The sequence below is a fragment of the uncultured Brachybacterium sp. genome, from assembly GCF_947500705.1.
Classification (GTDB): Bacteria; Actinomycetota; Actinomycetes; order Actinomycetales; family Dermabacteraceae; genus Brachybacterium.
Genome location: NZ_CANMSY010000003.1, coordinates 56,791 through 172,133, shown reverse-complemented (window position 1 = coordinate 172,133; position 115,343 = coordinate 56,791). Strand labels below are relative to the sequence as shown.

General features: G+C 69.9%; 89 protein-coding genes and 3 pseudogenes (2 of these 92 only partly in view). 37 read left to right on the top strand and 55 right to left on the bottom strand.

Going from position 1 to position 115,343, the window contains the following annotated elements; translation table 11 throughout:
• The 9 genes from Q0937_RS06880 to Q0937_RS06840 all read right to left on the bottom strand — a co-directional run.
• Positions 1-887 carry the 5' portion of a mannitol dehydrogenase family protein gene (locus tag Q0937_RS06880; RefSeq protein WP_299301390.1) on the bottom strand. Its footprint begins 640 nt before the window's first position, so 887 of the gene's 1,527 nt are visible here — the first part of the coding sequence; its start codon is at positions 885-887; the stop codon falls past the left edge of the window.
• 301 nt (positions 888-1,188) lie between these two features.
• Positions 1,189-2,157 carry a C-terminal binding protein gene (locus Q0937_RS06875; protein ID WP_299301387.1) on the bottom strand — a complete coding sequence of 323 codons (969 nt, stop codon included), beginning with the start codon at positions 2,155-2,157 and terminating at the stop codon, positions 1,189-1,191.
• Positions 2,154-2,972, bottom strand: coding sequence for a 5-dehydro-4-deoxy-D-glucuronate isomerase (gene kduI, locus Q0937_RS06870; RefSeq protein WP_299301384.1), 819 nt, complete (start codon positions 2,970-2,972; stop codon positions 2,154-2,156). The genes Q0937_RS06875 and kduI overlap by 4 nt, the downstream gene beginning before the upstream one ends.
• A gap of 73 nt (positions 2,973-3,045) precedes the next feature.
• Entirely contained in the window at positions 3,046-4,350 is a 1,305-nt protein-coding gene (locus Q0937_RS06865) for a TRAP transporter large permease (protein WP_299301381.1), read from the bottom strand.
• Between the two features lie 8 nt (positions 4,351-4,358).
• On the bottom strand, positions 4,359-4,880 hold the full coding sequence (locus Q0937_RS06860; RefSeq protein WP_299301378.1) for a TRAP transporter small permease: 522 nt from the start codon (positions 4,878-4,880) through the stop codon (positions 4,359-4,361).
• Positions 4,881-4,908: 28 nt separating this feature from the next.
• Complete coding sequence (locus Q0937_RS06855; protein ID WP_299301375.1) at positions 4,909-5,931, bottom strand: TRAP transporter substrate-binding protein; 1,023 nt, start codon at positions 5,929-5,931, stop codon at positions 4,909-4,911.
• Positions 5,932-6,029: 98 nt separating this feature from the next.
• Complete coding sequence (locus tag Q0937_RS06850; protein WP_299301372.1) at positions 6,030-6,920, bottom strand: IclR family transcriptional regulator; 891 nt, start codon at positions 6,918-6,920, stop codon at positions 6,030-6,032.
• Complete coding sequence (locus Q0937_RS06845) at positions 6,907-7,971, bottom strand: D-2-hydroxyacid dehydrogenase (RefSeq protein ID WP_299301369.1); 1,065 nt, start codon at positions 7,969-7,971, stop codon at positions 6,907-6,909. The genes Q0937_RS06850 and Q0937_RS06845 overlap by 14 nt, the downstream gene beginning before the upstream one ends.
• Before the next feature lie 641 nt (positions 7,972-8,612).
• Positions 8,613-9,401 (bottom strand): SDR family NAD(P)-dependent oxidoreductase, encoded by a 789-nt coding sequence (locus Q0937_RS06840; RefSeq protein WP_299301366.1) that lies wholly within the window; start codon positions 9,399-9,401, stop codon positions 8,613-8,615.
• 251 nt (positions 9,402-9,652) lie between these two features.
• Between Q0937_RS06840 and Q0937_RS06835 the strand changes: the two genes are divergently transcribed.
• Complete coding sequence (locus Q0937_RS06835; RefSeq protein ID WP_299301363.1) at positions 9,653-10,531, top strand: NAD(P)-dependent oxidoreductase; 879 nt, start codon at positions 9,653-9,655, stop codon at positions 10,529-10,531.
• A gap of 127 nt (positions 10,532-10,658) precedes the next feature.
• On the top strand, positions 10,659-12,017 hold the full coding sequence (mgtE, locus tag Q0937_RS06830) for a magnesium transporter (protein ID WP_299301360.1): 1,359 nt from the start codon (positions 10,659-10,661) through the stop codon (positions 12,015-12,017).
• A 267-nt stretch (positions 12,018-12,284) separates the two neighbouring features.
• Here mgtE and Q0937_RS06825 read toward each other — a convergent pair.
• Positions 12,285-13,596 (bottom strand): annotated as a pseudogene (locus Q0937_RS06825) (ISL3 family transposase).
• 120 nt (positions 13,597-13,716) lie between these two features.
• Positions 13,717-16,500 carry a DUF4365 domain-containing protein gene (locus Q0937_RS06820; protein WP_299301357.1) on the bottom strand — a complete coding sequence of 928 codons (2,784 nt, stop codon included), beginning with the start codon at positions 16,498-16,500 and terminating at the stop codon, positions 13,717-13,719.
• A gap of 460 nt (positions 16,501-16,960) precedes the next feature.
• Between Q0937_RS06820 and Q0937_RS06815 the strand changes: the two genes are divergently transcribed.
• Positions 16,961-17,746, top strand: a complete 786-nt coding sequence (locus tag Q0937_RS06815) for an HNH endonuclease signature motif containing protein (RefSeq protein ID WP_299301354.1) — start codon at positions 16,961-16,963, stop codon at positions 17,744-17,746.
• A 155-nt stretch (positions 17,747-17,901) separates the two neighbouring features.
• Here Q0937_RS06815 and Q0937_RS06810 read toward each other — a convergent pair whose 3' ends face one another.
• The 4 genes from Q0937_RS06810 to Q0937_RS06795 all read right to left on the bottom strand — a co-directional run bounded on the left by Q0937_RS06810 (position 17,902) and on the right by Q0937_RS06795 (position 22,574).
• Positions 17,902-18,732, bottom strand: coding sequence for a carbohydrate ABC transporter permease (locus Q0937_RS06810; RefSeq protein ID WP_299301351.1), 831 nt, complete (start codon positions 18,730-18,732; stop codon positions 17,902-17,904).
• 1 nt (position 18,733) lies between these two features.
• Complete coding sequence (locus Q0937_RS06805) at positions 18,734-19,738, bottom strand: carbohydrate ABC transporter permease (RefSeq protein ID WP_299301348.1); 1,005 nt, start codon at positions 19,736-19,738, stop codon at positions 18,734-18,736.
• Positions 19,735-21,051, bottom strand: a complete 1,317-nt coding sequence (locus Q0937_RS06800; protein WP_299301346.1) for an extracellular solute-binding protein — start codon at positions 21,049-21,051, stop codon at positions 19,735-19,737. Before Q0937_RS06800 ends, Q0937_RS06805 begins: the two co-directional genes overlap by 4 nt.
• A 437-nt stretch (positions 21,052-21,488) precedes the next feature.
• The gene (locus Q0937_RS06795) at positions 21,489-22,574 is read right to left on the bottom strand and encodes a Gfo/Idh/MocA family protein (protein WP_299301344.1); all 1,086 of its coding nucleotides are present in this window, start codon (positions 22,572-22,574) and stop codon (positions 21,489-21,491) included.
• Positions 22,575-22,790: 216 nt separating this feature from the next.
• Between Q0937_RS06795 and Q0937_RS06790 the strand changes: the two genes are divergently transcribed.
• Both Q0937_RS06790 and Q0937_RS06785 read left to right on the top strand, forming a co-directional pair.
• Positions 22,791-23,477 carry a maleylpyruvate isomerase N-terminal domain-containing protein gene (locus Q0937_RS06790; protein ID WP_299301340.1) on the top strand — a complete coding sequence of 229 codons (687 nt, stop codon included), beginning with the start codon at positions 22,791-22,793 and terminating at the stop codon, positions 23,475-23,477.
• Positions 23,478-23,640: 163 nt separating this feature from the next.
• Positions 23,641-25,212, top strand: coding sequence for an aspartate:alanine exchanger family transporter (locus Q0937_RS06785; RefSeq protein WP_299301337.1), 1,572 nt, complete (start codon positions 23,641-23,643; stop codon positions 25,210-25,212).
• A 74-nt stretch (positions 25,213-25,286) separates the two neighbouring features.
• Here Q0937_RS06785 and Q0937_RS06780 read toward each other — a convergent pair whose 3' ends face one another.
• The 4 genes from Q0937_RS06780 to Q0937_RS06765 all read right to left on the bottom strand — a co-directional run bounded on the left by Q0937_RS06780 (position 25,287) and on the right by Q0937_RS06765 (position 29,592).
• Positions 25,287-26,453 (bottom strand): Gfo/Idh/MocA family protein, encoded by a 1,167-nt coding sequence (locus Q0937_RS06780; RefSeq protein ID WP_299301334.1) that lies wholly within the window; start codon positions 26,451-26,453, stop codon positions 25,287-25,289.
• A gap of 63 nt (positions 26,454-26,516) precedes the next feature.
• A complete protein-coding gene (locus Q0937_RS06775; RefSeq protein ID WP_299301332.1) occupies positions 26,517-27,599 on the bottom strand; it encodes a Gfo/Idh/MocA family protein in 1,083 nt (360 codons plus the stop codon).
• On the bottom strand, positions 27,596-28,342 hold the full coding sequence (locus Q0937_RS06770; protein ID WP_299301329.1) for a ThuA domain-containing protein: 747 nt from the start codon (positions 28,340-28,342) through the stop codon (positions 27,596-27,598). Before Q0937_RS06770 ends, Q0937_RS06775 begins: the two co-directional genes overlap by 4 nt.
• Positions 28,339-29,592: a Gfo/Idh/MocA family protein gene (locus tag Q0937_RS06765; protein ID WP_299301326.1), complete on the bottom strand. Its 1,254-nt coding sequence runs from the start codon at positions 29,590-29,592 to the stop codon at positions 28,339-28,341. Before Q0937_RS06765 ends, Q0937_RS06770 begins: the two co-directional genes overlap by 4 nt.
• A 359-nt stretch (positions 29,593-29,951) precedes the next feature.
• Between Q0937_RS06765 and Q0937_RS06760 the strand changes: the two genes are divergently transcribed.
• Together Q0937_RS06760 and Q0937_RS06755 are read left to right on the top strand one after the other, a co-directional pair.
• Complete coding sequence (locus Q0937_RS06760) at positions 29,952-32,366, top strand: glycoside hydrolase family 3 N-terminal domain-containing protein (RefSeq protein WP_299301323.1); 2,415 nt, start codon at positions 29,952-29,954, stop codon at positions 32,364-32,366.
• A gap of 23 nt (positions 32,367-32,389) precedes the next feature.
• Entirely contained in the window at positions 32,390-33,604 is a 1,215-nt protein-coding gene (locus Q0937_RS06755) for an endo-1,4-beta-xylanase (protein WP_299301320.1), read from the top strand.
• Here Q0937_RS06755 and Q0937_RS06750 read toward each other — a convergent pair.
• Complete coding sequence (locus Q0937_RS06750; protein ID WP_299301317.1) at positions 33,540-34,277, bottom strand: DUF624 domain-containing protein; 738 nt, start codon at positions 34,275-34,277, stop codon at positions 33,540-33,542. The two genes, Q0937_RS06755 and Q0937_RS06750, sit on opposite strands and share 65 nt — an antisense overlap.
• A gap of 513 nt (positions 34,278-34,790) precedes the next feature.
• Here Q0937_RS06750 and Q0937_RS06745 point away from each other — a divergent pair.
• The 4 genes from Q0937_RS06745 (at position 34,791) to Q0937_RS06730 (ending at position 39,729) form a co-directional block, all read left to right on the top strand.
• On the top strand, positions 34,791-36,464 hold the full coding sequence (locus Q0937_RS06745; protein ID WP_299301315.1) for an extracellular solute-binding protein: 1,674 nt from the start codon (positions 34,791-34,793) through the stop codon (positions 36,462-36,464).
• A gap of 34 nt (positions 36,465-36,498) precedes the next feature.
• On the top strand, positions 36,499-37,473 hold the full coding sequence (locus tag Q0937_RS06740) for a sugar ABC transporter permease (protein ID WP_299301312.1): 975 nt from the start codon (positions 36,499-36,501) through the stop codon (positions 37,471-37,473).
• An 8-nt stretch (positions 37,474-37,481) separates the two neighbouring features.
• Positions 37,482-38,417 carry a carbohydrate ABC transporter permease gene (locus Q0937_RS06735; protein WP_299302467.1) on the top strand — a complete coding sequence of 312 codons (936 nt, stop codon included), beginning with the start codon at positions 37,482-37,484 and terminating at the stop codon, positions 38,415-38,417.
• 127 nt (positions 38,418-38,544) lie between these two features.
• Complete coding sequence (locus Q0937_RS06730; RefSeq protein WP_299301309.1) at positions 38,545-39,729, top strand: endo-1,4-beta-xylanase; 1,185 nt, start codon at positions 38,545-38,547, stop codon at positions 39,727-39,729.
• Between the two features lie 62 nt (positions 39,730-39,791).
• Here Q0937_RS06730 and Q0937_RS06725 read toward each other — a convergent pair whose 3' ends face one another.
• Positions 39,792-40,775: an acetylxylan esterase gene (locus Q0937_RS06725; protein WP_299301306.1), complete on the bottom strand. Its 984-nt coding sequence runs from the start codon at positions 40,773-40,775 to the stop codon at positions 39,792-39,794.
• Positions 40,776-40,985: 210 nt separating this feature from the next.
• On the opposite strand from Q0937_RS06725, the gene Q0937_RS06720 reads away from it, so the two are divergent.
• Positions 40,986-42,047 (top strand): LacI family DNA-binding transcriptional regulator, encoded by a 1,062-nt coding sequence (locus Q0937_RS06720; protein WP_299301303.1) that lies wholly within the window; start codon positions 40,986-40,988, stop codon positions 42,045-42,047.
• 114 nt (positions 42,048-42,161) lie between these two features.
• On the opposite strand, the gene Q0937_RS06715 is transcribed toward Q0937_RS06720, so the two are convergent.
• Both Q0937_RS06715 and Q0937_RS06710 read right to left on the bottom strand, forming a co-directional pair.
• Positions 42,162-43,829, bottom strand: a complete 1,668-nt coding sequence (locus tag Q0937_RS06715) for an extracellular solute-binding protein (protein ID WP_299301300.1) — start codon at positions 43,827-43,829, stop codon at positions 42,162-42,164.
• Between the two features lie 515 nt (positions 43,830-44,344).
• On the bottom strand, positions 44,345-45,529 hold the full coding sequence (locus Q0937_RS06710) for an ROK family transcriptional regulator (RefSeq protein WP_299301297.1): 1,185 nt from the start codon (positions 45,527-45,529) through the stop codon (positions 44,345-44,347).
• A gap of 166 nt (positions 45,530-45,695) precedes the next feature.
• Here Q0937_RS06710 and xylA point away from each other — a divergent pair, with 166 nt between their 5' ends.
• Together xylA and xylB are read left to right on the top strand one after the other, a co-directional pair.
• A complete protein-coding gene (gene xylA / locus Q0937_RS06705) occupies positions 45,696-46,889 on the top strand; it encodes a xylose isomerase (protein WP_299301294.1) in 1,194 nt (397 codons plus the stop codon).
• A gap of 238 nt (positions 46,890-47,127) precedes the next feature.
• Positions 47,128-48,519 carry a xylulokinase gene (gene xylB / locus Q0937_RS06700; protein ID WP_299301291.1) on the top strand — a complete coding sequence of 464 codons (1,392 nt, stop codon included), beginning with the start codon at positions 47,128-47,130 and terminating at the stop codon, positions 48,517-48,519.
• A 100-nt stretch (positions 48,520-48,619) separates the two neighbouring features.
• Here the strand turns inward: xylB and Q0937_RS06695 are convergent, their stop codons facing one another.
• From Q0937_RS06695 to Q0937_RS06685, 3 genes are all read right to left on the bottom strand, one after another.
• Positions 48,620-48,904, bottom strand: a complete 285-nt coding sequence (locus Q0937_RS06695) for a hypothetical protein (RefSeq protein ID WP_299301288.1) — start codon at positions 48,902-48,904, stop codon at positions 48,620-48,622.
• A 257-nt stretch (positions 48,905-49,161) separates the two neighbouring features.
• Complete coding sequence (locus tag Q0937_RS06690) at positions 49,162-50,109, bottom strand: RimK family alpha-L-glutamate ligase (protein ID WP_299301286.1); 948 nt, start codon at positions 50,107-50,109, stop codon at positions 49,162-49,164.
• A 266-nt stretch (positions 50,110-50,375) separates the two neighbouring features.
• Positions 50,376-51,401: a Gfo/Idh/MocA family protein gene (locus tag Q0937_RS06685; protein ID WP_299301283.1), complete on the bottom strand. Its 1,026-nt coding sequence runs from the start codon at positions 51,399-51,401 to the stop codon at positions 50,376-50,378.
• A 488-nt stretch (positions 51,402-51,889) separates the two neighbouring features.
• Between Q0937_RS06685 and Q0937_RS06680 the strand changes: the two genes are divergently transcribed.
• The 6 genes from Q0937_RS06680 (at position 51,890) to Q0937_RS06655 (ending at position 58,696) form a co-directional block, all read left to right on the top strand.
• Positions 51,890-53,620: a sodium:solute symporter family protein gene (locus Q0937_RS06680; protein WP_299301280.1), complete on the top strand. Its 1,731-nt coding sequence runs from the start codon at positions 51,890-51,892 to the stop codon at positions 53,618-53,620.
• Positions 53,621-53,709: 89 nt separating this feature from the next.
• A complete protein-coding gene (locus Q0937_RS06675; RefSeq protein WP_299301277.1) occupies positions 53,710-53,838 on the top strand; it encodes a putative transporter small subunit in 129 nt (42 codons plus the stop codon).
• A gap of 224 nt (positions 53,839-54,062) precedes the next feature.
• Positions 54,063-55,049: a class II fructose-bisphosphatase gene (glpX, locus tag Q0937_RS06670; protein WP_299301274.1), complete on the top strand. Its 987-nt coding sequence runs from the start codon at positions 54,063-54,065 to the stop codon at positions 55,047-55,049.
• A 182-nt stretch (positions 55,050-55,231) separates the two neighbouring features.
• Positions 55,232-55,921, top strand: coding sequence for an NUDIX domain-containing protein (locus tag Q0937_RS06665; RefSeq protein ID WP_299301272.1), 690 nt, complete (start codon positions 55,232-55,234; stop codon positions 55,919-55,921).
• Positions 55,922-56,043: 122 nt separating this feature from the next.
• A complete protein-coding gene (locus Q0937_RS06660; RefSeq protein WP_299301269.1) occupies positions 56,044-57,285 on the top strand; it encodes an amidohydrolase in 1,242 nt (413 codons plus the stop codon).
• A gap of 451 nt (positions 57,286-57,736) precedes the next feature.
• Positions 57,737-58,696, top strand: a complete 960-nt coding sequence (locus tag Q0937_RS06655; RefSeq protein ID WP_299301267.1) for a VOC family protein — start codon at positions 57,737-57,739, stop codon at positions 58,694-58,696.
• Between the two features lie 318 nt (positions 58,697-59,014).
• Here Q0937_RS06655 and Q0937_RS06650 read toward each other — a convergent pair whose 3' ends face one another.
• The gene (locus Q0937_RS06650; RefSeq protein WP_299301264.1) at positions 59,015-59,731 is read right to left on the bottom strand and encodes a DsbA family protein; all 717 of its coding nucleotides are present in this window, start codon (positions 59,729-59,731) and stop codon (positions 59,015-59,017) included.
• Between the two features lie 353 nt (positions 59,732-60,084).
• On the opposite strand from Q0937_RS06650, the gene Q0937_RS06645 reads away from it, so the two are divergent.
• The 8 genes from Q0937_RS06645 (at position 60,085) to Q0937_RS06610 (ending at position 74,867) form a co-directional block, all read left to right on the top strand.
• Entirely contained in the window at positions 60,085-62,922 is a 2,838-nt protein-coding gene (locus tag Q0937_RS06645; RefSeq protein WP_299301261.1) for an ABC transporter transmembrane domain-containing protein, read from the top strand.
• 243 nt (positions 62,923-63,165) lie between these two features.
• A complete protein-coding gene (locus tag Q0937_RS06640; RefSeq protein WP_299301258.1) occupies positions 63,166-64,566 on the top strand; it encodes a UDP-glucose/GDP-mannose dehydrogenase family protein in 1,401 nt (466 codons plus the stop codon).
• 221 nt (positions 64,567-64,787) lie between these two features.
• The gene (locus tag Q0937_RS06635) at positions 64,788-66,092 is read left to right on the top strand and encodes a glycosyltransferase family protein (RefSeq protein ID WP_299301256.1); all 1,305 of its coding nucleotides are present in this window, start codon (positions 64,788-64,790) and stop codon (positions 66,090-66,092) included.
• On the top strand, positions 66,082-67,425 hold the full coding sequence (locus Q0937_RS06630; RefSeq protein WP_299301253.1) for a glycosyltransferase family 4 protein: 1,344 nt from the start codon (positions 66,082-66,084) through the stop codon (positions 67,423-67,425). Before Q0937_RS06635 ends, Q0937_RS06630 begins: the two co-directional genes overlap by 11 nt.
• Positions 67,422-68,663, top strand: coding sequence for a glycosyltransferase family 4 protein (locus Q0937_RS06625; RefSeq protein WP_299301250.1), 1,242 nt, complete (start codon positions 67,422-67,424; stop codon positions 68,661-68,663). Before Q0937_RS06630 ends, Q0937_RS06625 begins: the two co-directional genes overlap by 4 nt.
• Positions 68,663-70,702, top strand: coding sequence for an ABC transporter ATP-binding protein (locus Q0937_RS06620; protein WP_299301247.1), 2,040 nt, complete (start codon positions 68,663-68,665; stop codon positions 70,700-70,702). The genes Q0937_RS06625 and Q0937_RS06620 overlap by 1 nt, the downstream gene beginning before the upstream one ends.
• Positions 70,699-73,464: a phosphotransferase gene (locus Q0937_RS06615; protein WP_299301244.1), complete on the top strand. Its 2,766-nt coding sequence runs from the start codon at positions 70,699-70,701 to the stop codon at positions 73,462-73,464. The genes Q0937_RS06620 and Q0937_RS06615 overlap by 4 nt, the downstream gene beginning before the upstream one ends.
• Positions 73,461-74,867, top strand: coding sequence for a UDP-glucose/GDP-mannose dehydrogenase family protein (locus tag Q0937_RS06610; RefSeq protein ID WP_299301241.1), 1,407 nt, complete (start codon positions 73,461-73,463; stop codon positions 74,865-74,867). The genes Q0937_RS06615 and Q0937_RS06610 overlap by 4 nt, the downstream gene beginning before the upstream one ends.
• Positions 74,868-74,889: 22 nt before the next feature.
• Here the strand turns inward: Q0937_RS06610 and Q0937_RS06605 are convergent, their stop codons facing one another.
• From Q0937_RS06605 to Q0937_RS06590, 4 genes are all read right to left on the bottom strand, one after another.
• A complete protein-coding gene (locus Q0937_RS06605; protein ID WP_299301238.1) occupies positions 74,890-78,030 on the bottom strand; it encodes a YhgE/Pip domain-containing protein in 3,141 nt (1,046 codons plus the stop codon).
• A 171-nt stretch (positions 78,031-78,201) separates the two neighbouring features.
• Positions 78,202-79,122, bottom strand: a complete 921-nt coding sequence (gene gluQRS / locus Q0937_RS06600; RefSeq protein ID WP_299301235.1) for a tRNA glutamyl-Q(34) synthetase GluQRS — start codon at positions 79,120-79,122, stop codon at positions 78,202-78,204.
• A gap of 10 nt (positions 79,123-79,132) precedes the next feature.
• A complete protein-coding gene (locus tag Q0937_RS06595) occupies positions 79,133-79,744 on the bottom strand; it encodes a GNAT family N-acetyltransferase (RefSeq protein WP_299301232.1) in 612 nt (203 codons plus the stop codon).
• A gap of 31 nt (positions 79,745-79,775) precedes the next feature.
• Positions 79,776-80,570 carry a hypothetical protein gene (locus tag Q0937_RS06590; RefSeq protein ID WP_299301229.1) on the bottom strand — a complete coding sequence of 265 codons (795 nt, stop codon included), beginning with the start codon at positions 80,568-80,570 and terminating at the stop codon, positions 79,776-79,778.
• 232 nt (positions 80,571-80,802) lie between these two features.
• Between Q0937_RS06590 and Q0937_RS06585 the strand changes: the two genes are divergently transcribed.
• Positions 80,803-81,339 (top strand): peptidylprolyl isomerase, encoded by a 537-nt coding sequence (locus Q0937_RS06585; protein WP_299301226.1) that lies wholly within the window; start codon positions 80,803-80,805, stop codon positions 81,337-81,339.
• Between the two features lie 174 nt (positions 81,340-81,513).
• On the opposite strand, the gene Q0937_RS06580 is transcribed toward Q0937_RS06585, so the two are convergent.
• The gene (locus Q0937_RS06580; protein ID WP_299301222.1) at positions 81,514-82,362 is read right to left on the bottom strand and encodes a VIT family protein; all 849 of its coding nucleotides are present in this window, start codon (positions 82,360-82,362) and stop codon (positions 81,514-81,516) included.
• A gap of 248 nt (positions 82,363-82,610) precedes the next feature.
• A complete protein-coding gene (locus Q0937_RS06575; protein ID WP_299301220.1) occupies positions 82,611-84,800 on the bottom strand; it encodes an MMPL family transporter in 2,190 nt (729 codons plus the stop codon).
• Positions 84,801-84,948: 148 nt separating this feature from the next.
• Here Q0937_RS06575 and Q0937_RS06570 point away from each other — a divergent pair, with 148 nt between their 5' ends.
• Together Q0937_RS06570 and Q0937_RS06565 are read left to right on the top strand one after the other, a co-directional pair.
• A complete protein-coding gene (locus tag Q0937_RS06570; protein ID WP_299301217.1) occupies positions 84,949-86,103 on the top strand; it encodes a DNA glycosylase AlkZ-like family protein in 1,155 nt (384 codons plus the stop codon).
• 54 nt (positions 86,104-86,157) lie between these two features.
• A complete protein-coding gene (locus Q0937_RS06565; protein WP_299301214.1) occupies positions 86,158-87,075 on the top strand; it encodes a rhomboid family intramembrane serine protease in 918 nt (305 codons plus the stop codon).
• A 710-nt stretch (positions 87,076-87,785) separates the two neighbouring features.
• Here the strand turns inward: Q0937_RS06565 and Q0937_RS06560 are convergent.
• A complete protein-coding gene (locus tag Q0937_RS06560; RefSeq protein ID WP_299301211.1) occupies positions 87,786-88,415 on the bottom strand; it encodes a pyroglutamyl-peptidase I in 630 nt (209 codons plus the stop codon).
• 69 nt (positions 88,416-88,484) lie between these two features.
• Here Q0937_RS06560 and Q0937_RS06555 point away from each other — a divergent pair, with 69 nt between their 5' ends.
• Positions 88,485-89,141 carry a GNAT family N-acetyltransferase gene (locus Q0937_RS06555; protein ID WP_299301208.1) on the top strand — a complete coding sequence of 219 codons (657 nt, stop codon included), beginning with the start codon at positions 88,485-88,487 and terminating at the stop codon, positions 89,139-89,141.
• A gap of 7 nt (positions 89,142-89,148) precedes the next feature.
• On the opposite strand, the gene Q0937_RS06550 is transcribed toward Q0937_RS06555, so the two are convergent.
• The 4 genes from Q0937_RS06550 to Q0937_RS06535 all read right to left on the bottom strand — a co-directional run bounded on the left by Q0937_RS06550 (position 89,149) and on the right by Q0937_RS06535 (position 94,953).
• Complete coding sequence (locus Q0937_RS06550) at positions 89,149-90,987, bottom strand: ABC transporter ATP-binding protein (protein WP_299301206.1); 1,839 nt, start codon at positions 90,985-90,987, stop codon at positions 89,149-89,151.
• Positions 90,984-92,810, bottom strand: a complete 1,827-nt coding sequence (locus Q0937_RS06545) for an ABC transporter ATP-binding protein (protein ID WP_299301203.1) — start codon at positions 92,808-92,810, stop codon at positions 90,984-90,986. The genes Q0937_RS06550 and Q0937_RS06545 overlap by 4 nt, the downstream gene beginning before the upstream one ends.
• Before the next feature lie 140 nt (positions 92,811-92,950).
• Positions 92,951-93,307 (bottom strand): hypothetical protein, encoded by a 357-nt coding sequence (locus Q0937_RS06540; protein WP_299301200.1) that lies wholly within the window; start codon positions 93,305-93,307, stop codon positions 92,951-92,953.
• A 164-nt stretch (positions 93,308-93,471) separates the two neighbouring features.
• On the bottom strand, positions 93,472-94,953 hold the full coding sequence (locus Q0937_RS06535) for an alpha-amylase family glycosyl hydrolase (protein WP_299301197.1): 1,482 nt from the start codon (positions 94,951-94,953) through the stop codon (positions 93,472-93,474).
• Between the two features lie 73 nt (positions 94,954-95,026).
• Here Q0937_RS06535 and Q0937_RS06530 point away from each other — a divergent pair, with 73 nt between their 5' ends.
• Positions 95,027-95,815 carry an alpha/beta hydrolase family protein gene (locus Q0937_RS06530; protein ID WP_299301194.1) on the top strand — a complete coding sequence of 263 codons (789 nt, stop codon included), beginning with the start codon at positions 95,027-95,029 and terminating at the stop codon, positions 95,813-95,815.
• A 10-nt stretch (positions 95,816-95,825) separates the two neighbouring features.
• Here the strand turns inward: Q0937_RS06530 and Q0937_RS06525 are convergent, their stop codons facing one another.
• The 3 genes from Q0937_RS06525 to Q0937_RS06515 form a co-directional block, all read right to left on the bottom strand.
• Positions 95,826-96,206, bottom strand: coding sequence for a hypothetical protein (locus tag Q0937_RS06525; RefSeq protein WP_299301191.1), 381 nt, complete (start codon positions 96,204-96,206; stop codon positions 95,826-95,828).
• A complete protein-coding gene (locus Q0937_RS06520; protein WP_299301188.1) occupies positions 96,203-97,279 on the bottom strand; it encodes a serine hydrolase in 1,077 nt (358 codons plus the stop codon). The genes Q0937_RS06525 and Q0937_RS06520 overlap by 4 nt, the downstream gene beginning before the upstream one ends.
• A 137-nt stretch (positions 97,280-97,416) precedes the next feature.
• Positions 97,417-98,010, bottom strand: coding sequence for a helix-turn-helix transcriptional regulator (locus Q0937_RS06515; protein WP_299301185.1), 594 nt, complete (start codon positions 98,008-98,010; stop codon positions 97,417-97,419).
• Between the two features lie 193 nt (positions 98,011-98,203).
• On the opposite strand from Q0937_RS06515, the gene Q0937_RS06510 reads away from it, so the two are divergent.
• The gene (locus tag Q0937_RS06510; RefSeq protein WP_299301182.1) at positions 98,204-98,488 is read left to right on the top strand and encodes a YciI family protein; all 285 of its coding nucleotides are present in this window, start codon (positions 98,204-98,206) and stop codon (positions 98,486-98,488) included.
• Positions 98,489-98,516: 28 nt separating this feature from the next.
• On the opposite strand, the gene Q0937_RS06505 is transcribed toward Q0937_RS06510, so the two are convergent.
• The 9 genes and pseudogenes from Q0937_RS06505 to Q0937_RS06465 form a co-directional block, all read right to left on the bottom strand.
• Positions 98,517-98,954 carry a hypothetical protein gene (locus tag Q0937_RS06505; protein ID WP_299301179.1) on the bottom strand — a complete coding sequence of 146 codons (438 nt, stop codon included), beginning with the start codon at positions 98,952-98,954 and terminating at the stop codon, positions 98,517-98,519.
• A 47-nt stretch (positions 98,955-99,001) separates the two neighbouring features.
• Entirely contained in the window at positions 99,002-99,916 is a 915-nt protein-coding gene (locus tag Q0937_RS06500) for a LysR family transcriptional regulator (protein WP_299301176.1), read from the bottom strand.
• 265 nt (positions 99,917-100,181) lie between these two features.
• Positions 100,182-101,462, bottom strand: a complete 1,281-nt coding sequence (locus tag Q0937_RS06495) for a hypothetical protein (protein ID WP_299301173.1) — start codon at positions 101,460-101,462, stop codon at positions 100,182-100,184.
• Between the two features lie 319 nt (positions 101,463-101,781).
• Positions 101,782-103,161, bottom strand: a complete 1,380-nt coding sequence (locus Q0937_RS06490; RefSeq protein WP_299301170.1) for an LLM class flavin-dependent oxidoreductase — start codon at positions 103,159-103,161, stop codon at positions 101,782-101,784.
• The gene (locus tag Q0937_RS06485; protein WP_299301167.1) at positions 103,158-104,132 is read right to left on the bottom strand and encodes an LLM class flavin-dependent oxidoreductase; all 975 of its coding nucleotides are present in this window, start codon (positions 104,130-104,132) and stop codon (positions 103,158-103,160) included. Before Q0937_RS06485 ends, Q0937_RS06490 begins: the two co-directional genes overlap by 4 nt.
• On the bottom strand, positions 104,129-105,139 hold the full coding sequence (locus tag Q0937_RS06480; RefSeq protein ID WP_299301164.1) for a transporter substrate-binding domain-containing protein: 1,011 nt from the start codon (positions 105,137-105,139) through the stop codon (positions 104,129-104,131). Before Q0937_RS06480 ends, Q0937_RS06485 begins: the two co-directional genes overlap by 4 nt.
• Entirely contained in the window at positions 105,136-106,134 is a 999-nt protein-coding gene (locus tag Q0937_RS06475; protein ID WP_299301162.1) for a transporter substrate-binding domain-containing protein, read from the bottom strand. Before Q0937_RS06475 ends, Q0937_RS06480 begins: the two co-directional genes overlap by 4 nt.
• A 176-nt stretch (positions 106,135-106,310) precedes the next feature.
• Positions 106,311-107,129 (bottom strand): annotated as a pseudogene (locus Q0937_RS06470) (amino acid ABC transporter ATP-binding protein); the annotation flags it as partial.
• Positions 107,126-108,070, bottom strand: coding sequence for an amino acid ABC transporter permease (locus Q0937_RS06465; protein WP_299302464.1), 945 nt, complete (start codon positions 108,068-108,070; stop codon positions 107,126-107,128). The pseudogene Q0937_RS06470 and the gene Q0937_RS06465, both read right to left, overlap by 4 nt.
• Before the next feature lie 240 nt (positions 108,071-108,310).
• On the opposite strand from Q0937_RS06465, the gene Q0937_RS06460 reads away from it, so the two are divergent.
• Complete coding sequence (locus tag Q0937_RS06460; RefSeq protein WP_299301159.1) at positions 108,311-110,965, top strand: FAD/NAD(P)-binding protein; 2,655 nt, start codon at positions 108,311-108,313, stop codon at positions 110,963-110,965.
• On the opposite strand, the gene Q0937_RS06455 is transcribed toward Q0937_RS06460, so the two are convergent.
• A complete protein-coding gene (locus Q0937_RS06455; RefSeq protein ID WP_299301156.1) occupies positions 110,966-112,660 on the bottom strand; it encodes a SulP family inorganic anion transporter in 1,695 nt (564 codons plus the stop codon).
• On the bottom strand, positions 112,657-113,025 hold the full coding sequence (locus tag Q0937_RS06450; RefSeq protein WP_299301153.1) for a metalloregulator ArsR/SmtB family transcription factor: 369 nt from the start codon (positions 113,023-113,025) through the stop codon (positions 112,657-112,659). Before Q0937_RS06450 ends, Q0937_RS06455 begins: the two co-directional genes overlap by 4 nt.
• Before the next feature lie 72 nt (positions 113,026-113,097).
• On the opposite strand from Q0937_RS06450, the gene Q0937_RS06445 reads away from it, so the two are divergent.
• Positions 113,098-113,244 carry a hypothetical protein gene (locus tag Q0937_RS06445; protein WP_299301150.1) on the top strand — a complete coding sequence of 49 codons (147 nt, stop codon included), beginning with the start codon at positions 113,098-113,100 and terminating at the stop codon, positions 113,242-113,244.
• On the opposite strand, the gene Q0937_RS06440 is transcribed toward Q0937_RS06445, so the two are convergent.
• Complete coding sequence (locus Q0937_RS06440; RefSeq protein ID WP_299301147.1) at positions 113,231-113,713, bottom strand: GNAT family N-acetyltransferase; 483 nt, start codon at positions 113,711-113,713, stop codon at positions 113,231-113,233. The genes Q0937_RS06445 and Q0937_RS06440 overlap by 14 nt on opposite strands.
• 143 nt (positions 113,714-113,856) lie before the next feature.
• On the opposite strand from Q0937_RS06440, the gene Q0937_RS06435 reads away from it, so the two are divergent.
• Positions 113,857-114,381 carry a hypothetical protein gene (locus tag Q0937_RS06435; RefSeq protein WP_299302509.1) on the top strand — a complete coding sequence of 175 codons (525 nt, stop codon included), beginning with the start codon at positions 113,857-113,859 and terminating at the stop codon, positions 114,379-114,381.
• Between the two features lie 150 nt (positions 114,382-114,531).
• Here Q0937_RS06435 and Q0937_RS06430 read toward each other — a convergent pair.
• Positions 114,532-114,633, bottom strand: a pseudogene (locus tag Q0937_RS06430) (ATP-binding protein); the annotation flags it as partial.
• Between the two features lie 144 nt (positions 114,634-114,777).
• Positions 114,778-115,343: the 3' portion of a c-type cytochrome biogenesis protein CcsB gene (gene ccsB / locus Q0937_RS06425; RefSeq protein ID WP_299301145.1), read on the bottom strand. It continues 226 nt past the right edge of the window; the window shows 566 of its 792 coding nt (coding positions 227-792); its start codon lies beyond the right edge, outside the window; the stop codon is at positions 114,778-114,780.

Genomic DNA, 115,343 nt, shown 5'->3' with positions numbered 1-115,343 from the left:
TTCTCGACGTCACCGTCGGCGGTGGACATGATCGCGCCGCCGCGCTCCCACGCCGGGCGGCCGGCGGGGAAGTCGTCCTCGATCACCCACATGGAGAACTTCTCGGCGCGCACCGGGGCCCCGTCACGCACGCCCAGCAGCTCGGCGACGTGGTCGCTCGTGCCCGGGGTGGTGGCGGGGACGATCCGGTCCACCATGGCGTTGGGGAAGGAGACGCTGCCGCGCACATAGGCGAGCACGTCGTCCTCGGCGCCGGAGGCCTCGAGGAACTCGGTGACCATGCGCCGCGCGGTCTGCCCGGCGGAGACGACGTTGTCGCAGGGCAGCACGGTGAACGGCTCGCCGCCGGCGGCGGCGCGCGCAGCAAGACCGCCGGCGAGCAGGCCGATCACGCTGCGAGGCGAGGCCGGGCTCTCGAGGTCCGCACGGATCGCGGGGGAGTCGACGTCCAGGTGTCCGGTGCGGGGGGAGACGGAATAGCCGCCCTCGGAGACGGTGAGGGTGAGGAGGCGCCGCGCCGAGGTCGCGATCTCCCGCACCACGGCCGACGGATCCTCGGCCATCACGCCGAAGCCCCGGTGCACGTCCACGACATCCGCCCGGGTGCCGGTGTCCGCGAGCTCGAGCACGCTGTACAGGCCCTCCTGGCGGGACATCGCATCGACCACCGAGCGGGAGCGGTTCGCGAAGCCGATGATCCCCCAGTCGCCCTCCTCGGCGGCGAGGGCACGCGCGGTGTGCACCGCCGCGTGCGCGCGATGGAAGGCGCCGAGGCCCAGGTGGATGATGCCCGCGCGCGCGGGATCCTGCGGGGCTGACGCGCCGAGCAGCGGGAGCCCGCTCAGACGCGAACGGTCGAGTGCGGGGACGGAGCCGGGTGTCGGCATGCGAGCCTCCTGGTCGATGGCTGGTGACGCGGTCGCGAGGCGAGAGCGTCCGTTGGTGGAACGGGTCACGTCAGACCGGAACCTGCACCATTTCATATTGCAAAACGTTGGTTTTGTAGTTCGTAACAGTTTAGCAGTGTGGGGTATGTGGCGTACGTGTCTCTCCGGTGCGGTCAGAATCGCTCGATCGGACCCTCGAACGCCACGATCCCCGCAGCTTCCTGATTCTCGGAGTGCCGCGGGGATCGCCCGCCTGAGCTCGCCAGCAAGGAGGGCGGTCCGAGGACGTCAGCGCGGTGAGTCAGTTCGGCAGGACCTCAGGATTGAGGATGTTCCGAGGGCGCACGCCCATGACCGTGTCGATCACGTTCTCCACGGTGCGTCGCTTCAGCTCGAAGTACGATTCCTCCGTGTACCAGGCGATATGCGGCGTCAGCACGACCGTGTCGAAAGTTGTCAACGGATGGTCTGCCGGGATGGGCTCCTGCTCGTGGACGTCGAGACCCGCACCGTAGATCTTCCGCTCCGAGAGAGCGTCCACCAGCGCAGCAGTGTCGATGACCCCGCCGCGACTCGTGTTGATCAGGATCGCCTCCGTCTTCATCTGCGCCAGCTGCTCGGTGCTGATCAGATGGTGTGTCTCGGGAGTGAGTGGCGTATGCACCGAGACGACATCGGAGCTGCTCAGCAGCTCCTCGAGGCTGACGATGCGGACGCCATCGACAGTGCTGCCGAGCTCGCGTCGCCCATCGGTGGCCACCACCTCGTACCCGAGCCCTCGAGCCTTGCGTGCAGTCGCCGCGCCGATCAGGCCCAGGCCGATGATCCCGAAGGTGCGCCCGCCGATCAGGCGGAGCGGCTTGACCGGGACGAAGTCCGCCGAGCCTGCGCGGATCCCGCGATCGAGCCGGGCGATGCCGCGACCGACGGCGAGGGCGAGACCGATCGCGTGGTCGGAGACCGCCTCGGTCCCGTAATCGGGGACATTGGAGACGGCCACGCCTCGCGCTGTCGCGGCCTCGACGTCGACCGTGTCGACGCCCACTCCGTAGCGCCCGATGGACTTCAGTCGGGGGAGCGCCTCGAGGACCTCGGCGTCGATGGTCGCGTACTGGACGACGATGCCGTCGGCATCAGCCGCCGCGGCGATCACCTCGGCCTTCGTCGTCGCCTGGGCCAGGACGAGCTCGACGCCGCGCTGCTGCGCCACGTCCTGCTCGGTGGCGATCGAGTCGTGGTCACACTCGGTGATGACGATCTTGGGGATCAACGCATCTCCTTCACGGGGAATGTATCCATGTCGTCGAACGACTGGTTCTCGCCGGCCATGGCCCAGACGAAGCTGTATGCGGAGGTGCCGACTCCTGAGTGCACAGACCAGGAGGGGGAGATGATCGCCTCCTCATTCGCGACCACCATGTGCCGGGTCTCCTGGGGCTGACCGAGCAGATGGAGGACGCGGGCCTCCTCGGGCACATCGAAGTAGAGGTAGCACTCGGTGCGGCGGTCATGGGTGTGAGCAGGCATCGTGTTCCACATGCTGCCCTCATGAAGGGTGGTGACACCCATGACGACCTGGCAGCTGCGCACCCCGTTCTCATGGATGTACTGGTTCAGCGTGCGCCGGTTCGAGGTCTTCTGGTCGCCGAGCTCACGGATGGTCCCCTGGCCCGGCTCGACCAGGGTGGTGGGGTAGGCGGTGTGCGCGGGAGCCGAGAACAGGTAGAAGCGGGCGCCCGCTCCGGCGAAGTCGACATCGGTCGCGCCGCGGCCGATGTACAGGCACGCTCCCTTGGCCATGCGGTGCTCGGTGCCGTCGACCGTCACCGTGCCGGCCTGGCCGACGTTCACGACCCCTGCCTCGCGGTGGTCGAAGAAACGCTCGGAGCGGATCTCGGGATAGGTCGGCATGCTGATCGGCTCATCCAGGGGGACGATGCCGACGAGCACGGTGCGGTCCTCGTGGGTGTAGAGGGCGTTCGCCTCGCCCGGGACGAACAGCCCCGGCACCAGGTAACGGCGGCGAATTTCCGCGGTGTCCATTCCGGGCACCTGATCGGGATGGGTGGAGTGTCTGAGTTCCACAGTGGAGACCTCTCGTAGGGGGCAGTCGAAGACGATGGGAGGACGGACACCTCGGTGTTCGCCCTCCCACCAGTCACATCAGGCCGAGCAGGCTCGGCAGCCAGGTGGACAGTGCCGGGACGTACAGCACCAGGAGCAGCAGCAGCGCGAGCGCGATGAAGAAGGGGATCAGAGGACGCAGCACCGACTCCATCGAGACCTTGCCGATCCTCGCACCGACGAACAGCACCGTGCCGACAGGAGGGGTGATCACCCCGACGCATACCGCGAAGGTCATGAACAGCCCGAAGTGGATCGGGTGCATTCCCATCTCGATGGCGATCGGCAGGAAGATCGGGGTGAAGATCAGGATCGCGGGGGTCGCGTCCATGAACGTGCCGATGATCAGGAGCGCGATCGCGATGAGGAAGAGCACCACGATCTGGTTCTCGGAGACCCCGAGGATCAGGTCCGAGATGATGACCGGCACCCGCGCGAAGCTCATCATCCAGGCCATCGCGGTCGAGACGCCGATCAGGAAGACGACGATCGACGTGGTGCGCGTGGCCTCGAGAAAGATCGCGGGCAGCTGCTTGAGCGTCACCGAACGATAGACGAAGGCCAGTGCCAGCGAATACAGGACCGCGATGACCGCAGCCTCTGTCGGGGTGAAGATGCCGGCGAGGATGCCACCGATGACGATGACGATCATCAGAAGAGCGGGAATCGCCTTGAGGAGGGTCATCACAGCAACCCCGAAGGAGACCTTCTCGGTGACCTTGAGCTCGGGCCGCTTCCGTGCATAGAGATGAACCACGACCATGCACGCAAGGGCCCAGAGCATGCCCGGGAGGTAGCCGCCGACGAACAGCGCCGCGACCGAGGTGCTGCTGACCAGTGAATAGACGATCAGCACGTTGCTGGGCGGGATCAGCATCCCGGCAGGGGCCGAGGCGATGTTGACTGCCGCCGCGAAGCGAGGGTCGTAGCCCTCGCGCTTCTGCTGCGGTGCCATCGTCGATCCGACCGCGGCGGCGGCCGCGACGGCCGATCCGCTGACGGCACCGAACATCGCATTGGCCGCGACGTTGGCCTGGGCCAATGATCCGGGCATGCGGCCGACCAGCACTCGGGCGGCATCGATCAGTCGGGTCGCGATCCCGCCGTTGTTCATGATCACGCCCGCGAGGACGAAGAACGGTATCGCCAGCAGCGGGAACGAGTTGATCCCGGTGAACATGCGCTGTGAGGTGGTGAGGGCGACCTGCTCGGGGGTGAAGATGGCCAGCATGGCCAGCGCCGTGGCGCCGCCGACGGCGATCGCGATCGGTGTGCCGATGACGAGCAGCACCACGGTCGCGATGAGCAGGATGAGGGCGCCGAGTGTTGAGGGATCCATGGTTCTCCTTACACCGCCTCGACGGTGTCGATGTCGTCGGGCTCGAACGACTCCTCGTCACCGCGGGCGACACGCACCAGGTGATAGATCGAGTAGATGATGACGAGGACGCCCGAGATCGGCATGACCAGGAACCAGGGGCCGATCGTCGTCGGGAGCCCGCTGAGGTTCTGCTGCCAGGCGTTCTCGGCCGCCCGCAGCCCTCCGAAGACGAGGATGTAGGCGGCGAAGGCGATGACGAGTCCCTGGACGAGCAGCCCGACGATCCGCTGCGGCATCTCGGGGAGGCGGCGCACGGCCACATCGATGGCGATGTGGCCGCGCTCGCCGAACACCAGGGTGGCACCGAGCAGACCGACCCAGACGAACAAGTACCGTGCCAGGCTCTCGGACCACTGACTCGGCTCGAGGAGCACCTGGCGGGCGAACACCTGCCAGGTCACGACGACCACCAGGGCCATGAAGAGTGCCACGCAGACGATCCCCAGGATCCGGTCGATCATCAGCTTCGTTGCTGTGAAGGCCTTCATTCGATCTCTTCCTCTCGGCGCGGACCGCTCACACCGCGTCGCGGGTGGCCTGGTAGAGGGCCTGGGCGGTCTCGCTGTCCGGCACGGACTCCTCGGAGAACGGGCCGAGGATCGCCCGGAAGGCCTCAGCGTCGACGTCGTCGTTGAACTTCCCGCCGCCGGCCGTGGCGGCCTCGATCGCCTCAGCGACCTTCTCGCCCCACAGCGCGCCCTCCTCTTCCACTGCGGTGGCGAGCTCCTCCTCGAAGATCGACCGGTGCTCGTCGCTCATATCCGCCAGGACGGCGGGATTCGCGATGAGGTAGTCCGGCACCATGAGGTGACGGGTGTACGAGTAGAAGGGACCGACCTCGACATGCTTGAGATCGTTGAACACCAGCTCGTTGTTCTCGGCGCCGTCGAGGACGCCGCTCTGCATCGCCGTGTAGACCTCGCCCTGGGCCATCGGCGTGGCCGAGCCGCCCATGAGGTTCAACATCTCGATATGGGTGTCCGATTCCTGAACCCGGATCTTCAGACCTGCCATGTCGTCAGGGGTGACCACAGGAGCCTTGGAGTTGTAGACGTTCCGGACCCCGCCGTGCAGGCCGGCGAGGACCGAGATGTTCTGGTCCTCGAGCGAGGCGTAGAGCTCACCGATGATCGCAGGATCATTGGTCACCGTCCGCTGGTGCTCCTGGCTGTCGAAGACGAACGGGAGGTTGAAGACGATGTAGTCCTCGGAGAAGTTCTCCATCTGTGCGCCGCCGACCATGGCCAGCTCGAGCGAACCGTCCTGCAGCAGCTGGATGGCCTCCTGCTGCGCGCCGAGGGTCTCGTTGGGATACACCTCGATGGTGAGCGCGCCGTCGGTGCGCTCTGAGAGTCGTTCACCCATCGCGGTGAACGCGATGAACTGAGGGTGGTTCTCGGTCTGGTTGAAGGCGAGGCGCATCGTGGTTGCACCGCCGCCGCCACCTTCGCCTCCACCTGACTCGGAGCCGCCGCAGGCAGCCAGTCCAGCCGTAGCGAGACCTGCACCGGTGAGAGCGAGGAAATTCCTGCGTCGCATGTTGTTCTCCTTTGAACGTTGACAATCTTCTTCATGGGCTGCACCCGGGGGACCGGTATGCACGTGGAGGACCGGCGTCTGCCGGACGTGAAGTGGGGTCAGTCGGTGAGATACATGGGGTTGGCCAGGTTGTCCCGAATGTGGAAGAGCTCCTCGATGACGCCGTCCCGTGAGGCGGGGGTCATCTGGGCCTTGAGGAAAGAGGTGCCGAGGGCGAAGGCTCTCCCCGACGAGGTGCGCGGCGGGATCAGCACCGCAACTCCGTAGACCGACGGATTGGTCTCTCGATCATCGATCGCGTATCCGCGCTCACGCACCGCTTCGAGCTTCTCGAGGAGCTCGGGCAGCGTCCCGACGGAATGGTCGGTCCAGCGCGGGAGCGACTCCGGCTCCCGGAACCGATCTCGGATCACCTCCTCGCTGAGCTCTGCGAGCAGGACGCAGCCGACTGCGGTGATGGAGGCCGGGAAACGATCCCCGATGGTGGCGGAGAGCCGCAGCGGAGCACGTCCCTCGTGACGCGCGAGATACAGCGCCATGTCCCCGTCGAGCATCGCGATCTGCGCGAGCTCGTTGCGCACATAGCGCGAGCTGCTGCATTCCCGGTAGAACTCCCGGACGATGTCGAATCCGCGCAGGTAGGCGGCTCCGAGCTCGACCGTCTTGCGTCCCAGGGAGAAGTCCCCGTCACGACGGCTGAGCAGGCCCGCCTGCTCGAGGGTGACGCAGATGTTCAGCGTGGACGACTTCGCCAGTCCCAGCTGCCGGGCGATCTCCGTCGTGCTCATCGGATGGCCCTCGGCGGCGAGCAGGTCGAGGACCGCCGCGGCGCGGGCGACCGCCGGGGAAGGGCTCTTCGTCACTTCCGGGCGCGCAGGCGCCTCATCCCGTGGCTCGGGGCCCAGAGGCTCCGGCGGGTGGATGGGGCGGAGGTCTGCCTCGAGCGCGGCGGCGTCCACCGCGTCGGCGTGGCGCTCAGTAGAAGTCAACGGTGTCCATCACATTCTTCGGCCGGCGGCCGTCGAGCAGCGCCGTCGCGTTCTCGGCGAAGAGCTCCGCGATCAGGCGGTCCTCCGCATCGTCCAGCGCGGCGGTATGCGGAGAGACGAGGACGTTGTCCATGGCCCACAGCGGACTGTCGGCGGGGAGCGGCTCGGTGGCGAACACATCGAGTGCTGCGAAGCCGATCCGGCCGTCTTCCAGCGCGGCCACCAGCTCCTGCTCGTCGATGACGGTGCCACGGCCGACGTTGACGACGATCGTGCCGGGTCGCACCGCAGCCAATGCCGCCTTCCCGATCATGCGGAGCGTCTTCTCCGTGCCGGGGGCGGTGTTGACCACCGCGTCGGCCCGCGCCATCGCGTCGGCGATCCGCTCCGGGGGGTAGACCTCGGAGACTCCGGGGACCTCCTTCTGGCTGCGGTTGACCGCGATCACCTCTGTGCCGAGCGCTGCGAAGCGTTCCGCCACCGCCTGCCCGATCGACCCCAAACCGACCACGACCACCGTCATCGCGTTCAGATGGCGCATCACCCAGCGGCCGCTCCAGACGCGGTCGCGCTGCTGTGCCTGCAGACGGGGCAGATCCTTCGCGCCGGCCAGCACGCCGAGCAGTGCGAACTCCGCGAGCGTGTGCGCGTGCGGACCCGCTGATGTGGTCACGACGAGCCGCTCGAGCACCTCCGGATCGAGGCCGGCGGCCTTGACCTGCCCGCCGCCGCCGGCAGCCATGGTGTGCACCCAGCGCAGTCCGGGGTTGGCGGCCACGGTGCGGGCGAGTGCGGCAGGGTCGGAGTCAGGGATGCCGTAGAGGGCGTCCGCCCCATCGACCAATTCGTCGAAGCGTGCCTGATCGGTTGCCGACCGCGTGAAGGAGGGGTCGCCCTCGTGATCGCCGGGCCACCGCATCGGCGGCAGCAGGCTCTGATCTCGCACCACGTCCAGTCGCGGCTCGAGCGCGACGAGCAGCTCGCAGAGCTCTTCGCTCAGCGGGGTGACGACTGCGACGCGCATTCGCTCGGGATCTCGCAGCTCTGTCATCAGGCCACTCCTCATGTCATCGGCGGGCGGTGCGTGAGGGCCTCTCGGCCCCACGATCCTCGTTCCGCCTTGCCTACAGTGCCAAGGGTCAACATTTCGAACCCGGTTCACGATGCTGTCTCGCAGCGTCTGCGTTATTAGTACGTCACCCCTGAGGCTTCCGCAAGTCCCCCTGCCCTCTTGGCGTGCGGATGTCACCTGATCGTGACCTCGCTCCTGAGGAAATCAGGGTGCTTGCAGGCAGGGAGGACCTATGCGCGGGTCGTGGGCTGCATCAGATCCCCGTGCCGTCGATGGCGGATCGGTCACGGGTCGCACCGTCTGCGGGGTTGTGGAATGCTGATCACGATTCAGCGCAATGCCCATGATGGCGCGTGCTCACCTCATGGCCGGGTCCTCGCGGGCGGCAGTGCGTCCTCGCGGGCATCCGCGCCTGCGCACGGGATGCTGGCGCGGCGTCGACGCGGTGTCTGAATCGCCAGCCGCTCACCGATGGCCCGGAGCGCTGCCCCAGCTCCGCGGCCCGACGAGGAAGGAACGTCGCCAGATATCCCGCCGACCACCATCGCTCATTGCTGACGCAATGAGGTCGGTGGATTTTGTTGTGCAGGAAATTCTGAAGTATTTCCGGCGGGTGCTGATCAGTGAATGTGTGACCCGCCGTTGATATCCAGGGTCACGCCCGTGAGATATCCGCCGTCGCGCCCGAGCAGGAATGCAATTCCGCCGGCGACGTCGTCCACCGTGCCTACTCGGCCAACGGGCAGTTCATGCAGGAGGAACTCTTTGCGCTCGTCGGTGAGGCGCCCACCCATGATGTCCGTGTCGATGGAGCCTGGAGCGACCGAGTTGGCGGTGATCCCGTACTCGCCGAGCTCCCGCGCCCAGGTCTTCGCCATCCCCAGCAGTGCGGCCTTGGAGCCGGAATACGCAGCCCGCCCGTACACGCCACCGCCCCGCTCCGCGGATGCTGAGGAGACGTTGACGATGCGACCCAGGCTATGGCGGCGGAAGATCTTCACAGCTTCACGGGTGACGAAGAACGTGCCATGGACGTTGACGTCGAACACGCGCTTCCACTCCTCCGTGCTGACCTCGGTGAAAGGGACGGGGGAGGAGACTCCGGCGTTGTTGACCACACCCACCAGCTGCGGGAGCTCTGCGTCGATGCGGGCGACGGCCTCGATGACTGCTTGCTCGTCCGAGATGTCCACGCCGAGGCCGAGCGCGGGGGTTCCGTGGTCCGCGGCGATCTGCTCGGCGACCTGCTGCGAGGCGCTCGCGTCAAGGTCGAGCACTGCCACGGCCCACCCTTCTCTGGCCAGACGGAGTGCCGTCGAGCGCCCGATGCCACGTTCGGAGGCGGCGCCGGTGACGATGGCGGTGGGGATTTCCGGGAAGTCGGTCGCTGGGTAGGGCGTGAGGGTCATGGTGGAGTTCCTTTGTGAAAATGGTGCAATGGGGCCGGTTCGTGGCGTGTCTAGAATAGACGGTGCACTGCCGCTCTGATATCGACGCTGTTGCACCAGTCGCCGCAGTCCCCTGGGAGTCGAGGGTTTCGCTCCGAAATATTCCGATGACGCTGGGAGGCCTGATCGTGTCACCGCAGCCTGTATTTCGTCCTGATTCCGCCAGTACTCCGAATGTGCCCAGCACTCCAGATGCGTCCGGCGCTGCTGAGGTGTCCAAGAGCCCGGTCCTCTCGGTGTCCGTTCTGGGCCTGGGGCCGATGGGGATGCCGATGGCGCGCAACCTGCTCGCAGCTGGAATGCCCACCACGGTGTGGAACCGCACCCGTGCGACGGCCGAGACGCTGGCCGCCGACGGCGCCGTCGTCGCCGACTCGGTCGCCGACGCAGCGGCGGACATCGTGCTCTCCGTGCTCCCTGACGTCGCTCCGCTCCGGGCCCTGCTCGACGACGGTGCACGTGCCGCGATGGGCGCGAAGGGCACGCTGCTGGTGGTCATGTCGACGACAGGTCCGGAGGAGGTCCGTGCTCTTGGCCGGGACCTCGCCCCACACGGCATCCGGGTCCTGGATGCACCGATGTCCGGCGGGGTGGCCGGCGCCGCCGATGGCTCGTTGAGCCTCATGATCGGTGGGGACGCTGACGACGTGGCCCGCGCCCGTCCAGTGTTCGAGGTGCTCGGTGGCACCATCATCCACCTCGGAGACCTCGGCACCGGATCCATTGCCAAGCTCAGCAACCAGATCGTGGTGGCGGGCACGCTCGCCTCCATCGCGGAAGCTTTCGGCCTCGCACGAGCCAGCGGCATCGACCTGGACCAGCTTGCCGAGGTGCTGGGCGGCGGGCTCGCGGCCAGCGCAGTCCTCTCCCAGAAGCGGGACAAGCTGCTGTCCCGCGACTACTCCCTGGGAGGCAGCACCGACAATCAGGTCAAGGACCTGCTGTATGCGACCACGGCGCTGGGCCAGGCGGAGGTCTCGAGCCGACTCACCCCGGTGCTGCTCGAGGCCTTCCAGGACGTGGTCGCGCGAGGGTACGGGCAGCAGGACCATACGGCGATCCAGGAGTTATTCGAGCGCCCACGGGACTGAGCTCCGGGGTACGACTGCTCCCGAGCGCAGCGGTCAGAACGTGTGACCATGCACTGCGGAGCCACCCCCTGGGAGATCTGGGAGGGTCCCCGTCGTGCATGGTGGCCACGTCAGCCACAATGGCCTCGTGACCTCAGCCAGCGCAACCATCGACACCGTCCTGGCCCTCCTGCGCGGTGAGGCGCAGGATGAGGCCCAGCTCGAACAGCTCTCGCTGGAGGCGCAGACGCTGCCGATCGGTGAGCTCGTCTACCTCGTCGAGGCCCGCCCCGCGACCGAGGCCGCGCTGCTGTTCCGGGTGCTCGGCAAGCCCAGCGCCCTCGCGGTGTTCGAGGCGCTGCCGGCGCATCATCAGGCCGAGCTGATCTCCGCGCTGCGCACCCAGCAGGTCGCCGACATCATCGGGGAGCTCGATCCTGATGACCGTGCCTCCCTGTTCGACGAGCTGCCGGCCTCGGTCGCCGAGCGCCTGATGCACGGCCTCGATGCCGACGAGCGGGCGATGACGACCGCGGTCCTCGGCTATCCGCGCCATGCGATCGGCCGCTATATGTCGCCCGAGGTGCTCACCCTCGCCCCCGGGCTCACCGTGAGCGCGGCGCTCGAGCATGTGCGCGGGCACGCTGAGGAGGCGGAGACGATCTACCTGCTGCCCGTGGTCGACGACACCCGCACGCTGCTGGGCGTGGTGGGGCTGCGACGGCTGCTGGTGGCCGACGGCGCGGCGCTCGTCGGCGACCTCGCCCATGCGCCGGTCAGCGCCACCGCGACCGACGACCGCGAGGACGCCGCACGCCGCTTCTTCGCTGCGAAGCTGCTGGCCATGCCGATCGTCGATGGGGAGGGGCGGCTGGTCGGGATCGTGACGGTCGACGACGCCGTGGGCATCATCGAGCGCGAGAACGCCGAGGACTCCGCCCGCACCAGCGGCTCCGAGCCGCTGCCACGCGCTTACCTCTCCACCCCGATCCTGCGGGTGGTGCGCAGCCGCATCGTCTGGCTGCTGGTGCTCGCGATCTCCGCGATCCTCACCGTCCAGGTGCTCGAGGTCTTCGAGGACCGGCTGGACCAGGTGGTGATCCTGGCGCTGTTCATCCCGCTGCTGACCGGCACCGGCGGCAACACCGGCAACCAGGCCGCGACCACGGTGACCCGCGCGCTCGCCGTGGGGGAGGTGCGCGTACGCGACCTGCCCCGGGTGGTGTGGCGCGAGCTGCGGGTGGGGGTCGTGCTCGGCATGGTCCTCGGCGCGCTCGGCTTCCTGGTGGCAGGCCTCGTCTATGGCTGGGCGATCGGGGCCGTGATCGGGACGACGCTGCTGTCGATCTGCGCCATGGCCGCAATCGTGGGCGGCATGATGCCGCTGATCGCGAAGCGGGTGGGGGCGGATCCGGCGGTGTTCTCCAATCCCTTCATCTCCACCTTCTGCGACGCCACGGGCCTGATCATCTACTTCACGATCGCGACGGCCGTGCTGGGGCTCTGAGGCGGGCAGGCTTGCCGCGGATATTTGACGCGGCGCCACGAGGGGCGCACACCGGCTGCCCCCCAATGGTCGAAGCGCTTCGATATATGCTAGATGGCACGCGAGGCACCTTCCTGGCGGGCGACCGTGGCCGTCGCCGCGGTCAGGGGGGTACTCCTGGGCGTGCTCACGCACGAGCCGCACGCACCTCGCGCGCAGGTGGGGATCGATCTTCTTCGGCACGCTGTCCATCCTCTCGGACTCAAGCAGCAACGGCATTAAACCGGCTCATCGCATTTGAGGGTGTAGCCGGGGTCTGAAGCCGCCTGATTCGAGGAGGCTGCGGGCGATGTAGTTGGTGAGGTTGCGGAAGCCGAGGGCGGAGCCGCGGAGGTGCTCGAGCCGGCCGCTTATCGCTTCGGTGGGGCCGTTGCTGGTGCCGGGGCGGTCGAAGAACGCCAGGACGCCCACGGAGCGCTTGGTCAGTTGTCCGGCCGAGCTTGCCCAGTTCCTCGAGGGTGTCGGGGACCTTCTTGCTCAGCGCCGCGATCACCTTCTCCATCTTGGCCTTGGCCTTTGCGCGGTCGGATTCTCGATACGCAGCGACCATGGCCTGGTAGATCTCCCAGGTCGCTTCGACCGCGGCGTGCTTCTCGTGGGCGAAGAAGACGCTGAGGCGCTCTTTTTGGCGATCGGTCAGCAGGCTCATCCCGGTGTGGAGGGTGCGGCGCGCCTTGTAGAGGGGGTCGTTCTTGTGGCCTCTGCGCTGGTGGAGCTGCTGCTGGACGCGTCGTCGGCAGTCGTCCAGAGCGCCGCTGGCGAGGCGGACGACGTGGAAGGGGTCCATGACCGCGACTGCGCCGGGCAGAGCCTCGCCGGCGGCGGTCTTGAACCCGGAGAATCCGTCCATCGCCACCACCTCGATGCGGTCCTTCCATTGCTTGGGGCGGGCCTCGAGCCAGGCCTTGAACGCTGCCTTGGAGCGGCCCTCGATCATGTCCAGCAGCCGCGCGGGCCCGGTCTTGTCTCGTGCCGGGCTGAGGTCGATGATCACGGTGACGTACTTGTCGCCGCGCCTGGTGTGGCGCCACACGTGCTCATCGACCCCGATCACGCGGACTGCGTCGAAGCGGGTGGGGTCATCGATGAGCAGGCGCTTGCCCTCGGCGAGGACGGCGTCGTTGGCGGTGTGCCAGGCGACTCCCAGCCCGGCGGCGACCCTTGCGATCGAGAGGTGGTCGATGACCAGGGCCTCCAGCGCCCACCGCATCCCACCGCGAGAAAGCTTCGCCCGCTTGGGCGCTGCAGTGGTGGTGTTCTCTCGCCAGCGGTAGCCGCAGTGCCCGCACTCGTAGCGGCGGATCCGCACCAGCAGGGTCGTGGGTCGGTGACCGAACGGCTCGTGGGCGAGGGACCGGGCGATCGTGCCCCGCGAGGTCGCCTTTGCCCCGCAGGCGCGGCACCACGGATCCTCCTCGGCGAGCCGGCACTCGAGCACCGCCCGCTCGGCGGAGAGTCGCTGACCGACAGCGACAAGGCCGAGCTCGTCCAGGCGCGCGAAGGTCGTCAGATCGGGGCTGTCGAAGGTAGCGTTGGGCACGTCGAGGTCTTCCTGATGGCGAGCGTGAGAACTTCCATCATCGGGAGACCTCGACGTCTATCCCGGCACCGACGCGCCCCTCCCGCGCTCAGCATCTACACCCTCATCTGCGAAGAGCCATTAAACCTGGGTCGATTCAAACCGCGCGCGGACGGTAGCGGACTTGTGGTTGCGAAGTAGCTTTTCCAGGTCGGCGAGGTCCTTTGTGGGGTGTTCAGCGAGTCCCTGGGCAAGGCCGTCGAAGAGGGCGCAGCCGTCCTCCTGCATCAGGGCGCTGCGGATTACAGCGTATGTGCGATCGCAATCGTTGGGGTACTGGTGTGCGTGTTCAATGAGGCTGAACCCAGCCTGTGCGCGGACGGAGGGGTTCTCGTCAACGATCATTGTCGCGAGGAATGGGAGCTTGCGGTCGGAGTTCCATGCAGCGAGGGTGCGGACAAAAGCGAGCGGGCTGTCTCGTCTTTCGTTGAGAAGTAGGGCTTCGACCTTGGGGTCCGGGATGGTGCCGGCTGCGATGCGCAGGTGGGTCACCGCGGCTGAGTATTCGTTGGTGCCACCGAATGGGTCTCCGAAAGAGCGCCCGCAAAGATTGGGGGCGAGCTTCCGGAGTTTCCGTTGGACGTGCTGTGGAAGATCGGGGAACCGCGCTGCGAGTCGGCGGACTGCACGCTGTTGCTGTGTCTCTTCGATGACGCAGGCTTCAAGTGCGTCGGTTACTTCCTTCCAGAGTTTGCGATCGTTGGTGTTAAGGGCTGCAAGGACGAGGTCGTCGAGTTGGTCGTTGGCGTATCCGGTCATGGCCATGGACCCGTCCTTGCCGCGGGCGTTCTCGACCATGGTGCGGACGGTCTTTGCTGCGCTCTTGCCGAACGCGATGAAGTCGTCGTGGTCTGTTGAGCCGACCACTAGGAGGGCGCGGACGGCGCTCGAGCTGCCATCTGCTGCTTCCTTGCGGAGTTCTGCGATGGCGTCGCCGTTGACCGGTCCAAGAGCCTCTAACATGCCGACCCTGTAGTGGTCGGTTCTCTTGGTGGCGGCCCTGCAGAGATTGTTGATGCGGGTGATGTTTAGTTTGGAGACGGCGAGCGCGTGCACGATACGAAGGTACGAGTTGGCCAGCGAGTCGTCGCAGGTTGCGAAGTCTGCAGCGATGAGGTCGGCGACTTTCTTGTGCGACTTTGTCGAGGCCGCCGTTAGAACTCGCGCGAAAGTCGCGTCAGCCTCATGCCATCGATAACTCCAGGCACTACCGTGGACGCGGACGGGGCCCTGGTTCTTGAGCAGGTCAAGGATGCGTTGCACGACATGGTCTGCGGCCTCCGTGCTGAGCAGATCGCCACCTTTTGCAAGGACGGCCATGGTTGCGCCTTCGTTGCGCTTAGTCCATTCGTGGTACGCGATAGCGTTCACTAGGGAGTGCAGTGTGTCCACCGGGCCGTCGAGCCACATCTTGCGGGCGGCGTCCTTGGCAGCCTTCTTCTCTCCGATGAAGATGAGCGCGCCGAGTGCTGCGGCGAGGTGGGTTGGGTCGGACGTCGAGGTGAATGTGAGTTTCGCGTTTATCGCGGTGAGGTGCCGCCAGGAGTTCCAGGAGCCGCTGAAGGCGGCGGTCCACGCGATCGTGGCCAGGTCGTCGCGGGCGGTGTTGTTGATGAAATGCATCGTGTTGTTTGCTGTCCAGCCCTCGAAGCGGTATTTGAGGTCCTTCTCGAGTGACCAGCTGACGTCCTGTGCCCGCCACCAGTTTCCGGCGTGGTCCTGAGCGGTGACGGTGGCCTCAAGGTCGCCGTCACCGAACCTGGCGTTGGCATACAGGATGGATGCAGCGGCGCCCCGGATGGCGCTGACCGACAGGTCGCCGTCGAGGGTTCTAGTTGCAACCAGAGCCTTCTTGGCGGCGTCGACCGCTTCTTTGGGTTTATCCAGTTCAAAAAGGAACGCAGCCTTGTGGGTCAGAAGCCATCCGCGGTCGGCAGGCTTTGTCGCACTTGACGGCACCAGCGTGTCGACGGCGTCCTGAGCCTGTTCGCCTTTATAAGCGATGCACGCCTGAACGACAAGGCTCGCGTCACGTTCGAAACGGTGTCGGGCATTTGTTGCAAGCTGCTCGAATTGATCGCTACGGCCGGTGGAAAGCAGCTCCTGGAGCGCGTGTACGAAGCGCCAGCTCCATTCCTTGTTGTTTTCCCAGTCCTCAACCTTCGGGCACTGGCCTTCACCGGCGCGATGGGCAAGTTCGGTGTACCGGTTCCTCAGCACCATCGCCACGGCTTCCTCGAAGCTGACCTCTTCGGTTGCGCGGTTCGGATGCGGTGCGATGAGGCGAGGGAGGACCATGGCAGTGCGGAGTCGCTCCGAAGGGCCAAGTTCGTTGAGCTTGCCGCTCCAGGCAGCACCTTCGAGAGCGTATTTTCGCTTCGAGACCGCGACCTCGGTCAGCGCTTCAGTATTGGTCTCGTCTACGGTCTGGGCGAACGGGACGAAGATCTTCCGGCCCTTGCCGGTCGAGACGATTGCGTCACCGTTCACCTCGGCCCAGTACGCGATCTGATTGTCGACGTCGACCAGGACAAGCAGGTATGGCAGGCCGAAGGAAAGCCAGTGGTCAAAATGGTACGTGTCGGATTCTGCGAACCACCAACCCGGCTTTCCCTTGTGCCTGTTGGTCGGCTTCAGGTACTCAGTGGGGCTCGCCTTGACCTGCATGAAAACGGGGGCGCCGAGGTCCCAGGTGTCCTCCTTGCCGTCCGGGGCCGCTTCATCGCGTGCGAACGTTACGAGGTCGGTCCCGATGTCCTCGCTGAGCTTGACCGGGGGCGCCCATCCGATGTCGGCGAAGATGACCTGGGCTTTAAGCTCGCCACGCGAGCCAGTCATCTTGGTGGAGTGCACGGGCGTTGTCATGGCTCCAGTACATCAGGTTTGATCTCCGGGGTTCAGAACATCCTGCGCCGGCCTGTTCAGGCCCAAAATAGGTCGTACCACACGCCGCATGTGGCCTCTCCTCGGGCCGCCCCTCCACAGGGCCCGGTCCCCCACTTTCCCGGCGGGCTGGTGGCGGAGATGGTAAGAGATTGATGGGCTGACGGACCCGAGAAACCCTGCAGGTGGGAGACCGTCATGACCCTCGTTCCGCTGTCCCCTGGCGGTGCCGAGCCCGCACCGCTGAACCGTGCCGCCGCCGAGTCCCTGGGTGAGCGCATCCAGCAGCAGGCGGCGGCGATCGCGACCGCGACCTGCGAGCTGCTCCTGATAGTTGGTGAGTTCGAGGTGAGGGGTGCGGTGGGCTGGTTCGTCAGCCTGAAGTCGACGGTGCACTGGTTGTCCTGGTCCTGCTCGATGGCGCCAGGCACCGCGCGGGAGCATGTGCGGGTGGCTCGAGCGCTGCCGTCGATTCCGCTGGCGGACGCGCTCCCAAAGCCTTGCCCGCACCTTCCTCGATGCCGAGCCCGATGATCGCTCCGGAGAGGACAGGCACCTGGTGATCGTCCAGGTCAGCGCCGAGGCTCTCGCCCAGAACGTTCCCGCGGGAATGCCCCCACGGTGCGGCGTGCTCGGAGCGGGGCAGCTCGAAGTCGCCACTGCGGAGCGTCTGGCCTGCACCGGCAAGGTCGCCGTGGTGATCACCGATGCGGGAGGGGAGGTCCTGTACCTGGGCAGGTCACAGCGCCTGGCCTCCCGCGCACAGCGTCGTGCCCTGCGGCTGCGGGACACCACGTGCACCCTCCCGGGCTGTCACCAGGTCAAGCATCTCGATGCTCACCATCTCCTCCCGTGGTCCCAGGGCGGGCCGACGGACATCGAAGGACTCGCTCTCCTCTGCCGCCGCCACCACGTCATGGTTCACGAGGGCGGGATGCGGATGGTGCTCCATGCCGCACGCCCCTCACCTCACCACCGGCGGTTCCAGGTGCTCGACAGCACCGGGAGCCCGGTCCAGGCTCGGTGGCCGGCCATGCTCGAGCAGATCCGCATCCGGGAGGACTACGGCAGTGCGGGCGTCTCCACGGCTGGACACAGGAGCGTGGCCGCAGCGATCCCTCCTGTCCCGGACCCAGGACGGATCGCCGCGACCACGGCTGGCGATGGCTTCAGCCTCGCGGCCTGCGTCGATGCGCTCTGTCAGAACATCATCGAACTCGCCGCCTGAACTGGCCGCTTGAGGCTAGCCGCCAGAGATTGGCACGCAGCAGAGCGGCCCGCCGGGACTCCAGCCGCACGATCCCGGTCGATTCCGAGCCAGATCGTGAAGTTTCTGGCTCGGAATCGACCGGGATCGAGAGCGGGTCGACGTAACGCGCGGGACTACTTGCTGAAGCCGGCGGTCAGGCCGCTGATCAGCTGGCGACGACCCGCGATGTACAGCACCAGGATGGGCAGCGCGGAGAGCATCACCGCGGCCAGCACGGCCGGGATGTTTACCGTGAACTCGCCCTGGTAGGCCCACAGCGACAGCGGCAGCACACGCTTGTCGGAGCTCTGGGTGAGCACCAGCGGGAACAGGAATCCGTTCCACACCTGCAGCGCGTCGTAGATGCCCACGGTGACCACGGCAGGCTTCGCCAGCGGCAGCACCAGCGAGCGGAACATCTGCCAGTCGTTGGCGCCGTCGATGGTCATCGACTCGTACAGCTCCCCCGGCACATCGCGCAGGAAGTTGGTCAGGATCAGGATGGTGATCGGGATGGCGAAGGCGATCGAGGGCAGGATCAGCGCCCACAGGGTGTCGTACAGCCCCAGCTGCACGATCAGGTAGTAGATCGGGATGATCGTGGCCTGCAGCGGGATCGCGATGCCCATCAGGAACAGCTTCTGGCTGAACTTCGCCAGTCGGGTGCGTGAGCGCACGATGACGTAGCTGGCCAGCAGCGAGGCGGTCACCACGGCGACCACCGTGATCACGGTGACGAACACCGAGTTCGCGAAGTAGCGCAGGAAGTCGTTCTCGAGCACATAGCGGAACGGCTCGAGGGTGAACTCGGAGGGCAGTGACAGCGGGTTCGAGGAGAAGTAATCCTCGCGCGGCCGCACGCTGGTGACGACGATGTAGTAGATCGGCACCAGGATCACCAGCAACCAGGCGAAGCCCAGCAGGCCGCCGACGACGTTGGGGGAGCGGTGTGTTCTCGTGCTCATCTCAGGCGCCCTCCATCTGGCTCTCCATGCGATCCGCGCCGGAGACGCGGTTCAGGATCAGCGACAGGGTCAGTCCCACAGCCACCAGGATCACGGCGATCACGCTGGCCGGACCCATCTGGTAGGAGCGGAATCCGGTCAGATACATGTCCAGCGGCAGGATGCGGGTGGCATTGCCGGGCCCGCCGCCGGTCAGGATGAACACCAGGTCGAAGTAGGTCAGCGAACCGACCAGCATCAGGGTGGAGCTGGTGACGATCGTGTACTTCAGCTGCGGCAGGGTGACGTTGAAGAACTGCCGCACCCTCCCCGCGCCGTCGAGCGTGGCCGCCTCGTACATCGAGGTCGGGATCTGCCGCACGCCCGCCTGGTACAGCAGCGAGTGGAAGGGCACGAAGGACCACGAGATCACCATGATCAGGGTGTAGAAGGCGAAGTTCGGCGAGCCCAGCCAGTCCTGGCTGAGGAAGTCCAGGCCGAAGGCGCGGGAGATGCCGAAGTTCGGGTCCAGCAGCGCCTTGAACGCGATGCCGGTGGCCGCCGCCGAGAACAGCAGCGGCAGGAAGTACAGCACCGAGAACACCTCGCGGTAGCGCTGGTGCCCGGCCATGAAGACGCCCAGCAGCAGGCTCAGCGGGAACTGCACCGCGTAGCTCAGCACCGTCATCAGCAGCGTCAGCCACATGGCGTTCAGCGTCACGGGGTCCTGGAACACCTGGAACCAGGCGGTCAGGCCGGCGAACTGCGGTGTGCCCAGCCCGTCCCAGGCGAAGAACGAGAGCACCACCACTCCTGCCAGGGGCAGCAGCGCGAACACGCCGAAGAAGCTCAGTGCGGGGACCAGCAGCCAGTTGCTGGGCCCGGTCTGCAGGTGTCGACGATCGCTGGAGCGGCCGAGGCTCCCGCCCGGGTGGGCCGACGAGGGCGGGGTGCCCTCGTCGGCCGAGGTGGCGGCAGCGGCAGGGGCGGCACCGGTGAGGGGTGCGTGCGACTGCCCGGCGGTCATGCCGACAGGGTCGCGTTCATGCTGGTCACGAACTCTTCGGGCTGGATCTCACCCAGGAAGATGCGGGAGAGGTTGTTCAGCAGTTCCTGCGCGGGGGCCGGGGCCAGGGCCTGGTCCCAGGACAGCTGGAAGTGCGGAGCGTTCAGCACCATGTCGTAGGCGAAGGACAGGAAGGCCTCGTCATCCAGCCCGCCGAAGGACTCCTCGAGCCCGGCGACCGCCGGGATCGCACCCATCGCCAGGAAGTTCTCGACCATGTCCTGGTTGAGGTTGAACTCGTTGAGGTACCTGATCGCGAGCTCCTGGATCTCCGGCTCGGCAGCGGCCGAGACCGACCAGTAGTTGGCCGGGTTGCCGACCACGTTGGCGGGATCGCCCGCGCCGCCGTCCTTCGCCGGGAAGTTCAGGAACCCGAGGTTCCCCTCGGCCACGAAGTCCGGTGCGTCCTGCTTGAAGGTGCCGTAGACCCAGCTGCCCTGCAGCAGCATCGCGGCCTGACCGGTGTGGACCAGGGCGGCGTCGGCCCCGGCGTCGGCGGCGACCGAACCGAAGGCGTTGCCGAACGCGCCGGCATCCTTCAGCTCGATGATCGCCTCGAGCGCCGAGGTGATCGCCGGATCGGACCAGGCGTCGGCCTCACCGGCGATGATCTTCTGGAAGACTCCTTCGCCGCCGATGCGGTCGGTGAGGTACTGGATGTACATCAGCTCCGGCCAGATGCTCTGACCTGCCAGGGAGAGCGGGGTGATGCCGGCCGCGGAGAAGGTCTCGACCGCAGTCATGAGCTCCGCCCAGGTGGTGGGCGGGGTGACGGCGTGCTCCTCGAACAGGGCGGTGTTGTAGTAGAGGATCACCGGCTGGGTGTCGTTGTTGGGGACGCCGTACTGGGCGCCGTCCACCTGGCCCACCATCCCGATCGACTCGATCGTGCGGGAGAGCACGTCGTCGACCTTGCCGGAGAGGTCCACGACCGCGTCGTTGGCGACGTAGTCGGCCAGGGTGCCGCCGGCCCAGTTGAAGACCAGGGTGGGGGAGTTGCCGGAGCCGATCGCGGTGCGGATCTTCTCCTTGTAGGAGTCGTTGGCGAAGAACTCCACGGCGAAGGGGTTGTCGGGATTGGCCTCGTCCCAGGCGTCGAAGGACGCCTGGTAGGTGTCCTGCTTGGCGCCGGTCAGGGCCCAGACGGAGAGGCTCGACGGGGAGCCGCCGCCACCACTGGGCTGGGTGCCGCCTCCGCAGGCGCTGAGGACGGCGAGGGACGGGATCGCCAGGCCGAGGCCCGCGAGAGTTGCGCGGCGGGTGGGTTGCATCATTGCTGCCTCCAGGGTCACGGACCGACACTTAACTGAAAGATTTCGGAAACTAATGTCGGTGACGTTAAGTTAATTCCTCTTACCGCCAGAGGTCAAGCGGAAGGGTGCGCATCCGTGTCTCAACCCATCGTGACGTGCGCACAACGCATCGGGGTGACGGCGGAGAGGCGCGCCGCAGGGCCCTGGGAAGGGAAGAAAACTTTCGCGGGAAGCAGTGTGGGCGGTGCAGTCCGGGGAGGCGAAAGCGAGAGGCCGACGGGCTGCGGAATCATCGGCGCGCCCTGCACGCAGAACGATCCCGGTCGATTCCGAGCCAGATCGGTGGGGCTTCTGGCTCGGAATCGACCGGGATCGTGAGAAGGGCGCCGCGAGAAGGGTGCCGCGAGCCGGGTGTCGGTGCGGGGCGCCGCCGGTCGCTGGGCGCTGGCCGGGTGGGGTCAGGCGCGGCCGGTGAGCTCCCGGGCCTGCTCCTGTGCGGCGATCGCGAGCTCCACGGCCTTGAAGGCGTGCTCCTGGGTCATGGCGTTCTCGGTGCGGTTCAGCACGTCGAGGATCAGCTCCCCGAAGAAGGGGTAGCCCACCTCGCCGGTGGCGTTCATGCGGTGCTCGCCCTCGCCGTCGACCAGGATCACCTGACCGCCGCCGTTGTCGGTGGTGACGTCGACGTACTTGCGCAGCTCGATATAGCCCTCGGTGCCGAGGATGAACGTGCGACCGTCACCCCAGGTGCGCAGGCCGGCAGGGGTGAACCAGTCCACGCGGACGAAGCCGGTGGCGCCGCTGGAGAGCGCGATGTGCGCGTCGCCGTAGTCGTCGAGCTCGGGGTGCTCGGGATTGCCGAAGTTGCCGATCGAGCTGGAGAGGATCTCGGCGTCGTCGGAGCCGGTGAAGGCGAGCATCTGCTCGAAGTTGTGACTGCCGATGTCGGTGAGGATGCCGCCGTAGCGGGCGCGCTCGAAGAACCAGTCGGGACGGGTGGAGGGATCGCCCATGCGGTGCGGACCCATCCCCTGCACCTGGAGGACCTTCCCGATCGCGCCGCGGTCGATCAGCTGACCGGCCAGCACGGCGGCCTCGACGTGGATCCGCTCGGAGTAGTACACGGCGTACTTCTTGCCGGTCCGCTCGACAGCGGCCTTCGCGTCCGCCAGCTGCTCGCGGGTGATCAGCGGAGTCTTGTCGGTGAAGTAGTCCTTGCCGGCCTCCATCACCCGGATGCCCAGCGGGGCACGATCTACGGGGATGGCGGCGGCGGCGACCAGGTGGACCTCCTCGTCGGCCAGCACCTGCTCCTCGCTCGAGGCGATCGCGACCTGCGGGAACTGCTCCTTGAACGCGGCGGCGCGCTCAGGCTGGGTGTCATAGACCCACTTCAGGGTGCCGCCGGCGTCCAGCAGGCCCTGGGTCATCCCGCCGATGTGGCCGTGGTCGAGGTGCATCGCGGCGAAGACGAACTCGCCGGGTTCCACGACAGGCTTCGGCATCGAGTCCGGCGCGTAGTTGGCTCCTTCAGAGACAGCCATGGGGTGGTCCTTTCGGTGGAGGGGGCGGCGTGAGGGCATCGGATGCCTCCGGGCTCGGGGCGGGCCGACGACGGACCGCGCCGTCGCGGGGCGGTGATGCCGAGGGCGCCGCGGGATGGCTACCAGGTCAGTGTCATGCATCACCCCTGCGGGCGGTGTCGTATGCCGGATGTTGCCAGGTTCCGGCGGCGGGATCCTGCTGCTAGCGTGCCTGAGGTGGATCTGTTCACTCTCAGCTGGTCAGCGCTCCGTCACGGCGTGGCGCAGCTCCCCGACGCCGCTCTTGATGCCCCGTCCGGCTGCCGCGGCTGGCGCGTCCGGGACCTCGTGCACCACCTGATCCTGCAGGCGCAGGACGTGTTGGTCACCCTCGCCACGCCTGCGGAGACCGCCCCCACCGACGACGCTCTCAGCTGGTGGACCCCGACCCCGATGCCGATCCCGCCGGACGGCCACTGCCCGTATGACGCCCTGATCGTGCGGATGGCCGACGCCTACGGGAGCGCCGCCCAGGTGCGTGACAGCTTCGAGCACGTCGCAGCGGCCGCCGGCCGCGCCGCGCTGCTCGCTCACCCCGACCTGCCGGCCAGCGCTCGAGGCAGGACGCTGACCGTGAGGGACTACCTCGGTGCCCTCGTGCTCGAGGCGACCCTGCACCACCTCGATCTGGTCGCCGACCAGCGCTCAGCGGAGGGATCTGCTGTCGAGGGCCCGCCCGCGGAGAGCCTGGCCGCCGCCCGCGAGATGGTCGAGCGGCGGCTGCGTCTGCGGCTGCCAGAGGCCTGGACCGACGCCGACGCGCTGCGGATCGCGACCGGTCGCCGCCCGGCGACGTCGGCCGAGCGCGCGGAGCTTGACGCCCTCGGCCCGCGCGGGCAGATGCTGCCGCTGTCGTTCGGCTGAGCGCCCACGCCCTTCGTCACGGTCAGCCGCGGCCGTGACCTCGCACAACTCCGCTGCGTGAGCGCCCTGGGCCGGGTCTATCGTGGGAGACCACTCCATAGGCGGTGCCCGCGCACAGGCGTCCGGATCCGGTGCTCCGCCGTGGGCACGGGAAAGGTGCACCGTGATCGACGTCCTCGAGGGGAGCCCGCTCCTCACGCTGTTCCTGGTCGTCGCCACGGGCGCGCTGCTGGGCGCGATCCCCTTCGGCCGGATCCGCCTCGGCGCCGCCGGTGCGCTGTTCACCGGCCTCGCTCTCTCCGCGATCGCCCCGCACCTCGGTTCGGGCATGGAGATCGTCCAGGCCCTGGGACTGGCCCTGTTCGTCTACACCGTCGGGATCTCCGCCGGTGCCGCCTTCTTCGGCTCCCTGAACCGGCAGCTGCCGCTGCTCGCCGCCGCCACCGTCAGCACCGTGCTCGCCGCGGCCGCGACCCTCGTGCTCGGCCAGGTGCTGGGTCTGACCCGCGATCTGTCGCTCGGCCTGTTCACCGGTGCGCTGACCGCCGCCCCCGCTCTTGACGCCGCCTCCCGCCTGACCGGCACCTCCGGGCCCTCGGTGGGCTACTCCTTCGGCTATCCGATCGGCGTGATCGTCGGGATCGTGCTGGTCTCGAGCATCGTCACCCGCGCCTGGCCGGGACGGAAGGACACTCCGGCCCTGGCCGGCACCGGTCTGGCCTCGACCACGGTGCGCGTGCAGCGCTCGGTGAACCTGCGGGACGTCCCCCAGTGGCACGCGCAGCAGGTGCGCTTCTCCTACCTGCGCCGCGACGGCAGGGTGCGGGTGATCGTGCCCGGTGAGGACCTGCTGGCCGGGGACGAGGTGGTCGCCGTCGGCCTGCCCGAGCAGGTGGAGGCCGTCACCGCCGAGCTCGGCGAGACCAGCGACCGCCACATCGCGCATGACCGCTCGCTGGTGGAGTTCACCCGGCTCACCGTCTCCAACCCCGACCTCGCCTCCCGCTCGATCGCCGAGCTGAACCTGTCGGTGCGCTTCGGCGCGGTGGTCACCCGGGTGCGGCGCGGCGATCTCGAGCTGCTGGCCCGCGACGACCTGGTCCTCGAACCGGCCGACCGGCTCGCCGTGGTGGTGGACCGCAGTCGGCTGGACGCCGTCCACGCCTTCCTCGGCGACTCGGACCGCAAGGCGGGGGAGCTCGACGCGCTCTCCTTGGGGCTCGGCCTGATGCTCGGCGTCGCGCTGGGCCTGGTCAGCCTCCCGATGCCTGGCGGGAGCAGCTTCTCGCTGGGACCGGCTGCAGGCCCGCTGCTGGTGGGCATGATCCTCGGCGCCCTGCGCCGCACCGGCCCGGTGGTGTGGGCGCTGCCGGGCAGCGCGAACCGCACGCTGCGCCAGCTGGGGCTGCTGCTCTTCCTCGCCGGGCTCGGGCTCACCGCTGGGCCGGAGGTCGCGACCATGCTCGCCTCGCCGACCGCGTGGCGGGCGGCGGTGCTGTCCGCAGTGGTCGCGGCGCTGAGCTGCCTCGCCCTGGTGATCGCCGGGCGCTGGGTGCTGGACCTCTCTGCTCCGCGCGCTGCGGGCGCGGTGGCGGGCTTCCTCGGGCAGCCGGCGGTGCTCGAGGCCGCGAACGCCCGACGGGCCGACGAACGCATCGAGGCCGCCTATGCCACGCTCTTCGCGTTCTCGATCGTGGTGAAGATCCTGCTGGTCCCGGTCATCTGGAACCTGTGACGCGGCAGCACCCGTGACCCGTCGGCCCGACCCCGTCGGCCCCATGACCCGCGTGCGCAGGGCCAGGGAGTCCTCTACGCGTGGGTGGCGCCGATGATCGACTCGCCCTCCTGCGAACGGACCGAGGCGGTCTTCTCGAAGAAGTGCGGGGCCCGCTGGACGAGCGTGCCCGCGCGGTACCAGGGGTCCCCGGGCCGGATCGGCAGATCGATCGTGCGGCGCTCGATCGCAGCGGCGTAGATCGCGGTCACCAGCTCGATCGCGTCCTTCCCGGCCTGCCCGTCGATCAACGGGGCCCGCTCCTCCCGGATCGCTGCGAGCACATCCCCGATCTGCCCGGCGTGGCCGGTATGCACGAGCGGGACGTGCGAGGCGGCGAGGGACTCGAGCTCCTGGATCAGCGACTCGTTCCCGCCGGTCTCAGGGAAGCCATTGGGCCGGGCCGTCTCGGCGGCGACCGCCCAGGGCTGGGAGATCCGGGCGTGCTCTCCCTGGATCACGACCTCCTGCTGCTCGCCGTGATGGACCACCGAGCTCGTCAGCTCCGCGAGCCCTCGCTCGTACTGCAGGATCGCCGCGGAGAGGTCCTCGACCTCGGCGTTGTCGTGCCCCGCGTTGGTCATCATCGCCGCGACCGCCTGGGGCCGGCCCAGCAGCCACAGCGTGAGGTCGAGGTGGTGGATGGCGTGGTTCAGGGTGGGCCCGCCGCCCTCGGACTCCCAGGTCCCGCGCCACCACAGGTCGTAGTACGAGCGGCCGCGCCACCACGCCGAGGCGATGCGGGCATGGGCGATACGACCGATCTTCCCGGTCTCGAGCACGGCCTTCAGCTGAGCCAGGTCGTCACGGAACCGGTTTTGGGCGACCACCGAGAGGAGCCTGCCGGAGCGTCGCTGCGCCTCGAGCATCCGGTCGCACTCCTCGAGCGAGGGCGCCATCGGCTTCTCCACGATCACATGCACCCCCGCCTCGAGCGCCTGGACGGTCAGCTCGCAGTGGGTGCCCGGGGGAGTGGCGATCGAGACCAGGTCCAGGTCCTCCGCAGCGAGCATCGCGCCCGCCTCGGCGTAGACCCGCGTCCCGGCCGGACCCTCCAGACCATGAGCGGCGCGCGCCGCCTCGGCCTTCGCGGGATCGATGTCCGCAAGGCCGACGATCCGCACCTCATCCGGAAACTCGAGATAGGCGGCGAGGTGGGCGCGGGAGATGTTCCCGGTGCCGATGATGCCGATGGAGAGCATGGAGGAGAGTGCCTTTCGGGCGAGGCGACGGGTCTACGGGTCTACGGGTCTACGGGGGACGGGTCAGGACCCGGAGGGTGCGAGCGCGGTCAGCGCCACCGCCTCCGGGCGCTCGCAGGTGCTCGCAATCTCGACCCGGGTCCCCGAGTGCGCGGACTCGAGCACCGCGTTCATGGTCTCCAGGACGTGCTGGCCGAGCCGGCCGCTGGCCCGCAGCTGCTCATCGCGCATCGCCATGTCCTGCAGCCCGATCCCGCGCGAGGCCTCCTCGTAGCCGGCCGAGACCGGCAGGACCTCCCAGTCCTTGCCGTCCAGGCGTCGGATCGAGACCTCTCCGGCGAAGTGGTTCGGGTCGGGGACCGCGAGGGTGCCCTGGCTGCCGTGGATCTCGATCGGGTGGATCGAGGTCGCGACCGCGTCGAAGCTCATCACCAGCGTGGACAGCGCCCCGGACTCGTGGACGAGCACTGCGGTGACGTGGGTGTCGGTGCTGACCGGGATGGTCTCCCCGGCGCGCGGGCCGGAGCCGATGGTGCGGGTCTCGCGGGCGCGGCTGGCCGCGCCGATCACCGAGGCGACCGGGCCCAGCAGGGTGACCAGTGCATGGATGTAGTACGGGCCCATGTCCAGCAGCGGACCGCCGCCGGGCGTGTAGTAGAAGTCGGGCTGCGGGTGCCAGCGCTCATGGCCGGGGCAGACCATGGTGGCTGTGGCGGCGATGGGAAGCCCGATCAGGCCTTCGTCGATCGCGGCCCGGGCGGTCTGGGTACCGGTGCCCAGCACGGTGTCCGGTGCGGAGCCCACAAGCACCCCGGCCTCTGCGGCGGCGGCGAGCACCGCCTGCCCCTCCTCGGTGGTGACCGCGAAGGGCTTCTCGGAGTAGATGTGCTTGCCGGCGGCGATCGCCGACAGATCGATCTCGGCATGCGCCGCGGGGATGGTCAGGTTCAGCACCGTGTCCACCTCGGGGTCGCTGAGCAGCTCCTCGACGCTCAGCGCCCGCACGCCCTCATGCTGTGCGGCGACCGCCTCGGCGCGGGCCGCGTTGAGATCGGCGACCGCCACCAGCTCCACGTCCGGGAGGTGGCCGAAGGTCGCCAGGTACTGGGCAGCGATCACGCCGCAGCCGATCATTCCCACCTTCATCGGGTCGCCTCCGCCTTCACGTGGTCGCCGTAGGGCTGCTCTGAGCCGCGGGCGGCCCAGAGCATGCCGCGCTCGATCACGGTGCGGACGTTGGGATCCTCGAGCACCTCGACGCGGTGGCCGGGGGTGGAGACGAAGATCCGGCCCTCGCCCCACTGGCGGGTCCACAGCGCGGGCGAGGTGATCTCGCGGTGCCAGGGGTCCCACTCGCGCACCTTCTGGGTGGTGGTGGCGAGAACGTCGCAGTAGTCATCGGCGAGCACCCAGTACTGCTCGGTGACCAGGTCGAAGTCGGTGATGCCCTCGGTGATCGGATGCGAGGCCGCGGCGGGCAGCATGTTCACCGTGTACGGCACGTAGTTGTCGGCCTGCTCGCCCTTGCGCTCGTCAGGGTGCTTGCCCGGGTGGCAGCCGAACTGGCCACCGATCAGGGTGAGGTAGTCGGATTCGTTGCGGTAGGAGTCGGCGATGCCGCCGTGCCAGCCGGCCATGCCGGTGCCCGCTTCGATCGCGGAGCGCAGCCCTTCGAACTGGGGCCGCTCGATGGTGTTCATGGTGTTGCACTGGACGATCAGGTCGACCGTGGCCATGTACTCCGCGTCGGCGTAGATCGCGGGGGAGTCCTCGATCCGGACCGTGAAGCCGTTCTCCTTCAGGAAAGGGAGGAAGAGGTCGGTGGCTTCGACGGGCTGGTGCCCGTCCCAGCCGCCGCGGACGACGAGGCAGGTGCGAGAGGTGGTCATCGGGTGGTCTCTTCCGTGGTGGTGCCCGGCGTGTTGGTGTCCGGCGTGGTGGTGGTCGTGGGGTCGGTGGTGGTCCAGCTGCTGCCGCTGTTCGAGCTGGTCTCGACGGCGGCGAGGACCTGCTGGACCTGCAGCGCCTCCTCGAAGGAGGGGGAGGGGTCGGTGCCCTCACCGATCGCGGTGACGAGGTCGGCGATCTGGTGGGTGAAGGTGTGCTCATAGCCCAGGCCATGCCCGGTGGGCCACCAGGCCGCGGCGTAGGGGTGCTCGGGCTCGGTCGTGAGGATGCGGGTGAAGCCCTGACGTCCGGCCGGGGCCGTCGCGTCGTAGACCTCGAGCTCGTTCATCCGCTCGAAGTCGAAGGCGATTGAGCCGTCGGCGCCGTTGATCTCCACACGCATCGCGTTCTTGCGGCCCTGCGCCATCCGGGTGGCTTCGAAGGAGCCGAGCACACCGGTCTCGAAGCGGGCGGTGAACAGGGCGACATCGTCGACCGTGACGTTCTGGCGCTCGGCGGAGGCGTCACCCTTGCCGCCGAGACCCTGCGCGGTGCCGGCTGCGGGACGGGTGGCGACCACGGTCTCCAGGGTGCCGGAGACCGAGGCGATCTGCTGCCCGGTGAGCCACTGGGTGAGATCGATGATGTGCGCGCCGATGTCGCCGAGCGCTCCGGAGCCGGCCTTCTCCTTGTCCAGCCGCCAGGTCATCGGGGACTCCGCATCGGCGAGCCAGTCCTGGAGGTACTGGGCACGGATCTGGCGGATCTCGCCGACAGCACCCTCGCTGATCAGCTGGCGGGCGTAGGCCAGCGCCGGGGTGCGACGGTAGGAGAAGCCGCAGAGCGATCTGGCGCCCTTCGCACGCGCCTCGACCGCGGCGGCAGTCATCTCCGCGGACTGCTCGACCGAGTTCGCCAGCGGCTTCTCGCACAGCACGTGCTTGCCCGCCGCGAGCGCGGCCATCGCGATCTCGTAGTGGGTATCGCCCGGGGTGCAGATGTCGATGATATCGATCTCGGGATCGTCGATCACGTCCTGCCAGCGGGTGGTGGTCTGCGCGAAGCCGTAGCGCTCGGCGGCGGCGACCAGGGAGCTCTCCGTGCGCCCGGCCAGCGTGCGCAGCTGCGGGGTGAGCGGGAGATCGAAGAAGCGGTGGGCATTGCGCCAGGCATGGGAGTGGGCGGCGCCCATGAAGCCGTAGCCGATCATGCCGACGTTCAGGGTGCCGGTGCGGTCTTGCGTCGTGGTCATCGGTGAAGCACTACTCCTGAGTGAAAGTTTCGGACGAGATGAGCGGGGCCTGCGGGATATTCGAACCGACGGGGTCCATACTCCGTGCCGGTGCCGAGAAGTGTCGCGACCAGCGTAGTAAGGCTATGACAGCGCATTCCGAAGCGCCAGGGCCACCTCGGAGTGCTCTGCGCCCACCCTATCGGAGAGAGGCTGTTGACCCCATGTTCCCCCCTGTCGTACGCTCGCGCCACCGAAAGCAACCGAAAAGGTTGCTAAACCTAGACTGAAAATGCCTCCGGGGCGTAGGTGCAGCGAACAGGTCGACGTCGTCGTCGCCTCGCCCACCGCAACCGTCACGGGCCGTGCGAAGGAGCGTCATGACCATTCCGCTGTGGAATGACCGGAGCCTCAGCACCGAGCAGCGCGTCGACGCGCTGCTCGCGGAGCTGAGCCTCGAGGAGAAAGCGGCCCAGCTCGGCAGCTACTGGAAGCGGCCGACGCTCGGGGACGCCGAGGGATTCGCCCCGATGCAGTCCACCTTCGAGGAGGGCCGGGACCCCTTCGAGGCCGCGGTCGAGGGCGGGCTCGGCCATCTCACCCGTCCCTACGGGAGCGCCCCGCTGGAGGGCGAGGACGGGGTGGAGAACCTGCGGACGATGCAGCAGGCCGTGGTCAACGGGTCCCCGCACGGCATACCGGCCCTGGTCCACGAAGAGTGCCTGACCGGGATCATGGCCCACGGGGCCACCACCTATCCCGCCGCGATCGCGTGGGGCGCGAGCTTCGATCCGGCCCTGATCGGGGAGATGGGCGAGCGGATCGGCACCGACATGCGCTCGATCGGCGCCCACATGGGACTCGCACCGGTGCTGGACATCGTGCGCGACTACCGCTGGGGCCGCATCGAGGAGACGATGGGCGAGGACCCCTATCTCACCGGCGTGCTCGCCACCGAATACGTGCGCGGCCTGCAGTCCTCGGGCACGATCGCCACCCTCAAGCACTTCGCCGGCCACGCCGCCTCCCGCGCGGGCCGCAACCACGCCCCGGTCTCCATCGGGATGCGCGAGCTGCACGACATCGACCTGGTCCCCTTCGAGATGGCCGTGCGCCACGGCGAGGTCGGCGCCGTCATGAACTCCTACGCGGACATCGACGGCACCCCGCCCGCCGCCAGCCACTGGCTGCTCACCGAGCTGCTCCGCGACACCTGGGGCTTCGAGGGCACCGTGGTCGCCGACTACTGGGCAGTGAGCTTCCTGCAGTCCATGCACCGCGTGGTCGAGGACGACCGAGGAGCGGCGCTGGCCGCCCTGCGCGCTGGGCTCGACGTCGAGCTGCCCGAGACCACCACCTACCCTCACCTCGTCGCCGCCGTGCGCGAGGGAGAGCTCGAGCAGGAGGTGCTGGACACCGCGGTGCGCCGGATCCTGCGCCAGAAGGTCGAGCTGGGCCTGCTCGATGCGGACTTCGACGCCGCCACCACCGGCGAGACGATCGATCTCGACTCCGCGGAGGGCCGCGCCCTCGCCCGGCGGATGGCCGAGGAGTCGATCATCCTGCTGGACAACCCTCACGACCTGCTCCCGCTGACGCCGACCCCTGAGCCGCAGGACCCTGCTGGCCCCGCCAGCCCCGCGTCGATCGCCCTGATCGGACCCGCCGCCGTGCAGCCCCGCAGCTTCCTGGGCTGCTACAGCTTCACCAACCACGTCCTGTCCCGGCTGGAGGACAACGGCACCTCCGTGCAGGTGCCCACCCTCACCGAGGCGCTCGGCGCGGAGTTCCCGGGCGCGTCGCTCACCACCACCGCCGGCACGGACTTCCTGGACCCCGACACCTCCGGGATCGCTGCCGCGGTCGCGGCGGCGCAGGCCGCCGAGCTCACGGTCCTCGCCGTCGGCGACCTCGCCGGACTGTTCGGCGCAGGCACCTCTGGCGAGGGCTGCGACGTCGAGAGCCTGCAGCTGCCCGGAGCCCAGCACGAGCTGGTCGAGGCGGTGCTCGCCACCGGCACGCCCGTGGTGCTGGTGCTGGTCACCGGCCGCCCGTACTCACTCGGCGCCTATAAGGGCCGTGCTTATGCGATCGTGCAGGCCTTCATGCCGGGTGAGGAGGGTGCGAGCGCGATCGCCGGCGTGCTCTCCGGCCGGGTGAACCCCTCCGGTCGCCTGCCCATCGGCATCCCGAACGGAGTGGGCGGTCAGCCCGGCACCTATCTCTCGCCCGTGCTCGCCTGGGAGAGCGATGGCATCTCCAACCTCGACCCCAAGCCCCTCTTCCCCTTCGGGCACGGCCTGAGCTACTCGCGCTTCGAGTACTCCGACCTGGAACTCTCCTCCGAGCAGATCGCTGCCGACGGCACCGTCGAGATCTCCGCGACCGTCACCAACACCTCCGGTCGCGATGGCAGGGAGGTCGTCCAGCTCTACCTCAGCGACCCCGTGGCCAGCGTGGTGCGACCGCTCAAGCGCCTGGTCGGCTTCACCAAGGTGGGACTCGCCGCCGGGGAGAGCGCCCGCGTGAGCTTCCAGCTGCACGCCGACCGCACCTCCTTCACCGGTCCCGACCTGCAGCGCATCGTCGAGCCCGGCGAGTTCCGGGTGCGCCTCGGCTCCAGCAGCGAGGACGTGACGCTGGAGGGCTCCTTCCGGATCGGCGGAGAGGTCCGGGTCCTCAGCCCCGGACGGCACGTGCTGGACACCCCGGCCGTCGTATCGCCGCTCGCGCTGCGCTCGCAGGATCAGCTGGCCCCGAGCAGCTCCGCAGCAACGATGGGACGCGCTCTGTGATGAGTGCCGCTCACCAGGACGTCATGGCCGAACGCACCGAGACCTTCCGGCTCCGACTGGTGGACGAGCACGGTGCGGCGAGAGCCGGGGAGGATGCCCGCGTCACTCAGATCTCCCACGCCTTCGGCTTCGGCTGCTCCGGCTTCGAGCTGCAGCCCGAGCAGCCCGATGAGCACACCAGGCTGTGGCTGGACCTGTTCAACATGGCCACCCTGCCCTTCTACTGGCGCTGGTTCGAACAGACCCCCGGCGCCCCGGACACCGAGCGGCTGCAGCGCCTGGCGAAAGGGCTGCGCGGGCACGGGGTGCGGCTCAAGGGCCATCCGCTGCTCTGGCACACCCTCGCCCCGAACTGGCTGCTCGACAAGGACCCCGCCGCGGTCGAGGAGGCGATCCGTCACCGGATCACCCGCGACGCCACGGACTTCGCCGGCCTGATCGACCAGTGGGACGCGATCAACGAGACCGTGATCCTCCCGGTGTTCGAGGCGGAGGAGAACGCTGTCACCCGCCTCGCCCAAGCGCGCGGCCGGATGCATGTCATCCGCCTCGCCTTCGAGACCGCCCGCGCCGCGGATCCTTCAGCACGGCTGGTGCTGAACGACTTCGAGCTCTCCTCAGCCTTCGAGGACGTCATCGAGGAGTGCCTGGAGGCCGGGTTGGAGATCGACGCAATCGGCGTGCAGACCCATATGCACAAGGGCTACCGCGGTGAGGAGCAGATCGCGGAGGTGATCGGCCGCTTCTCCCGCTTCGGCCTCCCGGTGCAGCTGACCGAGACCACCCTGCTCTCCGGCCAAATCATGCCCGCGCACATCGTCGACCTCAACGACTACGTCGTGGACTCCTGGCCGTCCACGTCCGAGGGCGAGGAGCGACAGGCCGACGAGCTGGTGCGCCACTACCGCACCGTGCTCGCCCAGCCCGCGGTCGAATCCTTGACCTACTGGGGGCTCGGCGACGCCGGCGCCTGGCTCGGCGCCCCCGCCGGGCTGGTGCGCGCAGACGGCACGCCCAAGCCGAGCTATCACGCCCTGAAGCAGCTGATCCACGAGGAGTGGTGGACCGGCAGCCACCAGCTGCGCAGCGACGCCGACGGGGTCCTCACGGTCCGGGGCTTCGCCGGGGACTACCGGCTCGATCTCGGCGGGGAGGTGGGGGAGTCTGTGGAGTTCACGATTCCTCGAGGGGGCGGGCATCAGCAGCTGAGCCCTGCGGGGAGCTCTCCGCAGAGCTGACCGGAGGGCTGACGAACTGGTCCGTGAGCATCTCCGCGACCTTCCGCTCCGAGGCCCACAGCGCGAAGACCAGCAGGGACGCGGTGACCAGCAGCAGGAATTCACCGATCAGCAGGATGATCCCGAGCGTCAGCACGCCGAGCGAGACCAGCGCCAGGGTCGACAGCGGCTTCACCAGCAGGGTGAATGCAGTGAGTCGGAAGACGTCGCGTACCCGGAAGCTGAAGCGGGAGACGATCGAGAGCGCCCGCGCCAGCACCAGCAGCGAGGCGGCTCCCACCACCAGGAACACGATGTTCAGCATGCTGGTGCCGACCGCATCGGCATAGGTGAGGTTGAGGGCCGCCAGGCCCAGCACGAGGAGCACCGGGGCTCCCACCCGGAGGCTGTCCAGGGCGTTGAGGCGATAGCCGCGCAGGAACTGCCGCGCCGGGATCAGCTCGTGGTCCTCGCGCCAGGCACTGCAGGCGTACAGGGCCGCGGCGATGGCCGGCAGCAGCGGCAGCGCCGCGATCACGAACACCAGCGAGCTCAGAAGCCCCGGGGCGAGCAGGGTCCACCCCAGCAGGGTCGGCGCCGCGGCCAGCACCAGCATCACGTCGATCACCAGGAACCAGTAGACGCCCTCGGTGAGCTCGGTGAACAGCCCTCGCGGGCGGCGGGGTGGCGTCATTGCTCCTCCTGGAGATGGGCGGGGTCTGGGACGGGCAGAGTCGAGAAATGCAGTGTCCGGAGACCTGCAGTCTGCCGCTCCGGGCGGCGGAAACCCATTCTTCTCGAAACTTTCGGTCTCTGTCGAGCCCTAGTTGCACGAATGTTACCTTCTCGCGGGGCCTGATGGAGCCTGTGAGGCATCTCTGCAGTGCATGAATTCCCAGGTCATGCTGATGTCGGGCAAGGGACTGGGTGCGCTATCAAATTTTCGTGAACTTCTTGACCGGGGTCACATCCACGGCTAAGTTGTGTGTCGCAGCGAAAGCTTGACGAAATTCTCAGCAATCGCGCTGGCACAGTCGCCGGCGAGACCCCTGCTCGAGAGCTTCACCCCTTCAGCTCGGTCCGACCCTCGGCCCACCCTCGGTGGCCTGGCGTCGCCTGAGCGTCGACGTACCCGCAGCACCGGCTCGATCCGCTTCGCCCTCGCCGCACCGCCCGGTCCGGCACCGACACTCACGAGGAGACGGCAATGAACACGCCTCGCCACTTCCCTTTCGCGCCGACCCGACGCAGCTTCGTCGGACTCTCCGCCGCGGCGTTCGCCACGGTCGCGCTGGCCGCCTGCGGCTCCGACTCCGGTGAGGAGGTCGACGTCGAGTCCCAGAACGTCGGCGCGATGGACGACTACACCGCGGATACCCAGTTCAAGGCCACTGAGCCGATCCAGGTCAGCATGCTGTGGACTGACTGGCCCGAGGTCCCCGTCGAGGACACCTGGCGGCTCTTCGATCACATCAAGGAGCTCACGAACGTCGAGATCACGCTGACGCACATCCCCTTCAGCGATGCGACCGAGAAGCGCAGCCTGCTCATCAGTGCTGGTGACGCGCCGACGCTGATCCCGCTGGTCTACACCGGCGAGGACGCGCCGTTCGTCTCCTCGGGCGCCGTCGTGCCGATGAGCGACTACGTGGACAAGATGCCGAACTTCCAGAAGTACGTCGAGGAATGGGACCTCGCCGACATGATCGGCAACCTCAAGCAGGAGGACGGCAAGTACTACATGGTGCCGGGCCTGCAGGAGGTCTCGGTGCCCGTGTTCAGCCTCGTCATCCGCAAGGATGTCTTCGAGGAGGTCACCGGCGCGGTGCCGAACACCTGGGATGAACTCCACGAGGGTCTCAAGCTCATCAAGGAGAAGTACCCCGACTCGACCCCGCTGGCCGACGGCTTCGAGGGCGGCGCGCTCTTCAACTTCGCCTCCCACGCCTGGCTCACCAAGGGCGGCTGGGGCTTCGGCGACGGTTCGATCGAGGGCCCCGACGGCAAGCTCACCTACGTTGCGATCACCGACGAGTACAAGACCATGATCGAGCTGTTCCGGACCCTGGTCGAGGAGGGCCTGCTCGACAGGGAGTCCCTCACCGCCTCCAACGACGGCTCCGGTGCGGCGTCGGTCGCCGAGAAGTTCGCGGCCGAGACCTGCTTCGCCGCCTCCGGCTCCTCCGGCACCGCGATCGAGTTCAGCCAGGCACTGAACGAAACCGTCGGCGAGGGCAATCACTCCGTCGCCCTGATCCCGCCGCCCGCAGGGCCGGCCGGCGAGCACGTCGAGCCGCGCAACTTCTGGCACGGGTTCATGCTCAACTCGCAGATCACGAAGTCCGAGAACTTCCTGGCCACCCTGCAGTTCCTCGACTGGCTGTACTACAACCCGGACGCCCGCGAGATGCTGCGCTGGGGCGAGAAGGACGTCAACTACACCAAGGCCGAGGACGGCACCATCGAGCTGATGGACGGCTTCTCGCTGGACGACTACGCGATCAACGCCGGCGCCGGTACGGACATCAAGACCGATCTGGGCTTCTCGACCTTCCCAGCCGAGTCCACCGAGTCCCGCGCCCTCAAGGAGTCCTACAGCACCCCCGAGTTCGTCGAGTACATCGATAACGTCCTCTCCACGCGCACCCCGCGGGATCCGTACCCGCCCAAGCCCATGGACGAGACCGAACTCGAGCAGGCCTCGCTGCTGGCCACCCCGATCAAGGACTCCGTGGACACGGCGACCCTTCAGTTCATCATGGGCGAGCGCGACATGAGCGAGTGGGACGCCTTCAAGAGCGAGCTCGAGGCCGCAGGCCTGCCGCGCTACCTCGAGCTGCTCAACACCGCTCGCGACCGCTTCGTCGAGGCGAACGGATGAATGGCGCGGAGACCCTGACGGAGGAGCTGAACTCATGACACTGGCGGAGACCCGGGAGGTCGCGGCGCAGGATCCTGCGCCGCGGCCCCCGGCCCCGAAGCGCAGGCCGGGAGGGTGGAAGCGGTCGCTCCGGCGTGACTGGCCGTTGTACACCCTCGCGATCGCCCCGCTGATCTTCCTCGCGATCTTCCGATACCTGCCGATGCTCGGCAACGTGATCGCCTTCCGACGGTTCCGGCCGGGCGGCAGCATCTTCGGCGACGAATGGGTCGGGATGCTGTATGTGGACATGTTCATCAACGATCCCGCGTTCTGGAACGTCTTCGCGAACACGGCGATCATCGGCGGCATGACCCTGGTGGTCTGCTTCCCGCTGCCGATCGTCCTCGCGCTCATGCTCAACGAGGTGCGGCGCACGCACTTCAAGCGGATCGTGCAGTCGATCAGCTACCTGCCTCACTTCCTCTCGGTCGTGATCGTGGTCGGCATGGTCTACCAGCTGCTCTCCCTGCAGGGCACGGTCAACCAGATCGCCGAGGCCTTCGGCGGCGATGCCGTCTCGTTCCTGCAGAAGCCCGAATGGTTCCGCTTCATCTATGTGGCCTCCGAGGCCTGGCAGACGGTCGGCTGGGGCACGATCCTGTACCTCGCCGCGCTGACCGCTGTGGACGACGGCCTCTACGAGGCGTCCCGCATCGACGGGGCCAACCGTTGGCAGCAGACCTGGCACGTGACGATCCCGGGGATCCGGCCGACGATGGTCACGCTGCTGATCCTCAACATCGGCAACTTCCTCAACGTCGGCTTCGAGAAGGTCCTGCTGCTGTACAACCCCATGACCTACTCCACCGGTGACGTCATCTCGACGTACCTGTACCGGGTGGGCCTGGTGTCCAACAACCTCAGTTATGCGGCGGCCATCGGCCTGTTCCAGGCGATCATCGGTTTCGTGATGGTCATGTCCGCCAACTACATCTCGAAGCGATTGGTGGGGACGAGCCTGTGGTGATCGAAGCAATGGCCCCGGATGCGCCGCGCAAGAACCCCAAGAACGCCGTCGCGCCCCGGACCTCCCGGATCAAGGACTCCACGTCCTACAAGGTCTTCACCGTCGTGAACATGACGGTGCTGGTCCTGATGTGCGCGGTGATGCTGTACCCGTTCATCATGCTGCTCGCGCAGTCGTTCAGCTCGGCCGGCGCGATCAACGCGGGGAAGGTCAACCTCTTCCCCGTCGGCTTCAACCTCGACACCTACAAGGTGGTCGCGAACAACGACAACTTCTGGCGCGCCTACGGCAACACCGTGATCTACACCGTGATCGGCACCACCATCGCCATGGTGCTGACCACGACGTATGCCTACGTGCTCTCGAAGAAGCACCTCAAGGGGCGCGGCCTGCTGATCGGCATCGCCGTGTTCACGATGTTCTTCAACGGCGGCATCGTCCCGAACTACGTGCTCATCTCCTCGCTGGGGATGAAGAACACGATGTGGGCGGTGATCCTCCCGCCGGCGCTGTCGGTCTTCAACCTGCTGGTGATGAAGGCATTCTTCGAGAACCTGCCCACCGAGCTCGAGGAGGCCGCGCATATCGACGGCCTGAGCTGGTTCGGGATCTTCTTCCGGATCGTGCTGCCGCTGTCCAAGGCGGTGATCGCCACGATGGTGCTGTTCTACTCGGTGCAGTACTGGAACGACTGGTTCGCCGCCTTCCTGTACCTGGACAAGACGGACCTGTTCCCCGTGACCCTGTTCCTGAGGAACCTGATAGCCGGGGCCTCCACCGCAGCGTCGGAGGGGGCCGCGGCCTCGGGCGGCAACGTCGATGCCATCAACGCCAACATCCAGTCGGTGACGATGATCCTGATCCTGATCCCGATCCTGTGCGTGTACCCGTTCGTGCAGCGGTACTTCGTCTCGGGCATCATGCTCGGCTCCGTCAAGGGCTGAACCCCCGCGCCCCGTCTGCCGTCCGCGGCCGGCGGGGCGCTTGCACGAGCAGTCGCAGTTCCCCTGCAGCAGCACTGATGCAGGATCCATTCGCAGTTCCCCCGTTGATGACGTCGAAGGAGACACCATGAAACGCCGCCAGATCCTCACCGCCGGAGCTGTCGCGACCACGCTCGCGGTCGCCGCTCCCGCTGCCGCGGCCCCGGGCCGAGCCGGCCAGGGACCCGCGAAGCAGCCGCCCGGGAACGGTCAGGACACACCTCCGGGGCTCGCGAAGAAGGACAACCTCGCCTTCGCCGCCGGGAGCACCCTGAAGATCGGCTGCGCCGTCGCCGGCGGCGGCCACCACCTGAGCCGGCCCTATCCCGATCCGTTCACCGCCGACGAGCCCTATCGCGAGCTGCTCGCCGCGGAGTTCACCTCGCTCTCGGCTGAGAACCAGATGAAGTGGGACCACCTCCGCCCCACCCAGGACACCTTCAACTTCGTCGACGCGGACGCGATCATGGAGTTCGCGCAGGCCCACGGCCAGGTGGTGCGCGGCCATACCTTGATGTGGCACAACCAGAACCCCGCCTGGGTGGCAGAAGGCGGGTTCACCCCTGAGCAGCTGCGGGCGATCCTCAAGGACCACATCGAGACCGTGGTCGGCCGCTACGCCGGGCGGATGCAGCAGTGGGACGTCGTCAACGAGATCTTCGACGACAGCGCCGTGCTGCGCACGGAGGGCAACCTCTGGATCCGGGAGCTGGGCCCGGAGATCATCGCGGACTGCTTCCGCTGGGCCCACGCCGCGGACCCGGATGCCCTGCTGTTCTTCAACGACTACAACGTCGACGGCATCAACCCCAAGAGCGACGCCTACTACGCGCTCATCCAAGAGCTGTTGGCCGACGGGGTCCCGGTCCACGGCTTCTCCACCCAGGGGCATCTGTCGATCCGCTACGGCTTCCCGGGCGATCTCGCCGACAACCTCCAGCGCTTTGCCGATCTGGGTCTGCAGACGGCCATCACCGAGCTCGATGTGCGCATGGACCTGCCCGACGGCGGGGAGCCGACGGAGGCCCAGCTCGCGCAGCAGGCCGAGTACTACCGCCGCGTGACCGAGGCGGCGCTGGCCGTGGAGGGCTGCTCGTCGTTGACCCTGTGGGGCGTGCTGGACCGCTATTCATGGGTGCCGGGCACCTTCCCCGGTGAGGGTGCGGCGACCGTGCTGTGGGACGACTACTCCCGCAAGCCCGCCTATTACGCCGTGCAGGACGCGCTCGCCGAGGCGAGCGGCCGCGCAGGGCACCCGGCGCTGCGGCGCTGAGCTGGACTACGCAGGGGCCGGTGCCGGAGCATCGGTCCCTGCGCCGTTCGATGAGGCCGCGCTCAGAGAGTCTCGCCCAGCCAATCGAGCTGACGGCGCTGCTGAGCGGGACCGCCGCCCTCGTGGTTGTTGAAGGGGTAGACCACGATCTCGCGCTCCGGATCGGTCCCGGTCGCGCTGCCGTAGAGGTTGTAGGCGGCGAACACGGTGGAGGGCGGGCAGATGACGTCCCGCAGCGCCACCGAGAACATCGCCGGCGCGGTCGCGCGGCGGCACAGGTGCAGGGCGTCGACATACGCCAGGGTCCGGAAGGTCTGCTCCTCGAGCCCTCGATGGACCGCCAGGTAGCGCACGATCTCCTGGTACGGATCTGCATCGGTGATCTCGGTGGCCCGACGCATGTGGGTGAGGAAGGGGACGTTGGTCATCAGCGCGTCGACATCGGGGACCAGCCCGGCAGCGCCGAGCGCGAGGCCGCCGCCCTGGCTGTTCCCGGTGACGACCACCCGGCCGTCCGCGCCGGGCAGGACGCGGGCGGCATCGACCGCCCGTGCCGCGTCGGTCAGCAGGCGGGTGAGATAGGAGGTGTGCGGAGATTCGATGCCGCGGGTCATCACCCCGGGGGCGGCCGGGCCCGAACCGGCCGGGTCAGCGGTGTGTCCGCCCGCGCCCCAGCCCGAGCCCTGCCCGCGGGAGTCCATCAGCAGATGCCCGTAGCCGGCGGCGGCCCAGGCCAGGCGCTCGAGCGGCTCCCCCCGACCGCCCCCGTACCCGAGATATTCGACGATCACCGGGAGGCCCTCAGCGGCACCGGAGGGCCGGTTGTACCAGGCGCGCACCGGGGTGCCGTCGTGCCCCGCAATGGTGACGTCCCAGGTGTCGACCAGGGTGAGCCCGTTCTCGACCCGCTCCTGCGCGAGGATCGGGGCGGAAGCCGCGCGGGCCTGGCGAAGGATCTGGTCCCAGAAGTCCTCGAGATCCGCCGGCTCCTCAAGCGTCGGACGATACTCCCGCAGGGCCTCGAGCGGCATGTCGAACAGGGCCATAGGGGATGCCTCCAAGGAGTGCGCGGGGTGGTCGTCGACGACCGCTCCCGGCGTGGTGAAACCAGCGAAAATTGGCGAAATAGTGAACTGAAAGTTAAGGTACGACCAGGTTAGAGTTCGCGTGCTGGCCGGTCAAGGTTCGTTCGCGCGGGTAAGGTGCGATGCGGTGCTCCAATGGCGGAGCCACCCGGGCACGGGAGAGGTGAAGTCATGGCACAGAGCGAGACGCGAACCGGACGGGTCACCTTGAAAGAGGTGGCGGAGAAGGCCGGGGTATCGCTGGCGACCGCCTCGAAGGTGATGAACGGCCGCGCCGACGTGCGCGACCGCACCCGCGAGATCGTGGCCGAGGCCGCACGAGAGCTGGGTTACCAGCCCAAGCGCCGCGAAGGGGACAAGCGCCGCTCGGCACTGATCCACTTCGACACCCTCACCAGCCCCTACTCGCTGCAGGTCCTCGAAGGGGCGGAGCAGGCGGCGCACCGCGCGAACGTGGATCTGATCGTCGTCAGCGGCGACCAGACCTCCGCCGGCCTGTCACGGGCCTGGATGGCCGAGGTCGCCTCCCGCGGCGTCGAGGGAGTGGTCCTGGTGACCACCCCGATCGGCGCTCGGCACGCCCGCTGGAGCAGGGACCTCTCGCTGCCGCTGATCGCGATCGACCCCGTCTCCATCGACCCCGACGTCAAGGGGATCGTCACCATCTCGGCCACCAACTGGGAGGGCGGCACCACCGCCGTCCAGCACCTGGTGGACCAGGGGCATCGCCGGATCGGTGTGCTGGCCGGCCCGGAGGACTCGGTCCCGGCACGGCAGCGGCTCCAGGGCTACCACTCAGCGCTCGGTGCGGCCGACGTGAAGTGGGAGCGGGACCTCATCGAGCACGGGAACTTCTCCTACGAAGATGGTCAGCGCGGCGCCGAGCGCCTGCTGCAGCTGCCCGACCCGCCCACCGCGATCTTCGCCGTCGCGGACACCCTGGCGGTCGGGGCCCTGCGCGCCGCCCGCCAGCTCGGAGTCGAGGTGCCCGAGCAGCTCAGCGTGATCAGCTTCGACGACACGATGATCGCGCAATGGACGCACCCGCAGCTCACCGCGGTGCGCCAGCCGCTGTTCTCGATGGGACAGGTCGCGATCGAGCGCCTGCTGGCGCTGTCCTCGGACCCAGGTCTCTTCGCCCATCCCTTCAAGCTCGAGACCATGCTCATCCAGCGGGAGTCCACGGCTCCGCGGGAGTCGGCGGCTGACGGCGCCCCGCGGGCCGACGGCTGACGGTGCCCCGCGGGCCGACAGCTCCGGAGGGGGAACAGGATCCCTGACCTCCGGAGCACGCCCGCCCTGATGGTGCGCTGGGAGCTCTCGCCCGCGCGGCGGAGCGGCGTCGTCTCAGGAGCCCTCGAGGAACCGCTCGCGGGCGCCGTTGATCAGGTCCATGTAGTTCTGCAGTCCGGAGGCCTCGAGCTCCGCGGTGAAGGCTTCCCATTCGCCCATGTCGCGCTCGCCGAGGATGAACTGCAGCGTGGCGGTGTCCACGGCGTCCTTCAGCGGTGTCGCCATCAGGGACGCCTGCTCGAGCTCCGCCTCCTCGAGCGGTGCCGGAGCCCACGGCGGCATCGATTCGAGATTCTCGGTCACGCCGTCGATGTACTCGGTGTACTCCGCGGAGTTGTAGGACTCCTTGAGCGCCCGCGACTCGGTGGCCTCGGCCAGGAAGGTGGAGAAGCCCAGGTCCTTGAGCAGATCCGTCCCGGCGCCGACGTTCAGGTCGAAGGAATCCAGGGAGTAGCCCTCCATCAGCTCGATGGTGCCGTCCTCGGCCTTGGTGTAGGTCTCGCCCTCGATGCCCCAGCGCTGCATCTCGCGCGCCTCCGGGTTGAAGTACAGCCAGTCCAGGAACTGGAGGATCGCCAAGAAGTTCGCGGACTCGGCGATCTCGGAGTTGAGCATGAAGCCGTGCCAGAAGTTGCGCGGGCCCATGATGTTCCCACCCGGCCCGGCAGGCGGCGGGATGAGCCGGAGGTCGTAGTTTCCCTCGCCGACGGTCTCGTCAAGGGCCTGCGCGAACTCGATGGCCGTGCCGGAGGAGCCGGAGGCGGCGAAGCAGACCTCCTTGGCGAACTTCTCCGCGACCCCGCCGGCACCGCTGCCGTCGTTCGCGGCGGTGAGCGTCTCGGGATCCAGCAGACCTTCCGCGACGAGGGCGCGGTAGTACTCGACCATCGCCTTGTACTCCTCGGTGGTCGCCGCGTAGCGGAGCGGCTCGCCGTCCTGCCCGCCGATCGTCCCGTCCCCGAAGCCCCAGCCGGCGCGGGTGCCGAAGGAGTAGCCGCCGTAGTTGATCAGGGACTGTCCCTCGAAGCCGTCGGCCAGCGGGAGCGAGTCAGGGTACTTCTCCTTGATGGCCTGCAGGCCCTCGTGGACCTCATCCCAGGTCGAGGGGATCCCGATCCCGATCTCCTCCCAGACGTCCGTACGGATGATCAGGGAGAACGACGGCACCCAGACCTCCTGCAGGCCCGGAAGCATGTAGTACTTCCCGTCCGCCTGCTTGAGGTTCTCGACCATCTCGGCCTGGTCCCACTCCTCCACGTACTTGCGGAAGTTGGGCATGTGCTCGACGAAGTCGCTCATCGGCAGGATCGCGCCGGAGGAGACGAAGGGGGTCTCGTCGCCGCGGTAGATCAGGGGGATGATCGTGGGCGCATCACCCGCGCTGATCAGCAGGCTGCGCTTCTCGACGGAGTCGCTGAAGGGGACGTGGGTGAGCTCGAGCTGGACATTGGTCAGCTCCTTGATGCGGTCGAAGACCTGCCAGGTCTCCTTGACGGGCTGCTCGGGCCAGTCCGTCCACAGGATCGAGACAGTGATCGGCTCGGTGGCCATGAACTGCTGATCGGCCTCGAAGGTCTCCATCGCGCCGACGTTCTGGGCGGCGGGGTCGACCTCGACCTCTTCGGAGCCGCCGCAGGAGGCAAGGGTGAGGGTGCCGAAGGCCGCGGCGGTCAGGCCCACAAAGGTGCGGCGGCTGGTGAGCGGAGAGCGGGGGGTGATCATCGGGAACTCCTGGGGAGTGAGGAGAGAGCGGATTCGTGGAGCATCGTGCACGGCCGAGCATCCGTCGACGCAGGTTCAGCAGTGAGCTGGCGGCGAGGCTGCCCGTCGGGGAGGGACCGGTCGCAGCGTCCCTGCCGCGTTTCGTCCCGTCCCATGGAATGGAAAGTTTCTCGAAAACTATCAATCCATGGGAGGTTCGTCACCAGAGTAGGGAGCGGTCGACGGGTGGTCAAGGGCATTGCAGTAAACGTGAAAGTTTGTGCGCTCCGTGGCGCTACCGCAGGTCACCGTGGTCATTGCGCCACAGACGAGCCGATGATCTGATTCTGAAAAGCCATCGAAAAGTTGCGCGCACGGCAATGCAGTGTCTCTGGTGGTGAGGTCACCGCACGGCGCCCTGTCGAGCCGCCAGGACGTGCGGTGGGATCGCGGAGTTTCGCTCCCCCCGGCGGGGTGGGTGGCACCGGTCCCGTCGGCCTTCCCGTCGCAGCTGCGGCTGCGGCGGTGGCTGCGGCTCAGGCCGTGAGGTGGTGCGCGCGGGTGATCCACGCCCCGGGGGCGTTGAACACCGGCTGCAGCGCCGCGCGCGCCGCGCCATGCAGGGCCGGGTCGACCTGGCCGTCCGAGCGCTCGATGCGCACCGGGCCGGCTTCGACCGCCAGGGCGTGGCGTTCCACGGTCTCGCGGATCACCGGCTCGAGCTCGTCGGCGATCGGGGCCAGGTAGCCGGACAGCACCACGGTGGTCAGGTCCAGCACGTTCAGGGCGTTCGCGATCGCGAGGCCCAGCGAGCGCCCGATCATGCCGATCACCTCGGCGCGGTCCCGGGTGAGCGCGAGCGCATCGACCAGGTCCTCGATGAGGATGTCGTCGCTGAGCCCCGCCCGTTCCCGCAGTGCGTGATAGGAGACGTAGGCCTCCAGGCAGCCCTGTCGGCCGCAGCGGCAGGTGGCGCCGCCCGGCTCGATCACCGTGTGCCCGAACTCCCCGGCCCAGCCGTGAGCGCCGGTCATCAGTGCGCCGTCGAGCACCACTGCGCCGCCGATGCCTGTTGATCCTCGCAGGTAAATGAACGATTCGCCGGGACGCTGATCGATCTCGGTGAGCACGGAGAGGCGGTTGTCGTTCTGGGCGCGCACCGAGAGTCCCGCGAGCTCCGGGTGGGCGAGCAGGCGTCCCACGAGCGGCACCTCGGTCCAGTCGAGGTTCGGGGCCGAGAGCACCCGGCCATCATCCGGGGCGATACGGCCGGGAACGGCGACGACCACTTCGACCACCGGCAGATCGCCCGCGTCGGCACGCACCTTTCCCACCAGCTCGGCGGCGAGGTCGATCGATTCCTCGGCGGAGGTCGCGGTGACCTTCCGGTACTCGATGCGGTGGCTCAGCACGTCGCCGGACAGGTCGATCCCGAGGCAGGCGACATGGTCGGCGGCGATCTCGAGCCCGATCGCCAAGAGGGTGCCGCGGGCGGGTGTCAGCGGCACCATCGGCCGCCCGGCCCCGGCGGAGAGCGGCGCGCCCTCCTCGGCCAGGCCTGCGTCCACCAGCTCTTCGACCAGCTTGGAGACGGTCGGCTTGGTGAGTCGGGTGCGCTTGGCGAGCCCGGCACGGGAGATCGGGGAGGACGTGGACGAGGCCGTCGCCAGCTCGATCAGGATCGCGGACAGGTTGTGCTCACGCAGATGGGTGGACTGCACCTATGCCCCTTTCGCCGACTCCGATGCGGGCAGCTGCGGCATGCAGACCCGAAATATCTGGGAACAGCTTGGCACGACCGCGTTAGTTACGGTAACTTACTAACAGCGGCGTTGCGATGAGAGCACGCCGAGAGCACGCCAAGAGCAACGACGAAGGAGCCTTTCCATGGCCGCCCCCACCCCCACTCGCGACGACAAGTTCTCCTTCGGTCTGTGGACCACCGGCTGGGAGGCCCGCGACCAGTTCGGTTCCGCCACCCGCCCGCCGCTCGAGCTGAGCGCCCACATCCGCAAGCTCTCCGAGCTCGGCGCCTGGGGCTTCACCTTCCACGACAACGACGTGGTGCCCTTCGATGCGACTCCCGCGGAGCGCCAGAAGATCATCGACCAGCTGAAGTCCGTCACCGACGAGACCGGCCTCGTGATCGAGATGGTCACCACCGACACCTTCGCCCACCCGGTCTTCAAGGATGGCGCGTTCACCTCCAACGACCGCGACGTGCGCCGCTTCGGGCTGCGCAAGGTCCTCGCGAACGTGGACCTCGCCGCCGAGCTCGGCGCGACCACCTTCGTGATGTGGGGCGGCCGAGAGGGCTCGGAGTACGACGGCTCCAAGGACCTCTTCGCCGCGCTCGAGCGCTACCGCGAGGGCCTGGACACCGTGGCCGGCTACATCAAGGACAAGGGCTACGACATGCGCATCGGCCTCGAGCCGAAGCCCAACGAGCCCCGCGGCAACATCTTCCTGCCCACCGTGGGTCACGCCCTGGCCTTCATCGAGCAGCTCGAGCACGGCGACATCGTGGGCATCAACCCCGAGACCGGCCACGAGCAGATGGCGACGCTGAACTACACCCACGGGCTCGCCCAGGCGCTGTGGAGCGAGAAGCTCTTCCACATCGACCTCAACGGCCAGCACGGCCCGATGTACGACCAGGACCTCGTGTTCGGCCACGGCGACCTGATCAGCGCGTTCTTCACCGTCGATCTGCTCGAGAACGGCTTCCCGTCCAAGCCCGGTGCCTATGAGGGCGCCCGTCACTTCGACTTCAAGCCCTCACGCACCGAGCACGAGAAGGGTCAGTACGACTCCGCCGCGGCGAACATGGAGATGTACCTGATGCTCAAGGAGCGCGCCCTGGCGTTCCGTCAGGACTCCGAGGTCCAGGAGGCGCTGACGTACTCCGGCATCGAGGAGCTCGCCGAGCCGACCCTCGCCGAGGGCGAGTCGCTCGCGGACCTGCTCGCGGACCGCTCCACCTTCGAGGACTTCGACGCGGACAAGGCCGGCGAGCGCAACTTCGGCTTCGTGCGCCTGCAGCAGCTGGCCATGCAGCACCTGCTCGGCTTCCGCGCCTGACCTCGCGCGGCTCCGACGGGCCCCGCGCTGCCGCGGTGCAACCCGGCTCTGCTCCGGCGCACCCGGCGGTGCCGCCGAGTAATGTCGCTGGAGGACCGATGCGAACTCTCGCATCGGTCCTCTGCGGCGCAGAACCCACGCGGTCCCCGCGCGGCGCAGGACTCACGCGGTCCTCCGCGGCTCTGAACTCCCCGTGCCGTACTCCCCACCCAGATCTCACGACGGAAAGGCCCCTCTGATGGCACCCCTCGTCCTCGGCATCGACTCCTCCACCCAGGCCACCAAGGCCCTCCTCGTCGACGCGGAGTCCGGCGAGGTCCTCGAGCAGCGCCGCGCGAGCCACCCCGACGGCACCGAGGTCGACCCCCGCGCCTGGCTCGCCGCAGTCGATGAGACCGCCGGACCTCTGCTGGAGCGCGCGGACGCCGTCGCCGTCGGCGGTCAGCAGCACGGCATGGTGCTCCTCGATGGCCGCGGCGAGGTGGTGCGTGACGCGCTGCTGTGGAACGACACCCGCTCCGCCCCGCAGGCCGAGACCCTGATCCAGGAGATGGGCGGGCCGGAGGCCTCCGTCGAGGAGATCGGCAGCCTGATGGTCGCCTCCTTCACCGCCTCCAAGCTGCGCTGGGTGCGGGACAACGAGCCGGAGAACGCCCAGCGCGCTGCCAGCGTGATGCTCCCGCATGACTACGTCTCCCTCCACCTCGCTGAGCAGGGCACTGCACCCTTCACCGACCGCGGCGACGCCTCCGGCACCGGCTACTACTCCACCCGCGCCGAAGCCTGGGTGCCCGCGCTGGCCGAGGCGGCCCTCGGCAAGGCGCTCGAACTGCCCCGCCTGCCCGGCACCCCGCAGGAGGTCATGGCCCGCACAGCCTGCGGCGCCGTGATCGCGGCCGGCACCGGGGACAACATGGGCGCCGCGCTCGGCCTCTCGCAGGGCCCCGGCGACGTCTCCGTCTCGATCGGCACCTCCGGGGTGTGCGCGATGGTCAGCCCCACCCGCCCGGGTGACGCGAGCGGCACCGTCACCGGTTTCGCGGACGCCACCGGCAACTTCCTGCCGATGACCACCACCATCAACGCCTCCCGCATCCTCGAGGTAGCCCGAGCCCTGCTCGGAGTGGAGCACGAGGAGCTCTCCCGTCTGGCGCTGGCCTCCGTGCCCGGCGCGAACGGGGTGACCCTGCTGCCGTACTTCGACGGAGAGCGCACCCCGAACCGTCCCACCGCCCGCGCCACCCTCACCGGGATGAGCACGGCGACGACTCGCGAGGACGTGGCCCGCGCCTACGTCGAGGGCCTGCTGTGCTCGCTGGCCGACGGGATCGCCGCGCTCGAGGACCGCACCGGCACCGCCGCCGCCCGCATCACCCTGATCGGCGGCGCCGCCCGCAGCCAGGCCGTCCAGCAGCTGGCGCCGGCGATCTTCGGCCGCGAGGTGACCATCGCCCCCGAGGGCGAGTACGTCGCCCTCGGTGCCGCTCGCCAGGCCGCCTGGGCGCTGTCCGGCTTCGAGGAGGCACCGGCCTGGCGGATCAGCGGCTCCCGCACCGTCGGCGCGGAGCCCACACCCGAGGTGCTGGGCGCGTACCGCGAGCTGAAGGACCGCACCGAGAACTGGGGCTGAGAGCGCTCGAGGCGGCAGGGACGTTCCCGCGGGAACGTCTCCGCGTCTCGGCGGCGAGCCGCCTCGATCCGGGAGCGCACCAGGACCTCCGCCGCCCGAACTAGCCCAGCGGGCTCGTCGCGATGAATCCCAGCACCACGATCAGCAGCGCGATCGCGCCCAGGATGGCGCCCACGAGCGCCGGAAGCATCCGCGGGGCCCGGCCCGCGTCGTAATGGCCGACACCGACGACCCCGTAGACGACCGCGATGATCGCGGCGGGCACCGCGACCAGGTCGCCGATGACGGGGATCAGCGCGCACGCGAGGGAGAGCAGACCGAAGAGCAGCGCGTACCCGCCGGAGCGGTGCTTCGTGTGCCCTCCGGGTACGGGGTGCTCTGTCATGGAGTCGAGAGTAGCGCCGGGGGTGGCATGCGGGTCGCTGTGACCACGCCGGCGCCCTGGCCCGAGGGTCGAGCTGGTGCTGGCAGGCCGAGCGCCCGCGGGAACAACGCGTTCACGTCGACCTCGCACGCTCACGGACGTTCCCGCGGGAACGTTTCCGCGTGCGACTCCGCCCGCGCCGCTCGGCGCCTACTGGAAACTGGATGCACGGCGCGCACTGGGAGCTGAAGGTGCGCACCGCGAGCTGGAGCCGGGCCTCACACCCTCGCCAGGATCGCTTCCGCGAACGTCTCGGTTACCGCGGGGACCAGCGGCAGGTTGAACAGCGGCTCGAACAGCTCCGCCTCGAGCAGCACTAGGCCGCAGCGAGCGGAGTCCACGACGTCGATGCGGCCGTACAGCGGTGTGTCCAGGCCTGTGACCCGGGCGACGGCGGCGAGCACCTGCTCGGCGAACTCCCGCTCCTGCGGCGTCGCCTCGACCACGGCGGGCCGCTCCCGGTAGGTGCCGCCAAGCAGCCCGCCGCCCCGGGCCAACAGCGCACCCTTGGCGATCGCGTGCGTGAAGCGCCCGTCGACCACGTAGAGCGCCTTCTCCCGGCCCTCGGACAGCTCGGCCACCTCCGGCTGCAGCATCACGACGCCGCCGCTGGCGAGGATCTCGCGGCCCTGAGCCAGGGCCGCCGGGTCCTCGGGCGCGAAAAGGCCCGTCTGCAGGGCGCCTGCCCCGACCGTCGGCTTGAGGACGACATACGGGGCCCCGTCGGCACGGCCCGCCGCGTCGCCTGCATCGACCCGGCCCGCCCTACGGGCTGCGGCGCCGACGGCGGCGAGCGCCTTGGCGAGAGACTCTTCCTCACCGTGATAGCTGGTGGGCACCCCGGGGATACCGGCTGCGGCGAGCTGCTCGAGGTAGCGCTTGTCCATATTCCAGCGCACCAGCTCCGGCTCGTTGAGGACCCGGGTGAGCCCTGCGGCGCGGTCCAGCCAGGCCTCGAACTCCGCCGGGCGCAGCGAGTAGTCCCAGGGGCTGCGGAGGACCAACAGGTCGTAGGCGGCCCAGTCGATCGTCCCGTCGTGCCACACCAGCTGTTCGGCGTGCACACCCCGACCGCGCAGCGCTGCGACCAGGGGCTGGGAGTCCAGCTCCGGGTCCGCGGCGGGGAAGGTGTTGGCGTGGGTGATCACGATGCCGATGCTGGTCATGGGCGCGAGCCTAGTGAAGAATGCGGGCCCGGCCGTGGGGTGTCCGGTGGTGCCCACCGCAGCGATGACCAGGCACGCCCTCCCTGTGCGCTCGCAGACGTTCCCGCGGGAACGTTTCTGTGTGCGGATCACCCGGGAACAGTGAGCGGATCGCACCGGCGCCGCACCCCTATGCACCGGGCAGCACCACCGGCGCGTGGTCCTGCGGTCCTGCGTGCTGCGGTCCTGCGGTCGCCGCGGTGCTCAGGCTGTGGTGTCCACTCCGCTCAGGCCTGCTGACCCACCCCGCTCAGCCGGTACGCCTCCTTGAGGATCTCCAGCGAGGCCATCGCCTCCTGAGGACCGATCCAGAACGGCTCGGGCTCGTCGAGTCGCGCGTAGAAGTCGCGGATCAGCAGTTCGTGGGAGACGCCCCAGTAGGAGCGGCCGCCGGAGGTGACGGAGCGCTCGCCGATGGTGTCCACGCGCCCGTCGGACCACCGGATGGTGAGCCCGCCATCGGTGCCGCCACGCAGGGTCACGTAGGCGTTCTCGCAGTCCAGCTCGATCTCGACGGGGCGGTGCTGGGGAGCGGTGAGGGTGGCGTAGAAGGATGTGGTCACGCCGCCCGGATGATGCAGCAGCAGCTCCGCGGTGTCCTCGACCTCGATTACGTCCCCGTACTTGCGGGTCGCGACATGGCCGTCGGTGCGCTCCACCCCGCCCAGCAGCCACTGCACCAGGTCCAGGGTGTGGATCGCCTGGTTGATCAGCAGGCCGCCGCCGGAGTTCGCCCAGGTGCCCCGCCAGGGCTTGGCGTGGTAGTAGTCCGCGCTGCGGGTCCACACCACCGAGGCCCAGGCGCCGCGCACCGCGCCGAGCTCACCGGAGGCGAGCAGCTCGTGCAGTCGCTCGCTGGCGAGGTTGTAGCGGTTCTGGAAGCAGATGCCCACCTTCGGTGCGTCCGGGCCCGCGTTCTTCACGGCATCCACCAGGCGCTGCCCCTCCTCGAGGGTGTGTGCGAGAGGCTTCTCCTGCAGCACGTGCACCCCGGCCGCCAGTGCGGTGAGGGTGGGGTCGATGTGCTCGTCGTGCGGGGTGGTGACGTGCACCGCGTCGGGCTCCACCGCATCGATCAGCTCCTGCGTGCTGGCGAAGCCGGGGACCCCGGTGGCCTCGGTGGCACGGGCGAGCGCCTCCGGGTCGGTGTCGGCGACACCCACCAGCTCGAGTCCCTCGATGTCCCGGATCGCCTCGAAGTGCACCACCGAGACGTCCCCGCATCCGACCAGTCCGATGCGCCTGGCGCTCATGTCTCCTCATTCCTGGCCGCACCGATGCAGCCGACGTCGATGTCCGCCACCTTACGTGGGACGTATGAAGGAGAGCGACGAGATGCCATCGGATGCATCCGGCACTTCGGGAGCGACGCCGCGCAATGCATCGACATGCAGAGTGACGGGCGTCCTACCCGAAATCTGTTTGTCCGACAATTAGTTTATGCGTCGTGACCTGCATGAGTTATCGATAAGTGACCGTTCGGGTAGCCAAGCAACATGCACTGTGCGAGTATCTATACGGCTCCACGTGCGAAGTGAGCTGCGGACCGGCCCCAGGAGGGCCCAGGGGCCGCGGCCGCCGTCCCGTCCCCGGAGCAGGCGCCAGGCGCCGCCCGGGTCGACGACGAACGGCTCGTGCGAGGGGGCCGATTGCCGGTCGGCCCCGCAGGGCTCCGCCCTGATGTCAGCGCGCTCTGAGCAGCGTGCGCGGATGACCGGTTGCAGGAGACCAGTTGTCCGCAATGAAAGGAAGCCCAGTGCCGCCCGCGCCCTCAGGTGAGATCGTCCAGCTAGGAATCATCGGAGTATTGCTCCTCCTGCTCCTGTTCTACGGGGCCACGATGTGGATGTCCGTCTCCATCTCCCGCAAGAAGGAGAACGCCGACGACTACATGACCGCCGGCAACAAGATCGGCTTCGGCGTCTCCGCCGCCTCGATGACGGCCACCTGGATCTGGGCGTCCTCGATGTACGCCTCGGTCACCGCCGGCTACACCTACGGCGTCTCCGGCCCCATCCACTACGGGCTGTGGGGGGCGCTGATGATCCTGTTCATCTACCCCTTCGGCAAGCGGATCCGCAAGGTCGCCCCGCGTGCCCACACGCTCGCCGAGGTGATGTACGCCCGCCACGGCCGCTCCTCGCAGCTGATGCTCGCCGGCTCCAACGTGCTCGGCTCGGTCATCTCCCTGACCTCGAACTTCATCGCCGGTGGCGCCATCATCGCGATGCTCTCACCGCTCGATTTCGGCGCCGGCATCCTGATCATCGCCGCCGGGGTGCTGATGTACACCCTGTGGTCCGGCTTCCGCGCCTCCGTGCTCACCGACTTCGCGCAGGTGATGGCGATGCTCGGCGCCGCCGGCATCATCATCCCCGCCGTGTTCTTCCTGGCCGGCGGCCCGTCGATGTTCGCCGAGGGTGTCGCCGCCGGCAACGTCACCCCGCAGCAGGAGAGCTTCTTCTCCTCCGACGCCTTCATGAACCAGGGCGCCCCGTACATCGCCGCGGTGCTCGCCTACGCGATCGGCAACCAGACCATCGCCCAGCGTCTCTTCGCCGTGCGGGAGGACCTCATCAAGCCCACCTTCATCACCGCCACGATCGGCTACGGCGCGACCGTGATCGGGATCGGCATGCTGGGCGTGATGGCGCTGTACCTGGGCGTCCAGCCCATGGGCGGCGACGTCAACAACCTGATGCCGCAGATGGTGGGCACGTACCTGCCCGTGGCACTGGTCGCGCTCGCGTTCATCATGATCATCGGCTCACTGTCCTCCACCGCGGACTCCGATCTCTCGGCGCTCAGCTCGATCGTGATGACCGACATCTACGGCCAATCCGTCGGCCGCAAGAACGTGAACCCGAAGCTGATGCTGCTGATCGGCCGGATCACGATGATCACCGCGACGGGCCTGGCCCTGTACTTCGCCACGGCGAAGTTCAACATCCTGGACCTCCTGGTCTTCGTCGGCGCGATGTGGGGCTGCCTGGTCTTCCCGGTCATCGCCTCCTTCTACTGGAAGAAGGTCACGAACCTCGCGTTCTCCCTGGCTGTGGTCGCCGCCCTGGCGATCTTCCTGCCGGTGCGCTTCCAGCTCATCCCGATCACCGGGGCCTGGGCGCTGCTGGTCGAGATGCTCGCCATCATCGGCGTGGGCGTGGTGCTCGGCATCATGTCCTTCGGCTTCTTCGGGAAGCGCGTCGCCGTGATCGTCGGCGTCGTCTCCATCCTCGCGGTGCTGCCGTTCGGCTTCGGTTTCCTGCGGGACTACGAGACCCTCTCCGGCTCGCTGGTGGCCTACTCGGTCTCCTTCCTGGTCTGCTACCTGCTGAGCTTCCGGTCGAAGCAGGACTTCGACTTCTCCACGATCAACAAGGTCACCGGAGACTTCGATGACGAGACCCTCACCGCTGACGAGGACATCGTCCTCGCGGACGCTGCCGCCGCGGGGCGCTCGACCAGCAGCTGATCCGCTCGCGGCGACCGGCACCGGCCGCCGCTCCGTCCCCCGCGTGACCGTGCTCCGGCCGGTCCGCACCCTCTGAGAGGAGAACAGCCATGACCGCTCTGCTCACCATCTACGTGCTGATGTGGCCCGTGCTCGTGCTCGGCGTCCTGGCCGCGATCGCCCGCGGTTTCGCCAAGGACGCCAAGGAAGCCCGCGACGAAGGCCGCATGCTCATCTGATCCGGCCCGCGCCGTGAGTCAGGACAGCACCCGCCGCCCCCACCACGGGGACGGCGGGTGCTGCTCCTTCGTCGCGCCGCGAGGGAGAGATGAGAAGCCGCCATGGCCCTCGCGCGCAACCCCCTCCGGGTAGAGTCCGAGGAGCACGCCAGGCACCGCTCGGCCTGTCGGAATGGCAGGTCCGGGCCATGACATCGCCCTGAACTCGACGACGAGGAGACCTCATGATCACCCCCGCCTCCAACGCCCCCGACCGCAACCTCGCCCTCGAACTGGTCCGCGTGACCGAGGCGGCCGCCATCGCCGGAGCCCGATGGGTCGGTGCAGGGGACAAGAACCTGGCCGACGGCGCAGCGGTCGACGCGATGCGCTCCTTCATGGACACCGTGCAGATGAACGGCACCGTCGTCATCGGTGAGGGGGAGAAGGACGAAGCCCCGATGCTCTTCAACGGCGAGTCCGTGGGCGACGGCACCGGCCCGGACGTCGACGTCGCCGTGGACCCGATCGACGGCACCCGCCTGACGGCGCTCGGCTACAACAACGCGCTCGCGGTCTTCGCGGTCGCCGAGAAGGGGAGCATGTACGACCCCTCGGCCGTGTTCTACATGGAGAAGATGGTGGTGGGCCCGGAGGCCGCGGAGTTCGTGGACCTCCGGCTCCCCATCGAGCAGAACATCAAGCTGGTCGCCAAGGCGCTCGGCAAGCCCGTCAACCAGGTCACCGTGTGCGTCCTCGAGCGGCCGCGGCACGAGCCGCTGGTCGATCAGATCCGGGCGGCCGGGGCACGCGTCAAATTCATCATGGACGGCGACGTGGCCGGGGCCATCGCGGCAGCCCGCGGCGCCGGGGTCGACATGCTGCTGGGCACCGGCGGCACTCCCGAGGGCATCATCGCCGCCTGCGCGGTCAAGGCCACCGGCGGCATGATCCAGGGCCGGCTGGCCCCGATCGACGACGCCGAGAAGCAGAAGGCGATCGACGCCGGCCATGATCTCGAGCGGGTGCTGACCACCGATGACCTGGTCGCGACGGATAACTGCTACTTCGCCGCCACCGGCATCACCGACGGCGACCTGCTGCGCGGGGTGCGATACCGCGGCGACCGCATCGTCACCGAGTCGATCGTCATGCGCTCCACCTCCGGCACCGTGCGCATCGTCGAGGCCGAGCACCGCGCGGAGAAGTGGAGCCGCTGGCTCACCGACTGAGCCAGGGTTCGGGACGCCATTGCGCATCTGGCTTCCGCCGGTGGAAGCGGAGTGCGCAATGGCGTTCATCGTCCGGGACCGATGGCCCGGGTCGGCAGTCTCTGGGCGACCGCCTGGTTGCTACCTGTGAGTCGCCTTGCAGTTGCAGTCAAGCTGACCATAACCCGGCGTAATCTGGACACATGGCTCCCACCGCATCCGAGATCCACGTCGCTGTCGACCTCACCGTCCTGACCCTCCGGGACGGCGTGCTGAACGTGCTGCTGATCCAGCGCGAGGATGAGCCCCACCGCGGTGCCTGGGCGCTTCCCGGCGGTTTCATCCAGCACGGCGAGGATCTCGACGCGGCCGCCCACCGGGTGCTGGCCGACGAGGCCTCGCTCGGCAGCGGCGCGGTCCACCTTGAGCAGGTGAAGACCTTCGGCACTCCCGGCCGTGACCCCCGCGGTCACGTCGTCTCGGTGTCCTTCATGGCGCTCGGCGCGGATCTCCCGGATCCCCGGCGTGGCGACGATGTGGCCGACGCGCGCTGGTGGGCGGTCGCGGACCTCGGCGAGGTCACGTTGGCCTTCGACCACGCCGCCGTGCTCGAATCCTCGATCGAGCGGGCGCGCAGCAAGCTCGAGTACACGACCCTGGCCGTCACCTTCCTCCCTGAGGAGTTCACCGTCTCGCAGCTGCGCGGGGTGTACGAGAGCGTCTGGGGCGCGACCCTGGATGCGGGCAACTTCCACCGCAAGGCCACCCGCACCGAGGGCTTCCTCGTGGAGCTGGACCGGCATGCGGCACCCACCGGGGGGCGCCCGGCCCGCCTCTACTGCGCGGGGCAGGGCAAGTACCTGGTGCCGCCGCTGCTGCGCAACGGCGACTGAGCCCGCCGCTGTTGCGTCCCGATAGACGGAGCCTGGCCGCCGCCGTCTGATCACTCCCGCCCTGAGCACACCCGCCCTGAGCACACCCGCCGGGCGCAGGCACCTCGTGGCAGGATCGTCGGGTGACCGATGACGCCACCAGCCCCCGCACGGACCTCGCCGAGGACGCCCTCGCCGCCGCCTATGCCGCCCGGCGCGAGCAGGTCCATGTCCTCGCCCGCGCGATCCACGCCGATCCCGAGATCGCCTTCGAGGAACGCCGCGCCCACGACCGCTGCGCCGATCTCCTCGAAGGGGCCGGGTTCGCCGTCGAGCGCGGGGTCGCCGAGCTGACCACGGCCTTCCGCGCCACCCTCGGCACCGGTTCTCTGGTGGCCTCGCTGTGCGTGGAGTACGACGCCCTGCCCGGGATCGGGCACGGCTGCGGGCACAACCTCATCGCCGGCGCCTCGCTCGGCGCGGCTCTCGCCCTCGCCGACGTGGTCGACGAGCTGGACGTGACGCTGCAGGTGATCGGTACCCCCGCCGAGGAGCACGGCGGAGGCAAGCAGCTGCTCATCGAGCGCGGGATCTTCGACGGCGTGCACCTGTCGCTGATGAGCCACCCCACCCCGCACACCGACACCTATGACGTGCTGGGCTCGACCAGCCAGGCCGTCGGCCGCTGGCGCGCCACCTACACCGGCCGCGGTGCGCATGCCGCCGCCAATCCTGCCGACGGGATCAACGCCAATGACGCCGCCGTGATCGCCCAGGTCGCGGCCGGGTTGCTGCGCCAGCGGATCCAGGATGGACAGCGCCTGGCCCTGGTCCCGCAGCAGTCGGGCGTCACCAACATCGTCCCCGAGACCGCCGTGATCGACTTCGAGTGCCGAGCCCTGACGATGCCCGAGTTCGAGACGCTGCGCGGCCAGCTGTTCGCCTGCCTCGAGGCCGGTGCGGTCGGGACCGGGGCCGGCCTCGAGATCGAGCAGACCGAGCCCCTCTACGAACCGGTCCATCAGGATGAGCTGCTGGGGACCGCCTGGAATGCCGCGATCGAGCGTCTCGGTCGGCCGCTGAACGGCTCGCTCGGCGTCATGGCCGCCTCGACCGACATGGGCAACGTGACTCAGCGGGTGCCGGGCCTGCACCCCTTCGTCGGCATCACCGGCGCCGGGGGAGCGCTGCACACCCGCGAGTTCACCGCCCACGCGGCCTCCGCTGAGGGCTACCGGCTGATGGACGACGCCGCGATCGCGATGGCCTGGGTGATCCGCGACGTCGCCGGCTCTGCGGATTCCCGTGCCCTGATCCTCGAGCGCGCGGCGCAGCTCGCCGCCGCTCATGCCGCGCGTCCGGAGAGCGCCGGAGCGCCCGCCTGAGTGTGAGCGCGGAGCAGCCTCGCGCGGACCAGCCTCGCGCGGGGCAGCCTCGGTCGGGGCCGGCGAGTTGGTTCGAGAAAGCCGACACGCGGGACTGTCCGGTGGGAACGGCCGCGTCGCTCGGTGTCGTGAGCCTCCGCGGCGAGGGATCAAGGTCCCGTCGCGGGCGTCGGCGGGAGGCCTAACGTGGAGCCCACGCCTCCCCTCGAGCATCTCGAGGGTCGAGGTCGGGAGAGCTCCGAGTCGGCAGGGGAGAGCGGGCTCGGGGACAGGGCGGTGAGCTGAGCTCACCGCCCTGAACTCTTTCCGGAGGATTCTTCTCGACGGTGCTGCGCCGGCCCGGTGCCGTGCGGGACGTCGTGCATGAGCCACCCCACATCGTGCAATGGTTGAACTTTCTATCAATTAACGGGATGATGGATCCATCGCCACCTCGATCGAAAGGATCGTCATGACCTCCTCCCCCCTCACCGCTCCCACCGCTTTCGGAACTGGAGACGGCGCAGTGGACGAGCAGCACCTCTCCGACGACCTTGCGATGGACGCCGTGACCCTGCGCGTCGGCGACCTCGAGCTGATGAGCTCCTATTACGAGAACGCCCTCGCGCTGACGCCGATCGAGGAGCAGGCGCGTGTGGGCGGAGAGGTCCACCGCGTCCTCGGCCGTGGCACCACGCCCTTCGTACGCCTCGTCGCCACCCCCGGACTGCCCGCCGTCGACTCCCGTCAGGCCGGCCTGTTCCACACCGCCTTCCTCTTCGAGGATCAGGCAGCGCTCGCCGGCACCGTGCTTCGCGCCGCCCAGGATCCTCGCTCCCGCTTCGCCGGCACCGGCGACCACCTCGTCTCCGAGGCGTTCTACTTCGCCGACCCCGAGGGCAACGGCATCGAGCTGTACTGGGACCGCCCCCGCGAGGAGTGGACCTGGACCAACGGCCAGGTCGCCATGGACACGCTGTTCCTGGACCCGGACAAGTACCTCGGCGAGCACCTCACCGAGGATGTCCAGACCGACCCGGGCCTCCGGCCAGGCATTGTCGGCCACGTGCACCTGCAGGTCGGCGACGTCGACACCGCCCGGAAGTTCTACATCGACACCCTCGGTTTCGAGACCACCGTGGGCAGCCACCCGGGCGCTCTGTTCGCCTCCGCCGGCGGCTACCACCACCACGTCGCGATGAACACCTGGAACAGCCGCGGCGCTGGTCCGCGCGCCACTTCGCTGGGCCTGGCGAACGTCGCCATCACCGTCCCCGGCCGTGACGACCTCGATGCGCTCACCGCGCGCCTGAAGCGGGCGGGCCTGTCCTACGCGGACGAGGGCCGCTCCGTGAAGGTCTCCGACCCGTGGAGCACCCCCGTGACGATCAGCGTTCCCGGCACCACCACCGAGGAGCTGCTGGCCCGCTGACCGGCACACTCCCACGCAGGGAAATGCCCGGACGCCCCTCGTGGTGCGTCCGGGCATCTCTCTGCTGCGGGTGAGCGCGAGCTCTGGCCTAGTCGCAGGTGCCGTCCGCCGCACAGCTCGTCCCGCCCTCGATCGTCCCGCCCAGCAGCGATGTGAAGGAGGTCAGCGGTGCAGGCGAGCCGGTCGTCCCGGTCGTCCCGGCCGTGGCGGCCGTGCCTGCATCGTCGGCTGCGCCGGCGGCCGCGTCGTTCACCGTCGGCGCGACAGCCGGCGCGTCGGCCCGGTCGGTGGTGGTGCCAGAGCTGTGCCCCGCGCTGTTCATGCCTGGGCCCGCTCGGCCCGGGCCTCGTCGGCGATCTGCCGCAGCGCCTGGCGGAAGGACTCCAGGGGGAGCGCGCCGGGGGCGGTGTACTTGTCGTTGAACAGGAAGAACGGCACGCCGCGGGCACCCATTGAGGCGGCCTCGCGCACCTCCGCCTCGACCTTGTCGTCGTGCGTCTCGCCGGCGTGCGCGGCACGGGCGGCCTGCTCATCCAGACCCGCCTCGACGGCGCGGGCGATCACGGCGTCGGCCTCGAAGGGGTTCGCGGTGCCGGTGAAGTAGCCGCGCTGGAGCTGCATGAAGAACTCCGTCGCCGCGTCGACTCCGTGCGCCTCGCCGATCGCCTGCATCACCCGGTGCACACCGCGGGTGTTGGCCATCGGACGCCCGGTGACGTATTCGCGGCCCATCTCCTGCGCCATGCCCTGGATCTGCTCCTCCATCTCACGAACCTTCGCCTCGTCCATGCCCTTGGCCTCGACCAGGTGCGCGATGTTGTCCTTCGCGCTGTCGGTGGGCGAGGTCGGATCCAGCTCGAAGGAGTGGGCGCGCACGTGGACCTGATCGCTGAGGCCCTCCGCCTCGATCGCATCATGCAGGCGCGACTCGCCGATGTAGCACCACGGGCACACCACGTCGGTCCAGACGTCGATGGTGATCAGCGGAGCGGCGGGATCGCTCGGTGCGGTCCGGTTCTCTGGGGTCTGGGTCATCGGATCCTCCGTCAGCGGGGTCTGTGGCGGTGGCACGACCACCGCGTTCCTTGAAAATTCTACTGGATGGGGGCTCGGGGTGGCAGGGCGAGGTGGGCGCTTCCGCTCCTGGCGCAGACTGAGGAAGTCCTCATCATCGTCTCACCTGCGCTTCACCGGGCCCGGTCAGCATGGGCATCGCCACGGACGGTGACAGACTGGAGCGCTACTCGCCCCGGTGCGTTCCTCCGGGTATCTCTTCCCGACGTTCTCAGGACCGCCATGACCATCGTGAACCACCGCACCTCGCACCTCGGCCGCGCAGCCGCAGCGGACTGCCGGGCTGCCCTGCGATGCCAGGAGGAGCAGAGCGCATGAGCACCGATTCCAGCCCCGATGTCCCCGTCCGCGCTGCCTCGAACGATGCCCCGGCCTCCGCAGAGCCCGCGTGGATCGAGATCGGCTCCCCGAAGCGTCGCACCTCCCCGCCGCCCTGGTCGGATGAGCTGGCGCGAGACGCCTGGGCCGGGTCGGACGGGGTCGATGCGGCAGAGGGCGCGGCCGCGCCGGGTCGGTTCGAGCTGGTGGAGCCAGCTCCTTCGGCCGACGATTCTGCTGAGGAGCCCGCTGGGGAGCCTGCTGAGGAGCCCGCTGGGGACTCCGTTGAGAAGCCTGCGGAGGAGCCTGTTGCGGAGGACGCAGAGGACTCTCCGCACAGCCCCTCCTCTCCATCCCTGCGCGGGGTCCGGCTGCGACGAGCACCTCGTGCCACAGCCCGCCCCTTCCGGCGCCCTGCCGCCCGCGACTCTGCAGGGGAGTCCGCAGGGGAGGGGGCGACGCAGCCCGAGGGTTCACCGGAGCTGGACCCGCAGGACCCCGTGCCCGCGGACCTCTGGGTACAGGAGCCGGCGGCAGAGCTGACGCCGTCCACCCACGAGATCCCGGTTCTCGACCCGGTGCGTGGGGCGGAGGAGAGACCCGCAGCGGGGACGCATGAGGAGCTGGCCGCGGAGTCCCTCGAAGACCAGGAATCGGCAGAGCGCTGGCAGGTGATCCGCGATGATGCCGCGTCGGAGCACGTGGCCGAGCCCCATTCCGTGCCCGCCTCCGAGCCCCGGACCGACCGGGAATCCTCGCCAGATTCTGCGCCCGACGTCGAGCCCGTGCCCACCCCAGGCCCCTCCCCGGCGGCACCGGCGACGCTCGGCCCGCAGGCCGCTCCCGCGGAGCCGACCCGGCTGGCCGCTCCCGCGGAGTCGACCCGATCGCTCCCGGTCACGACACCGATGCCCGCGGCGTCTCCGGTGCCCCTCGGTGGCTCCGCCCTCTCGCCGGCCCCCGTCGAGCAGTCGCCGAGCGCCGCCGAACTCCCCGTCCCACCGCAGTCCGCACCTGCACCGGGCCCGAAGACCGCCGCAGGCCAGGATGCCCGCCGCACGGGCACCCTCGGCGCGGCGCTCGACCTCGTGCTGCCGGATCTGCACGCCCACCGATCGGCGCTGATCGTCGGCCTGATCTCTCTGGTGCTGAGCGTCTGGATGCTGGTCGCGCTGCCCTTCCCGCTGAAGTACTCGATCGATGCGGCGCTCGCTGCGGCCGGCGCCGGAGCCACCGCCTCCACCGGCGGAGGGGCCGATCCGGGCACCGCCCTGCTGCTCTCCGCCGGGGCGCTGGTTGCCCTGATGGCGCTGCAGGCAGGATTCCGCGCTCTCTCGGTCGGGATCCTGCACCGGATCGGGGGCCACGTCGCCACCGCACTGCGCGGCCGCCTGCTCGGCCATCTCCATCTCCTCAGCCCCGGGCGGGACGGCGAGAACCTCAGCCGGGTCAGCTCCCCGCTGACCGAGGACGTGGCACGGCTGCGGGACCTGGTCGCCCACACCGGACCGCGCCTGGTGACGGGCCTGCTGGCATTGGCCTCGCTCATCGTGATGATGCTGGTCGTCGAACCGATCGCCGCCGCCATCGTGCTGGTCAGCGCCGGGCTGTACGCCCTGGTGGCACGCGTCTCCCTTGCCGCACAGCGACGGAAGGAGACCGCGGCCCTCGCCGACGGGGTGGTCCTCGCCGAGACGGCCGACGAACTGCTCGCCGCCACCCGCACCATCCAGTCCTACGGGCTCGAGCAGCGGGCCCAGCACAGCCTCGCCGAGCTCGGCGACCGCTCCGCCCGCTCCCATACCGCTGCCCGTCGCAGCAGCGCCGTCGGCGGCTTCCTCGGCGAGCTGGTCGCCGGACTGGGCATCGGCGCCGCGCTGCTCCTGGGCGGCTGGCGCATGAACGCCGGCACCATGACCCCCGGTGAGCTCACGATGGTGATCGCCGCCGTGCTGATCGCCGTGGTCCTGGCCCGCGAGGTCGTCCACCAGTCGACCGGGCTGCCGGCCATCGCCGCTGCCGGAGGCCGGATCGGGACGCTGCTCGAGCACCGCCCCGTGATCACCGAGCCCAGCCGCGCCCAGACTCTCGGTGCACTGCGCGGAGAGGTGGTGTACTCGGCGCTCGGCACCGCCGGGCCGCGGGGACCGCTGTTCGAGAACGTCTCGCTGATGATCCCGGCCGGCCAGCACGTGGCCCTGGTGGGACGCGACGGGGCCGAGGCGTCCGCGCTGCTGTCCTATCTGCTGCGCCTGGACCAGCCCGACAGCGGACGGGTGCTGCTGGACCGCTACGACACCCGCACCCTCGCCCTGGCGGATCTGCGCAGCGCGATGGCCGTCGTCCAACGCGAATCGGCGCTGTTCAGCGAGACCGTGCGGGAGAACATCCGGGTGGGCCGGCCCGGCGCCACCGACGACGAGGTCGTCGCGGCCGCTCGCCGCAGCGGCGCCGATGAGTTCATCACCCTGCTTCCCGAAGGCTACGACACCCTCCTCGCCCACCGTGGCGCAGCGCTGTCCGACGGGCAGCGCCGCCGGATCGCGATCACCCGGGCGCTGCTGCGCGACGCCCCGGTGGTGATGCTCGACGGCGCCGACGCCGAGCTGGATCCCACCGAGCACGACTCGGTGCACCGTGCGCTGGCCTCCCTCGCGGCCGGGCGCACCGCGCTGATCAGCAGCGACCAGCCGGAGACCGTGCTCGGCGCCGATCGGGTGGTGTGCTTCGAGAGCGGCGTCCTCGCCGAGGACGGCGCCCCGGCGCAGCTCGCCGGGGACCCGGATTCCTGGCTCGCGGCGTGGATCCAGGCCGCCGGGGACACCCCCCGCTGAACCGGCCGGACGGCGCGCAGGCATGCTCCCGACGGGATTGCTGTCGAGGACGGGCGACGGGGAGCACGCTCCGGAAGTATGACCGGAGCGTGTCACCACGCGCCAGTGCTCGCTGCCTCACGACGGCCCGGTGGTCTGCTCCTCTCCTGATCGCCACGAGGGCGACACCTCACCGTCACCTGTGCCTGGCACCGTGGCAGGAAAGGCCCGGCAGCGGGCTCTGCGAGGAAGGGAGCGAGGCAGATGATGATCTCCGTGATCGGGGTGGGGTATCTCGGCGCCGTGCACGCCGCCGCCATGGCAGAGATCGGCCACGACGTGATCGGCCTGGATGTCGATGCGGAGCGCGTCGCCGTCCTGCAGGCCGGCCGCGCGCCCTTCCACGAACCCGGCTTCGAGGACATCCTCCGCCGGGGGCTCGCCGCCGGAAGGCTGCGCTTCACCACCGACTACGCCGACCTCGCCCAGGCCGACGTGCACTTCCTGGGGCTCGGCACCCCACAGCGCAAGGACGGCTACGGCGCGGACCTGTCCCACCTCGAGGCCGCCACCGAGTCGCTGCGGGACGTGCTGCCGGCCCGTGAGGGCGCACCGACGCTGGTGGTGGGCAAGTCCACCGTCCCCGCCGGCACCGCCCGGAGGCTCGCCGACCGCGTGGAGCAGGTCGAGGGAGTGCAGCTGCTGTGGAATCCCGAGTTCCTGCGCGAGGGCTTCGCCGTGAAGGACACCCTGGAACCGGACCGGCTCGTCTATGGGGTCCGCGACCCGGAGACCTTGCCGGCGGTGGCTGCGGTGCGCCGGCTCGATGCCGTCTACGCCCCGATCCTGGCCAGGGACACCCCGCGCCTGGTGATGGGCTATGAGACCGCCGAGCTGGTCAAAGCCTCCGCCAACGCTTTCCTGGCCACGAAGATCTCCTTCATCAACGCGATCGCCGAGATGTGCGAGGCCGTGGGCGGGGATGTCACCGATGTCGCCCGCGCGATCGGGATGGATGACCGCATCGGGGCGAAGTTCCTGCGCGCCGGAGTGGGCTTCGGCGGCGGCTGCCTGCCCAAGGACATCCGTGCCTTCATCGCCAGCGCAGAGGAGCACGGCGTGGGGGAGTCCCTAGGGTTCCTGCGCGAGGTGGACACGATCAACGAGCGCCGCCGCGCCCGCACGGTCGAGCTCTCCGGCGAGATGCTCGGCATCCTCCGCGGCCGACGGATCACCGTGCTCGGTGCCGCCTTCAAGCCCGACAGCGACGACGTGCGCGACTCCCCGGCACTCGATGTCGCCGACCGGCTGCTGCAGGCGGGAGCGCAGGTCACGGTCACCGATCCGCAGGCACTGGCCAACGCCTCCCAGCGCGTGCCGGGCCTGGTCGTGGAGGCAGATCTGGCCACCGCACTGCGCGGTGCCGAGCTGACGCTGTTGCTCACCGAATGGCGCGAGTACCGCGACCTCGACCCCGTCTGGGCCGCCGGGCTCGTCGCCGTACCACGCATGCTCGACGGCCGCTCCGTGCTCGAGCCGCGCAGCTGGGCGGAGGCCGGCTGGGAGCTGCGGGCACTGGGACGGTCGGCCCCGACGCCAGGCCCAGCCCCGACGGCAGCCCCAGCCCCGCCCGACACTGCGCGGACGCTGCCCGCGCTGATCTGACCGCGGCGACGTCGAGCACGGGCGCCGGGGAGCACGCTCCGGCGATATGGCCAGAGCGTGCTCCAGAGCGCCAGTACTCTTCCATTCCGCCCGCGCAGCACGCCATCGCACCAGCTCATGCGCTGCCCTGGAGCGATGAGAGCCTCCTCATCGACGCCTCATCGACACCTCATGGCCGCCCGTCATCCTTCTGATCGTCACCGAACGAGCAGGAGAGTCCGATGGACACCACGATCGCGCTGTACTCCCACGATTCCGTGGGACTGGGCCATGCACGCCGCAATCGCGCCCTCGCCTATGCGCTGGGGGAGCACCTGCCGACCCTGACCGGCGGAACCGTCGGCGGCCTGCTGATCGCCGGCCACCCCGACGCCGGCCGCGACCCGCTCCCCGAGGGCTGGGACTGGCTCGTGCTGCCGGGCATGACCCGCGTCCGCGGCGGCTACGGCGCGCGCCGCCTCGGCATGGACCCGGACTCCCTGCGGGACCTGCGCAGCGCCACCATCGACGCCGCCCTGGCCGCCCTGAAGCCGGACCTGTTCATCGCCGACCGCCACCCCTTCGGCATCGACGGCGAGCTGGAGCCCGTGCTCGCGAACCTCCGCGCCCGGGGCACGGCCACCGTGCTGGGCCTGCGTGAGGTGCTCGACTCCCCGCGCGTGGCGAGCGCCGAATGGGAGGCTCTCGGCGGGGCCGAGCACGTGGCCTCCTATCTCGACGCGGTCTGGGTCTACGGTGACCACCACGTCTACGACCCCCGCCTGACCGGCGAGCTGCCGCCTGCGCTCTCCAGGCTGGCCACCCCCACCGGTTACCTCTCCCACGGCCGACCCGCCGGCCGCACGACCTACCCCGGCCGCACCTCGCCCAAGCCGCCCCCGCCCTACGTCCTCACCGTCCTCGGCGGCGGTTCCGACGGCGCGGAGCTCGCCCGTCTCGCCGCGAGCGCGCAGCTGCCCGAGGGGCACCAGCACCTGCTGATCACCGGTCCGCAGATGCCCGAGCAGGACATCACCGAGATCCGTGCGCTGGCCGCCGCCACCAGCGCGTCAACCACCGTGATCCGCAGCGCCGCAGACGTCCCCGAGCTGATCGCCGAGGCGGTCTCGGTGGTGTGCATGGGTGGCTACAACACGATGGCCGAGGTCATGGCGACGTCCACTCCCGCCCTCGTCGTGCCCCGCCACCGCCGCCGCCAGGAGCAGCCGCGTCGCGCCCGGGCCCTCGCCAGCGTCGGCGCGGTCGAGACCTGCAACCCCGAGACCCTGACCGCCGAGGACATCACCGCCTGGTGGCACCGTTCGGTCACGGGCCGCACCGACCGCAGCCACATCGACCTCGGCGGGCTCGACATCGTCGCCCACCTCGCCAAAGAACTGCTCCCGGCTGCTGCCTCGCGCTCTGCCGCCTCGCACTCTGCTACTGCGCACTCCGCCGACGCGCACTCTGCCGTCGCGCACCTCGCCGTGGAGCCCCTGCCCGTGTCCGTCCCCGCCCACCCGGAGGTGTCCCGCCATGTCGGTTGAGAGTCCCCATCGCATCGCGTACGTCCTGAAGATGTACCCGCGCTTCTCGGAGACGTTCATCGTCTCGGAGATCCTCGCCCGCGAGGCCGCCGGTGAGGAGATCGTGATCTTCTCCCTGCGACCCCCGATCGATGCCCGCTTCCACCCCGAGCTCGCCCGGGTGCAGGCCCCCGTCATCCAGGTGGGCCGCTCCTCGAGCCCGCGCCGCCTCTGGGAGGTATGGGGTGCGGCGATGGCCGATCCGGTGCTCGCCGCCGGCCTGTCCGCGCAGCTCGGAGAGCTGGCGGGCGCCGGGGTGGACGACGCCGAACAGGCCGTGGCCGTCGCGATGCTCGCCCGCGAGCACGGCGTGACGCATCTGCATGCGCACTTCGCGTCGATGGCGACCACGGTGGCTCGATTGGCCGGCCTGCTCACCGATCTTCCCTACTCCTTCACCGCCCACGCCAAGGACATCTTCCACCGCGATGTGGAGGACGAGGACCTCGCCCGCAAGCTGCGCGACGCGGACCACGCCGTCACCATCAGCGAGTACAACCGCCGCCACCTGCAGAACCGCTTCGGCGCCCGGGACACCGCCCGGCTGGAGCTGGTGCGCAACGGACTCGAGCTCGAGCGCTTCCCCTACCGCCGCCGCACGGACCTCGCCGAGGTGCCGCTCCTGCTCGGAGTGGGTCGCCTGGTCGAGAAGAAGGGCTTCGACCAGCTGATCGACGTCGTCCACGCCCTGCGCGAGGAGGGCCGAGAGGTGCGTGCCGAGATCGTCGGAGACGGCCCGCTGCGCGACGAGCTGGCCGCGAAGATCGACGAGCTCGGGCTCCAGCAGCAGGTCCGGCTGCTGGGACCGCGCACCCAGGAGGAGGTGCGCCACCTGCTGGAGGCGGCCGATCTGTTCGTGGCCCCCTTCGTGATCGGGGCCGACGGCAACGCCGACGGACTGCCCACCGTGCTGCTCGAGGCGATGGCCACCGGCATCCCCTGCGTCGCAGCCTCCGTCACCGCCGTCGGCGAGGTGATCCTCGACGGAGAGACCGGCTGGCTGGTCCCCACCGGGGACACCGCCGCACTGGTCGGCGCCGTCCGCGAGGCGCTGGACCCCGCCACGGACCGGCTCACCCTCACCGACGCCGCCCGGGAGCTGGTCTCCGCGGAGTACGACTCCCGCTCCCAGGCCCGCCACCTGCGCTCATTGGCCGAGCGCTCCGCGCATCGCAACATCCTCACCCAGCCGATCGAGCTGTCAGAGGTGCAGCGGGTCGAGCAGTCACTCTCGCCCGCCACAGCCCCGTCGGCCGCCCAGCCGATCGCTCCCGCCGGAAGGACCCTGTCATGAGGATCGCCTACGCCCTGCTCGACCCCGGCATCGGGGTGTTCGGCACCAAGGGAGCCTCCGTGCACGTCCAGGAGGTCATCCGCGCCTTCCGCGCCGACGGCCACGAGGTGACCGTCTTCTGCACCCGCGTGAACGACGACATCCCCGCCGACCTCGCCGACCTCGAGGTGCGCCGCCACCGCCTGCCCAAGGGCAGCGGCGCCGAGCGCGAACTGGCCGTGGCCGCGGCCTCCGCCGCGATCGCCGAGGAGATCTCCGCCGGCGGCTTCGATCTGGTCTACGAGCGCTACTCCCTGTTCTCCGACACCGCCGCACGGCTCTCGGCACCGCCTGTCAGCCCGGCAGACCCGGCAGACCCGGCCGGCCCGTCGGCCGCCCCGATCCCCTCGATCCTCGAGGTCAACGCGCCGCTGATCGCCGAGCAGCGCCAGCACCGCAGCCTGGCCGACGAGGCCGGCGCGCTCGAGGCGACCCGGCGCCAGCTGCGCGGCGCGTCGCTCATCTCCTGCGTGAGCGACGCCGTGGCGCAATGGACCCGGAACGAGGGTGCTGATCCGGCCCGCGTGGTCGTGACCCCCAACGGTGTGAACACCCAACGCATCACCCCCGGCAGCCGATCCGTCGTCGCAGCGGGGCCGAAGGCGCCGGTGACCGTCGGCTTCGTGGGCACCCTGAAGCCCTGGCACGGCACCGACGTGCTGCTGCGAGCCTTCGCCCGCACCCGCGAGAACCTGCGCCTGGACATCTGCGGCACCGGTCCGCAGCAGGAGGAGCTCGAGCAGCTCGCCGCCGAGCTCGACATCGCAGACCGGGTCCGCTTCCGCGGCGCCGTCGCCCCCGAGCTGGTGCCGGGCATCCTCCACGAGATCGACATCGCGACCGCCCCCTACCCGGCGGGGGAGCACTACTTCTCCCCGCTGAAGGTCTACGAGTACCTCGCGGCGGGACTGCCCACGATCGCCTCCGCGATCGGCACCATCCCGGCGCTGCTCAGCCAGGGCGAGCTGGGCGTGCTGGTGACGCCCGGGGACGTGGACGAGCTCGCCGCCGCCCTTGACGAGCTGGCCGCCGATCCCGCCCACCGCGACCGCCTCGCCAGGAGCTCCCGCCAGACGGCGGTGCGCGAGCACGACTGGCAGATCCGCTGCCGTGAGCTGCTCCGGCAGGTGGAGGCACTGCGCCCGGCAGCGGTTCAACGCCGGACAGTGGCACAGCGCCCGGCCGAGGTGGGTGCCTGATGGCCATCGGCACCTCTCGCACCGGGATCGACCAGCGTGATCCCGCACCGCACAGCGAACGCCCTTCCCTGCTGCGCCGTCTCCTCGGCAGCTCCGCGGTGCCGAAGAAGGAGCGCCTGGATCCGTCGGCCCTGCGCCGCACCCTCCAGGTGGTGCGCCCACACCTGCCGCGTCACCTGCTGCTGTGCCTGGTCGGCATGGTCGGGCTGCTGCTCGACGTCGCCTTCCGGGTGCTCGAGCCCTGGCCGCTGAAATACGCGATCGACGCAGTCACCTCGGCGCTCGGCGCCGAGCTGCCCTCGGACGCCTCACCCTTCGGGCTGGACATCGAGGAGACGGTGATCGCCGCCGCGATCTGCCTCGCGATCATCATCGCCGGACGCGCCGGGTCGAACTACTTGGCCACCATCTCCTTCGCGAAGGTCGGCGCACGCATCGCCACCGAGCTGCGCACCCGGGTCTTCGACCACATCCAGGCGCTGTCGCTGCGGTACCACTCCCGCGCCTCCATCGGCGACACCTCCCAGCGCCTGGTGGGGGATGTGGGCCGGCTCCAGGACGTCGCGGTCACCGCGGGTCTGCCGCTGATCGGCAACGTCATCACCCTCGCCGTGCTGCTGGTGGTGATGGTGATCCTGGATCCCTTCCTCTCCGGCATCGTGATCGCCACGGGCCTGATCTACCTGCTGCTCTCGCGGCGCTCCTCCCCGAAGATCGTGCGCGCCTCCCGCAGCACCCGCAAGGGCGAGGGCTCCCTGGTGGGCGCCGCCGCCGAGGCGCTCGGCGCGATCCGCGTGGTCCAGTCCTACGGCCTGGAGAAGACCGTCGCCCACGAGTTCGCCGGCGGCAACGAGAAGGCCATGAAGGCCGGGGTGAAGGCCAAGAAGCTGGCCGCCGGACTCGAGCGCTCCACCGACGTGCTGGTGGGCATCGCGCAGGGCGCGGTGCTGGTCGTGGGCAGCCTGCAGGTGCTGCGCGGGGCGATGAGCCCCGGCGACATGGTGCTCTTCCTGACCTACCTGAAGATCGCGATGAAGCCGCTGCGCGACATGGCCAAGTACACCGGCCGCATCGCCCGCGCCTCTGCCTCCGGCGAGCGCATCGCCGATCTCATGGACGAGGAGATCGAGATCGCCGATCCCGAGCGCCCGGTGCCGATGCGCCACGTGCGCGGCACCGTCGAGTTCTCCTCGATCACCTCGCCCGACGGCCACGGCCGCCCCCTCTTCGAGGGACTGGACCTGCGGATCCCGGCCGGTCAGCACCTCGGGATCCTCGGCCCCTCCGGGGGCGGGAAGTCGACGCTGGTCTCCTACCTGCTGCGCCTGAACGAGCCGCAGCAGGGCCGGATCCGGATCGGTGGCTATGACACCCGTTCGGTGAGCCTGGCAGATCTGCGCCGCCACGTCGCGATACTCCCGCAGGAGTCGGTGCTGTTCACCGAGTCCGTCCGTGAGAACATCCGCTTCGGCAGGCGCGATGCCTCCTCCGCCGAGATCGAGGAGGCCGCCCGCCGCGCCGGCGCGCACGACTTCATCATGGGCCTGCCGGAGGGCTACGACACCGTGCTCGGCAACCGCGGAGACACCCTCTCCGGCGGGCAGCGCCAGCGCATCGCGATCGCCCGCGCCATGATCCGCCGCGCCCCCGTGGTGGTGCTCGACGAAGCCACCACCGGCCTGGATCCTGCCGCGAAGGCCCAGGTCAACGAATCCCTTCGCGAGCTGGCCCGCTCCCGCACCACCATCTCCATCACTCACGACGCCACCACCGTCGCGGGGCTGGACAGGGTGCTCTGGCTCGAGGACGGCCGGATCCTCGAGGACGGCACCCCGGCACAGCTGGCCGCAGATCCGGACTCCCACTACTCGCGCTGGATCGTCGAGCAGCGCAGCGACGACGACGCAGCGGACACCGCCGCCGAGCCCGCTGCTCAGTCCCCGCTCTCGACCTCGATGCCGACCTCGATCTGGACCCCGACGTCCAGCCCGACCCCGAACCCGAGCCCGCACACGAGCAGCCAGGAGGTTCTGCGATGACCACGACCGCGATCCCCACCAGCCCGGCGAGCACCCCGCTCGAGCTCCTGCTGGACCACGCCCAGCTGCGCGGAGCCGAGGTGCTCCTGGACCCTGCCCGCCTGTCGGCACTGCTGGATCGAGAGGTGATCCTGGACCGGGTGCGGATCAAGCCCGGCGCCTCTGTACTGGTCTCGTACCGCGCGACGGGCATCGTCACCGGTGCCGGCACCGCGCCGGGCACCGCCTCCCGCGCCGGGTCCAGCGCCGTCGGCCGGGACCTGGCTGAGGTCGGCTGGGTGCAGCTCGTCCGCTCCCACGACAAGCGCGAGAACATCCTGCGCCGCGCTGGTCGCACCGGGGGAGAGGTGCGCGAGCACCATCTCCCCGCCTCTCCCGCCTCTCCCGCCTCTCCCGCAGCTCCTGCCGTCGCTGCTCCCCCCGTCGCTGCTCCCCCCGCGGCGGCTGAGCAGGTTCCCTACCTGCTCAGCGGTGGGATCGACAGCGACCCCCGCCTCGGCGCCGAGATCCATCGGGTGCTGCGCCGCCACCAGGACGTCCCGGCCCCGCGGGTGCTGAGCTACAACCCCAGCCGGCACGCGGTGCTCCTCCTGCCCGGCACCGGTGAGGTGCTGCGCGTGGCCGCCCGCCCGCTGGACGATCTGCTGCAGGTCGTCACCCACTGGCGCGAGCTCGGCCTGCCCACCCTCGACCAGCGCCGCTGGCGCGGCCGCCGCGCCGTGCTCGTCGGCGAACGCTGGGGCGACGGAGACCTCGCAGGTCTCGCCTCCCACCCCCTGTCCATGCCTGCCGCCACCCGGCTGGGCGGCATCATCGCCCGCCTGCATGCGGCCGAGGTCTCCGGCCGGGACCTGCCCGCGGCCCGCATCGGCGGCCTCATCCCGGAGACCACCGAGGCCGTCGCCGACCTGCTGCCCCACCGCGCCGAGCGGATCGAACGGCTCTCCACCCGGTTGCGAGAGGAGCTCCCGGCCGACGGTCCGCAGGTGCTCATCCACGGCGACCTCTCACCCGACCAGGTGCTGGTCTCGGTGGACGAGACCGCCGTGCCCGGCGAGGGACGCCTGCCTCTGCGCGTGGTGGACCTCGACCGGTCCGGCCTCGGCCCCGCCGGCGCGGACCTCGGCTCCTGGCTCGCCTCCTGCCTCCTGGCCGGCGTCGAGGAGCAGGCCGCCGCCTTCCTCGCCGGATACGCGCAGCATCGTGCCCTGCCCGCCCCGGAGGAGCTCGCGGCCTGGACCGCCCGGGCCCTGCTCGCCGCCGCCCTGGATCCCATGCGGCGGTACGGCGAGGACTGGCTGCCGACGATCGAGCAGCGCCTCGCGCTGGCGGAGACGGTGCTGGAACGGCCTGAACGACTGCCGCTGCCGCATTCGGCCTCCGGACCCGCTCAGGCCCCGTCCACGTCGCTGGTCCCTGCCCGGATCTCGCACCAGGGGCGCTTCCTCGCGGTGCGCCGAGCCTGGGCCGACGACGGTCGCGGCCTGCCGCTCGAGCTCACCGACGACAGCCCGGGCCAGAACACCGCGCCGCTGCGTGCGGCCCGGCTGGACCCGACCACCGGCGAGGTCACCGTCTTCGAGGCGGGCACCGACCCGCGACTGCCCGGCCTTTCCCGGGTGCTCGCCGCCCGCTCCGGCGCCGTCGTCGTCTCCCACCGCCCCGGCAAACGCGCCGTGGTCCGCACCCGCGACGACGACGGGACCGTGCGCTTCGTGAAGATCGTCCGCCCCGGCCGCGCCGCACGGCTGCTGAGCGCGATCGACCGCTCCGAGGCCTTCACCGGACCGTTCCGCACCGCGACCGTGCTCGCCGCCGACGAGGACACCGTCACCTTCTCCGAGCTGTCCGGTCGGCTGCTGCACGACGGACTGCCCGTCGCAGGCGGCACCTGGCGCCGCGCCTGGCGCGAGACCCTCGAGGCCTGGTCCGCTGCGGTGCACAGCTCCCGCCAGCGGAGCGATGCCGTCGGACTGCAGGACCACGCCCTGGGAGCTCAGGGTGCGCCGGCCCAGGATGCTGGGACCCAGGACACGGGGGCGCAGGGAACTGGCACCCACGCTGCGGAGGCTCGCGCCGCAGAGGTGCACGGCCCCGAGGCCGAAGCCGCCGTGCTCATCACCTGGGGCGAGCGCGCCGATGCCGTCGACCCCGCCGGAGCCCCGGCCCGCAGCCGGGCCATCGCCGCGGCGCACCGCGAGCTCACCCGCCTCGGCGAGGTGGAGCGGCCCGCCCTCATCCACCGCGATCTGCACGACAAGCAGATCCTCTGGAGCGAGGGGGAGGCCCCCGCGCTGCTGGACGTGGACACCGCCACCCTCGGTGACCCAGCCCTGGACGCCGCGAACCTGCGCGCCCACGCCACCTGGCGGGAACTGCAGGGGATCTGGTCCGCCGAGCAGGCCGAGGTGGTGCGCGAGGAGATCGACCGCGCCGCAGCCCAGCTGGAGATCCGCCCCGAGGCGCTGGCCGCCTACGAATCGGGCACGATCGCCCGGCTCGCCTGCGTCTACGCCTTCCGCCCGCGCTGGCGGGAGACCGCGCAGCACCTCGCAGCCACCCTGGTGACGTCTCCCGGTGCCGAGCCCCCCACCACCGCGGAGCTCCGCACGGGCCCGGGACCCACCACCGGGCCGACCACCGGACCCACCGCCGGGCCGACCCCCGTCGGCCCCTCCTCGACCCCTTCCCCCGCGCCTGCGGGAGACCCCACCCCCCTGGGCGGCTCCGCCACCCTTCTCGAAAGGAGCATGTCGCGATGACCACCACCATCTCCGTCATCGGAGTCGGATACCTCGGCGCCGTGCACGCCGCCTCCATGGCCGAGCTCGGCCACGACGTGATCGGCCTCGATATCGACGCAGAGCGCATCGCCGCACTCCAGGCCGGCATCCCTCCCTTCCATGAACCCGGCTTCGAGGACCTCCTCGCCACCGGACTGGAGACCGAGCGGCTGCGCTTCACCACCGACTACGCCGATCTCGCCCAGGCTGACGTGCACTTTCTGGGCCTGGGCACCCCGCAGCGGGCCGACGGCTTCGGCGCGGACCTCTCCCACCTCGAGGTCGCCGTCGACGCACTCGCCGAGGTGCTGCCCGCCCGCGGCGGCGCCCCCACCCTGGTGGTCGGCAAATCCACCGTCCCCGCCGGCACCGCCCGGAAGCTCGCCGCACGCCTGGCTCACCTCGAGGGCGTGTACCTGCTGTGGAACCCCGAGTTCCTCCGCGAGGGCTTCGCGGTCCAGGACACCCTGAACCCGGACCGGCTGGTCTACGGCGTGCACGACCCCGAGCACCCCGCCGCCGAGCAGGCCGTGACGATGCTCGACGACGTCTACGCCGAGATCCGCGAGCACCAGGCACCGCGCCTGGTGATGGGTTACGAGGCTGCCGAGCTGGTCAAGGCCTCCGCCAACGCCTTCCTCGCCACCAAGATCTCCTTCATCAACGCGGTCGCGGAGATGTGCGAGGTCACCGGCGCGGATGTCACCGATGTGGCACGGGCCATCGGGATGGACGACCGCATCGGATCGAAGTTCCTGCGCGCCGGGGTCGGCTTCGGCGGCGGCTGCCTGCCCAAGGACATCCGCGCCTTCCTGGCCAGCGCCGAGGAGCACGGCGTGGGGGAGGCGCTCGGCTTCCTGCGCGAGGTCGACGCCGTCAACGAGCGCCGCCGCGACCGCGTCGTCACCCTCGCCGGAGAGCTGCTCGGCGAGGTGGAGGGCCGACGGATCACCGTGCTCGGCGCCGCCTTCAAACCGAACAGCGACGACACCCGCGACTCCCCGGCCCTGGATGTCGCCGCCCGCCTCCGCGCCGCCGGCGCCGAGGTGACGGTCACCGATCCCCAGGCGCTCGAGAACGCCCGCCGCCGCCTCGGCGGCCTGGTCGAGCTCGAGGAGGACACCGACGCGGCGCTGCACGGCGCGGAGCTGACCGTGCTGCTCACCGAATGGGACGAGTACCGCGACCTCGATCCGGCGCTGACCGCCTCCCTGGTGACCTCGCCGCGGATCATCGACGGGCGCAACGTCCTGGACCCCCGGGCCTGGCGTGAGGCCGGCTGGGAGATCCGCTCCCTCGGCCGGGCCGAGCTCTCCACGGGCAGGCCCTCCGTCGCGCGGGGCGGCGCTGTCGCCGCTCGTGCGCAGGCCGCCCTGGTCTGACCAGGCCGGCCCCGCGGCGGAACTACGCGGTCGTGCCCTCGCTGAGGGCACGGCGGTGGCGCACCAGCGCCCCGGCCAGCCCCAGCGCGAGCCCGAGGATCAGCCAGCCGATGAGCCACTGCAGATCACCGGCAGGGTCGATCCAGCCGCCGCCGATCGCACCGCGGAAGGCGTCCACGGCATGGGTCATCGGCAGATACGGGTGGATGACCTGGAAGAACTTCGGCAGGGTCGGGGTCGGATAGGTGCCGCCCGCGCCCGAGATCTGCAGCGCGATCAGCACCAGCGCCACGAACTTCCCGACCGGGCCGAACAGCGCCCCGAAGCCGTGGTTCAGCGCCACGAACACGGTTGAGGTCAGGGCCGCGATCCCCAGCACCAGCGGCAGATTCGCCATCTCGATACCGACGGCCAGATGCAGCGTCCCCACCGCGATCGCGGTCTGCACCAGGCCCAGCAGGAGCGCAGGCACCAGGCCACCGGCCAGCAGCCCCAGCGGTCCGGTGCCCCGGGTCGCGGCCCGCTCGGAGAACGGCGGCATCATCAGGAAGATCGCCATGCCACCCACCCAGAGGCTGATCGACAGGAACAGCGGCGTGAGCCCCTCCCCGAAGCGGTCCAGGCCGTGCGCGCGCTCGAAGCTCATCTGCACCGGATCCGCGGCCACCTCCGAGAGCTGCTCACCCTCGGCGTCGGAATAGGTCGGGACCTGCTCCTCCGCCTCGTCCAGCCCGTCGCGCAGCTCGGTGGAGCCGTCGGCGAGCTGCCCGGCACCGTCGTCGAGCGTCACCGCTCCGTCCGCTAGGTCGTCGGCGCCCTGGTCAGCGCGACCCGCGCCGTCGGCCAGCGTCTGTGTGCCGGCCTCGAGCTCGCCGGCACCATCGGCGAGACGGCGCGCACCGGTCTCTGCCTCGGAGGCGCCGTCGGCCAGCTGAGAGGCGCCGCCTGCGAGCTCCTCGGTGCCGCCGCTGAGCTGCTCCGCCCCGGAGCGCGCGGTGCCCACCCCATCGGTGTAGCCGGTGACCCCGCTGGCGAGGCTCTCGGCGCCGCTGCTCGCAGTTCCGGAGGCGGCGGCGAGACGTTCGGCGCCGCTGGAGACCTCTTGAGCGCCGGTGTTCAGGCGGTGCACGTCCTCGGCTCCCTGCTCGAGCGCGGAGTAGGCCTCCGGCAGGGCGGCGGCGGCCGTGCGGGCCTGCTCGGAGAGATCGCCGGCCAGCTGGGAGGCGTCAGACCCCTGGTCCGGGGAGGATGCAGCGGTGACGGCATCGTTCCGCAGGGTCGTCAGGTCCCGGTCGAGGGAGGTGGCGCCCTCGGCCAGGGGGCCGGTGGCGTCGGTGAGGGTGGCGGTGCCCTCTGCCAACGTGGAGGTGGTGGTGGTGAGGCCCTCGAGATAGGGCACCAGGGAATCCGCCGCCTCGGTCATGCCGGAGGTGTCGCCCGCGAAGGTGCTCGAGGTCTCGGCCGCGATGGCGGCGGTGCGGTCCGCCTCGCCGGCGTCCTCCAGGGAGGTGGAGGCGTCCTCGCGCACCGCGGAGGAGGAGTCCGTGATCCCGGTGAGCTCCTCGCAGAAGGCGGCGTCGGCGCCGGAGTCCGCGCAGCGGGCGGCGAGATCATCCACTGCTTCGGTGTAGTCGCGGGTGCTCTGCTCGGAGGTGCCGGCGCTCTCTGCGGCGGTGCCCGTGGCCTGCTGCGTGGTCTGCACCTCGGTATCCAGCGCGGTGGCATCCTCGCCGATGGTGGCCGCGCCGTCCTGCAGGGTGCGGGCGTCGGTGGTGCGGTCCTCGGTGTCGCGGGCGAGGGTCTGCGCGGACTCGTCCAGACCGTCGGCGGTCTCATCGACGGTGGCGGCCGCGCCGGAGAGAGTGCCGGCGTCGGTCACCGGGGTCTTGAGGCGCTCGGGCAGATCCGTGGCCGCCCCCTCGAGTGTGTCGATGGCGGTGATCAGGTCCTCGCTGGTGCGCTGGACGCCCTGCTCATCCACGCCCAGCTCCCGGACCCGCTGCCAGGCCGCGCCGACTGTCTCGTCGAGCTGCTGGGTGCCGTCGGCGACCTGGCCCGCTCCGCCGGCGAGGTCGGAGGCGCCGGTGGCGAGCTGAGTGGTGCCGTCGGCGAGACTCCGGGCACCAGTGCGCAGCGGCTGCCCGTTCTCGTCGAGGGCGACCAGGCCGCGGCTGAGCCGCCCGGCCCCACCGTTCAACTCCTGCGCACCCTGCTCGAGGGTGCCGGCGCCGTTGCTGAGCTGGTCCAGGCCCACCACCAGTTCGAGCTCGCCCGCATGGAGCGTGGTGGCGCCGGTGCTCAGCTCCTCCGCGCCCGCGGCGAGCTCTCCGGTGCCCTCGGCCAGGGTGCTGCTGCCGGTGACCAGCTCGCCGGTGCCGTCGTGGAGATCGCTGGCGCCGTCGGCGAGCTCCTCCGCACCCTCTGCGGCCTCGGCCACTCCGTCATGGATGCTCGTGAACCCCACGTAGATGTTCCCGAGGTATTCCTCGAGCACGCTCGCGCGCAGGGCCTCGGTGAGCGCTGTGCCGACGGATTTGGTGAAGTTGCCGCCCACATAGTTCACCGAGTCGTTCGTGGTGACCGTGAGCAGGGCGGGGGCCGCCTGCTCGGCGTCGCCGCCGAGGGAGGCGACATGCGCGGAGAAGTCGGAGGGGATCGCGATGCTCGCCCCGTAGGTGCCGTCCTCCAGACCGCGCTGCGCCTCGGCGGGGGAGACCTTCACGAAGTGGAACACCGTCTCCTTGTCCATCTCGAGCAGGGTGTCGGTGAACTCCGCGCCCACGTCGAGCTGGGTCTGTTCGCCGTCGGTCGTGGTGGTGGTCGCGCCTTCGTCCTCGTCCACCACTGCGGCGGTGATCTGCTCAAGGCTGCCGCTGGGGTCGCGGAAGGACCAGGTCATGGTGCCGGAGTAGATGACCGGGACCAGTGCCAGCCCCACCACGAACAGCGCCGCGATCGGCTTCTTCCACTCGCCCGGCAGCAGCGCGAGCGCGCCGCGGCCGGCGGTGGAGGTGCCGCGACCGACCGCGCCGAGGCCCCGGCCGATGAGGCTGACCGTGGTGCCCACCGCGGCCCGGATGGCCGAGACCGCACCGACCGCGGCCTCGCGCACGGCGGTCAGGGCGGCGAGGAGCACAGAGAGGAGCGCAGAGAGGAATCGCATCACGGCGGCGACGATACATCCGTGTATCGAGATACGTTACTGATCGGTAACAAGTGTGGTGCAGTAGACGCGACGGCCGCCGCGGGTTCGGGTTCGGGTGCGAAAGCGGGTGCGGGCGTCCGAGGTCCCCGGGGAGCGCGGCGAGAGCCGGGCACCTGCGTCCTCCACGGTTCAACCGGGCAGCTGCACCACCCACGGCTCGCGCGGCAGCCCGGCCGGATCCCAGCGCTCGAGCACGTCGGCCGCGGTGCGGCAGCCGGCCAGTCCCAGCGAGTCCCCGATCCGGCCGACCACCTCCGCGACGCTCTCCCCCTGTGCATAGCGGTCCCGCAGGGTTACCGCACCGTCGCGCTTGGCGAGCCGGGCTCCTTCGTCGTTCACGGCGAGCGGGACGTGGGCGTAGCTCGGCTCCGGCACTCCGAGCAGCTGTGCGAGGTACGCCTGGCGGGGCGCGGAGCTGAGCAGGTCGTCCGCCCGGACCACCTGGTCCACCCCGGCCGCGGCGTCATCGACCACCACCGCGAGGTTGTAGGCCACCACGCCGTCTCCGCGCCGCAGCACCAGGTCATCGACCGTTCCGGTCACCTCGCCTGCCCACAGATCGCGGACCGTCCACACGGGTGCCAAAGCACGCAGGCGCAGTGCGGGCTCTCGTCGCAGCTCCCGCATCCGCTGCCGTCCCTGCTCGCGGGCGGCGGGGGAGAGGTCCCTGCAGGTGCCGGGATAGGCGCCGGGCGGGGCGTGCGGTGCGCTCGGCGCCTCGAGGATCTCCCGGCGCGTGCAGTAGCACTCGAACACCAGGGAGTGCGCCTCGAGGTGGGCGATGGCCTCCGAGTACGCCGCACCTCGCGCGGACTGCCGCACCACCTCGCCGTCCCAGTCCAGGCCCAGCGCGACGAGATCCTCCAGCTGGCGCTGCTCGGACCCCTCGCGCACCCGGTCCAGATCCTCCACCCGCAGGCGGAAGGCACGCCCGGTGCGACGAGCGAGCGCCCAGGCGAGGATCGCGGTGCGCAGGTTCCCCAGGTGCAGGTCGCCGCTGGGGGAGGGGGCATACCGGCCCGCGCCGGGCAGGATCGGGTCAGCAGGCATGCATGACAGTCTAGGAAGCGGGCCGCACCAGCAGCACATCATCCGCGCGACCGCCGGGCACCGCGCGCTGCGGAGGAGCGGGAAGGAAGCCCAGCCGCGCGGCGAGCGAGCGCGAGGGACGGTTGCGGGCGGCGGTCACCGCGACCACCTCCCGGCCGTGCGAGCCGCAGCGAGGATCGGCCAGCACGGCGCCCATCGCCTCGAAGGCCACGCCACGACCCATCGCTGCGGGATCCAGACGCCAGTAGGCGCTGAGCAGCGGTGGCCCGTCCGACTCGAGCAGGGAGAGCCCGACCACGCCGAGCAGCCCGGAGGGGAGGGAGGGGGAGGGGCCCGCCACGTCCCGAGCGCGCACCGAGAAGTACCCTCGCCCGTGCTGCTCCCAGTCCTGGACCCAGCGGGCGAGCACCCAGCGCATCTGGGCACGGTCGTCGAGCGGGGCGGTGGAGTCCTCGACGAAGGCCCGGGGGTCGGCGTGCAGGGTGAAGAGCTCCTCGAGCTCGGAACTCTCGACCGGCGTCAAGCGCAGCCGCGGGGTCAGGAGCCCGGAGGCGACAGGCCCGGACATGACAACAGCGCGGCGATCACCGTCCGGGGACGGGATCGCCGCGCTGTCGTTCACGGAATGCTCCGCGGTGCGCCGAGGCGCGGACTCAGGAGTCGCTGCGGTGGCTGCCGCGCTTCTCGTCATCGGCCGCGGAGGCGTCCAGGTCGGAATCGACCTTGACCTCCTTGGGCGTCACGTCGGAGGCGCGATCCTCGCCCTTCAGAGCGGAGGCCACGTCACCGGCGTCTGCCGAACCGACGGTGTCGGAGACGGTCGAGGAGTCGGACTCGTTCGCGGCAGAGGCCGGGTAGTGCGCACGGGCGAAATCGGCGGGCGGTGCCCACGGATCCTCGACCGGACGGGTCTTCTGCCAGACGACGTAACCGGCAGCGGCCCCCGCGGCGGCCAGACCCAGGATGAGCAGCACCTTGCCGGCACGGCTCTTCTTGGGCTGCGGCGTCGGCTCGAGGACGGCCGAGCGGATGCTGCCCTGACCCTTGTCGAGCTCCTTGCGGGCGGCGTCGACGGCCGCCTTCAGGACGGTACCGGTGGTCTCGGCGGTCTTGCGGGCGCGCGGGATGTAATCGTCCTGCACGTCGTGGCGAAGCTTGTCCGCACGCGGGCCGAGGTTCTGCGAGAACTTCTCGCCCTGGTCGCGGAGCCTGTCCGACTGCTCACGCAGCTTCTGCTGAGCCTCGGGCGCGTACTGGCCGTACAGATCGGTGGCACGGGTGCGAGCCTCGCGAGCGCCCTCAGACACCACAGGGCCCACCTGCGCGGCGAGCTTCTGCAGCTCCTCGACGGCCTTCTGGGCGTTCAGGCTGGTCGCGCTCGCGGCATCAGCCGTCTTCGCGGCCTGCTTCTTGGCCTTCTTGGCTTCCCGCTTGGTGGTCAACGCCATGGGGTTCCCCTCTCGGTCGAATCCGTCGGGTCGGGCCGACGGTGGTCCCTGGGCCCGGACAGCCGGTGGCTGTCACGAACCCGTGTGGCACAACTCTAACGCGAGCGAGTATGCACGCTCACAGCAGATGTGGAGAAGCAGGGGTGGACAGCCCCGTCCAGTCGGTCGGGAGCCCGGAGAGCCCGGCCGGCCAGGCACCCGCGCGCCCGCCCCCGTGTGGGAGGATGTCGCCATGTTCGCAACTCTTCACACCACTCACGGGGACATCCGCATGGAGCTGTTCCCGAACCATGCTCCCAAGACCGTCGAGAACTTCGTGGGCCTCGCCGAGGGCACCAAGGAGTTCTCCGATCCGGAGACCGGCGAGAAGGTCACCCGTCCGTTCTACGACGGCGTCATCTTCCACCGCATCATCTCCGGCTTCATGCTGCAGGGCGGCGACCCGCTGGGCACCGGCACCGGCGGCCCCGGCTTTAACTTCGATGACGAGATCTCGGAGAAGAACTTCAACGAGCCCTACGTGCTCGCGATGGCCAACGCCGGCAAGCGCCGCAACGCGCTGACCGGCAAGCCCTCCGGAACCAACGGTTCGCAGTTCTTCATCACCGTCGGCCCCACCCCGCATCTGCAGGGCAAGCACACCGTCTTCGGCCAGGTCGCCGACGAGGACTCCAAGAAGGTCGTCGACGCGATCGAGGGCGTCAAGACCGATATGCGCGACCGTCCCCTCGAGGATGTCGTCATCACCTCAGTGACCATCGAGAAGTGATCTGAGGGGCGCGCTGCAGCGTCCGCTCACCTACAACGCCGTCGGCGTCGTCGCAGTCCTGGCACTGGCCGGATGCGGCGGCGCCGACGGCGTCTCCGACGGCACGGCGCACGACCCCTCCGGCCGGTCCATCACCACGGTGTTCACGATCACCGTCACCTGCGCCTGAGCGCGTCAGCTGCCGATCACAGTGCCGAGCGCGGCACCGATCCCGTAGGTGACCAGCAGTGCGAGCAGTCCGCCGACGATCGTGCGGAGCGTCGCCCGGCCGGCCTGTGCCTGGCCGAGCCGTGCGCTGACCACTCCCAGCAGCGCGAGGGCGAGCACGACGGCGGTCATCGTGACCGGCAGGCGCCAGAGCGCCGGGGAGGCCAGGATCGCCAGCAGCGGGATCACGCCCCCGATCGCGAAGGAGACCAGCGAGGTGATCGCGGCGCCCCAGGGGGAGACCACCGCGTCGCCCTCCACCCCGTGGCGGAACCGGGTGTGGGCGTCCAGGGCATCGTGCCGTTCGAGCGAATCGGCGACGGACTCCACGACGTCCTCCGGGATCCCGCTCTCGGCCAGGGCATCGACCAGGAGACCGTGCTCGCGCCGGGGCTGCGCCGCGAGAGATGCGCGGGTGCGGGCGATGAGCGCGCGGTCGGTGTCGCGCTGGGTGGAGACGGAGACGTACTCACCCATCGCCATCGACAGGGCTCCGGCGACCAGTGCGGCGAGACCGGAGATCAGCAGCCAGCGGATATCTGCGGTGGCGCCGGCGACGCCCACGGCGAGACCAGCGACGGAGACGATGCCGTCATTCGCGCCGAGCACGCCGGCGCGCAACCGGTTCACCCGCTCTGAGCGGGAGGTGCGCTGCTGCTCGTGATCGGAGGGCGCGCGGACTGCTCCGGCCGGAGCGTCGGCGCGGTGGGAGCCGAGCGCGCCCGCGGGGATGACGGGGCGGTCGGAGGTGACGGCTCCGGCGGGAGTCTGGGAGTGTGAAGAGGTGGTGGGCGAAGGCGCGTCGACGAGGGTCATGGCCCCACTTTAGTTGTTTGGACTCAGTCCAGACAAGTGAGCTGAGGCTATCCTGACCTGCGGGAATGTAAGGCTAAGCTAAGTGGGACTGGCAAGCCTGTCGGTCCGTAAATCCGGTCCGTAAATTCGGTCCGCAAATCGCCGGATGGGGCCCGCAGGTCTCCCCGCGGGCCCGGTCGGCCTCGATGCTGTTTTCACGACCAGCCGCTATGTCGGGCTCGATACCAGCCCTGCTGTCGGCCTCGAAGTCAGCCCCGCTGTCCCTCCTGCCGCGCGGCGGTCGGGCGCTGCGCGGCAGCGGGGCGCGTGGGCCACCACATGCGATCACCGATCAGGGCGAACAGCGCCGGCACCAGCACGGTGCGCACCAGCAGGGTGTCCAGCAGCACGCCGAGGCCCACGATCAGGCCCAGCTGCCCGAGCACCACCAGCGGCAGCACGCCGAGCGCCGCGAACACCGCCGCGAGCACCACGCCCGCGCTGGTGATGACCACCCCGGTGGAGCCGACGGCCCGCACCATGCCCTGCGTGGTGCCATGCGTCGCCGCCTCCAGCCGGGCGCGATGGACCAGGAAGATCGTGTAGTCCACACCGAGCGCGACCAGGAAGAGGAAGGCCAGCAGCGGCACGGTGACGTCCAGCGCCGGGATGTCCAGCAGCAGCCGACCGGCCCAGAGGCCCAGCCCGATCGCGGCGACGGCGCTGGCGACGTTCACGGTGAGCAGCACCAGCGGAGCGATCACCGCCCGCAGCAGCACCATCAGCACGATCAGCACGACCGCGAGGATCATCGGCGCCACCACCAGCAGGTCACGGGTGGAGTCGGTGCGCACGTCCATGGCGCTCGCCGTGGTGCCGCCCACCAGGGCGTCGGCCCCGGCGAGGGAATGCAGCGCCTCGCGCAGGCCCGCGGCCTCCCGGACAGCTTCAGGAGATTCCGGGTTCGCGGTGCCGACGGCGGAGAGCACGGCCCAGCCCTCCGGCGTGGTGCCGCTGAGCGATGCGCGGTCGATGCCGGGCACGGACTCGGCGGTCTCGATCGCCGTGTCCGCCGTGCCCTCGCGCACCACGATCTGGTGCGGGGCGCTCTCCCCGGCACCGTAGTGCTCCGCCATCGCGGCGAAGCCGGTGGAGGACTCGTTCGCGGAGGCGAACTGCTCGTCCTGCGAGAGGCCGACACGGGTGCCGATCAGGCCGGTGGCCAGCACCGCCATCAGCGCCACGGAGACCACGGCGGCGATCGCCGGACGACGCGTGACGGCGCGGGCGACCTTCGCGAAGGGGCCGTGCTCGGCATCGTCCTTCCGGGTGGTTGCCTCCTCAGGCCTCGGGACGAAGGGCCAGAACACCCTGCGGCCCACGACGGCCAGCAGTGCGGTGAGCGGGAAGAGCACGGCGACCAGGGCGATGAGCAGGCCCGCGGCGGCGGCGATCCCGAGTCCGCGGGTGGCGGGCATGACGGCGGCCAGCAGGGTCATCAGCGCCAGCACCACGGTGATGTTGGAGGCGATGATCGCCGGGGCCGTGCGGATCCATGCGGTGGAAAGCGCCGCGCGATGATCGGTATGGCTGTGCAGCTCCTCGCGGTAGCGGGAGATCAGCAGCAGGGCGTAGTTGGTGCCCGCGCCGAACACGAGCACGCTGATCACGCCGGTGTCGAAGGCGAGGGAGAACTGCTCGCCGAGGGTGCTGGTCACCGCGCCTGCGGCGCCGTCCGCCAGGGCCACCACTGCGAGCGGCACCAGCCACAGCACGGGGGAGCGGTAGGTGAGCAGGAGCAGCACGGCGACCACGGCGATCGTCACCGTGAGCAGCGTGAAGTTCGCCCCGGCGAAGGCCCCGCGGATATCGGAGCCGACGGCGGGTCCGCCGGTGATCGAGACGGTGAGCTCGGCGGGGACGGAGGCGTCGGCCGCGGCCCGGAGGTCCGCGATCATCGCGTCGATCGTCTCCTTGTCGGCCTGGGAGTCGACGGTGGTCAAGACCAGGTCCGCCTCACCGTCCTCGGCGGGCATCGGTCCCATCGCGTCCCGACCGGAGACCTCGCTGAGATCGGTGCGCAGGGTCTCGATGGCGGCGGTGTCCTCGGCGGTCAGGGCTGTGCCGTCGGCCCGGGTGACCACGGCGAACACCGGCTGGTAGCGGTTGCCTTCCATGGTGCTCGCGATCGCCGCGGCGCGGGAGGACTCGGAGCTGCCCGGCAGAGCGTCCATCCCGGCGGCCGGACCGGCGCCGCGCATCCCGCCCATCACAGCCAGCAGCAGCACCACGAACACAGCGAGCACCGCCCAGGCGGAGCGACGGCCGGTCAGCAGGGTGGAGATCCGGGCGGCGAGGCGGCCGCCGTGCGCGACGGGGGCGTCGGCGGTGTTCACCGGAGCGGTCGCGGAGGAGTCGCCGGCCCGATGCCGGTGCAGGGATGGGGTGGGAGCGGGCACTGTGGTTCCTTCGAGAGAAGACCGCTGGTGGCGGCCGTGAGGTGGTCCCGGGTGGGTTGCTCTCCACGCTAGGGAGCGTGCAGCGCGAGCAGATCAACCTTTTGATGGATCCTCGGCTCCACCCCGCAGCGGCCATTACGCTCGCCTCATGACGCAGCGACACCTCGCCGGAGCCCGGATCCTCGCCCAGGGCCTGGTCGGGACGCCGCGCTGGGAGAGGCCCGTCGAGGTGGCCCGCGCCTTCGGAGCCCATCAGGGCCAGGACCTCGCGGGCGTGATGGCCTCCCTCGCCCTGCGGACCGGCGGCGACCTCCCCGCTGTGCTCGCGGCTTTCGACCGGGGCGAGATCGTGCGGGGCTATCCGATGCGCGGCACCGTCTTCGCCGTCGCCGCCGATTCCCTGGCCTGGCTCACCGAGCTCTGCGCCGTCGGCCCGCTCCGAGCGGCGATCTCCCGACGAGGGCAGCTCGAGCTCGAGGAGCACCACCTCGAACGGGCCCAGGCCGTGCTCGAGGAGATCGCCGGGGAGCACTCCGTGCCGGGCGCGGGCCGCGGGGTGCTGCGCAAGGAGCTGCTGGCGGCGTGGGAGGCCGCCGGGATCAGCACGAGCCAAGGACGCGGATACCACCTGCTCAGCGAGCTGATCTCCTTCGGGATCGCCGCCTACGGGCCCTGGCGGGAGGGGGAGACGGCCGTGGTGCTCGCGAAGTCCTGGCTACCGCCCGGCACCGACCTCGCGGGCGCCTTCAACGGTGAGGAGATCGCGGCCGTCGCGGAGCTCGCCCAGCGCTACTTCACCACCCACGGCCCCGCGGGGGAGCGGGACTTCGCGTGGTGGTCGAAGCTGCCGCTGGGGAAGATCCGCGCGGCGATGCCACTGCTCGGCGAGCAGCTCGAGGACGGGTATGCGGACCGGGACGGACGCCTGCATGCCACCTCCGATGCCGCCCGCGGGGGCGATGGCGAGATGCTGTGGTGGCGCCCGGGCTTGGCTGAGGAATACGCCGCCGCGGAGAAGGAGACCATGCGCGAGCTGCTGCTGCCCGGCTTCGACGAGCTCGTGCTCGGCTACCGCGACCGCCTCTTCCTCATGGACCAGGAACGACACCACGCCCTGGTCCCCGGCAACAACGGAGTGTTCAAGCGAGCTGCCGTGCGCCGCGGCGAGGTGGTGGGGGTCTGGTCCCGCAAGGGGTCGGCCGGGAAGCGGAAGCTCGTGCTCGAGGAGCAGCGGCCGGTGAGCGAGACGCAGCGGGCCCGCTTCGAGAAGCTCTTCGCCGCGTTCCCCTACACGGCTGCGTGAGCGCCGGGCCGCTCACTCGGCCGCGCTCCAGGTGAGCGTGATGGAATAGCCCCCATGGAACGACCCAGCTACGGCTACAGCGCCGAGGACTCCCCGGAACCGCAGGCCCAGCCGGTCTGTCCCCGCCACCCCGACCGGGTGAGCTACGTGCGCTGCAAGCGCTGCGAGCGCCCGGCCTGCCCTGACTGCCAGCGGCCCACCCCGGTGGGCGTGCTCTGTGTGGACTGCGAGCGCGAACTGTCCCGGCAGCAGGCCTCGACCCGGCCCCGCAACGCGATGGGCGGCGGGATGGGGAAGAACACCCCGTACGTCACCTACACGCTGATCGGCCTGAACGTGCTGGTCTATCTCGGGCAGATGCTCGCACCGCAGATCGTGGAGCAGCTGGGACTCTTCGCCCCCTTCCGCGCCGTGTTCATGCCCTGGACCTTCTTCACCGCGGGCTTCCTGCACGGCGGCATCCTGCACCTGGCGCTGAACATGTACGCGCTGTGGATCGTGGGGCAGTACCTCGAACGGACCCTCGGCCATGTGCGCTACTCAGCGGTCTACCTGGTCTCGGTGCTCGGCGGGCACACCGCCGTGTACCTGCTCGCCGATCCGCTCGGACAGGCCTGGTACACCGGCACCCTCGGAGCCAGCGGCGGGGTGTTCGGCCTGTTCGCAGCAATGTTCATCACCAACCGCCGGATGGGCCGACAATCGGCGCAGATCCTGGTGCTGATCGCCCTGAACCTCGTCATCACCTTCACCATCCCCAACATCTCCTGGCAGGGTCACCTGGGCGGCCTGGTGCTCGGCGCGGCGGTCACCGCCGGGATGTTCGCGCTGCGCCCCAAGGCGACGCCCGGCGCAGACCGCCAGGCCCTGGCCCGGCGGTCCGCGCTGGTGCACTCGGCGGTGGTCGCCGGCGCGACGCTGCTGTGCGTGGTGGTCATCGTCGTCAAGACGCTGACGGTGATGACGCTCTGAGTCCAGGCGCCCAGGCGACGGGCGCGGTGCGGGGGCGAGAACGGTGCGGAGGGCGAGAACGGGCTGGAGCGGCGCAGGAGCGGCTCCGGCCCGTTTCGTCTGTGCCCGACGGCCGCAGGCGCTCGTCGGCTGGAGTCCCGCTATCACGGATCTCCCGGCTCCGAGACCCTGCCGAGGAACTACAACAGTGTGGTTTTCCCCAGTTGTGGACGGAATTGGGGATAACTCTGCGGATGGTTGGGGATGACCGGAGCGTGCTGTGGATAACTCGGCATGGGGTGTGGACAGCTGGTGGGGACAGCCCATGAGGGCCGAGACTTTCCCACACTGCAGAGCTCGCAGACGAGAGGCCGCAGCCTGCGGAAACGTCTCTCGAGGCAAAGGGAGTGGCTCATCCCATATTTCCTGCTGGGCAGATGACCTGCAGGAATGCCGGAAAGGCACCGGCGCTGGGCGGTTCGTCGTGCGCGAGGAGGAAAGGCGATCCCGTCCCGCTCACTGCGCTGCGACACGCCCGGCAAGTCCGCTGTACCTGCAGAACTACACGTCTGTCATTCCTCCACGTCTGTGGAAAACATTGTGGATAACTCGAGAGGGCGGGTGCCGAAGAGGCCTTTTCCCACCGCTGCGCATGGTCATGCCCACGTTGTGCACAGTCGGGAGGCGGGAGTGCTCCCCACTCCCCACAGGCCTTGACAGGAGGCCCGGGATCAGTGTTCGGTGCCGCCTGCGACGCGATCGTCGACGTCTGTGCGCAGCGCGACCTCGACCATCCGTGCCAGTGCCCGGGCGGTGGTGGGGGCGTCGAGGACCGCGGCTTCCGGGACGTGGATGAAGCCGCCTCGGACCCCCGCGAGCTCCGGGTCGGTCGCCAGCAGATGCTGCAGCGTGTAGAAGACGTCATTGCACACATAGGTGCCTGCCGTCTGCGAGACCGAGCCCGGAACGGCGTCGACCGTGAGGGCTGCGACCATCGCCTTGATCGGCAGGCTGGAGAAGTACCCGACCGGTCCGCCCGCCACCACGGGCTCGTCGACCGGGCTCGCCCCGGCGTTGTCCGGTATCCGGGCATCGCGCACGTTGACCGCGATCCGCTCCGGGGTGATGCCGGTGCGTCCGGCGGCGAGGCCGACCGCGATCGCGAGCGAGGGGCGGTGCTCGTGCAGCGCCGCGGCGAGCAGCTCCCCGGCGTGACCGAACTCGACCGGGAGCTCGAGGATCTCCACCGTGAGGCCCGCCGAGTGCAGCTGCGGTGCGGCCAGGCGCACCGCCTCCCAGGACTCGTTGACCGCCGCTCCATCGAAGGGGGCGAAACCGGTCAGCAGCACGTCTGTGGTCATGAGGACAGCCTAGGCACCGGCCGAGAGTATTCAGAGGCCAGGAACCTGGTCTGCCTCTATTCTGTGCCGGTGACGACTCACCCCGGCCTCGTGATCCTCCACCCGCCCTTCGGCCTCGTGCTGCGCGCCGGCGCACTCACCCTGCGCCCGCTCGCCGATGCGGACCTGCCGGAGTACGCCGCCCTGCTGCGTCGGCCGATCTTCGAGGATCCGGAGTCCCCGGCGATGTTCTGGTGGTACCAGGAGCAGCCTGAGGTGCGGGTGCGCAATGCGCTGAGCTTCCAGTGGCGGCTGCGCAGCGGGATCTCGCCGGAGGAATGGACACTGCCGCTCGGGACCTGGGCGGGCGGCCGGCTGATCGGCTGCCAGGACCTCTCGGCCGTGCGTTTCGCCGAGCGGCGCACCGTCACCTCCGGCTCCTGGCTGACGCTCGATGCCCACGGCAAGGGCTACGGCACACTGATGCGCCAGGCGATGCTGGTGCTCGCCTTCGACCACCTCGGGGCGAGGCGCGCGGAGTCCTCCGCCGCGGTCGGGAATGACGCCTCCTTCGGTGTCTCCCGCGCCTGCGGGTACGCCGAGGATGGCACCCGCATGTCCACCCTGCCCGGCCGGGTCGTGCTCGAGCAGCGGTTCCTGGTGACCCCCGAGACCTTCCGTCGGCCGAGCGCGCCGGTCCAGGTCGAGGGCGTGACCGACCAGCTGCGGGTGATGCTCGGGGCGTGACCTCGGCTCACATCGAGTCCTGCCACGCCTGGTAGAGCGCCGCGAAGCGGCCGCCTGCGGCGACCAGCTCGGTGGGGGAGCCGTCCTCGACCACCTCGCCGCCGTGCACCACCAGCACCCGGTCCGCGATCATCACGGTGGTCAGGCGGTGGGCGATGATCAGCGAGGTGCGATGGCCGAGCAGCTTCGTCAGCCCCTCCTGCACCATCCGCTCCGAGGGGATGTCCAGCGAGCTGGTGGCCTCGTCGAGGATCAGCACCCGCGGATCGGCGAGGAAGGCTCGGGCGAAGGAGATCAGCTGCCGCTGCCCGGCGCTGACCCGGCCGCCGCGCTTGTTCACGTCGGTGTCGTAGCCGTAGGGGAGCTTCTCGATGAAGGCGTCGGCCCCGATGGCGCGGGCCGCGGCCTCGATCTCCTCGCGGCTCGCGCCGGGCTTGCCGAGCGCGATGTTGTCCGCGACGGTGCCGGAGAACAGGTACGCCTCCTGGGTGACCATCACGATGTTGCGCGTGAGGTCCTTCATCGAGATGTCCCGCAGGTCCACGCCGTCCAGCGTCACCCGCCCCTCGGTGGTGTCGTAGAAGCGGGCGATGAGCTTGGCGACCGTGGACTTCCCGGCGCCCGTCTGGCCCACCAGGGCGATCGTCTGCCCGGCGGGGATGTGCAGGTCCAGCGGCTGGAGCACCAGCGGACCGTCCTCGGAGTAGCGGAAAGCGACGCGTTCGAAGTCCACCTGCCCGCTCGAGGTGGGCAGCGCGGTGGGGGTGCGGGACTCCTTCACATGCGGCTGCACCGCGAGGAGGTTCGCGATCTTCTCGAGCGCCGCGACGGCGGACTGGAAGGCGTTGTAGAAGTTCGCGATCTCGTCCACCGGCTGGAAGAACCGGCGCGAGTACAGCACCAGTGCCACCAGCACGCCCACCTGCAGGTCGCCGTTCAGCACCCGGAACCCGCCCACCACCAGCACCGCGGCGATGGTGACGTTCGCGAGCACGCGCAGCGCCGGCTGATAGATGCCGAAGACGTTGATCGAGCGCAGCGAGGCGTCGCGGTAGTCCTGGGCGAGGCGGTCGAACTCCGCCTGGTTGCGGTCCTCCTTGCGGAAGGCCTTCACCGCGCGGATCCCGGCCATCGCCTCGACGAAGTGGACGATCAGCCGCGCCGAGTGGGTGCGGATCGCGCGGTACTCGATGCGGGAGCGCTTCTGGAACCACACGGTCAGCGCCACGCAGGGGATCAGCATCAGCAGCATCACCAGGCCGGTCACCGGGTCCATGGTCACGATCAGCACGATCGTGAACACCATCGACAGGGAGGCGCCGACCATGACGTTCACGCCCGAGTCCAGCAGCTCGCGCAGCGCCTCCATGTCGGAGGTCTGGCGGGAGACGATCCGCCCCGAGGTGTAGGACTCGTGGAACTCGAGGTCCTGCTTCTGGGTGAAGCGGAAGACCTTGCGGCGCAGGGCCAGCAGCATCTTCTGGCCGACGACGACCGACTGACGCACATACCCGTAGGTCAGCACGCCGCCGACGATCGCGGCGCCGACGGCGAGCGCAGCCGCCTGGTAGGCCGGGGTGGAGTCGCCCGCCATGAGGGAGGGCAGGCCGTGGTCGATGCCCCAGGCGATGATCGCGGGCCCGGCCACGACCGCCAGCTGCGCGATGACGACCATGATCGCCATGACGACGAACTGACCCTTGACCGGGGAGATCAGCTCGCCGAGCAGGGCGAAGGAGCGCTGCCGGGACGCCGTGTTCTCCTCGGCGGTGTAGGACTGCTGCTCCGGATCGTTCTGGTCCGGCTTCTGGCCCGGCTGCGGGTTCTTGACGGCGTCGGTGCTCATCGGCCCTCCTCCTGGATCGCGCGGAGCTCGAGCTCCCCGGTGAGAGTCTCGATGTCCTGGTCGCGGCGTCGCTCCTCCTCCTGATGGGCGATCACCCAGCGGTAGCGGGCGGAGCTCGCCATCAGCTCGGTGTGGGTGCCGACGTCGACCACCCGCCCGCCGTCCAGCAGCGCGACCCGATCGGCGAGCGCGACGGTCGAGCTGCGGTGGGCGACGATGAGCGTGGTGGTGCCCTTGAGCACCTCGCGCAGGCGCTCGGTGACGGTCTCCTCGGTCTTGGTGTCCAGGGCCGAGAGCGGGTCGTCCAGCAGCAGCACCGCGGGTCTGGCCGCGATCGAGCGGGCCAGGGCCAGGCGCTGGCGCTGCCCACCGGACAGGCTCATCCCCTCCTCGCCGATGCGGGTGTCCACACCCTCGGGCAGCTCGTAGGCGAAGGTCGCGTCGGCCGTGCGCAGCGCGAGGTGCAGCAGCTCCTCGGCCTGCTCCGCGCTGAGCGCGGCGTCGGCCCCCAGCAGCACGTTGTCCCGCACCGAGTCGGAGAACAGGGTGGCGTCCTCGAAGGCGACGGCGGTGAGGCTGCGCAGATCGGTGAGGTCCATGTCGCGGATGTCGACCCCGTCGATGGAGATCGTGCCGGAGGTGACGTCATACAGCCGCGGCACCAGCTGCAGCAGGGTGGACTTGCCGCTGCCGGTCACGCCCACCAGGGCCATGGTCTCGCCCGGGAGGATCTCGAGGCTCGCACCGTCGAGGACGTCCGGCACATGCTCCGGAGCGTCCTCGTAGCGGAAGTGCACGTCCTGAAGCCGCACCGCACCGGTCGCGCCAGACGGATCGATGCGGGCCGGGGATTTCGGAGAGGTGATGGTGTTCTCGGAATCCATCACCTCGTAGTGACGGTCCAGAGCGGTGGTCGCGTTCACGGCCTGGCCCAGCAGCATCCCCAGCATCCGCACCGGTCCCACCACCAGGGTGGCGGTCGCGAAGTAGGAGGCGAGCTGGCCGGTGGAGATGTCTCCCGAGGCGGTGAGATGCAGACCCACCAGCAGCGCCACGCCGAGCGCGAGCTCGGGCAGCATGAACATGAACATGTCGAAGCGCGCGATCGCGGTGGCCTTGCGCACTTCGGTGCGGCGCAGCTCCTCGGCCTGCTCGGTGAAGCCCTCGAGGGCCGACGGGCCGCGGCCGAAGGCCTTGAGCACGCGGATGCCCTGGACCGACTGCTCGATCGTGGTGGCCAGGTCGCCGTTCTGGTCCTGCGAGAGGCGGGAGAGCACGGAGAAGCTGCGGTTGAAGCGGTAGGCGATGATCGCCACCGGCACCGCGGCGAGGAAGAAGATCAGCGCCAGGATCGCGGAGGAGCGGATCAGCAGCGCCATGCCCACGGTGATCGTGACGACGTTGGTGACGGCCATGATCATGCCGAAGGCGATCCAGCGGCGGATCTGGTTGATGTCGGTCATCATCCGCGAGAGCAGCTGACCGGAGCCCCAGCCGTCGTGGAAGGTGACCGGCATGTGCTGGACGCGGCGGTAGAAGCTCACCCGGATCTGCTTCTCGACCATGGTCGAGGGCGCGACGGCGAAGGTGCGGCGCAACCAGATCAGGGACGCCTCGACGATGCCGAGGGCCAGCACGATCGCGCCGCCGGTCCAGATGGTGGCGCCGGTGGCATCGACCTCCAGGCGGTTGACGATGAATTCGAGGACCTGCGGGATCATCAGCGCGACGATCGATGCCGTCATGGCGCTGAGCAGGCCCAGATAGAGGCGGAAGCGGATCGGACGGACCGTCTGCCAGAGACGGCGCATGGTGCCGAGCATGGGGGGAGAGAACCTCGGGGGAATCGGGAGGGCCCGACGTTCGGACCGGAGGCTTAGCTTAGTCAACTATCTCCACGATGGACAGTGGTTAAGCGCGTCCCGCTGAGGCGGAACCAGTGTCGGGCCAGCTCCAGCCCAGCTCAGGCGGCGTCGGGCTCGGCGGGGAGCCACTCGCTGTAGGCGGCGTCGGAGAGCAGGGCGGCGGCGCCGGCGGCTGCGGCGGTGACGGTGAGCACCGCCGGCCAGGGGCCGATCTTCTTCGCCAGCGGGTGGGAGAGCCCGAAACCGACCACATAGGTGGCGCCGAGCACGGCGGTGGTGGCCGGGCCGCGGCGGGCCAGCCAGGTGCGGCCCGCATAGAGCCCGGCGGCGGCGAGCACCACACCGCCGAGCGGACGGATGCCCGTCTCCCGCGCAGTCAGCCAGCCGCCGATCAGCCCGAGGGCGACGACGGGGGCGGTGTTCACAGATGCTGCTGGCTTGATCGCGGTGCTCATGGCGAGAGCCTACGTCGTGGAGAGGGGAGGGGAGCGGCCCTCCGGGCGAGGTGTCCGCGCCGTCGACCGTTGTGCAGTCGGCGTTCTCAGCTCTCAGAGCGCCCACTGCGCAACGGTCGAGTTCGAGGGGGTGCCGTGGCCGGGAGTCCGCGTGGGGCGGGCGCTCAGCGCACCACGGCCGCGCCGTGCGCGGGCACCACCCCGGGCGCCGCAGGGCCGACGCCGTCGAGCATGTCCGCGCCGCTGACCACCTCGAGCACCTCGCCCGGTGCGGGCCGATCCTCGTCCCCGAGGTTCAGCACCAGGAGGAGCGGGGCCGGAGCACCCGTCGCGGCGACCCCGCCGCCGGGACTCGTGCCGCCGGCACCCCCGCTGCCGCCTTCGCCGCCCGGGGTCAGCACGATCTGCGCCCAGGTGTTCTCGAGCGAGTCCTCGTCCACGTGCACCGAGGCGGTGGCGAGCCATGACTCCCGGCGGCGCAGCGAGAACAGCCGGCGGTGCACCTCGAGGATCCGCTCGGCGGCGTCGGGCTTCAGCAGGGTGAGGTGGTGGGGGCCGCCCGGGGCGCTGTCCGCAGAGGCGGCCGCGGCGACGACCTCCTCCGGGCTGCCGGGGAACCAGGGGCGGATCGCATCGTCTCCGCCCGCCCGTTCCTCCTTGATCCCGGTGGCACCGAACTCGTCTCCGGCGTAGACCGTCGGGATGCCGGGCAGCAGCGCCAGCAGGGCGAACGCCGCGGAGAGGTCGCGGCCGTCGGTGAGCTGGGAGGCGATACGGGTGGTGTCGTGGTTGCCCACGAAGGTCTGCGGATGCGCCCCGCCCTCCGCCTCCAGGAACTCCTGGTGGCGGCCCAGGGCGTGGGCGAGCTCGAACAGGTTGTGATCGCGCAGCCCGGACCAGATCGCCTTCCACAGCTCGTACTGCGTGATCGAATCCGCGGTGGACGCGGCGGCGAAGGCCGGGTAGTCGCCGTGGATCACTTCGCCGAGGATCCACGCCTCGGGATGCGCGGCCCGCACCCGCTCGAGGATCGGCGCCCAGGCCTCGGCCCCTGCCGCGTACATCGCGTCCAGCCGCCAGCCGTCGGCCCCGCGCTCGAGCCAGAGACCCATGATCTCTACGACGCGATCCTGGATGACGGCGTCGGCCAGATCGATCTCGATGAGGTCCGCGTTGCCCTCGAAGCCATAAGGGCTGGTCCCGGACCAGCGGATCCGGGCGCCATCCTCGGTGCCGGGGCCCGCGGCGATCGCCTTCCGCGCCACCGGGTGGCTGTCCGAGACGTGGTTGAACACGCCATCGAGGACCACCCGGATGCCCCGTGCGTGGCACGCGGCGATCAGCGCGTCGAAGTCCTCCTCGCCGCCGAGCCGCGGATCCAGACGGCGGTGCTCAAGGGTGTCGTAGCCGTGGGAGACGGAGTCGAAGATCGGGTTCAGCAGCAGCACATTCGCGCCGAGGCCCACCAGGTGGTCGAGCCAGCCGTGCAGACGGTGCAGACGGTGCACGACGTTCTCCCCGTCGGCCCCGCCGTAGCCCTCGCCGCCGAGGTCGGTGCGCACGCGCGGTGCGCCGCAGAAGCCCAGCGGGTAGACCTGCCAGCAGATCGCATCGCGGATCCAGGACGGGGCGGGCACGATAGTCATGGCGCCATCGTAGGCGGGGGAGTGTTCAATAGGTCCAACCCGACGCCGGATCCGAACCCAGGAGTGATCACCGATGATCCGCATGCGCACCGACTTCTTCTCCGAATCCCTCGGCATGGGCACCTCGATGGTGATGCTGATGCCGCAGGCCGCCGCCGGGATCGGGATGGAAGGGGCCGACGGGAGGGCCGGCGCCGAGGCGGGCTCCGAGCGCGGTGTGCCCGTGCTGTACCTGCTGCACGGGCTGAGCGATGACTGCACGATCTGGGAGCGCCGCACCTCGATCGAGCGCTATGCGACCGAGAAGGGCATCGCCGTGGTGATGCCCGAGGTGCGCCGCTCCTTCTACGCCGATGAGGCGGTGGGGGAGATGTACTGGACCTTCGTCGCCGACGAGCTGCCGCAGCTGGTCGCGCGCACCTTCCACGTCTCCACCGCACGGGAGGACACCTTCGTGGCGGGCCTGTCGATGGGCGGCTTCGGCGCCTTCAAGCTGGCGCTGAACCATCCGGAGCGCTTCGCCGCGGCCGCGAGCCTCTCCGGCGCGCTGGACCCCGCCTCGCTGAGCCTGGACCTGAACACCGGTCATCTCGCCGAGCGGATCTGGGCGGGCCGCGCTCTCGCCGAGACGCAGGACGATCTGTTCGGCCTGCTCGGCGCCGCCGACCCGGCGACGCTGCCGGCTCTGTTCCTGGACTGCGGCACCGAGGATCAGCTGCTGGATCACAACCGTCGCTTCCTCGCCGCCGCCGAGGAGCACGGCGTGGACCTCACCCCCCGGCTGCGCCCCGGCGCCCACACCTGGGAGTTCTGGGACCAGGGGATCCAGGATGTGCTGAACTGGCTGCCGCTGCGCGGGTGAGCAGCCCGGTTCAGCTCGCGACCAGCGCGATCCCCAGCAGCGCGAGGTAGAGGACCACTTCGGTGGCGAGGTTCATCAAAGCGGGTCCACCGAGGTGCTTGGCCTCGCGTTTCGTCGGCTCCGCAGGAGGCGCCTGCACCAGCAGGCGCCGGCACGCGACCACGACGCCGACGGTGAGGGCGAGCGTGAGCAGCCACGGCACCCACCACAGCGAGGCCGGGACGATCCCGATGATGCCGAGGACCGCGAGGATGCTCGCGCTGCTGATCGCGCGCATGAGGATCCGCCGGGGATGCTGGTAGCGGCGTAAGAGGGTCACGACCGAGACCAGCAGTCCGGCGGTCAGGCCCACTATCGCCAGCAGTGGCAACAGGCTCAGCAGAGTCGTCACAGGGCCACCGCCCCGGTGAGGATATCTCTCGCGAGCGCGTCGACGCTCCGGGCGGTGTCGGTGAGGAGCACGATCCCTCTCCCGGTCTCCGGGGTGAAGCCCACGAAAGAGGCGAACCCGCCGGTCATCCCGTTGTGGAAGACGTGCCAGGAGCCGCCCCCGAGGTCTTCGTGGAACCAGTTCATCGCCGTGCGGCTGGTCGCGCCGTCCTCGAACAGCACCTCGGAGGCGGCGGCCGCGCCCGGAGCCGAGCCTGCGAGGGTCCCGGCCAGATAGGTGGCCAGGTCCGCCGCGGTGGAGCGGATCCCGCCCGCCGCCGCGCTGCCGTGCATGGTCCACGCGGCCTGCGGCAGGCCGCTTCGGCCCCGGCCACGGGTGGCGGTCTCCCGCAGGTTCTCCGCGGTGATCGGGGCGTAGGTGGTGCTCAGTCCGAGGGGTCCGAGGATCCGCGCGGTGAGCAGCGAGGCGTAGTCGGTGCCGGCTGCGCGGGCGAGCAGCTGCCCCTCCAACGCGGCCCCGAGATTCGAGTAGGCGTAGCTGCCGCGTCCGGAGAGGGTGCTGCCGAGCGCATCGTCGATCACCTGTGCGGCGTCGCGGCCCGCGTACGGGTCCTTGCGCAGGAAGTTCGCCAGCACGGACCCGGCGAGGCCGGCTGTCGCCAGGCGCGGCAGGCCGGAGGTGTGGGTGGCGAGCTCGGCGAAGGTGACGTCGGCGAGCTCGCTGCCGTCGGCGTCCTCGCCGAGCACCTCGGCGACGGTGGTCTGCGTGGTGACCTCGCCGCGGGTGACGGCCTCGGCCAGCAGCGCGCCGGTGAACGTCTTGGAGACCGAGCCGATCTCGAACTCGGTGGTCTCGTCGGCCCCGAAGCCTGCGAAACGAGGGGCGCCGCTGCCCTCGAGATGGGCGACGGCCACCCGACGGTGACCGCCCAGATGCGGTGCGAGGGCGTCGGTCAGCTGCTGATCTCCCACGGGGTCTCCCAGGGTTGCGGGGCGGGGATTGGTCAGCGCCGACAGGCCGACGAGGCCGACGACAGCCGGGATCCCGGCCGCCAGGACGGTGCGCCGGGCCACCGGCGCTGTTGCTGTCGTTGTCGCTGGCCCCGACACCGTCACGGCGGGTGCGGGTGCGGGTGCTGGTGCCGGTGTGGCCGCGGGGCCGGGGCCCGGGCCTGCAGCACGAGGGTCGACCGGTCGCTCAGAGTCCATGCTCAGCCTTTCTCGAGGGCGATGAGGATGGTCAGCAGAGGGATCACCCGAGGGGTGGGCAGTGACCAGCTGCCGCGGCGCGGCGAGTGCACCCAGCCGCCGACCTGCAGGGCGGAGAGGTGGTGGTACGCGATGCCGGTGGACCCGAGCTCGAGCTCCTCGACGAGCTGGGCGACGGTGTGCTCGCCGTCCAGCAGTCGGCGCAGGATCCCCATCCGCAGGGGGTGGCCGAGGGCCGCGACGGACTCGGCGTGCTGCTGCCAGTCCGTCTCCAGCAGATGCTCCGTGGGGCGCGACCACTGGTACTCCAGATGTCCGGCGCCGACGTCGACCGCGCCGGTCAGCAGTACGCCACCCGGTGCGGGCAGGCGCTCCTTGAGCGAGGTGAGCGCCCAGAACGGGTTCTCGGAAGGGCTCTCTCCCGGCGCTGCGGTGAGGGTGCTCACGGCTGGCGCGGGGGCGCCGGTGCGGTCGCTCTCGAGCTCGTCGACCCGCGCCTCGAGGGTGGAGAGTCTGTCCAGGAGCTCCGCGGGCGTGGGGTCGACGGACGTGGGGGCGACGGACGCGGGGTCGACGGGCGCGGGGTCGACGGACACGTCAGGACTCCTCATGAGATCGGGTCGTGATCCGCGATGAGATCGGGGACGCAGCTCATGATATTCGTAAATCCGGAAAAAGAAAGATCCGATCTGCTGGACGGTGCCGCGCGACCCTCGCAGATGCGGCACGATGAGGAGAGATATCGACGGGCCGCGCGATGACGTCGGCCCCCGCCCTCAGGGAGAGATCATGGCCGCTTTCGCCGTCCAGTACACCTACGTCGACGACGCCTCTCGCGTCGCGACCTTCCGCCCCGAGCATCGCGAGCACCTCTCCGAGCTGCACCGCGAGGGGACTCTGCTGCTGTCGGGCCCGCTGTCCGGAGAGCCCGGGGCGCTGCTGATCGTCCTCGCGGACTCCGCGGAGGAGGCGCTTGCGAAGCTTGACGGCGACCCCTTCAAGCGCGAGCGTGTCATCGCGGATCGCAGCGTGCGCGAGTGGACCGTCGTGATCGGGCAGCTGCCCGGCGCCTGAGCCGCGACGCAGGGGTCCCGCGTCTGCCTCAGCGCTCGCCGGCGTCCCCGCCCTCGGGCTCGCGACGCGCGGCCTCCTGCAGATCCAGCAGCGCCCCGGCGGTCGCATTCACCATCGTCGTGTCGCCCAGGAGCACGAGCGGCAGAGCGTCGGTGCCGCCGTGCGCGGTCAGCAGCTCCTGGGCATGCGGGTCGCGGAACACATTCACCCAGACGACGTCCTCGCGGGGACCCCGGATCGCTGCCTGCAGACGGGCCGAGAGCGGGTTGCCGGGTGCCCAGAGGATGATCGCCGTCCCTGCGCCCCGGGTGCGGGCCTGAGCCAGCGGGACGTGCGGGCCGGAGCGCAGAGGACTCGTCCAGTACGCCATGAACACGGAGAACAGTCCGACAGCGATCGCGGCGATCCACTGGTCTGCGAGCTGCAGCAGGGTCATGAGCAGCAGCCCGCCCGCCAGCAGCAGCACCGGTCGCACCCAGGCGCGGGCCGGGGCGTTCCCGCCCCTGCGGGCGTTCAGATCATCACCGCCGTGTCCAGGCGCTCGGTGGTCTCGGCCACCAACGCATCACGCAGCGCGCTCACCGCCGGGATCGCGAGCGCGCCGCGGCGGTTGAGCAGCCCGATCATCCGGTTGTCGAGACCGGGGATGGCGCGCACCACCAGATCGGCCGACGGCGCCGCCTCGAGGGCCGTCTCCGGCATCAGCGCGACGCCGCCGCCGTGCATGATCAGCTGCTGGACCACGATCGTGTCATCGGTGGAGTGGCGCACCTGGGGGGAGAATCCGGCGCGGCGCGCGCTGGAGATCAGGTTCGCCCGGCAGCGCTCACAGCCCGCGATCCAGGGATCATTGGCGAGGTCGCTGAGCGTGAGGTCCGGGTCCTCGGCCCGCGGGTGCTCTCGCGGCAGCACCAGCATCACGCGGTCCTCCATCAACGAAGTCCACTCCAGGGTGCCCTCATCGCCGATGTCGCTGCACGGGTAGCGGAAGACGAGCGCGAGATCCAGCTCGCCCTCACGCAGGGCGACGACCGCATCCGGAGGCTCGAGCTCGGCGAAGGTCACGTCCAGATCCGGGGCAGTCTCGGAGAGTCGCTTCAGCACCGGCGGCAGCAGCATCGCCGCGGCCGAGGGGAAGGTCCCGAACTTCACCGTCCCGCGCCGCAGCGCCGTGATGTCGGCGAGCTCCTCCTCGGCAGCGTGCAGCTGCGCCGCGATCGCCTCCGCGTGCGCGGCGAGCCGGGTGCCGGCCTCGGTGGGCGTGATGCCGGCGGAGGAGCGCAGCAGCAGCTGGGTGCCCACTTCCTTCTCGAGCGCGGCGAGGTGCTGGGAGACCGCGGGCTGGGTCCAGCCCAGCTCGCGCGCGCCGGCACCGATCGAGCCGTTGCGCACGACGGTGCGGAAGATGAGCAGGCGACGAGGATCCATGCCCCCATCCTAGGCACAGGTGGCAAGCCTGGCTTATGGGTTCGGGCACAGTGCTCCGGGAGTGCTTGCCGGGGGCCGGGCCGGGGCGGGCGGGTCGCTGCGGTGCGGGGGCCTGGCGGGCTCCCTCCCGGGGGCGGTGCCGGCTTTCCGCTCCCCGTCGGCCTCACGGGGCGCGAGTCGAGTTCTGTGCCGCTGCGACTCATGTTCGGGCGAGCATGAGTCGTAGCGGCACAGAAATGATCGGCGAGGAGTGCCGGGAGGCGGGCTACTGTGCCTGCTCTTCGGTCGGCTGTGCGGCCTTCGACTCCTCGCTGCCGTCGGAATCCTCGCGACGGACGGCCTCTCTGAATGCGCGGGCACCTTCCGAGAAGCGACCGGCACCGGAGCGGACACGCCCCGCGGTATCGCCGCCGAACTGGATGGCTGCACCGGCGCCGTCCACACCGGTCTTGACCACCTTGTCGCGCACCTCACCGGCCGCCGTCCTCCAGCGCTTCGCCTCGGCAGAGTCGTGGCCGTCCTCGATCTCCAGAGCCGTCTGGAAGTCGATCACCCGGCCCACCACGAGAGTGCTGGAGGTGACCGCTGCGCGAGCCGGCCGCGGCGACAGGAGGACCTTGGCGTTGGCCCGTCGGATGGTGGTGTTCATCCGCTCGAGCAGCTCCTCCGTCGTACGGTGAATCAGCGCGAGGCGCTTCTCCCGTGCCGCGCGGAGTCCGAGACGGTGGCGATCGAGCTCCTCCGGGGCGCTGTCGAGCACACGATCGAGCTCGAGGATCGCGAGGGCATCCTGGAGCTGGACGCACCGTGCGAGGACGGCGAGCCACTCCCGCACCGTGGACTCGGCGGCCTTCGCCTTCGTGGCGAGATCTGGGACGCTCGCCTTCTCGACCTTCTCCGCCTGCGCATCGATCTGCCGCAGCGCATATGCCTCGGTGGTGGCGAGGGTCAGCGCGGAGTTCTGGATCTTGGACCAGGTCACCTCCGAGACGCGGCCGACCTCGTCACGGACGGTCATGGCCTCCTCGATCATGAGGTCCACGCCGATCATGTCCGAGAACACCGAATCCTTCTGCGCGCGCAGGATGTCGTCGATCTTCTCGTCGATGATGGCGAGGTACTCGCCGATCTCCTCGATCGCCTCCTGCATCGCCATCTGCGACATGACCGCTCCGGCGCCGGCGAGGGCAGCGGGGGTGAGCAGAGATGCCGGTCCTGCGGCGAACTGGAGGTTCTTGGTGAACTGGCCGCTCGAAGCGCGGAGCGTGGCGTGAAGGTTCCCGGTGGCGGCGTTCTTGACGAGCGGAAGTTTCTTAGACGCGGCGAAGGATTCCGACGTGAGTTTCATCCAGCGGCCAGAGTTCGCCGCGACCCCGGCACCGGCGTTCAGCAAGCCCGCGGAGGTCTTGTACGACGGACCGAGCCGGCGGACCTCGAGCTCGCGGGACTCGAAGCCGAACGACGTCAGGAAGGCGTCGACATCCTCGGGGGCACCGAGCACGGCGAGTCCATCGCCGTCGCTGATCACTTCGATCTCATTCGTCATTCGGTGCTCCGGGAGCTAGGGGGCGGCTTCGTGCTGCCACATCCTGTTCAGTGTCTCTCGCGAAACCGACAAACGATCCACGGACGGAGGATGACTGGACGTCGGCAAGAAATCGTGATCGGTTCGTTGCGCGGCACCATGCGCAAGCGCACCGTGGTGCGGACGCGAGTCGAGTTCTGTGCCGCTGCGACTCATGTTCGGGCGAGCATGAGTCGTGGCCGCACAGAACTCGGCGGATCCGCTGGTGGCGCACGGCGGATCCGCTGGTGGCGCGCGGCCGGTCCCGTGGTGACACGCAGCCGGCGCGCTGGAGGGCGGGTTAGAGCGCGGGCAGCCCCAGGTTCTCGCGCAGCGTCGATCCCGCGTACTCGGTGGGGTACACCCCGCGCTCCTGCAGGCGGGGGATCAGGTGGTCCACGATGTCGTCGAGGCCCGAGGGGATCAGCCACGGGGTGATGTTCAGGCCGTCGATCGCGCCCAGCCGGGCGAACTCCGCCAGGCGCTCGGCGACCGCGTCGTAGCTGCCGGTGAAGGTGCCGCGCCGCGAGCCGGCCTGCACCCGGGCGAACTCGAGGATCGACTGCCCCTTCTCCGCGGCCTCCTCGCGCCAGGCCCGCGTGAGCTCCTGGGCCTTGGCGAACTGGAACCCGGCGCCGCGGGTCACCCCGGACTCTGCCACCTCCGGCTCGACGTCCGGCAGCGGTCCCTCGGGGTCGAAGGAGGAGAGGTCCCGGCCCCAGTACTGCTCGAGCAGTGCGATGGCCTGCTCGGGGCCGATCTGCAGGTCGCGCACCCAGCGCACCTTCTCATCGGCCTCCTGCTCGGTGGCGGCGAGCACCACCTCCGCACCGGGCAGGATCTTCACACTTCCCGGATCCCGGCCCGCGGCGACCGTCCGTTCGACGATCGAGCGCCGGAAATCGACCGCTGCCGCGAGGGCGCCGTGCGGGGAGAAGATGACATCCGCCGTGCGGGCGGCGAAGTCCTGCCCAGTGGGGGAGGCGCCGGCCTGGAAGAGCACCGGTCGGCCCTGCGCGGAGCGCGGCAGATCGCCCTGGGCGCGCACCGAGTAGTGGGCGCCCTCGTGCTCGATCTGCTCGCCGCGCCAGAACTGCTCGGCGATCTGCACGAACGCCTCGGCATGGACGTACCTGTCCTCATGGTCGAGATAGCCGCCACGGCGGAAGTTCTCTCCGGTCCAGGCGTTGTCCGTGGTCACGACGTTCCAGCCGGCGCGGCCGCCCGAGAGCAGATCGAGGGTCTGCAGGCGCCGAGCGAGGTCCACGGGGTCGTTGTAGGTGGTGTTCTGGGTGGCGACCAGGCCGATGTGCTCGGTGACCGCGGCCAGCGCCGCGAGCAGGGTCTGCGCATCGGGGCGGCCGGCGACGTCGAGTTCGAAGGGCACGCCCCGGTGCTCGCGCAGACGCAGCCCTTCCCCGAGGAAGAACGCCGCGAACTTTCCGCGCTCGGCAGTGGCCACCAGCGCCTCGAAGGACTCCCAGGCCACCTGGTCGCCGCTCTCGGGCAGGCGCCAGATGGTCGAGGAGTTCACGCCCTGGAAGAACGCCCCGAAGGAGAGCTGCCCGGTAGGGGTGTGGTCGGGGTGGAGCGGATGCTCTGCGGGTCCGGTGACCAGGGCGGCGGCCTCGGCGGAGAGCTCGGTGCGCTCGAAGGGACGGTGTGGGGCGGTGGTGCTCATGCGTGGTCCTCAGAGGTCAGGCGGCCGCGGTCGGAACGACGCGCAGGATCAGCGGTGCGGGCCGCGGTGGGAAGGCTCAGCTGATCGCGCAGGCTCTGCTCGGCCGACGGGGCCGCGGCGATCAGCCCCTGTTCGCGCAGGGTGGCGGTGAGCTCGGCCACCGTGCCCAGCGGGTCGGCGTCCAGGTCAAGACCGACCAGGCGCACGAGGCACACGACGGGGCCCGTCGTCTCGGTCAGGGCCTGGCGCACCGTGTCGGCCACGGCGCCCGGCCGTGCACCGGTGGAGACGTCGAGGTCGAGCACCCGTCCGTCGGCCAGCTCGGTCGCGACGCGCTCGCCGACGGCAGCGCGGTCCACGTCGGTGACCAGCACCGGGAGCAGGCCCTGCGGGGAGCGTGGGGTGATCGCCGGCCCGCGCACCGAGAAGGTCTCGCCCTCGAAGTCGGCGTACTGCAGCCGGGCGGCGTCCACGTAGACGCCGCGGGCGGCGTCGCGCACCACGGCGTCCTGCGCCCAGGAGTCCCATATCAGGCGGGCGGCCTCGAGCACGTCGGCCGCCTCCCGGGCCGTGTCCTCCGGGCCCAGGGCGGCGCGGCCGACGCTCGCGGGCACCGCCGGATCGGTCTCCGCCGTGAGCAGCCAGCCGGCGCGGCCATGGCTCAGGTGATCCAGGCTCATCAGCTGCGTGGCGAGGTGGAAGGGCTCCACGTAGACGGCGTCGGTGCGAGGCAGCAGCGCGATCGTGCGGGTGAGCGGGGCCAGGTAGGACGCGACGTGAATCGGGTGGAGCCCTCCGTCGCTCAGCGTGAGGGCGCCGACGCCGGAGCGCTCGAGGTCCTGGGCCAGCTGCCCGATCCGCTCCAGCACGGAGGGATCGCTGATGAGGTCCACGGCGAGGACCGGCAGGTCCGAGCGCTGCAGCGGGACGCCGGCGCTCTGGGCGCCGAGGTCGAGGGCGGTGGTGGTCATGGCTTCTCCTTCATGTGGACGCGTGCTTCGGGGAGCCCCACATCGGCGAGGTTCCAGCGTTCGAGCACCTGGGTGTAGGTGCCGTCGGTGATCACGGCGTTGAGTGCGGCGGCATACGGCTCGGTGAGCCCGCTGCTGCGGGCGAAGGTCGCCGCGATGAGGGCCTTGTCCGGCCAGCCCTCCTCGACGCGGCCCTGCACCTCGACGTCGTCGCGTCGGGAAGCGATGAAGGTCTGCGTCGCATAGGGGCCGAACGACGCGTCCACCCGGCCCGAGCCGAGGGCGAGAAGGGTGTCGGCGCTCGACGAATAGTTCTTCAGTGTCGCAGGCTTCTTCCCCGCGGCCTCGAGCTCGGCGTTCCAGTCGATGAGGATCCGCTCCTGGTTGGTCGCGGCGCCGACGGCGATGATCCTCCCGCTGATCGAGTCGGCGTCCTCGAGGCGGAGGTCCGTCCCCTTCTTCACGAGGAAGGCGACGTACGCCGCGCGATACGAGGCGAAGTCGAACTTCTCCAGGCGCTCGGCGTTCACGCCGACGTTGAAGTGGACCACGTCGAAATCCCCGGCCTCGAGCTTGAGCGGCCAGTTGTCCCAGCTGGTCAATCTGACCTCGAGATCGAGGCCGAGCTTGTCCGCGGCCAGTCGGGCAGTGTCCACCTCGGAGCCGATGTAGGTCTCGTTGTCATCCGCGAGGAAGGAGAGCGGGGCGAAGCTCTCGCTCCCGATGCCCACCCGGAGAACGCCCGATGTGGCGATCTCGGACGGCAGGAGCGCGGCGATCTCGGGGTCGGCCGTGGAGCGGATCAGTTCCTGCGTGCCCGAGGTGTCGATCTGTCCGGTCTCCGGGGCACCTCCGCCGTCGGATGCGGCGGAGCCGGAGCCGGAATCAGAGCCCGTATCAGCGGCCTGCGCCTCGGGGCGTGGATCGGAGCAGGCTGCGAGCAGACCCACGGGCAGCAGCAGCCCGGCACCTGTGAGGGTGCGGCGGGAGAGGAGAGGGGTGCTCACGGGTTCTCCTGGGTGTGGGCGCGGGATTCGGTGAGGGCTTCCTCGGACAGCTGCCAGCGTTCGAGGACCTGTGCGTAGGTGCCGTCCTCGATGAGGGCGTTCAGAGCGGCGGAGTAGGCCTCGACCAGGCCGCTGCCGGCGGGGAAGGTGCCCGCGACCAGCGTCTCGTCGGGCCATCCGGCATTGATCTTGCCCTGCAGCTCCATGTCGTCGCGGCGCGAGGCGACGAAGGACAGCGAGGCGAAGGGGGAGAGGTAGCCGTCCACCCGTCCGGAGCCGACGGCGAGCAGGGTGTCGGCGTCGGTCGAGTAGTTCTTCAGCTCGGCCGGCTCCTTGCCGGCGGCCTCGAGCTCGGCGTTCCAGTCGGTGAGGATCCGCTCCTGGTTGGTCGCATTGCCCACGGCGATGATGCGGCCGCTGAGGGAGTCGGCGTCCTCCAGCCAGAAGTCCGCCCCCTTCTTCACCAGGAATGACATGTACGCCGCCCGGTAGGAGGCGAAATCGAACTTCTGCAGCCGCTCGGCGTTGATGCCGATGTTGGCGTGGACCACGTCGAACTCGCCCGCCTCGAGCTTCAGCGGCCAGTTCTCCCAGGTGGTCAGCTTGAGCTCGAACTCGAGCCCGAGCTTGTCGGCGACGATCCGGGCGATGTCGATCTCGGAGCCGACGTAGGTCTGGTTGTCGTCGGCGAGGAAGGACAGCGGCGCGGCGCTGGTGCCGTTGATGCCCACGCGCAGCACGCCGGACTCGGCGACCTCGGGGGGAAGCAGCGCCGCGACCGACTCATCGGCGCTCGCACGGATCAATTCCTGGGTGCCGGAGGTGTCGATGGGGCCGGGACTCGCACCGCCCCCGTCGGAGGCGCCGGAGCCTGTGCTGCCAGCGCTGCCGGCAGGAGCCGCCGGGGCCGGGTCGGAGCAGGCGGCGAGCAGGCCCAGGGGCAGCAGCAGGCCGGAGGTCGCGAGGGTGCGGCGGGAGATGAAGTGCGTTGTCATGACTGGTGGTCCTCGGTGAGATAGCGGGGAAGGGGAGTGGTGGGGTCGAGGGCGAGCGCGGTCGCGGAGGGATGGCTCGGGCGCCGGGGCGCATCCGCCGGGGGTGCGGGCGACGGCTCGACGGGTGGCGGGCTGGTGGGTGCCGGATCCTCGTCCGCTGCCTCCGCGCCGGTGCGCACCCGTTGCAGGAAGGCGCGGGTGCGCTCGTGGCGGGGGCGGTCGAGGACCTCGGCGGGCGGGCCCTGCTCGACGATCCGGCCTTGGTCCATGAAGACCACGGTGTCGGCGACGTCCCGGGCGAAGGAGATCTCGTGGGTGACGATCACCAGAGTGGTGCCGGCCCGGGTGAGGGAGCGGATCACCGCCAGCACCTCCTCGACCAGCTCCGGATCCAGCGCGCTGGTGGGCTCGTCGAAGAGCAGCACCTTGGGTCGCAGCGCAAGGGCGCGGGCGATCGCGACCCGCTGCTGCTGGCCGCCGGAGAGCTGGCGAGGGTAGACATCGAACTTGTCGGAGAGGCCCACCAGCGTGAGCAGTTCGCGGGCCCGGGCCTCGGCCTCGCGGCGCGGCACCCCCAGGGCCCGGCGGGGCGCCTCGGCCACATTCCCCACCGCCGTCATATGGGCGAAGAGGTTGAAGCTCTGGAACACCATGCCGATCGAGGTGCGCTGGCGCAGCACCTCCTTCTCGTGGAGCTCATGCAGCAGCTCGCCCTCGCGGCGGTATCCGATCACCTCGCCGTCCACGCTGATCAGACCCTGGCTGACGGGTTCGAGGTGGTTGATGGTGCGCAGCAGGGTGGATTTCCCAGAGCCCGAGGGGCCCAGGATCACGGTCACCGAGCCGGGGTCGATGCGCAGGTCGATGCCGCGCAGCACCTCGAGGTCGCCGAAGGACTTGTGGACGCCGCGGATCTCGACGAGTCCTCCGAGCGAGGCGGTGTCAGGGTGCGGGTCGGTGTCGGTGTGCGGGGCGGTGCCGGGGTGCAGGCTCATGCGGGAGCTCCCGTCGGGGTGGGGCGGAGGCGGGCGAGGCGGGCGCGCGCCTTCTGCAGCGGTGTGGGCGGCAGGGTGCGCACGGCGCCCTTGGAGTAGTGGCGCTCGATGTAGTACTGCCCGACGGACAGCGCCGAGGTGATCACGACGTACCAGAGCGTCGCGACCAGCAGCATCGGCAGCACCTGCTGGGTGCGGCCGTAGATCAGCTGGATGGTGAAGAACAGCTCGGCGTGGGCCAGCACGTAGACGATCGAGGTGCCTTTGACCAGGCCGATGATCTCGTTGAAGGCGGTGGGCAGGATTGCCCGCATCGCCTGCGGCAGCACGATCCGCAGGGAGCGGTCGCGGGCTGGGATGCCGAGTGCGCTCGCCGCCTCCAGCTGACCCTGGTCCACCGAGAGGATGCCGCCGCGGATCAGCTCCGCCGCATAGGCAGCCTGGTGCAGGCCCAGGCCCAGCACTGCGGCGAGCATCGGGGTCATGAGGTCGCTGGTGCGGGCGTCGAAGAAGGTGATCTCCGTCAGCGGGATGCCGAGGGTGATGCGCTCGTAGAGGTAACCCAGGTTGTACCAGAGCAGCAGCTGCACGAGCAGCGGCGTGGAGCGGAAGATCCAGGAGAAGGTCCAGCTCACACTGGAGATCAGTCCGGACTTCGACAGCCTCATGAGCGCGAGTGCGAGGCCCAGGCCGAAGCCCACCGCCCCCGCCATCACGGTGAGCTTCAAGGTCTCCAGGAGGCCGCGGATGATCGACTCGGCGAAGAACCACTGGGCCACCACGCCCCACTCCCAGCGCGGATTGGTCACGAAGGAGTAGAGGACGACGGCGACCAGCAGGCCGACGCCCACGGCGAGCACCACCCGACCGGGGTGTCGGGCGGGGACCACGCGCAGGCGGGAGAGGTCCTCGGGGGGAGCCGCAGGCGGCGGGCACGACATCTCATGATGTCCCGTCGCCGTGGCATGCCCGGCGGCCGGGGTGGCCGTGGGCGTGCGTTGCGTGGTCTCGGGGGAGACGACGGAGGAGGTCATGAGATGCCTTCCGTGACGGAGCGTGAACCGGGGAGTGGTCTGGGCTTGCACGGACAGACGTTATAAGGGAATCTAATGGAGATGCAAGGTGGCGGCTATGGACCGTCATGATGTGACACAGAGACACCTCAGAAGGGATCCCGACGGATGAACTCCCGGATCAGCGCACCGACCACACGCCTCGTGATCGTCGGCGGCGGGCCGCGGGCGATCGGTGTGCTCGAGCGCCTCAGCGCGAGCGCGGCCCTCCCTGACCAGGCAGGGCACCTCGAGCAGGCGCCGCTGCACGTCGACATCGTGGACCCGCACATGCCCGGAGCCGGTCGTATCTGGCGCGCCGAGGAGAGCCCGCTGCTGCTGATGAACTCCCGCGCGGCTGATGTGTCGATCTTCGCGGACGAGACCGTCGAGTGCGTCGGACCCGTGGTCGCCGGCCCCTCCCTCGCCGAGTGGGCCGACGGGATCCGTCGCGGCACGATCGCCGCACCCACCGCCGGTACCGAGCGGCTCGCGGAGATCACGGCACTGCAGGAGACCGACTTCGCCGGCCGCCGCGTGCAGGCCCTCTACCTCGAGTGGTTCTTCGGCCAGGTGCTCGCGAATCTCCCCACGACGGTCAGCGTCACCGTGCATCGCACCACTGCGACCGCCATCTCGCCCGGCTCACGGGTCGCCCCCGTCCGGGTGACCGGCTCAGCCGACCAGGGGACTCACGGCTGGACCGTCGAGCTCGAGGACCGCGCGCCGCTGCGCACCGATCTGCTGCTGCTGGCCGCTGGGCACACTGATGCCCGCCCGTCGGTGGCCCGCCATCAGCTGGCCGCCTTCGCCCGCCGCCACGGCGGCACCTACCTTCCGCCCTCTCAGGCCTCCGACGCCCTGATCGAGCAGCTCGCGCCGAAGGAGGACGTGATCGTGCGCGGGATGGGCCTGGCCTTCATCGACCTGATGGCCCTGCTGACCGAGGGGCGCGGCGGCCGCTTCCTCCCCGCTCCGCTGCCGGGCGAGCCCGACCGCCTCACCTATCAGCCCTCGGGCACGGAGCCCCGGCTCTGGGTGGGATCCCGGCGCGGCGTGCCCTACCACTCCAAGGTCCGCGGGGAGGGCGAGCCGGCCGGACCCGGCGATCTCCTGCACCTGACCCCCGAGAACCTCGCCGCGCGCGAGGATGCCGAGGGTCGCCTGGGCTTCCGCGACGACGTGCTGCCGCTGATCGCCGCCGAGGTGGCCCGCTGGGTGCCCGATGCTCCCGTCGCCGCACCCGGCGAAGAGCCGCTGGCCTGGCTCGATGACCCGCTGGCCTGGCTGCATGGCGACGCTCATCCACGGGTCACCCGGGATGCGGTGGTGCGCCATATCGAGCACGACCTGCGCTCCCGCACCCAAGGCGATACCGCCCCCGCTCGCGCCCTCTTCCAGCTGCTGCTGCGCCTGCACGGGGCCTTGGTGGACCAGCTGCCCGCCTCCCGGCTCCGCGACGGCGCAGGCGGTGACTACCCCCGCTGGTGGCATTCGCTGTTCAGCTTCGTCGACTCCGGCCCGCCCCCGCACCGCCTGCACCAGCTGCTCGCTCTCGAACGGGCCGGGGTGGTGCACTTCCTGGGCCCCCGGACCAGAGTCACGGCCGACGAGACCACCGGCCGCTTCACCGCCCGTGGAGCAGCGGGCGTGCAGGTCACAGCCGCCGCGCTGGTGGACGCCTTCCTGCCCGAGAGCTCGCTCGCGAACTCCACCAACCCTCTGCTGCGCGATCTGGTGGCCGGTGGCGACGCTGCGGTGGGACGGGAGTCAGCGGGCCTGTCAGGGACCCTCGAGGTGGATCAGCGGCACCGGGTCATCGGCCCGGACGGTGCCCCGCAGCAGAATCTCTGGGCCGTCGGCCCCTGGACCTCGGAGCTGCCCATCGGCGCCTTCGCCCGACCCCGCACCAACGCCCCCTGCCACCGCCGCAACGACGCCCTGGCCCGCGAGCTGCTCGCTGCGGCAGAACGGGCGGGGCGAGCTGCGGCGACCGGAGTGGAGCTCTCCCCCTCCGTCGCGACGTCCGCTCCTGCCGAGACCTCTGCGTCTGTCGAGACCTCCGCGCTCGTCGAGACCTCCACCTCCGCGGTGCGCTCCCACACCGCAGAGCTGCCTCTGCGCACCACCCGCTCGCTGCGGCTGGGGGTGCTCGGCCCTGGGAAGATCGGCAGCGCCCTCGCGCGCACCGCCCTGCGCTGCGGTCTCGAGGTGCAGGTGGCCGGGCGCGCACCAGCGCCGGCGCTCGCGGCGAGGCTGCCCGGTGCCCGGCCCGTCGGCCTCCGCGAGATCGCCGCGGCCAGCGACGTCGTCGCGATCACCGTGCCTCTGCACGTCGCCCTCCGGCTCGATGCGGAGGCGCTGCACGGCGCGATCGTCATCGATGCCACCAACCCCTGGGGCGAGGCCGACGCGCTCGCCGTCGCCGAAGCACGCGCCGCGTTCGGCGATCTGGATGCCGCACTCTCCACGAGCGAGCTGCTCGCGGCCCGGCTGCCGGGGGCGCGGGTGGTCAAGACCCTCAACCACATCGGCTATCACGACGTCGAGGACCACGGCCGCGAGGACGGCGATCCGAGCCGACGGGCGATCGCCGTGGCTGCGGACGATCCCCGAGCGGCCGACGTGGTCTCCGCACTGCTGCAGCGCCTCGGCTATGAGCCCGTGGTCGTGGGCACCCTCGCCGACGGCCGCGATCTCGAGCCCGGAGAGGCCCTGTTCAACGGTTGGAGCACGGCGGCGGAGCTCAGCGGGCGCCGCGAAGCGCGGATCCACGCGGCCTGATCAGGCGTCGCGCCGGGCGGCCAGCGCCCTCTCCACATGCGACCTGGCGTGCTCGAGCGCGCTGTCGAAGTCCACGAAGAGGTGCTTGTGGTGGCGCAGCGCGGCCAGCACCCCCACGCGACGGAACAGGGCGCTGTGGCTGTCCTGCACCCCTTTGATCAGCACGGTGATGCCTCGGCGCTCGAGCCCGCGCACGATCTCGGCGAGCACCTGGGCGCCGCTGGCATCGACCCGCTCCAGCCGGGAGAGCCGCAAGATCACGACCGTCACGTCCCTCACCTCCATCACGGTCTCGAACACCCGTTCCGAGGAGACGAAGAACAGCGGGCCCTGGAACCGGACCGCGACGATCGATCCGTCCAGTTCGCTCGGTGATGCGGCCTGGATCGGCTCCAGGCTCACTCCGGTGGTGCGGGCGGCGCTGCGCAGGGCGACGATCGCGGCGAGCACCACGCCGATCAGCACCGCGACGATCAGGTCGAAGGAGACCGTGACCAGCGCGGTGATCACGAAGATCCAGGCATCGGAGCGGGTCGACGTCATGATCGAGCGCACCGTGGCCGCCCGCACCATGCGGATCGCGGTCATGAACAGCACCCCGGCGAGCGCCGCGAGCGGGATCATCCCGACCGGTCCCGCTGCGACGTACACGACCGCCAGCAGCACCAGCGCGTGGATGATCGAGGACGCGCGGGTGCGGGCCCCGGCGCGGATGGAGACCGAGGTGCGGGCTATCGCGCCGGTCGCGGGCATGCCGCCGAACAGGGAGGCGCCGATGGAGGCGATGCCCTGGCCCACCAGCTCGCGATCGGGGTCGAAGGCGCCGGTGTCCGCCATGGTGCCGGCCACTCGGGCCGAGAGCAGGGACTCGATCGCGGCGAGCGTCGCAACCGTCGCCGCCGCCGGCAGCAGCACCCCCAGCAGCGCCGGATCGATCGTCGGCACCGTGGGGGCGGGCAAGGAGGCGGGGATCGCCCCGATCGTGGCCAGCGGGCCGGGGATCAGCGCCGCGAGCAGCGCGACCACGGCGATCCCGATCAGCGAGCCCGGGATCGAGGGATGGATCCGCGGGGCGATCAGCATGCAGGCGGCGACGATCACGACCGCGCCCAGCGCCCACGCAAGGTACTGCGGATCCGCCATCGCGAGCGACTGCACTGCAGCGACCAGGGCGTTCGAGCTCAGCTCTCCCGGCTCAGCGGGGTCCGCGGAGGTGATCTGTGGGACCTGCTGCAGGAAGATGATGCAGGCGATGCCGAGGGTGAACCCCTCGATCACCGGCCACGGGATGATCGAGACCACCTTCCCCAGCCGCAGCAGACCGGTTGCCATCACCATCAGCCCGGCCAGCAGGGTCACTGCGGCGATCGCGCCCACGCCGTAGTTGGCGACGATCGGGACGAGCACCACCACCATGGCGCCCGTCGGCCCGGAGACCTGCACGTTGGAGCCGCCGAACACGGCGGCGAGGAGCCCGGCGACGATCGCGGTGACCAGTCCCTGCTCTGCGGTGAGGCCGGAGCTGACGCCGAAGCCGAGTGCGAGGGGCAGTGCGACGATCCCGACGGTCACGCCCGCGACCAGGTCCTTCCGCCAGGTCTTCGGCAGCAGGCGGTAGTCCTCGCGGGCGGGCCACAGGTCGCGGGAGCGCGCCAGTGCTGTGCGCAAACGCTCGGAGAGGGCGGGGGCGGTCATCGGTGCGCCGCCTTGATCTCGGGCAGGCTCTGTGCGGCATCCAGCCGTGCACGGTCCTCGCTGAGCATGGCCAGCAACAGGGCGCGCGCAACCGCCAGCAGCTCGCGGATCCGCGGATCGGCCAGGCGGTAGTAGACGTGGCTCGCGCGGCGCTCGGAGGCCACCAGATGATGGCGGCGCAGCACGGAGAGGTGCTGGGAGAGATGAGAGGGTTCCAGCTCCGTCTCGGCCTGGAGCGCGGCGACACTGACCTCGTCATCCTCGGCGAGCAGCTCGAGGATCCGGATGCGGTACGGGTGGGCGAGGCCCTTGAAGAGGTTGGCCTTGACCTCGTAGAGCGGACGCTGGGTCTGGGATAGTGACATGATGAAAACATCATACCGATCAGCGATGCAGGTCGCACGCCGATGTGGCCAAGACGATGACACCATGTCCGCATGAGTGCCGACCTCGTCGACCGACTGCTGTCCCTGCTCGGCGCGGACGGTGTGCTGGGGCTGGGGGAACCCACGCACGGAAGCGCCAATGCCTTCGCTGCGCTCGCCTTCCTCCCGTGCAGCACGGCGGACATCACCGCGTCGTGAGGTCCTTCTCCATGATCTCGTCGGTCTCCGTCACGCTACGACCCACCCCGCCGGCGTCCACGTACTCGTAGGTGGTGGTGACCTGCTCTCCGAGCAGCCGATAGCCGAGCCGCTCATAGAGCCGACGGGCACGGGGATTGTCCACGCCCACGCCGAGCTGGAGCCGCCCAGCGGGCTGTGCCTGGCGCTCCGCCTCACGCATCAGTGCAGTGCCGATGCCCTGACCGCGCTGCTTCTCCGGCACTCCGACATTGCAGATCTCGGGCGGCTCGCGGTGGACCAGTTGAGCCACTCCCACCGGCGCGTCATCACGGAGCGCAACCAGCAGGGTGCTGCGGCCGGTGCGCATGCTCTCCTGCCAGACAGGGACCGCGGCCGCCCAGGCCGAATTCGCTGCGGTGAGCAGTAGGGCGGTGGCGTCGTCGAGCGGCACGACCCGTACCTCATCACAGGCGGGGGAGGAGGTCACGGACCTGCTCCTTGCTGAGGTGTCGCATGCACCGACCGTATCCCGGGCCCGCACGCCGTATCGTGCGTGCCCGCAATGCGCAGACGCAGAGAGGCCCTGCCACCTCAGCTCAGGGAGCAGAGGGTTGCGCCTACAGTGTGCGCATGACGAATCGGTGGGGGAATGATGATCACGGACCGGGTGGGGACCCGTCCTGGCTGGGTGGAGGGGACCGGGATGGCGGTGCAGTTCCGGAGCGCGGTCAAGGCTCCGGACGCTTCTCCTCTGATTTCGCCTCGGACTTCTCGCGGGATCCCCGCAGCTCCCAGGGCGCCCGGCGCCCAGCGGAGTCCGACTTCTCGGAACGGGACAAGGGGCAGGCGGCGGAGTCGATGGCGCCCCGCTTCGGGGAGGTCACTGGGGATGCGGCGATCTCGGAGGATCGCGATCAGGGCTCTGCCTGGGCGTCGAGCTTCACCGGGCACTCGGGCGAGGGGCAGGGGCGCAGCCGGAGTGGTCGTTCGATCGTCGCCCAGGTGATCGGGCTCCTCGGGTCGTCGGTCGGCCTGATCGTCTTCGCCATCTTCTTCTACCGCATGGGGTTCGACATGTGGTGGATCCTGCTGGGAATCGGGTTCCCCCTGGTCGTCCGGGTGGTCCGCCTGATCCGCAGGAACCTCGGCGGCTGAACCGCCCGGCGCGGACTCGGTCAGCCGACGGCGAGGCGGCAGCTGTCGCCGTCCGCAGAGCGTGTCTGCGCCCCCGCATCCACCGCGTCCCGACGCACCAGGGCGAGCCGGGAGAGCGAGCCACGCACGGGGAAGGGTCTTCCGGCAGGCTTCGATCGCGTCGATGGCCTGGGCGTCGGTGAAGTCGTCGGAGTCGAGGGTGCGGCCGAGGCGTTTCCAGTGACGTGTCAGTACGAGCAGCAGTCACTTTTCGAGCGCGAGATCCGTGAGGATCTTCCCCGGATCACGACGCGAGAACTGCTTCTTCCACCCGCCCCTCGGATACTTCGACGATGAAAGCCCGAGGCTCACGGCGACTGTCACCTCTGGGCATGCTCGGCGTGACGGATGTGTCTCCTACAGCCCTGAATACGAGTGCAACCCGTTGATGACGGTGTTGACGATCGTGTAGTTGAAGACCACTGCGACGAATCCGGCGAGGGCGAGCCCGGCCGCTCGATTCCGGCGGAATCCGCCGGTGGCGCGGGCGTGGAGATAGGCGGCGTAGAGCACCCAGATGACGAAGGTCCACACCTCCTTGGGATCCCATCCCCAGTATCGCCCCAAGGCCTCGCGGGCCCAGATGGAACCGCAGATCAGAGTGAAGGTCCAGCACACGAAGGCCACGGAGTGCACGCGGAAGCTGAGAGTCTCGAGCACTCGAGAGACGGGGAGACGGTCGAGCGTGGCCCCGATCCGGCCCCGGTGCTCGATGTGCTCGTCCCCGGAGGCGCTGCGATCGGCACGGCTCTTCTCGTCTCGGGCCTGGACCAGCTGAAGAGAGGCGACCAGTGCGCCCAGGATCGACAGTGCGGTGGCCAGGACAGCGACTCCGATATGGACGACAAGCCAGTGGGAGTTCTGCAGGCTCGGCGTGAGCGCGGCTGCGGGGACGATCCAGAAGGTCTGGGCCAGGAACATCA

Bases quoted from the DNA above. Each gene is read 5' to 3' on its own strand.
- Q0937_RS06845 (WP_299301369.1), bottom strand. From the start codon at position 7,971: ATGACAGAGCTGCGAGATCCCGAGCGAATGCGCGTCGCAGTCGTCACC.
- Q0937_RS06510 (WP_299301182.1), top strand. From the start codon at position 98,204: ATGGCCGCTTTCGCCGTCCAGTACACCTACGTCGACGACGCCTCTCGC.
- Q0937_RS06800 (WP_299301346.1), bottom strand. From the start codon at position 21,051: ATGATGCAACCCACCCGCCGCGCAACTCTCGCGGGCCTCGGCCTGGCG.
- Q0937_RS06580 (WP_299301222.1), bottom strand. From the start codon at position 82,362: ATGACCCTCGTCGACGCGCCTTCGCCCACCACCTCTTCACACTCCCAG.
- Q0937_RS06630 (WP_299301253.1), top strand. From the start codon at position 66,082: ATGTCGGTTGAGAGTCCCCATCGCATCGCGTACGTCCTGAAGATGTAC.
- Q0937_RS06865 (WP_299301381.1), bottom strand. From the start codon at position 4,350: ATGGATCCCTCAACACTCGGCGCCCTCATCCTGCTCATCGCGACCGTG.
- Q0937_RS06545 (WP_299301203.1), bottom strand. From the start codon at position 92,810: ATGCTCGGCACCATGCGCCGTCTCTGGCAGACGGTCCGTCCGATCCGC.
- gluQRS (WP_299301235.1), bottom strand. From the start codon at position 79,122: ATGCCTGCTGACCCGATCCTGCCCGGCGCGGGCCGGTATGCCCCCTCC.
- Q0937_RS06500 (WP_299301176.1), bottom strand. From the start codon at position 99,916: ATGGATCCTCGTCGCCTGCTCATCTTCCGCACCGTCGTGCGCAACGGC.
- Q0937_RS06640 (WP_299301258.1), top strand. From the start codon at position 63,166: ATGATGATCTCCGTGATCGGGGTGGGGTATCTCGGCGCCGTGCACGCC.
- Q0937_RS06445 (WP_299301150.1), top strand. From the start codon at position 113,098: ATGAGTGCCGACCTCGTCGACCGACTGCTGTCCCTGCTCGGCGCGGAC.
- Q0937_RS06650 (WP_299301264.1), bottom strand. From the start codon at position 59,731: ATGACCCAGACCCCAGAGAACCGGACCGCACCGAGCGATCCCGCCGCT.
- Q0937_RS06765 (WP_299301326.1), bottom strand. From the start codon at position 29,592: ATGACCACGACGCAAGACCGCACCGGCACCCTGAACGTCGGCATGATC.
- Q0937_RS06610 (WP_299301241.1), top strand. From the start codon at position 73,461: ATGACCACCACCATCTCCGTCATCGGAGTCGGATACCTCGGCGCCGTG.
- Q0937_RS06745 (WP_299301315.1), top strand. From the start codon at position 34,791: ATGAACACGCCTCGCCACTTCCCTTTCGCGCCGACCCGACGCAGCTTC.
- Q0937_RS06605 (WP_299301238.1), bottom strand. From the start codon at position 78,030: ATGCGATTCCTCTCTGCGCTCCTCTCTGTGCTCCTCGCCGCCCTGACC.
- Q0937_RS06740 (WP_299301312.1), top strand. From the start codon at position 36,499: ATGACACTGGCGGAGACCCGGGAGGTCGCGGCGCAGGATCCTGCGCCG.
- Q0937_RS06625 (WP_299301250.1), top strand. From the start codon at position 67,422: ATGAGGATCGCCTACGCCCTGCTCGACCCCGGCATCGGGGTGTTCGGC.
- Q0937_RS06655 (WP_299301267.1), top strand. From the start codon at position 57,737: ATGACCTCCTCCCCCCTCACCGCTCCCACCGCTTTCGGAACTGGAGAC.
- Q0937_RS06615 (WP_299301244.1), top strand. From the start codon at position 70,699: ATGACCACGACCGCGATCCCCACCAGCCCGGCGAGCACCCCGCTCGAG.
- Q0937_RS06590 (WP_299301229.1), bottom strand. From the start codon at position 80,570: ATGGCGTTGACCACCAAGCGGGAAGCCAAGAAGGCCAAGAAGCAGGCC.
- Q0937_RS06860 (WP_299301378.1), bottom strand. From the start codon at position 4,880: ATGAAGGCCTTCACAGCAACGAAGCTGATGATCGACCGGATCCTGGGG.
- Q0937_RS06760 (WP_299301323.1), top strand. From the start codon at position 29,952: ATGACCATTCCGCTGTGGAATGACCGGAGCCTCAGCACCGAGCAGCGC.
- Q0937_RS06565 (WP_299301214.1), top strand. From the start codon at position 86,158: ATGGAACGACCCAGCTACGGCTACAGCGCCGAGGACTCCCCGGAACCG.
- Q0937_RS06770 (WP_299301329.1), bottom strand. From the start codon at position 28,342: ATGACCACCTCTCGCACCTGCCTCGTCGTCCGCGGCGGCTGGGACGGG.
- Q0937_RS06460 (WP_299301159.1), top strand. From the start codon at position 108,311: ATGAACTCCCGGATCAGCGCACCGACCACACGCCTCGTGATCGTCGGC.
- Q0937_RS06665 (WP_299301272.1), top strand. From the start codon at position 55,232: ATGGCTCCCACCGCATCCGAGATCCACGTCGCTGTCGACCTCACCGTC.
- Q0937_RS06730 (WP_299301309.1), top strand. From the start codon at position 38,545: ATGAAACGCCGCCAGATCCTCACCGCCGGAGCTGTCGCGACCACGCTC.
- Q0937_RS06530 (WP_299301194.1), top strand. From the start codon at position 95,027: ATGATCCGCATGCGCACCGACTTCTTCTCCGAATCCCTCGGCATGGGC.
- Q0937_RS06450 (WP_299301153.1), bottom strand. From the start codon at position 113,025: ATGTCACTATCCCAGACCCAGCGTCCGCTCTACGAGGTCAAGGCCAAC.
- glpX (WP_299301274.1), top strand. From the start codon at position 54,063: ATGATCACCCCCGCCTCCAACGCCCCCGACCGCAACCTCGCCCTCGAA.
- Q0937_RS06585 (WP_299301226.1), top strand. From the start codon at position 80,803: ATGTTCGCAACTCTTCACACCACTCACGGGGACATCCGCATGGAGCTG.
- Q0937_RS06485 (WP_299301167.1), bottom strand. From the start codon at position 104,132: ATGACCACCACCGCCCTCGACCTCGGCGCCCAGAGCGCCGGCGTCCCG.
- Q0937_RS06725 (WP_299301306.1), bottom strand. From the start codon at position 40,775: ATGGCCCTGTTCGACATGCCGCTCGAGGCCCTGCGGGAGTATCGTCCG.
- Q0937_RS06755 (WP_299301320.1), top strand. From the start codon at position 32,390: ATGGCCGAACGCACCGAGACCTTCCGGCTCCGACTGGTGGACGAGCAC.
- Q0937_RS06570 (WP_299301217.1), top strand. From the start codon at position 84,949: ATGACGCAGCGACACCTCGCCGGAGCCCGGATCCTCGCCCAGGGCCTG.
- Q0937_RS06715 (WP_299301300.1), bottom strand. From the start codon at position 43,829: ATGATCACCCCCCGCTCTCCGCTCACCAGCCGCCGCACCTTTGTGGGC.
- xylA (WP_299301294.1), top strand. From the start codon at position 45,696: ATGGCCGCCCCCACCCCCACTCGCGACGACAAGTTCTCCTTCGGTCTG.
- Q0937_RS06635 (WP_299301256.1), top strand. From the start codon at position 64,788: ATGGACACCACGATCGCGCTGTACTCCCACGATTCCGTGGGACTGGGC.
- Q0937_RS06620 (WP_299301247.1), top strand. From the start codon at position 68,663: ATGGCCATCGGCACCTCTCGCACCGGGATCGACCAGCGTGATCCCGCA.
- Q0937_RS06535 (WP_299301197.1), bottom strand. From the start codon at position 94,953: ATGACTATCGTGCCCGCCCCGTCCTGGATCCGCGATGCGATCTGCTGG.
- Q0937_RS06720 (WP_299301303.1), top strand. From the start codon at position 40,986: ATGGCACAGAGCGAGACGCGAACCGGACGGGTCACCTTGAAAGAGGTG.
- Q0937_RS06680 (WP_299301280.1), top strand. From the start codon at position 51,890: ATGAAAGGAAGCCCAGTGCCGCCCGCGCCCTCAGGTGAGATCGTCCAG.
- Q0937_RS06795 (WP_299301344.1), bottom strand. From the start codon at position 22,574: ATGGCTGTCTCTGAAGGAGCCAACTACGCGCCGGACTCGATGCCGAAG.
- xylB (WP_299301291.1), top strand. From the start codon at position 47,128: ATGGCACCCCTCGTCCTCGGCATCGACTCCTCCACCCAGGCCACCAAG.
- Q0937_RS06690 (WP_299301286.1), bottom strand. From the start codon at position 50,109: ATGACCAGCATCGGCATCGTGATCACCCACGCCAACACCTTCCCCGCC.
- Q0937_RS06815 (WP_299301354.1), top strand. From the start codon at position 16,961: ATGTGCGGGTGGCTCGAGCGCTGCCGTCGATTCCGCTGGCGGACGCGC.
- Q0937_RS06455 (WP_299301156.1), bottom strand. From the start codon at position 112,660: ATGACCGCCCCCGCCCTCTCCGAGCGTTTGCGCACAGCACTGGCGCGC.
- Q0937_RS06685 (WP_299301283.1), bottom strand. From the start codon at position 51,401: ATGAGCGCCAGGCGCATCGGACTGGTCGGATGCGGGGACGTCTCGGTG.
- Q0937_RS06750 (WP_299301317.1), bottom strand. From the start codon at position 34,277: ATGACGCCACCCCGCCGCCCGCGAGGGCTGTTCACCGAGCTCACCGAG.
- Q0937_RS06560 (WP_299301211.1), bottom strand. From the start codon at position 88,415: ATGACCACAGACGTGCTGCTGACCGGTTTCGCCCCCTTCGATGGAGCG.
- Q0937_RS06490 (WP_299301170.1), bottom strand. From the start codon at position 103,161: ATGAGCACCACCGCCCCACACCGTCCCTTCGAGCGCACCGAGCTCTCC.
- Q0937_RS06550 (WP_299301206.1), bottom strand. From the start codon at position 90,987: ATGAGCACCGACGCCGTCAAGAACCCGCAGCCGGGCCAGAAGCCGGAC.
- Q0937_RS06695 (WP_299301288.1), bottom strand. From the start codon at position 48,904: ATGACAGAGCACCCCGTACCCGGAGGGCACACGAAGCACCGCTCCGGC.
- Q0937_RS06675 (WP_299301277.1), top strand. From the start codon at position 53,710: ATGACCGCTCTGCTCACCATCTACGTGCTGATGTGGCCCGTGCTCGTG.
- Q0937_RS06645 (WP_299301261.1), top strand. From the start codon at position 60,085: ATGAGCACCGATTCCAGCCCCGATGTCCCCGTCCGCGCTGCCTCGAAC.
- Q0937_RS06805 (WP_299301348.1), bottom strand. From the start codon at position 19,738: ATGACCGCCGGGCAGTCGCACGCACCCCTCACCGGTGCCGCCCCTGCC.
- Q0937_RS06820 (WP_299301357.1), bottom strand. From the start codon at position 16,500: ATGACAACGCCCGTGCACTCCACCAAGATGACTGGCTCGCGTGGCGAG.
- Q0937_RS06855 (WP_299301375.1), bottom strand. From the start codon at position 5,931: ATGCGACGCAGGAATTTCCTCGCTCTCACCGGTGCAGGTCTCGCTACG.
- Q0937_RS06735 (WP_299302467.1), top strand. From the start codon at position 37,482: ATGGCCCCGGATGCGCCGCGCAAGAACCCCAAGAACGCCGTCGCGCCC.
- Q0937_RS06780 (WP_299301334.1), bottom strand. From the start codon at position 26,453: ATGCTCTCCATCGGCATCATCGGCACCGGGAACATCTCCCGCGCCCAC.
- Q0937_RS06775 (WP_299301332.1), bottom strand. From the start codon at position 27,599: ATGAAGGTGGGAATGATCGGCTGCGGCGTGATCGCTGCCCAGTACCTG.
- Q0937_RS06465 (WP_299302464.1), bottom strand. From the start codon at position 108,070: ATGTCGTGCCCGCCGCCTGCGGCTCCCCCCGAGGACCTCTCCCGCCTG.
- Q0937_RS06495 (WP_299301173.1), bottom strand. From the start codon at position 101,462: ATGACGAATGAGATCGAAGTGATCAGCGACGGCGATGGACTCGCCGTG.
- Q0937_RS06810 (WP_299301351.1), bottom strand. From the start codon at position 18,732: ATGAGCACGAGAACACACCGCTCCCCCAACGTCGTCGGCGGCCTGCTG.
- Q0937_RS06475 (WP_299301162.1), bottom strand. From the start codon at position 106,134: ATGACAACGCACTTCATCTCCCGCCGCACCCTCGCGACCTCCGGCCTG.
- Q0937_RS06435 (WP_299302509.1), top strand. From the start codon at position 113,857: ATGACGAATCGGTGGGGGAATGATGATCACGGACCGGGTGGGGACCCG.
- Q0937_RS06540 (WP_299301200.1), bottom strand. From the start codon at position 93,307: ATGAGCACCGCGATCAAGCCAGCAGCATCTGTGAACACCGCCCCCGTC.
- Q0937_RS06840 (WP_299301366.1), bottom strand. From the start codon at position 9,401: ATGACCCTCACGCCCTACCCAGCGACCGACTTCCCGGAAATCCCCACC.